Origin of the sequence: Sphingomonas sp. (assembly GCF_048595155.1) — a bacterium.
Lineage (GTDB): Bacteria > Pseudomonadota > Alphaproteobacteria > Sphingomonadales > Sphingomonadaceae > Sphingomonas_I.
Map to the genome: position 1 here is coordinate 1 of NZ_JBMDXN010000058.1, position 101,487 is coordinate 101,487.

Below are 101,487 nucleotides of genomic sequence, written 5' to 3' on the forward strand. Positions count from 1 at the left end.
GGATTGAGAATATCGGGTCGCATGGCTAGATGCGTCCAGCCTTAGCCCCCGTTCCCGGCGCCGCAAAGCGGCCGCCGGCGCATCCCCGTTGGAGCATCATGGACCGCGAGATCCGCCTCAAGCGCCTGCGCTTCCGCGCCTGGCACCGCGGCACCAAGGAAGCCGATCTGATGGTCGGCGGCTTCTTCGACACGTGCGCCGACACCTGGTCGGACGACGACATCGCCTGGTTCGAGGCGCTGATGAATGAGGAAGATGTCGACATCATGGGTTGGGCGATCGGCACGATCCCCGTTCCAGCCCGCTGGCAGGGTCCGATGATGGAGCGCATGTGCCGGCTCGACTATATCCCGATTGAGAAGTAAGTGACTGATATTCAACGGATCCTCAAAGCCGGCGAAGCGCTGACTCTGGCCGGCGCACCGGCCGGCTTCCTGCCGTGGATGATGGCCGATCTCGCGCGCGCCGCCAAAGGACGCGCCGTCTTCATCGCACCCGACGAGGCTGCGATGCGCGCGATGGCCGACAATGCGCGCTATTTCGCGCCCGAGCTCGACGTCGTGATCTTCCCCGCCTGGGATTGCCTGCCCTACGATCGCGCCTCGCCCTCGCTGCGCGTCACGTCTGAACGGCTCGCCGGCTTGCACGCACTCCAGCGCAAGACGGATAAGCCGCAATTGTTCGTCACCACCGCGAACGCCGTGACCCAGCGCACGCTCACCCCGTTCCGCCTGCGGCAATTGTCCGCGACCCTGGCGCCGGGTGAGCGGATCGATCGCGACGCGCTCGCCGAACTGCTCCAGGCCAATGGCTATCAGCGCACCGATACGGTGCACGAGGCAGGCGAATATGCCGTGCGCGGTGGGCTGGTCGATCTGTTTCCTGCCGGCGAAGCCTATGCGCTGCGGCTCGATTTTTTCGGCGACGAGATCGAAACCGTTCGCCAATTCTCCGCCGAGGATCAGCGCACGACCGCCTCCGTCGATGGCTTTACCTTGCTGCCCGCGTCGGAAGCCCTGCTCGATCCGGACGGGATCAAGCGGTTCCGTTCGCGCTATCGTGAGAAGTTCGGCGCCACCGCGACCGGGGATCCGCTCTACCAGGCCTTGTCGGAGGGCCGCCGCCTCGCCGGTATGGAACATTGGCTCCCGCTGATCGAGGAGCGGCTGTCCACTCTGTTCGACCATCTTTCCCCCGACGATCTGATCGTACGCGACAGCGGTGCCGACGGCGCCGCCGAAGCGCGGTTCGAGGCGATTACCGACTATTACGACAACCGGGTGCGCGCCCGCGCCAGCGATCCCGGCAGTTACCGCCCGCTCGAGCCCGAGACGCTGTACCTGAAGCAGGAGGAATGGGCCGAAGCGATCGCCGATCGCCCGATCCATCTGACCACCCCGTTCCACGAGCCCGACAGCGCCCGCGTCATCGATTTCGGCGTCGATGGCCCCCGCGACTTCACGCCCGAGCGGACGCAGAACGCCAACGTCTATGAGGCGGTGGTTGGCCACATCCACGATCTCGCCAAGTCCAGGCGCAAGATCGTGCTGGCAAGCTATTCCGTCGGTGCGCGCGAGCGGCTGAAGGGATTGCTCAACGAGCATGGGCTCGACGGCGCTATGCTGGCCGACGATTGGCAGGATGCGCTCGGCACCGCCTTCCGGCCCGGCACCACCGCGCTCACGGTCCTGCCGCTCGATCATGGCTTCACCACCCCGCAGGTGGCGCTCCTGACCGAGCAGGATATGCTGGGCGACCGGCTCATCCGCCGCGCCAAGCGCCGCAAGTCGGCGGACGCCTTCCTGGCGGAATTGGCGACGCTCTCGCCGGGCGATCTGGTCGTCCACGCCGATCACGGCATCGGCCGCTATGACGGCCTCACCCAGATCCCGGTCAGCAAGGTCCCGCACGATTGCGTCGCCTTGTCCTATTCCGGCGGCGACAAGCTCTACGTCCCCGTCGAGAATCTGGAAGTCCTGAGCCGCTACGGCAGCGAAGAGGGCGCCAGCCTCGACAAGCTTGGCGGCGTCGCCTGGCAGACGCGCAAGGCGCGGATGAAGGAGCGGATTCGCGAAATCGCTGGCGAGCTGATCGCTACCGCCGCCCAGCGTGCGCTGCGCGCCGCCGATCGGGCCGAGGCAGATTCCGCCTACAGCGCCTTTGTCGATCGCTTCCCCTATGAGGAAACCGAGGATCAGGATCGCGCGATCGACGATGCGCTGAACGATCTTTCCGCAGGCAAGCCGATGGACCGGCTGATCGTCGGCGATGTCGGCTTCGGCAAGACGGAGGTGGCGCTGCGGGCCGCCTTCGTGGCCGCCATGGCGGGCATGCAGGTCGCGGTGGTTGGGCCCACCACCCTGCTGGCGCGCCAGCATTATACCAACTTCGTCGAGCGCAGGCGCGGCTTCCCGATCGAGGTTGGCCGGTTATCCAGGCTGGTTCCTGCCGCCGAAGCCAAACGAACCAGGGAGGGTCTGGCCGAAGGCAAGATCGATATCGTGATCGGCACCCATGCGGTGCTGGCCAAGGGCGTCGACTTCAAGCATCTCGGCCTCGTCATCGTCGATGAGGAACAGCGGTTCGGCGTCACCCACAAGGAACGGCTCAAGTCGATGAAGTCGGACGTGCACGTCCTGACCCTCACTGCCACGCCGATCCCACGGACCTTGCAAATGGCCATGTCCGGCCTGCGCGAGCTGTCGGTGCTGCAGACGCCGCCGGTTGATCGCCTCGCGGTGCGCACCTATGTCGCGCCCTGGGATCCGGTCGTCCTGCGCGAGGCGCTGCTGCGCGAACATTATCGCGGCGGACGCAGCTTCTTCGTCGCCCCGCGGATCAAGGACCTGCCCGACATCGAGGAATTCCTGCGCAAGGAAGTGCCGGAAGTCCGCTACGTCGTCGCCCATGGCCAGATGGCCGCGACCCAGGTCGAAGAGCGGATGAGCGATTTCTATGACGGCAAATTCGACGTGCTCGTCTCCACGACGATCGTCGAGAGCGGCCTCGACATCCCGAGCGCAAATACGTTGATCGTCCATCGCGCCGATCGCTTCGGCCTGGCCCAGCTCTATCAGCTGCGCGGGCGCGTCGGCCGCGGCAAGACGCGGGCCTATGCCTATCTCACCACCCCGCCCAATCGTCAGATTACGGAGACAGCCGAGAAGCGGCTGCACATCCTGCAGAATCTGGACTCGCTGGGCGCCGGTTTCCAGCTCGCCAGCCACGACCTGGACATTCGCGGGGCGGGCAATCTGCTCGGCGATGAGCAATCGGGCCACATCAAGGAAGTCGGCTTCGAACTCTATCAGTCGATGCTGGAAGACGCGATCCTGGAGGCCAAGGCTGGCGGGATGACGCAGGCGACCCGCAGCCACGAATTCTCGCCTCAGATCAGCGTCGATGCGCCGATCATGATCCCGGAAACCTACGTTCCCGATCTGGATCTGCGCATGGGCTTGTATCGCCGCATGAACGAGATCGAGGACAAGCAGGGCATCGAAGCCTTTGCCGCCGAGATGATCGACCGCTTCGGTCCGCTGCCGGAGGCGACCGCAAACCTGCTGTCCATCCTGGAAACCAAGCTGAACGCCAAGCGTGCCTGCGTCGCCAAGCTCGACGTGGGCGCCAAGGGGGCGTTGGTCACCTTCTTCCAGGATCAGTTTCCGGATCTGCCCGGGCTGCTCGGCTACGTCGAACGGCTCAAGGGCACGGCGAAACTGCGGCCCGACAACAAGCTGGTCATCACCCGCAACTGGCCCGACGCGGCGGCGCAGCTGCACGGCGCGCTGCAACTTTCCAAGGGGTTGGCCAAAATTTTGGCATAAGGCGTTACCCGCCGGTCTGCAGGGAGCGTCAGCTTGATGATCAAAACGATAATGGTCGCCACGCGCGATCGCGCACGGCTCGCCGAGATCGTCAGCATCGCGGCACGCTATGGCTTGGACGTCCTCCTCGCCCGCCTCGGCCTGAATGCAGAGCCGATGGCGGATGCGGGCGAGGAGCCGCGCGATCTGCCCCGGCGCACGCGTGAGGCGATCGAGGCGCTGGGCCCGACCTACGTCAAGCTGGGCCAGATCCTGGCGACGCGCCGCGATCTGCTGCCGGAACCCTGGATCGCCGAATTCGAAGCGCTGCAAAGCAAGGCCGCCACGCTCCCCTTCGAGGATCTGCGCGCGCAGGTCGAGGCCGCTTTGGGCGAGCCGCCCGAGACCGCCTTCGCCCGGTTCGATCCCACGCCGCTCGCCGCTGCCTCGATCGCGCAGGTTCACCGCGCCACGACCCACCACGGGCAGGAGATCGTGCTCAAGGTGCGCCGCCCGGGCATAAGGCCGCAGATGGAAGCGGATCTCCGCCTGATCCGCCACCTCGCCGGCATGATCGAGACCGGCAGCCGCGAAGCGCGCCGCTACCAGCCGCAGGCCTTGGTCCACCAGCTCGCGCAGGAGCTGATCGACGAGCTCGATTTCGCCAATGAGGGCCGCAATGCCGATCGCCTGCGCGCCGATCTCGCGCATGACGAACGCGTCGTCGTCCCGCAGATCCACTGGCAGTGGACGTCCGAAACGCTGCTCGCGATGGACTATATCGCAGGCGTGCCGCCGCGCAGTGCCGACGCCTTGCGCAGCGCAGGCCTGGATCCCAGCGCCATTGCCGATCTCGGTGCCGATCTCGTTCTCGACATGGTGCTGATCAACGGCCGCTTTCATGGCGATCCGCATCCCGGCAATCTGCTCTGCCTGCCGGACAATCGGCTGGCGCTGATCGATTTGGGTCTGATCGGCCACGTCAGCCCGCGCCGCCAGCAGGAATTTCTCCGGTTCGTCCTCTCACTCAACGGCGGCGATCCCGCTGCCTTGGCGGAGGTTCTGGCCGTCTGGAACCAGAATGACGGTGTATCGCACGACCGCATCGTCCTTGTCGCCGAGCGGCTGACGGCGCGGCATGGCGGCGGCAGGCTCATCCTCGGCGCACTGACGGCCGATATGTTTCCCCTGATTCGCGAAGAGCAATTGGTCCTGCCGCCGGATCTGGTGCTCATCTTCAAGGCGATGATTACCATGGATGGCGTGCTGAGCGGCATCGAGCCTGATTTCGACCTGTCGACCGCGCTGGAGCGCGCCCGCACGAAATTGCTCACTTCGCGTCTATCCGCCGCGAAGACGTCGGAACGGGCCCAGGCGATGCTGATGGAAATCGCCCGCCTGTATGACGATGCGCCCCGCCTTCTGCGCGCCCTCGTCCGCCGGCTTGAGGAGGAGCGGCCGGTGGCTGCCCCGACCGGTTCCGCGCCCGAGATCCTCGCCGCCGCCAAATGGCTGGCCGGCGGCATCCTGCTCGCTGCGATCCTGATCGCGGCCGCGCTCTTCGCGACCCGCCCGCTATGACGCGCGGCGTGCGCTAGGGGAGGAATTGGGGTGCGCCTGCCTCGGGCCCTGCGGAGATTGCGCCAAGCAATCGCAGCCGCGCAGATCCGCCTTATCGAGGCGCGGGGCAAGAAGGCGGCACGCCCGGACGTCGTCTTCCTGGGGGATTCGATCACCGAATTCTGGCTGGAAGCGGATCCGTGGATGTTCTGGCCGCGACGCCGCAATCTTGGCGTGTCGGGCTCCACCACCGCCGACATGCTGATTCGCTTCGAGCGCGACGTCGTCCCGCTTCAGCCGAAGATCCTGCATGTCATGGGGGGCACCAATGATCTCTGGTATGGCGCGCCCGGGCCCGAAGCGTCAGATTCGATCGCCAATCTCGTGCGGATCGCCGAACGAAGCAAGCAATTGGGCATCAGCCTCATCCTGGCGGCACCGCCGCCCATCTCCGCCACCGCGGAATCGCTGTTTGCCTCGCCCCACCTCTATCCGGTCCTGGTGGAGGCGCTGCAGCGTTACGGCGCGGCGCACGATCTCGTCTATGTCGACTATGGCGACTCGCTACGCGACGAACATGGTGGCCTGCGTCCGCGCTACACGACGGATGGTGTGCACCTCACGCGCGCGGGCTATCACGCGATGCGACAGCAGACGAAGCAGGCGTTACGCCAACTCGGTGCCTAGCCCAGGCGGGCGAGCAGGATGTTGGATCAGCTTTGCTTCGGCGTACGGGGCCGCATCACCAGATAAAGCAGGCAGCTTCCCACCAGAACGCCCGCGAGCGCGCCGATCTCGTTCCAGTCGGCCAGCGCGACCATGATCGCCATGCACAGCATGCCGAAGCCCGCGATCACGGGGATGCCGGGCAGTGACAGCGGTTTGCCCAGTGTCGCGATGCCGCGCGACCGCAAGATCACGGCGGAGGCGCAGGCCAGGAAATAGAGCGGCGCGATCGCCAGCGTCGACAGGATCGCCAGCTGCTCGAACGTGCCCGTCAGCGCCAGGGCCACGGCGAACAGGAAATGCACCAGGATTGCCCAATGCGGCGTCCGCCAGCGCGGATGCACTTTCCCCAGCGCGGCCGGCAGCAAGCCGTCGCGCGCGAACGCGAACAACACTCGCGGCGCGCCCAGAAAGTCGCTGCCGAGCCAGATCACCATCGAAAAGCAGGCGCCGGCCAGCAGCGGCGCACGCAGACGCGGATCGATCGTGCCCAGCGCATCGGCAAGCGGCGCCGCCGAATGCATCAGCCCCGCCCCGAACAGGGTGGCCGCGATCAGCTGGATGGCGACATAGAGCAGCCCGATCAGCCCCATGGCCAGGATCAGCGCGCGCGGCACGGTGCGCGCCGGATCGCGCACTTCGCCCGATGCCGCCAGTGGCGTTTCCATGCCGGTCAGCGCGAACATGGCCAGGATGACGGCATGCCCGAAATTGGCGTTGGGAATGTGCGTGATCGGCGCCTCCGCGCGGTGGCCCATCGCCAGAGCGATGCCGCCCACGACCAGGAACAGGATCAGCGGCAGCACCTTGATCATCGTCGCCCAGCCGAGCACCTTGGCCGCGAGATCGACACCGACGATGTTGATGCCTGCCATGATCGCCAACAGGCCGACGATCAGGATTTCCCGTACGACCGGCTGCACGAGGAAGGGGAATGCCGCACCGGCCATGTCCGTCGCTGCGACAGCGATGCCGCCTGCCGCCAATACGGCGGACAGCCACAACAAGACGCCCGCAACGAAACCGAGCATCTTTCCGAACGCCGCTTCGACATAGCCATAGGGGCCGCCGCTGGTGGAGATACGGCTACCCGCCTCCGAAAAGCACAGCACGACCGCGCCCATGGCGATCAGGCAGGCGATATAAGCGTAAGGCGCCGTCGTTCCCGCCGAGGACGCCATTTTAGCCGGCAGCGTATAAATTCCGGCGCCGACCACTTCGTTGGTGATCGCCGCGGCAAAGGCGAACACGCCCATCGCCCGTACCAGGCCATGATCGCGACCCTGTTGCTCAACAGCCAGTTCCGGCGTGGTCGCCATACGCACATCCCCTTTACCTACGGAAGCTTGCCCGACAGATAAGGAAGCCGCAACAAGCCTTTATCTCTCCGCCGGCCATGCTGAACTTGTTTCACCCGCCACCCGGCCCAGACGCGGATCTCCAATTCGCCGTCGGCCGAGGAAGGTTTGGTGCGGCGCAAACGGCCAGGCCCCACGCGACCATAGCCGAGCCGTCCACCGTTCATCTTATACTCCGACCTCAATTCGTTCTATATTTGTTCTTGCAATAACCGCCATATTCCAAGATGAGACGGGTAGGGAGAAAGACGATGGGGCTGAGAATTTCTTGGGTTGCCGTTCAAGGTGTCACAGCGGAGCAGGCGCTGGAAGCGCTTGATATGCACGTCACTGGGACCGTCACATACGAAGATATAGACTGGCGCGACAATTTCGCGCTCGGCTCCCTCCCGAATGGCTGGTTGCTGGCTTTGAGCGGCGACAGCGCTGATGCTTTCGAGGGAAGGTTGGAGCCGCTCACCAAGCTTGGCCGAGCTGTGGGCGGCGAAATGTCTGAAACGGTCATGCGTTCGGAAGCCCGCGGTTACGATCAGGGCACCGAGGTCTGGAGCGTCACGCATGATCCCGAGGAGGAAGAAAGCCTCTACGCGCTGGAAATTACGGGCAGTCCGCCGCCGGAACTCGACGCGATCGTCCACGCTTTGCGCGCCGAACAGGATGCCCAAGGCGGCGAAGATGCCGCTGTCGATCTCATGTTCGGCATTCCCGGACGGCTCTCCGCCGCCCTCTGCGGCTATATGCCGGACGAGAATGAGCTCGACGACATCGATGTCTCGGAACTGCGTCCGAACCGAGGGGCTAAACCGGCGGCGGGCCAAGCGAAGGCCGGCTTCTTCGCCCGGCTTTTCGGCCGCACCTAGAGTTTCGATCGGGAGGTGGGCAATGAACTACGCCGAGGTCAATCTTGTGCTTGCATGGGTGGCGGTGCAGGGCCTCCAGCCGGATCAGGCGCTTGCCGCTCTGGAGATGGAATATTCGGAAGACGCGGACGTCCGCGACGTCGCTGATTGGCCGAACTTCTCGGAACGCGCCGACTTTCGCGAGAGGGTGTTCGTCGGCCTTCTGCCGGGTGACTGGCTTTTGCTGTTCGGGGATATCGACGAGGATGAAAAGGAATGCTTGGCTGCGCTTGCCAAGTTCGGCCCGACTTTCCTCGGCCAGCAGTTCAGTACGGGCTGCTTTTCTGAAGCGCGTTGGTATGCGGACGGTCAGCAAGCTTGGCGTTTGGATTACGATTCCGAGTGCCGGTCGCCATACGATCGGTTGAAGATAGACGGGCAACTTCCCGACAATCTCGTCCAGATTGTTGGCCAGGCCTATACCGCCGCCGCGCAGGGCATCGTACCAAAACTCAGTCTCGATATCGTATGGGAAGTGCCGGGTAAATTATCGAAGGCAGTGTGCGGTTTCGACCCACAGGAAGGACCTCCGGACGGATTCCGTTGGTCCATGGTCCAGCCCATCGGCGGTGTGCCAGCGCCAGAGCCCGAACAGCGTGGATGGCTATCGCGATTGTTCGGGCGGCGGTGAGAAGCCGCAGCCCGTCCCATGCTGGACGCGTTTCAGCGTCCATCCCCTCACGGGCTGTCGCCCGGCGGGTCATGAATGGACTGCCGGCGGAGCGGTAAAGAAGGAATAAGGGGCGGCGCTGCCGCCCCTTAGATCAAAGCTGCCCGTGGCAATGCTTGTATTTGCGGCCCGATCCGCACGGGCAAGGCGCGTTGCGGCTGACCCGGTTTTCCCATTCCTCCGGGTTGCCCAGCGCCGGCATGTCGGGCTGCGCCATCTGCATCGGCGGCAGGCGGGTGGTCACGAGGCCGAGCGACGCGGCGTCACGATCGTACGTGTCGTCATTGCCCGTCAGCGGATCGATATGCGTCGTCACGAAATCGGGCATCGCGAAATCGGGCATCGGCGGCAATTCCGGCGGTGCGAAGTTGAAGCGGATGTTCGAAAGGGTGCGCGTCACGTCCTCGCGAATTGCGGACAGCATGCGTTCGAACAGCGCGAACGCTTCGGTCTTATACTCGTTGATCGGCGTCTTCTGGGCGTAGGCGCGCAGGTGGATCACCTGCCGCAGCGCGTCGAGCGTCGACAGATGCTCCTTCCAGTGATGATCCAGCTGCTGCAGCAGCACGCTCTTCTCGATATTGGCCCAGCTTTCCTTGCCGACCTCTTCGACCCGCTCGGCCAGCTGCGCCTCGGCCGCCTCGCCGATCCGCTCTGCCAGCATTTCCGGCTCGACCATCTCTTCCTTGAGCCATTCGTCGATCGGCGGCGTGATGCCGAAGATATCGGCCGTCGCTTCCTTCAGACCTTCGATATTCCACTGCTCGGGATAGGAGCCCGGCGGGCAGGCATCGGCGACGATCGCGTTGACCGTTTCGGCGCGCATGTCGCTCACGACATCGTCGACCGCTTCGGCATCCATGATGTCGGCGCGCTGCTCGTACACGACCTTGCGCTGGTCGTTCATCACGTCATCATATTCGACGACCTGCTTGCGGATATCGTAATTGCGCGCCTCGACCTTGCGCTGCGCGGTTTCGATCGCCTTGCTGATCCAGGGGCTGACGATCGCCTCGCCATCCTCCAGATTCTTGTTCATCATCTTGGCGAACATCGTCTGCGGGCCGAAGATGCGCAGTAGATCGTCATCCAGGCTCAGGTAGAAGCGGCTCAGGCCAGGATCGCCCTGACGTCCGGCGCGGCCACGCAGCTGATTGTCGATGCGGCGGCTTTCATGCCGTTCCGTGCCAAGCACGAACAGGCCGCCTGCCGCCAGCACGGCTTCCTTCTCGGCTGCGATTTCCGCCGCGATCGTGGAAGCTGTGCGCTCATAGTCGGGCGTGCCGACTTCCAGATCCGGATGTTCTTCCAGCATCCGCATTTCCAGATTGCCGCCCAGCTGGATGTCGGTGCCGCGGCCCGCCATGTTGGTCGCGATCGTGACCGCGCCCCTCCGCCCGGCCTGGGCAACGATGAACGCTTCCTGCTCGTGGTAGCGCGCGTTCAGCACATTATGCTTCACGCCTTCCTTCTGCAGGAATTCGGACAGCATTTCCGACTTTTCGATCGAGACGGTACCGACCAGCACCGGCTGGCCGGTCTCCGCCTTTTCGCGGATCGCCTGCGTGATGGCGGCGAACTTGTCGCCGATATTCTTGTAGAATTCGTCGTCGTCATCCTTGCGCCGCACCGGCACGTTGGTCGGGATCGACACGACGTTCATCTTGTAGATCTGGTAGAATTCCTGCGCCTCGGTCGCAGCCGTGCCGGTCATGCCCGACAGCTTGGGGTACATGCGGAAATAATTCTGGAAGGTGATCGAGGCGAGCGTCTGGTTCTCGGGCTCGATATTGACGCCTTCCTTCGCTTCCACCGCCTGATGCAGGCCGTCAGACCAGCGCCGGCCGTCCATCATGCGGCCGGTGAATTCGTCGATGATGACGACCTTGCCGTCCTTCACGATATAATCGATGTCCCGCTTGAACGCGACATTGGCCTTGAGCGCCTGGTTGAGGTGGTGAACCACCTGGGTGTTTTCGAAATCGTAGAGATTGTCGCCCTGAAGCAGGCCGGCTGCCTCCAGCGCGCGCTCGATCGCCTCGGTCCCCTCTTCGGTCAGGATGACCGAACGGGCCTTCTCGTCATATTCATAATGCGACGGATCGATCTGCTTCACGATCGCGTCGACCGACTTGTACAGTTCCGATTTGTCCTCGGTCGGGCCGGAGATGATCAGCGGCGTCCGCGCTTCGTCGATCAGCACCGAATCGACTTCGTCGACGACGGCATGCGCGAAGGGCCGCTGCACCATCTGGCTGCGCTCATATTTCATATTGTCGCGCAGATAATCGAAGCCGAACTCGTTGTTCGTGCCGTAGGTGATATCGGCCGCATAAGCGTCGCGGCGTTCCTCATCGCCGATATTCGGCACGATCACGCCAACGGTCAGGCCGAGGAAGCGGTAGACCTGACCCATCCATTCGGAGTCGCGCCGGGCAAGATAGTCGTTGACCGTAACGACATGCACGCCCTTGCCGGGCAGAGCGTTCAGATAGACGGCCAGCGTCGCCACCAGCGTCTTGCCTTCGCCCGTGCGCATCTCGGCAATCTCGCCGCGATGGAGCACGATGCCGCCGATCATCTGCACGTCATAGTGGCGCTGGCCCAACACCCGCCGGGCCGCCTCGCGCACGGTCGCGAACGCCTCGGGCAGGAGATTGTCGAGCTTCTCGCCGTCCGCCAGCATGGCGCGGAACTTGGCCGTCTGGCCCGACAATTCCTCGTCGGTCATCGCCTGGAGCGCAGGTTCGAACCCCGCAATCTTGGTGATGATCGGCCTCATCGACTTGACGTAACGGTCGTTGGACGAGCCGAAGATGGCCTTGGCAATGCCGGCAAACATGCTGATTTTCCTTATCGTGGAACGCTGCCGCCACTCAGGGCCCGGCGCGATAGACTAACAATGAAACGAAGATCCGGATGCCCCGGATCACCCGCGCGAATGCTTATTCGCGACGGCGCTCGCCGAACGAATCGGGGGAAGAGGCGGTCGCCAAAGGACCAGGCGCCCGCCATGTCCGCGGCGCCAGCAGCGCCACGGGACTGGCCTGCGGCAGCGGACGCTGCGCGCGCGCGGCCGCACCCGGCTGCGCCTGGGTCGCACTTGCGCTCGCCACCACCGGCTGCGCGGACGCAGCCGTGCCTGTCATCGCGCCGGTCAGGGCGGTCAGAAAAGCGGACAGGAGGAGCAGCAAACGCATGATATTCGCCATGTAGGTGAAGCCCCCTGCCACGTCCATCCTGCCGGTTCGTCTTTCGTCACCGTGGCGGAGACAGGAATACACTTCCGGGATTTCCGCTGCTACGCGGCCACATCATGGCCGATCCCACCTCCCCCCTCGCCCGCCCCTTCCCTGCCATGCCCGCGATCGCCGGCGTCCGCCTTGCGGTCACCCGCGCGGGGTACAAGAATTGGGAGCGTGCCGACCTGACCTATGCCGCGCTGGATGTCGGCACCACCGTCGCCGGCGTCACCACACGCAGCAAATGCCCCTCGCCGGAAGTCGAATGGTGCCGCGCCGCGCTCACGCTCGGCCGCGCCCGCGCGCTGGTCGTCAATGCCGGCAACAGCAATGCCTTCACCGGCAATCGCGGGCGGGCCGCGGTGGAGGCGATCGCCGCGCGGGTGGCGGGCCATGTTGGCTGCCAGCCTTCGGACGTCTTCGTCGCCTCGACCGGGGTCATCGGCGTACCTCTGCCGATCGACAAGGCGGAAGCCGGGATCGACGCCGTGATCCAGGCGCCCGAGGCCGATTGGCGCGCCGCCGCCGACACGATCGGCACGACCGACACGTTCGCGAAGGGGGCCAGCACCACCGCGATCGTCGACGGGCGGACAGTGACGTTGGTCGGCATCATCAAGGGATCGGGCATGATCGCGCCGGATATGGCGACGATGCTCGGCTTCATCTTCACCGATGCCGCGGTCGAGGCGCCCTTCCTGCAGACGATGCTGAGCGCCGCCAATACGCCCACTTTCTCCTGCATCACCGTCGACAGCGACACCTCGACATCCGACACCGTGCTCGCCTTCGCTACCGGCAAGGCGGGCAATGCCCCGCTTGCCTCCTTCGACGATGCCGGTGCGGATGCCTTCCAGGCGGCGCTGACCGATCTGTGCCGCCAGCTCGCCCATCTGGTCGTGCGCGACGGCGAAGGCGCATCCAAGTTCATCCAGGTTGCCGTCGAAGGCGCGGACAGCGATGCCTCCGCCCATCGGGTCGCGCTCTCCATCGCCAACTCCCCGCTGGTGAAAACCGCGATTGCGGGGGAGGATGCCAATTGGGGCCGCGTCGTCATGGCCGTTGGCAAGGCGGGCGAGCCGGCGGAGCGCGACAAGCTCTCGATCCGGTTCGGCAGCATTCAGGTCGCCCGCAACGGGCTGGCCGTCGAAGGCTATGACGAGGCGCCGGTCGGCGCGCACCTGAAAGGCCAGGAGATCGAGATCGGCGTCGATCTCGGCCTCGGCGACGGCCGCGCCATCGTGTGGACCTGCGATCTCACCCACGGCTACATCTCGATCAACGCGGATTACCGGAGCTGATGCCCTGGTCGGTCGAGCTCCAGGAATTGCGCGATCGACTTGTCGTACGCTTGATCGATCGCTGCCGTGAAGAAGCTGGTCGCGCGCGCAAAATTACCGGCGAGACCGATGCCTGCCGAGACCTCGGCATTTGCGAGGAGGATCTCGACGATGTTCAGATCGATGCCGCTGCCAGCGTCGGCCTGCGGCTGCCCTTCCGCGGCGAACCGCTGATCGTCCCTTGGCACGGTCCAGGCCCAAATTGCTCGCTGGAGCACCTCGCCGCATGGATTGCGGTCAATGGTCGTCCGCTCACCGACACGGAGACGTGGTGATGGATCAGGATTGGACCGGCGGCTGTGCCTGCGGTGCGGTACGATACCGCCTCGCCTCCACGCCTTATGACGCGGGCTGGTGCCATTGCCGGACGTGCCAGCTGAATTCGGGCAGCCCGGCCATGGCCTTTGCCACCGTGCCGGCCGGCGATTTCCAGTTCACGCAAGGCGAGGATCTGGTGGGCCAGTTCAACTCCAGCAACTTTGGCCATCGTCTGTTCTGTACGCGCTGCGGCACGCCATTCCTGATGCAGGTCGATCATCAACCCGAAACCGTCGATTTCAGCATAGCCACACTGGATGCACCGGATCGGGTCGTGCCCGCATTCCACATCTTTTACGCGACCCGCATCGCCTGGGCGCAGGCAGGCGACGATCTTCCGCGGCATGACCGCTTCCGCCGCGATACGCGCGGCCTTTCCGCAGACGAGACATCATGATCCAGCTCGACGCCGCCGTACAGACGCTGATCCGCGACGTTGCCCAGCGCATCGTCATGCCGCGCTTTCGCATGCTCGACGTCGGGGAGATTGAGGAGAAGGCGCCGGACGAGCTGGTCACGATCGCCGACAAGGAAAGCGAACTGGCGCTGATCGAAGGACTGACCCGGCTCCTGCCCGATTCCCGCGTGATCGGCGAAGAAGGCGTTTCGGCAGATCCGTCCCTGCTCGACGGGATTGGCCAGGGTGTCGCCTGGATCGTCGATCCGATCGACGGCACCGCCAATTTCGCCGCCGGCGAAACCCCATTTGGCATCATGGTCGCGCTCGCGGCCGACGGCGTCGGTGAAGCGGCTTGGCTCTATGATCCGGTACTCGATCGCATGTGCAGCGCTGCTCGCGGCAAGGGGGCTTTCATCAACGGCGAGCGCGTAACCGCCCGTACCAGTGGCGAGGCCCTTCCTGTCGCAGGCCTCTCGACCCGCTACCTCCCGCCGGACATGCGCGAAGACATCGAACGGCGCGCGGAGGGCAAGATGCGCTGCGTCGGCATTCCGCGTTGTGCCGCCGAACAATATCCGCGCGTCGTGCTCGGGACCAACGACCTTGCCCTTTTCTGGCGCACCCATGTCTGGGATCACGCACCGGGCGCGCTGATCCTGACTGAAGCCGGCGGCAAGATCGCGCGGTTCGACGGCACGCCCTACGACATCACGCAAACCGGCAAGGGCATGCTGGCGGCTGCCACGCCGCAGATGTGGGACGAGGCTGCCGCGATCCTGCTTCGCTGAACCTGACGTTCTTCCGCCGGACGGCTTAGACTGGCAGCCGTGCGCCGCGTTGCGGCCGTCAGGACACGCTAAGGTCGCTGCCCCGCTCGATGCGATCCAATATCGTCTCGACATCCCCTGCCGCGGCGATACGCCCCTGCTCGAGCAGGATCACACGGTGCGCCATCTGGCGAACCAGATCCATATCGTGCGCGATGAACAGATAGGCGATGTCGAGGTCCTTCTGCAGGCGCAGCAGCAACGCGACGATCTCCGCGCGCGTGGCGGGATCCAGCGCGCTCAGGGCTTCGTCGAGCACGATCAGATCGGGTTTGAGGATCAACGCGCGCGCGATCGCGATACGCTGGCGCTGTCCGCCGGAAAAAGCCTGGGGTCGCCGTCCGGCGGCATCCGCCGGTAGCCCGACCTGCGCCAGCGCTTCGTACACCCGCGCATCACGCTCCGCTCCGTCGAGTCCGTCATGCAGATATAGCGGCTCGGCGACGATCCGCCCGACCGTCTGGCGCGGATCGAAGCTCGCGGCAGGATCTTGAAACACGGCCTGCACGCGACGGCGCATCGCGCGCGCCTCACGGCCTTGCATTGCCTGCCAATCCTTGCCGTCGAGCGTGACGGCGCCGCTGTCGGGCCGGTCGAGTCCCAGCGCCAATCGGGCCAGCGTCGACTTGCCTGAGCCGGATGGCCCCACCACCGCCAGCGTCTCACCACGTCCCAGCGTGAGGGAGACGTCCTGCAGCGCCGCCACCGCACCCTTTCGTCCCCGATAGGTGCGCGCCACGCCATCGAAACGGAGGATCGGGGCACCCGCAGCGCTCGCGACGCGCACCGGCTGGCTGCCCGGCTCCGGCGGCCCGCTGTCGACCACCCGCCCTTTATCGAGGGTGACGATGCGATCGGCCACCGTGGCGGCCAACCGCATGTCATGGGTCACGATGAGCAGCCCCATCGACCCGTCGCGAACCAGATCGGACAGCAGGCTGGTGATCGCGGCACGCGCGGCCGGATCCAGCGAGGCGGTCGGTTCGTCCGCCAGCAAGATGGCGGGCTTGGCCGCGATCGCCATCGCGATTGCCGCCCGCTGACGCTGCCCGCCCGACAGCGTGTGCGGATAGCGCGTAGGGGCAAGATCGAGCCCCACCCGATCCAGCAGCCGCGCCACCTCCCGCGCGATCGCCTTGCGCGAGAGACCGGAATGCTGCTCCAGCACCTCGTCAATCTGTTGACCGATCGTCAGCGCCGGATTGAGCGCGGTGGCCGGTTCCTGGAAGACGATGCCGATGCGGCCTCCGCGCAAAACGCGCAACGCGGCTTCGTCCATCTTCCGCAGATCACGGCCTTCCACCCGCACCACGCCTTGCTCGATCGCCTGGGGCGGCAGCAGGTCCATTGCTGCCGCCGCGAGCGTCGATTTGCCAGACCCGGAAGGGCCGACCAGCGCCACGATCTCGCCCGCCCCCACGCTCAGCGAGACATCGTCCAGCGCGACCACATCCCCATAGCGGACCGACAGATGCTGAATGTCGAGCGCGCTCACAGCCCCGTCTCCGGCGCCAGCCAGTCGCGCAGCGCCTCGCCCGTCAGGTTGATCGCGCTGATCGTCACGATGATGGCCAGCCCCGGCAGCAACGCCAATCGCGGCGCGACCGCGATCAGCGTCTGCGCGTCCGCCACCATCCGCCCCCAGCTTGCCACCGGCGGCTGCGCGCCGAGCCCCAGGAAGGACAAAGCCGCCTCCGCGAGCACGCCGAGCGACATTTGCAGCGTCGCCTGCACGATCAGCGGCCCGGCAATGTTCGGCAGGATATGCTCGATCGAGATCCGCAGCGGCCCCTTGCCCGCGAGCCGGGCGGCAAGGATGAAGTCTCGCGTCCACATCCCCCGCGCCGCCGCGCGGGTAACGCGAGCAAAAACGGGAATGTTGATCAGACCGATCGCGAACGCCGCATGGCTGGCGCCGGGGCCCCACACGGCCAATACCACCATCGCCAGCACCAGCGTGGGGAAGGCGAACAAAATGTCCGATGCGCGTGCGACCAGCTCGTCGATCCAGCCCGGCCGTGCCGCCGCCAGCAGGCCGAGCGGTACGCCGCCGGCAAGCCCGACCACGAGCGCGAGGAGCGCCACGCCCAGCGCCGGACGCGCGCCTACCATCAGCAGCGAGAGCATATCGCGGCCCAGTTGGTCGGTTCCCAACGGATGGGCGGGCGAACCGGACTGCAGCTTGTGCGACACGTCGATCGCGGCGATGTCCCACGGCACCCACAGCAAAGACAGCAGCGCCGCCGCGGCGATCAGCGCCAGCAGGATCGGGCCCAGGACGACGGCACAGCGCCTTCCGCTCATGCCTTTTCCCTCAGACGCGGGTCCAGCAGCGCCTGTGCCGCATCGGTCAGGAAGCTGGCGATGACCGTCGCCGCGACGAGCAGCATGGCGACCGCCTGCACCACGATCAGGTCGCGTGCGGTGATCGCCTGAACGATCAGGCGTCCGAGCCCGGGCAGGTAAAAGACATTCTCGACGATGACGCTGCCGCCGAGCAGGAACGGGAATTGCAGTCCGATGATCGCCAGGATCGGGCCGGCGGCATTCGGGGCGATATGGCGCCGCAGGATCAGACCGCGGCCGAGGCCCTTGGCGCGGGCCGTGCGGACATAATCGCGTCCCAGCTCGGCCACCAGCGCCGCGCGGGCAACACGCGCGATCAGCGCCGCCTGCGGTATCGCCAGCGCCAATGTCGGCAGGATCAGGGCTGCCAGGGCCGGACCCAGGCCTGCTTGCCAACCGGGGAAGCCGCTCGCCTGCACCCAGCGCAGACGCACGGTGAACATCAGCAACAGGATCATAGCCAGCCAGAAACTGGGAACGGCGACGCCGATGCGCGTCGCGAGACCGATCGTCCGGTCCACCCATCCGCCGGGCCGGAGCGCGGCGGCGAATGCAGCCAGGAGGCCCAGCATCACCGACACGAGCATCGCGAGGCATGCCAATGGGAGCGACACCGCGATGCGCGCCCACAGCAGCCCTGCAACCGGAACGCGATAGGCATAGGATGTGCCGAAATCCCCTCGCACCATCCCGCCGATCCAGCTGAAATAACGACCAATCGCTGGTCCGCTCAGGCCCAGTTCCTCGCGCAGCGCCGCAACCGATTGGGGGCTCGCTTCCATCCCCATCATGAATTGCGCGGGGTCGCCGGTGACGAGCTGCAGCAGCACGAATATGACGATGCTGGCCCCGGCCAGCGTCAGCAGCAACATGCCCAGCCGCCGCGCCGTCCACCCGGCACCCCCAATCCGTGCCAACAGGATCAGACCGGCGACGGCGACCAGCCCCAGCAGCGGCATCCACCAGCCCCGACTCTGGCTCTCGCGGCTGTCCGGGCCATTGTCCCCGGCGAAACGCACGGTCGAGAAGTCGATGGCCTGCAACGGCGCATTGACCCAGAGCTGGGTCAGGCGGCTGTCGGCCACCGACAGGTGCGGAAACTGGAACAGGAAGGCGTTGACCGCGTCCTCCGCGATGCGGCGCTGAATAGCGCCGAGCAAAGCGTGGCGGCGCGCGGGATCGGCGGTCGCCTTCAGCTGCGCCAGCAAGGCCGCGACCGCATCGCTCCGATAGCCGAAATAATAATCTTTCCGCCCGTAAATCGCATAATCGCCGGGCTCGACATGGTTGATGACGGTCATGTCGTAATCGTGACGGCCGAACACCTCATCCAGCCATTGCGGCCATTCCACCGGCACGATCACCGCCTTGATGCCGACCGTGGCCAGCTGTGCCGCCACGATCTCACCGCTCCGGCGGGCATAAGCGGGCGGCGGCAGCTTGAGCGTAAGCGTCAGCCCTTGCGGATATCCTGCCTGCGCCAGCAGGGCGCGCGCACGCGCGGCATCATGCGGATAGAGGCCCGTCAGATCGACATAATCGGGATTTTGCGGGGGGAAATGGCTGCCGATGGGCTGGCCATAACCATACATTGCGCCGTCGATTATGGCCCTGCGATCGATGGCGTAGGCGATCGCACGGCGTACGCGCACGTCCCGCAAGGGCCCTTTGGCGTTGTTGAGCGCGACGATAACCTCGCCTTCGCTCGGCGCGGTCGTGACGCGCAGCGTCGGATCCGCCCGTAATTGCGCGATGTTTTCGGGCGCCGGATAGTCCGGAAACAGGTCGACCGCATGCGTTTTGACCGCGGCATAAGCCGCGGCGGGATCGCTGATGAAGCGATATTCGATGCGCCGCAGCGCAGGCTTCGGCCGCCAATAGCCGTCGTTTCGCACCAGCGTGAGCCGATCGCCACGTGCCCAGTTGCCATACCGGAATGGGCCGGTCCCGATCGGATCGGTCGCCAGTCGGGCGGCCGATCCCGGCGCGACCATCACGCAATCGCCCCACGCCAGCAATATGGGCAGTGCGGCATCGGGTGCGTTCAGGCGGATTCGGACCGTCAGCGGGTCGAGAATGTCCACGCCCGCAATCTCCGCCAAGGCTTGCGCCTGCGCGTTAGTGGAGCCGGGTGCGATCGCGCGCATCAGACTGAATTTGACGATCCGCGCATCGAACGGCGTTCCGTCGGAGAAGCGGACATTGGGGCGCAGATGGAAGACGTAGCTGCGCGCATCGGGCGCCATCGTCCAGCTGGTCGCGAGCACCGGCACGGCGGCGCCGGTCGCGTCCAGCGTCGTCAGCCCTTCGAAGATGGTGCGGTAGGTGACCTCGTCGATCGCGGCGGCCGCGCCCGAAGTAGGGTCGAGCGTCGGCGGCTCCAGCTGCAGCGCGACGACGATCCGGTCGCGCGCCGACGCCGGCGTGGCGAACGCCAGCGCGAGCGCCAGGCTGGTGACAAGCAAACGCAGCAGTGTCTTGGCGACCGTCATTCAACCGCTGCGATCATTGGAACCCGTTCGTATCGAATAGGCTTCGAGCGTAGCCGAGAAGCTGTACCGAGACATCCCCTCCCTCGATACGCGCTCTCGACAAGCTCGATCGCTACTCGGGACGAACGGACGGCAGACGACAATATCCTGACTTTTCAGAAACTGTACCGACCTCGAACGCCAATGCTCCGCGGCCGGCCCGGCGCCGCGATGTCGATCCCACCCAGGAAGAAATTGCGGGTGAGGTCGTAATGCTGGTTGAACAGGTTCCGCGCATACATGCCGACGCTCCACGGGCCGGACGACAGCGTCAGCGTCGCGTTCACCAGCCAATAATCGTGCACCCGGAAGTTCGGCCCCAGCAACACCGGCGCCAGCGTGTCGCGATAGGCATAATCGGCCTGCGCAGTCAGCGCATAGCCGCCGAGCGGCAGGCGATAGCTCGCCGCGCCGGTATAGCTCCAATGCGGGAAGCCCTGGTCCTGGCCGCGCCGGCTGACCGTCACTGCCTGCCCGGCGGCGGTGCTGGCGGCGATGTCGAGATCGTTGAAACGATCGAACTTGCCCTTGCGCCACGTCAGCCCCTGGGTGATCTCCAGCCCGGCAACCGGGGCCCAGGTGAGCTCCGCCTCGACACCGTAAATGTGCGATTTGGGCGCGTTCACGATTTTGCCGACCGCGCCATAGATCGGGCTGTAAATGGCCGACTGCACCTGCTGGCGGCGATAATCATAATAAAAGGCCGCTCCGTTCAGCCGCAGCGTGCGTCCGGCCAGTTCGTTCTTGGTGCCCACCTCATAGGCGTAGAGGATTTCCGGCTTGAACGGCGCCAGCTGATCGGTGGTCAGCGTATTATACGCGGTGAAGCCGCCCGATTTCACGCCGCGGCTGGCGCTGGCATAGACAAGGCTGGCGTCGCTCACATGATAATTGGCGGCGACCTTGCCGGTGAGCTGGGTGTAACGCAGGTCCGAGGAACCGGCCGGAACGCCGATCCCGACCAACGGTGTGGTGGTCGTGTCGAAATCGCGCAATCGCCGCACCTCCCGCTCCAGCCGCAGCCCGCCGGTCAGCGTCAGTTTCGAGGTCAGATCAACATCAAGCTGGCCGAAACCCGCAATCGTATGGGCCTGCTGCCGATAGGATGTCCGCGCCACGAAGCCGAGTGACTGGACGAAATCGCTGTCGAACTGGTCGCGCAACTGTTCGTTGGAATAATAGCCGCCGACGATCCAGCGCACGGGTCCGGGACCTGTCGATGCAACACGGACTTCCTGCGAATAGACGTTCGCGCGGCTGCCGAAATAGGTCCCGGCATAGGCCAGATCGGACGCGTCCCAATCATTATATTCGCGCCGGCGGAAATGTTCATAGGCGCTGACGCTGGTGAGCTTGGCGCTACCCAGATCGATCGACAACGTCGCATGGCCGCCGATCGTCTCATTATCGCGGAACGGCTTGGTATCGGCCGCGAAGCCATGAAGGGCGGCAAACTGGTCCGACGCACCCCATCCGGTCGCGCGATGATTGCTATCGGCCGGAATGACGCGGCTCGGTGCAGCGCTGCCATAGGGAGAGACCAGCGGATCGAACAGGCGCAGCCCCGTCGCCTCCGACGTGTCGCCGCCATAATGGCCTTCCACCAGCAGATCGACGCCGCCGCCCGTATAGGCGATCTGCCCGCGCGCACCCCAGCGATCCGCATCGCCCAGGCTGCGACCGGTCAGCCGATCATGCTGGAAGCCCCCGCCCTGCTCGGTTGCACCCGCAATCCGGACGCTCAGCCCCTCGCCGATCGGGCCGGAAATATGCCCTTCGGCGCGGAACAGATCGAAACTGCCATAATCCGCGTCGAGGCCCACCGAGAGCGTGCTGGTCGGCCGTGCCGTCAGGAAGTTGATGGCGCCGCCGGTGCTATTGCGACCGTACAGGGTTCCCTGTGGACCGCGCAGCACCTCGACCCGGTCAAGATCGAACAACAGGCCCTGCGTCTGGATCGGGAAGGACTTCGCGACTTCGTCGACATAGATGCCAACCGGCGACGCATTGTTGGAGGCATAATCGTCGAACCCGACGCCGCGCAGCCGGAATTGCGGCTGGCCGCCACCAAAGGCCGGCACGGCTTCCAGACCCGGCGTCTGATATTGCAGCTGATTGACGTTGGTGACGCCGCGGGTCACCAGATCGGTCCCATTCAGCACCGACAGCGCGACGCCCACTTGCTGCGCCTGCTCAGGCCGCCGTTGCGCGGTAACGACCACCTCCGGCAGACCGTCTCCATCCACCTCCGCCAAGGCAGAGGAAGGCAGGGTCGCAACGACGATGACGGCAAGGGCGCAGCGGGACGAAGCGGAAGCAAAGCGGGAGATATTTCGCATTTGCGGAAAAATGAAGCATAAACTCACGAGTGACAAGGCGATATTTCGCAATTTGCAAAATATCTCATCCGTCTGTTGCGTATTTGCGCATGGGGTGGAAGAGGGGTCGGGTGGCGAAGAACAATCCCAAGCGGGCGATCGATCGCGGCGCTCCAGCATCCGTCGTCGCGGCTAAATTTGGCGGCCTGTCCCGCTTTTCCGCGGCGATCGGCAAGCCGCCTTCTACAGTGCATCGCTGGCTGGTGCGCGGCCATATCGATGGCGCGTACCATCCGGAGATCATCTCGGCGGCGCAGGTGCCCGGCAATCTGGTCGATGGCGCGCGGCTGGTACCGCTCGATTTCGTCGACACCCGCATCCGCGACGATCGCGCCATGCTGGCGGCGGACGCGGCCACCGGCCCGCGACGTCACATAGCCGATAGCTTGCCGGCCAGCGAAGCCAGCCACACCCACTTCACCCGCGCCGACTGGGCGCGCTTGCGCTCGGCTACGCCCCTGACGCTGGACGAAGCCGATCTGGTGCGCCTGCGCGGTACCAACGATCCGATCTCGCTGGACGAGGTGCAGGACGTCTATCTGCCGCTGACGCGCCTGATCAATCTGCACGTCAATGCGGCACACGGCCTGTCCCGCGTGACCGACGATTTTCTGGGCCGCCCGGCGGCACGGCGGCCTTACGTCGTCGCGATCGCCGGATCTGTGGCGGTCGGCAAGAGTACCAGCGCCCGCCTGTTGCGCGCTTTGCTGTCGCGCTGGCCGGATCATCCGCGCGTCGATCTGGTCACGACCGATGGGTTTCTCTTCCCCAACAACGTGCTGGCCGCGCGCGGGCTGATGGAGCGCAAGGGCTTTCCCGAAAGCTATGATGTGCGCCGCATGATCCAGTTCCTGGCGGATATCCGGCTGACCGGGCGCGGCACCGCGCCGCAATATTCGCACCACGTCTATGACGTACGGCCGGACGTGCAGGTCGTCGAACATCCCGATATCCTGATCTTCGAAGGATTGAACGTCCTGCAGATCGGGATCGGGTCGGACGTCACCCGCGCGCCGTTCACCGCGTCGGATTTCTTCGATCTTTCCATCTATATCGACGCCGCGCCCGGCGACATTTCGCGCTGGTTCGAGGAACGGTTCATGCTGTTGCGCGCGACCGCCTTCCAGGATCCCACCGCCTTCTTCCACAAGCTCGCCATCCTGCCCGAGGAGGAGGCGCGCGCGATCGCCCGGCGGATCTGGCGCGACGTCAACGAACTCAATCTGGTCGAGAATATCCTCCCCAGCCGCCAGCGCGCCGACGTCATCGTGCGCAAGGATGCGGATCATCGCATCGACAATCTCTGGCTCCGGAAGCTGTAGGGCCGCCGGGCGGACCACCAGCCGGATCGAAGGCATCGCTTAACCGACTTTAACGCGACATATCAGCGTCTCTGGCGGACGTGTTGGCGCACTATCGGAGCGCCATGCCATGATCCTGACCGAACAAGACCGACGATCCTTTCTGCTTCGATCGCTGGCCTTGGCGGGGTCCGCGTTGCTCGCTGGCCATGCGGCATCGATCGTTCCTGCGTCGCGGCGGCTGTTCCGCAGCGGCAGACTTGCCCGCAATCCCGTCGCCGCAACGTTCGAAGCTTTTCACCCCCGCGCGCCCCTGCCCACCACACCCCTCTGGACGCCTGCGGGGCCGCGGCGCTTTTCCGACCTGAAGAACAAGGTCACCCTGGTATCGCTGTGGGCCGAATTCTGCGTACCGTGCCTGCAGGAAGCGCATGATCTTGGGGAGCTGCGGCGGCGGCATATCCGCCAGGGGTTCGATGTCCTTGCAGTGAACCTGGACGATGCGCAAAACCCGGCACGCGCACGCCGGCGCCTGGACCAGGTCGATGCCGCGACCTTGCCCTGCTGGGTCGAGCAGGGCGGCGGCACGATCGGGCCGCTCCTCGCGACGCCCCATGGCGGACATGGCTTCACCTTGCCGTGCAATCTTCTCATGAATGCGCGTGGACAGATCGTGGGACGCGCCTTCGGAACGCACCTGATCAAGGACGATCCGGTTCCGACAGGCGCGCAAGGCGGCGCTGCCGGAGGGGCGCCGGGCAAAGCCGATGCCACATGGTGGTCGACGCCCGCCGCCGACGAATTTGCTGCGCTGCTCGCCAAGAGCGCGCTGGACCAACTATAATCTGTGCCGGGCGGGTCGCCGCGGTGCGGCCGCGGCCGGCGCAAGCGGGAGCAGTGCCTTGTGGGAGAGGCGCTCGGCGAGCCTAACGATTTCCCGATGCCGCTGCTATGAGCCGCATCGATGCCGCAGGATGCTTCCCCCGCAAATCGTGAGCGCCGGGCCGAGATCGGGCGTCAGCGGCGGGTGCGGACGCGCGCGCGGATCATCGCGGCAGCGTTCGAACTGCTGGGCGAGGAAGCGGGCCTTTATGCGCGGGTCGAGGAGGTCGCGGCGCGCGCCGGCATTACCCGGGCAACATTCTACGATCATTTCACCGGCATGGCCGAACTGCGCGAGGCGCTGACGTACGAACTGACCCATGTCTTTATGATCGCCGTATCGGAGGCAGCGGCTACACTCGACGATCCGCGGGAGCGCGCGTCGGCCGCAACCCGTCTGTACCTGGAACGCGTGCAGCGCGACCGGCATTGGGCCTGGTCGATGGTCAATCTCAGCGCAAGCGGATTCATCTTCGGAGCCGAGACCTTCCACCAGGCACAGACCACGATCCAGGAAGGCATCGCGGCCAGGCTGCTGACGATTCCGGAGGCACGGTTGGGCCGGGACCTGTGGATGGGCGCCTGCTTCGCGGCGATGGTGTCGATGCTGCGCGAGGAGGCCGCCGCCGACTACCCGCGCAATGTCGCCTGCCGGATGCTCATGGCCCTGGGCGTGAGCAGTGCAGACGCGGAAGAAATCTCGAACAGGCCCCTGCCCGCGATGCCCGGTTCCACGGCGTCGTCAGCCAAACTTGACAATCTGTCCGATTAAAGCGCATCTCCGAAATCATACATTTTGTAAGATTCGGGAACGACCGGCCAGAAGCGTCGAGCGCTTTGTGGCAAAGGAGACGGACAATGGCGTGGCCGGGCAAGTGCGGAGGCGTGACTTCATCCCATGCGCCCCGTTCCGACATGGATCTCTACGGCGACGCGGCGCTGATCGACCCCTACCCGCATTATCGGGCGCTGCGCGACCTGGGCAGCGCGGTCTATCTGGAGCGGATCGATGCCTGGTTCATCGGTCGCTTCACCGATGTCCGCGCCGGGCTGGGCGATTGGCGCACCTTCTCCTCCGCCCAGGGGATCGGCCTCAATCCGACGATCAACGCCGCCTGGCGGGAAGCGCTGATCTGTCAGGATCCCCCAATCCACACCGAGCGGCGCAAGGTGATGGCCCCGGCACTCGGCGCGTCTGCGCTCAAGCCGCTGGAGGCGACGATCGGCGCGCGTGCTGATGCATTGGCGGCCCGGATTGCGGAGATGGGCTGCTTCGACGGCGTTGCCGATTTCGCGCATGATCTGCCGATCAACCTGGTCATGGATCTGATCGGATGGCCGGACGATGTGCGGCCGGGCCTGCTCGCCATTGCCGACGGCGCCTGGAATGCCGCCGGGCCGATGAACGCGCGCACCGAACAAGGGCTCGCGACGCTGGCGGCGATGATGGCGCTGATCGCCGATATCTATGACGCCAATCGCGTGACGCCTGGCGGTTTCGCCAGCCAGCTGATCGAGGCGGCTCATGCGGGCGTGATCAACCGCGAAACGGCGATCGGGATGCTCGCGGGCTACATCGTGGCGGCGTTCGAAACCACGATCGCGGCGATGGCGTCCGGGCTGGCGCTGTTCGCGGCCAACCCGGCCGAGTGGGGCAAATTTCGCAACGATCCCGCTTTGGCGGTTCATGCCGCCAACGAAATCGTGCGCATCGATCCCCCGCTCCAGCTGTTCGCGCGCGTGGCGACGGCGGACGCGACGTTGTCGGACGGCACCGTCGTACCCGCCTCCGCCCGCGTGATCCTGTCCTACGCCAGCGCCAACCGCGACGAGCGGGCGTTCGCCGCGCCCGATGCATTCCGCATCGACCGGCGCGAGCGGCTGCAACTCGGCTTCGGCCATGGCCCCCACGGCTGCCTTGGCCAGGCGCTCGCGCGGATGGAGCTGGTGGCGGTCTTCACGGCACTGGCGCGCCGCGTCCGCCGACTGGAATTGAACGGCACCCCACAGCGCATCGTCAACAACGTCACCTTAGGCTTTGCGCATCTCCCCATGCGGGCGATCGCGGCTTAGCGACAACGCAATCGCGCCTCCGCCGGGGCGACAATGGATCGGCCCCGCGGGGCCTTAGTCGACGAACAGCAAGGCGGGGGTTTCGACCAGTTTCTTGACCGCCTGCACGAAGCTGGCGGCGTCATGGCCATCGACGACGCGATGGTCGCACGAGATCGACATGTTCATCATCTTGGCGATGACGATCTGCCCGTCGCGCACGATCGGCCGTTCGACCACCTTGTTGGGGCAGAGGATCGCGACTTCGGGACGGTTGATCACCGGCGTCGCGGCGATACCGCCGAGCGGGCCGAGCGAGCTCAGGGTGAGCGTCGAGCCGGACAGTTCCTCGCTCTTCGCCTTGCCGGTGCGGGCAGCCTCGGCCAGCCGTTTCACCTCGCCCGCGAGCTGCCAGATGTTCTTGCCTTGCGCATCGTGGATCACGGGCACCATCAGGCCCGCATCGGTCTGCGCGGCGATGCCGAGATGGACCGCGCCCGAACGCGTGATCACATTCGCCTCGTCGTCGTAGCGCGCGTTGATCATCGGGAAGCCCGGCAACGCCTTGCAGATGGCGAGGATCAGGAAGGGCAGGATCGTCAGCCGATCCTTGCTGCCGCGCGTGTCGTTGAGGTCCGCCCGCAACGCCTCCAATTTCGAGACGTCATATTCCTCGACATAGGTGAAATGGGGAATGGCGCGCTTCGACGCCGCCATATTCTCCGCGATGCGACGGCGCAGGCCGACGACCTTGACCTGCTCGTCGGCGCGGGCGGCGCCGGCGGAGCGATAGCCCTGATTGTAGGTGAGGAAGGCGTCGAGATCGGAATGGCGGACGCGATCGCCTTCGGCCTTCACCTGGGCGAGGTCGATGCCGAGGTTCTTGGCACGGTCGCGGACGGCGGGCGAGGCGAGGACGCGCTTCTCCCTCCCCCCCTGGGGGGGAGGGCCGGGGTGGGGGTGACTCGGCGGCGAGGCTTCGGGCTCTTTTCGAGCCTCGCGCCCCCTCTCCCAACCCTCTCCCACAAGGGGAGAGGGCTTTTCTGTCTCAGCGATCGGCACCGGATCGGGCTTCACCACCTGCGCCGCCTCGTTGGGCGCGACTTCGACCACCGGCTCCTCGGCCGCAGCCTCGCCCTCGGTTTCGAAGACAGCCAGCACCGAACCGATCGCGATCTGGTCGCCGACCTCGCCCGCAACCTCGACGATCGTGCCCGCGACCGGCGCGGTCATCTCGACCGTCGCCTTGTCGGTCATCATGTCGCACAAAGGCGCATCTTCCTCGACAACGTCGCCAATCTTGACGTGCCAGGCGACGATCTCCGCCTCGGCGATGCCTTCGCCAATGTCCGGCAGCTTGAATGAATAGCGCGCCATCAGGCCTCCAACACCTTCTCGAGTGCACGGGTGAGCCGCACCGGCCCAGGAAAATAGGCCCATTCCAGGCTGTGCGGATAAGGCGTGTCCCACCCGGTCACGCGTTCGATCGGGGCTTCCAGCGCATAGAAACAGCGCTCCTGGATGAGCGCCGCAAGCTCCGCACCGAAGCCGCTGGTCTTAGTCGCCTCATGCACGACGACCACGCGGCCGGTCTTGCGGACCGACGCCTCGATCGTCTCGATATCCAGCGGCAGCAAAGTGCGCAGGTCGATGATCTCGGCATCCACGCCCATCTCCGCAACCACGCCGACCGCGACATGCACCATCGTGCCGTAGCAGAGGATCGTCACCGCCTCACCTTCGCGCACCACCGCGGCCTTGCCGAGCGGGATGCGGTAATAATCCTCGGGCACCGCGCTTGACGGATGCTTGGCCCAGGGGGTCACCGGACGATCATAATGGCCGTCGAACGGACCGTTATAGATGCGCTTGGGCTCGAAGAAGATGACCGGGTCGTTATCCTCGATCGCGGCGATCAGAAGGCCCTTGGCGTCATAGGGGTTGGACGGGATCACCGTCTTCAGCCCGGCGACGTGGGTGAACATCGCCTCGGGCGACTGGCTGTGCGTCTGCCCGCCGAAAATGCCGCCGCCGAAGGGCGAACGCACCGTCATCGGCGCTGTATATTCGCCGGCCGACCGATAGCGCAGCCGCGCCGCCTCCGACACCAGCTGATCGAGCGCGGGGTAGATATAATCGGCGAACTGGATCTCGGGCACCGGGCGCAAGCCATAGGTGCACATGCCGACCGCGACGCCGATGATGCCGAGCTCGGTGATCGGCGTGTCGAACACGCGGGTCTTGCCGTACTTGGCCTGGAGATGCTCGGTCGCCTTGAACACGCCGCCGAAGAAGCCGACATCCTCCCCCATCACGACGATGTCGGGATCGCGCCCCATCATCACGTCCAGCGCGCTGTTGATCGCCTGGATCATGTTCATGGGCTTGGTGGCGAGTGCGGCGTCCGTCATGCTCCATCCCCGTTCGCGTCGAGCGAAGTCGAGACGCACCTTCGAGCGAAGTCGAGAAGCCTCGGCTGCAGCCTATGGCTGCAGTTTATCCTGAGCAACGCCGCAGGTGGCGTCGAAGGGCGCGGGGCGCAGGCAAGGAAAACGCTCATATCCCCGCCTTCTTGCGTTCGTCGATCATCTGCTGGCTCTGTTCCTTCAGATGCCACGGCATCTCTTCGAACACATCCTCGAACATGGTCGTGAAGGGATGCTGGAGCAGGCCGTCGGCGAGGATCCCCTGCGCCTCCGCCTCGCGCTGGGCGGCGCGCACTTCCTCGGCGACTTCCTTGTCCATCGCCGCGTGGCGTTCCTCGTCCCACGCGCCGATCGCGATCAGATGCTGCTTGAGCCGCGCGATCGGATCACCGAGCGGCCATTTCGCATTCTCTTCGGCCGAGCGATATTTGGTCGGATCGTCGGAGGTCGAATGGCCCTCGGCGCGGTAGGTGAAGAATTCGATCAAAGTCGGGCCGGCATTGGATCGCGCGCGTTCGGCCGCCCATTCGGTCGCGGCATAGACGGCGAGCGCGTCATTGCCGTCGACGCGCAGGCCGGCAATGCCATAGCCGATCGCGCGCGCGGCGAAGGTCGTGTTCTCGGCGCCGGCAAAGCCTGAGAAGGAACTGATCGCCCACTGATTGTTGATCACGTTCAGGATCACCGGCGCACGATAGACGCTGGCGAAGGTGCAGGCGGAGTGGAAGTCGCCTTCCGCGGTCGACCCCTCGCCGCACCAGGCGGCGGCGATGCGGGTGTCGCCCTTGGCCGCGCTCGCCATCGCGAAGCCGACCGCCTGCGGATATTGGGTAGCGAGATTGCCCGAGATCGAGAAGAAGCTGGCGTCCTTGACCGAATACATGATCGGCATCTGCCGGCCCTTCAGCCGGTCGGAGCGGTTGGAATAGACCTGGCACATCATGTCGACCAGGCTCCACCCGCGCGCGATCAGCAGGCCCTGCTGGCGGTAGGACGGGAAGCACATATCGTCGCGATCGAGCGCATAGGCCGCCGCGATCGAGGTCGCCTCCTCGCCCGTACACTTCATGTAGAAGCTGGTCTTGCCCTGGCGCTGGGCGCGATAGAGGCGGTCGTCATAAGCGCGGGTCAGCGCCATGTGGCGCAGCATCGCGATCAGCCGTTCCGGCGCCAGGCGCGGGTCCCACGGGCCGACCGCAGCCCCTTCGTCATCCAGGACGCGCACCAGACCGTAAGCGTGATCACGCATGGCATCCGGCGCGGCATCGATGGGCGGTCGGCCGACCGCACCGGCCTGGCCGCGATCGAAATCCGCATAATCGACAGCGTCGCCCGGACGGAATTTCGGCTCCGGCACGTGCAGCGCGAGTGGCGGCAGGTTGCGGCGAGCGCCTTCGGCCATGTCGTTCATCCTCTTCGGGCACTCTACGATGCGCGTGCCACGCTGGTAACCGGCTTATAATTTTGTTGCAACATCACGCAACATTGTTCGTCGATTGCGGGGCTCCTACCGCCGCGCCTTTGGCGGCCGGCAAGGGCCTTCGATGGCGATCTGCTGTGGGGTCCGCGGCAAGGTCGCCAGCGTGAGCGACCCCTTGTTCCCAACGTCGAGCATGGTGAAGGCCCGGTCGGCCGCGGCTGCGAATTCGGTGGCCGTGATCACGCGATCGATGTCGGCATCCGCCGCAGCCACCGGTTCGGGGATGTTCAACCAGGCGTAGCGCCCCGCCCCCATCGCGCCGCCATAATCGGCCGACCGGCCGACCGCGTCGCTTTGATGTCCTTTGCGTCGTTCCTCGTAGAAGCCGTCCGGCCGGGCGGAGAAGAGCGACGTCTCGGGCGCGATCACGCTTTCATAATGCCCCACTTCGTCGGGCGTCAGGCGCCCGTCCTTATTGCTGTCGAGCTGCTGAAAGAAGCGCATCGCATCCTTGACCAGCTCGTCCCGGCTGAGCGCGCCATCCTTGTTGGTATCGGCCTGGGCAAACCATTGCGCCGATGGGTAGGGCTGGCCCGCCGCCGCGCGAAAGGGCTCGCCCATCGGCGACAGGAAGATCGGAGCGGTTCCGGGCGGCGCACAGAGCGGCGCGTTGCGCGGCGGCTTGGGCGCGGCGGCCGCCATACTGCCGGCGAGGAGCAACGCCAGCGTCACGGCGACGGACCTGGCCAGGATCAGCGGACGCGCTCCAGCGAGAAAATGCCCTTGGGACCACCGGACGGCGACGCGGCGGGCGTCCCATAGGCGATACGCCCGGCCCGCTGGTGCAGATCGATACCCGCCAGGATGAGGTCGCGCGCGCGCGCCGGCAGGGCACCGAAGGCGGCAAGGTCGCTCTGCGGTGCGTCGGACAGCGGGCGAATGGCGGGTTCCTCCTGGCGCGGCGCCGATGCCGCCGATCGTGGCGCGGCCCAAGCCAAGACCTGCATCAGCCGCGTGCCGGCCTTCAGCGCCTCCCCCGCCAACAACAGCCGCGCGCGGGCGGGCAGATCCCGTCGTTCGGAGGTGCCGTCCCCGGCGAAATAGGCATCGCTTTGCGCCGCCAGCGCGAGCGCCTCCCGGTGCAGCCCCGCCATGACGCGTTCAGACAAAGGAAGGACGGAAACCGACGCCATGATCAACCTCTCCGCTGCCCCATGCCACAGCTCTCGCACGGCGCCAAAGGGCAAAGAAGTTGATGCGGGCGGGCGCGCGAATGCTTGAACGATCAAGCGCCTTTCCTATCTCTCTTTCAGCCTTCGTCGCCGTCTGGGGCGGAGGCAGACGGTCCGGCGGGATCCGCGGACCGCATCATGTTCGATCGCTTTGAAAGGATTGATAATCATGCGTAGTTTTGATTTTGCCCCCCTCCTCCGCTCCTCGATCGGTTTCGAGAATTTGAACCGCCTGGTCGATTTCGCCACGCGCGGCGAAGCAGAGGCCTATCCGCCTTACAATATCGAGAAGGTCGGCGAAGACGCCTATCGCATCTCGATGGCGACGGCCGGCTTCACCCGTGACGAACTGGAAATCACCGCGCAGGACAATGTCCTGATCGTGACCGGGCGCGCCAATGAAGGCGGCGAGGGCGAGACGCGCGAATTCCTGCACCGCGGCATCGCCAAGCGTGCATTCGAGCGTCGTTTCCAGCTTGCCGACACCATCCGGGTGACCGGTGCAGGCTATAATGACGGCCTGCTCGACATCCAGCTGGTCCGCGAAGTGCCGGAGCATAAGAAGCCCCGGAACATCCAGATCGACAGCAGCGCTCCGCAGCAGACGATCGACGCGGTCAACGATCGCCAGGCGGCCTAAGCCTCCGGCCTGGTGTGGCCCTGCGCGCCCCGTCCGGTGTGGGCGGCGCGGGCCTTACAGAACCCCCTCCCGCGACCCTGGCGGGAGGGGGTTTTTCTTCGCGCGGGCGCCAGCCGCCACCACCGGCGACCGGATGAAGCCAGGTTGAAACTGATCGCGACTGCTGCCACGCTTTCCCCAAAAGGGAGGCAGCCATGGACAGGGTGAGACGGTTCGGGTGGATCTATTGCATCGGTTTCATGCTGGTGGTCGCCATCGGCTACGTGCCGCAGTTCCACGACGCGCAGGGCAATCTGTTCGGGCTGTTCAACCTCGACCTGTACGATGATAGCCTGCATTTCTTTTCCGGCGTCTGGGCCGGCGTCGCGGCCTTTCTGTCTTATGGGGCGAGCCGCCTCTACTTCCGCCTGTTCGGCCCGCTTTATTTCGCCGACGGCGTCATGGGCCTGTTCCTGGGCAGCGGATATCTCGACGGCGGGATCTTCCTGTACGGGCCGATCAAGGAATCGCTCTACGCGCACGTCTTCGCCAACCTGCCCCATCTCGTGATCGGCGGCCTGGCGATCTGGGTCGGCTATCGCCTCGCCAAGTTGCCCGGTGCGCCCACCGCGTCCGCCGCCGCGTGAAGCGGCGCTGGCGCATCCTGGCGGCGGTCGGCGGGCTTGTTGCCGCCGTCGTGCTGGTGCCGATCGGCTATATCGAGGGAGGATGCCGCCCTGCCGGCGATGCGGCCCTGGCGCCCTACACCCCTCTCCTGCCCGCGGCCGAGCGCCGCCCGGCGGTGCAATCCTATCTCACCTATCCCGAATGGCACATCGTCTACGAGGCGGAGGCTTTTGCCCGCCATCTGACCGCGGGCAAACCGCCCAGCAGCTTCGCGTACGGATCGCAGATTGGCGGCTTCTGGACGAGCTATTGCGCGGTCAACCGGCTGACCGGCAACCGGCCCGGCGCGGGCGCGGCGAAGGTCACCATCTACACGATCGGCATCAGCTACACGGTCGAGCTGGCGGTAAAGGCTGCCTATGAGCGCACGATCGGCCGCCTCTTCGAATGGGGGAGCGGCTGGACCAGCGCCGACGATCGATATGCCGCGCGCGTCCAGGCCGACTATGGCCGCTTCCTGCACGAGACGCCCTGGTATCGCTTTCCCTTCGGCCGGGCGCTGGCGGGCGAATGGCGCACGACCGAACCCGAACTCCACGCCCGCCATTGGGAGCGGCGGCTGGCGCTGTCCGGCGAATATGGCGTGAAGGCGGTCTATGCCGGCCTGATCGACAGGGCGACGGGGGCGACCGTCGGCCGCGACGAGCGGACCTTGCGCATGGTCGTGCAGGCGACGCCACAGGCGGTGCGCGCGATCGACCCGCGGCTCGTGCCCGTCCGGACGCTGCCGGGCGGACGGACGGTGGTGGAGGCGCCGCGCTATCAGCAGTTCAACGATCTGCTGACCAAGCTGGCCGCGACCGATATCCCGATCGTCGAAATTGCCGGCAATGATGAGATCTTCACGACCCTGCTTCTGCCGGAGACCAGCAAGCCCGCCGGGCAGGTGATCTTCACGCTGCCGATCGACCGGCCGGGCTGGCGGCGCTTCGGCGTCGCGACGAAGGTGCCGCACACCGTGGACCTGCTGCGGCAGACGCGCGCGGCCGGCGGCACTGTCGAGCATGTCTACGATTATTAAGCGCGCCGCGCGCGCGGTGGCGCTGGTCGCTCTGGTCCTGGGCGGCTGGACCGCGATCATGATCGCGCTGCCGTTCGTCGGGCCGGCCGGGCGCAACGTGGCGGTGGTCGGGAATAGCGCGCGCGCGATCGACGCGATCCGCGCAGCCGGCGGCGAGATCGTGGGATTACGGCAAGGCGCGACGCTGGCTCGCTCCACCCGCCCGGGCTTCGTGCGCGCCCTTTATGCGGCGGGGGCGCCGTTGGTGATCGAGGGCCGCGTGGCCGAAGGCTGTTTCGCGAAGAAGGGCGCATAGGCCGCGTACCAGCTGTTGCTGAACAAGCCGTCCGGATCCCATTGCCGCTTGGCGGCGAAGAAGCCGCCGATTTCGGGATAGGACCGCGCCAATTGCTCCGGCGTATAATGGAGCTGATAGGGCAGGAAGAAGCGGCCGTGATGGGCCAGCGTCAGATCGATCAGGGCGCGCGTGAGGCGGCGCATCTTGTCATTGCCGGCCGGCGTCGTCGGCTGGTTGAGGTAGAGCACGACCGAGAAAGCGGGCGCGGGCGCATAGCTCAGCGCATTATCCTCGGCGCCGACCGCGCGGATCGATGCATTGACCAGGTTCGCATCCTGATCCTGGAATATCCGCCGCATGCCGTCGATAAAGGGCACGATCTGCCCACGCGGCACGAAATATTCGTGCAGGATGTCCGTCTCCTGCGGGAGATTGTTGAACAGATAGGCGACGGAATCGTGCATCGGATCGTTGCGCGCGACCAGGCACGCCTCGCCGGAGCCCTGCGCGGTCTGGCGCGTCACGGTGCAGCTTTCGAAGCGATGCTCGAGATGCTTTTCGCTCCACCATTTCCAGCTTTTGAACAGATCGTTCTTCTTGGCGAGATTGACCGTCAGCCGCCGCAGCTTGGTCGAGCCCACCTCGCCCAGCGGCGCGCGCGCCAGCCCCTGATCCTCCGGCAGTTTGCGATATTCGTAGACCAAGGCTTCGCGCAGCAGGCTGCCCGGTGCGGTCGAGAGATGGACATAGGACAGGCCGACGCTGGGATCGGCGGCGATGCGCTGGAAGGTCGCCGGGAATTGGCGATAGTCGATCAGCGCGCGTTCGGAGCGATAGACATCGTTCGGCACCACATCCAGCGTCGCCGACAGGATCACCCCGAACAGGCCGTAGCCGCCGACGACATGCCGAAACAGATCGGCATTTTCCGTGCGCGACGCGGTGACGATCCGCCCGTCGGCCAGCATCAGGCGCAGGCTGCGGATCGAGCCCAAGACGGCGCCCGCCTGATGGTCCATGCCGTGCGCGTTGACCGAGATCGATCCGCCGACCGAAAAGATGTCGGTCGACTGCATCGCCTTCACCGCGAAATGCGGCTGGATGGCGAGCTGGATCGCATGCCAGGTCGCGCCGGCGCCGACGGTCACCGTGCGCGCCGCACGGTCGAGCCGGATAGTGTTCATGCCGCGCATGTCCAGCACCACGCCGCCGTGGCGGAAGGCCTGTCCGCCCATCGAATGTTTAACGCCTGCCGCCGATATCGTCAGCGTGTGCGCGCGGGCATAAGCGAGCGCGGTGGCGATATCGGCCTCGGTGCGGGGACGCACCACGCCCGCGATGCTGGTGCGACTGAGGCAGCTCGCATCGTTGATGGTGCCGCCGCGTTGCGACCAGGCCGGCTCCGCAACCTGCGCCGGCCGCGGCTGCTCGCCGGGAAGCGCGGGCAGGATGTCGGCACAATCCTTGGGCCCATGCGGATCCGCGATCAGGGGCAAAGTGTAGACCGTCGTCGCCCCCGCCAGCAGCGCGATCGCGGAGACCCCGATCAGCCAACGCCTGCCCCGTCGCGTCATGCTCCGCCCCTTCCCCAGTCCAGCCATCGTGGTAGGATCGTTAGCAGATCGTGGGCAGGATGCGACCGTCGCGGGCTCGACCCTCGAACACAGCTCTTATTGCCATGTCTGATAGCGTGTTTTCGGACAGCGAAGCGTCTTGACCGCAATTGCCGATCGCGCGACGCCCGTCGCGATGCGCGACCAATCCTTCTCGTCCTCCAGGCCATTCGGTGAGCGCATCGATCCGCCTGCCGCGCCCCCGTCCGTCCTCACCCACACGCAGGTCGCGCAGGGCGCGCGGATATGATTATCCTTCGGAGCCTCGCCTGGCTTGCAAACACGGCCTTCACCATCATTCTGGTAATCCGCACGCACCGATCCTCGATATCCTCAAGGCTGAAGTGGAGCGGCCTTGCCCTGGCGGCCGCGCCCGCCATCGTGGTGATCGTGACGCTTCTGCTTGCGGCCCTTCACGTGCAGCCGCCACCCGGCTTCGGCACAATCATGTTCCAGCTCTTGTTCACCGTCACCGTCATGGCGATGGTGAACCTCGTCACTGCGATTTTTGCTGCCATGGTAGAGGCGCAGATCGCCTTTCACGAGAAGTACAACGCCGCCAATCTCTATCGCTTCCCCGTCAGTTTCCTGATCGCACGCCCGGAACAGCTCAAATGGTTCGTTACCTTGGTGTTCTGTGGCGGGTCCGGGCTGATGCTGTACGGCATATGGTTCGACACGCACATCTAGGCGATCCTTGAAAAAGCGTTACCCGGCGGATCCCCTAGAAAGAGACACTGCCCCTATTCCCGCGCTTGTAAGCCCTGAATAGGCCTGTCTTCGAACGGACAAGACGCCTGATCGAGGCGGCAGCTTTACATCAGCAATGACGATCCACCCCCCTGCCCCTGCGGCGCGAGGCTGTGGGGCCACCTCGGAATATAGGGCAGCTCCATGCCCGCCATGGATGCGCTCTTCACATATAGGGCCACCACATGAAGGCCACGGCCCCGATAGCGCCTAGAAGAGTGATTGCGGTCATGATCAGCACCAGGGCGGCAGTCATTCGCTTCGTGGAACGTGCATCGCTGGCCTGGGCAAGAAAATAGGCCTCGAGGACTGCCACGGGGATGAGATAGGCGCCGAATTGAAGGACGATGTCCGCGGGTCCCGACAGGCTGTCGTTCATGCCGATCCCGCCGCCCGTGATCAGAACCCAAGCCATCAGGCCGACGCGCAGGAACCACACGCCGTTCACGACCATGAAGGCGCGGATGGCCCATTGGCGATGGGCGAGGAAATCGCGCCTCAGGGCCGCACGCCAAGCCACGGCGACAAAAGCGAGGATCAGCAGCCCGTCGATCGACACGGCAAGAGCGGAGATGAGCGAGAGATAGGTTTTGCGAACCCAGGTGAGCCACAGCCCGCTCAACGCCATCACGATCGCCACCACGAAGAACGTGCGGCCGACCCAGCGGTGCAGGGCTGGCGCGCGTTTGCGGATTGGTGGAACCAGCTGCAGCAAGCCGCCGGCGGTCACGAAGGTCGCCAGCAAGACGTGCACGGCAAACATGGCATTGCCGGCCCCGTCGCCCGCGACATACCCCTTGATCAACGGTTTCTCGTTCCAGGCGAGGAGATTGCCCGTCAGCGTCTTTCGCCCATAATGGGCAACGATCATCCAGACGAAGGCGGCTTGTCCGGCCGTCGCGACCGTGAACCAGGCGGTCGCGGACCGTCGCAGCAGCGTCCTTCCCGTTGAGCGGCCTCTTTGCCGATGGCGATCGGCCGGTGTCATTGCGTCCATTCCATGTCCCGCTGCTGTGAAAACGGGAATGCCGTGCCGGGCCGCATGCAGAGGGTCTCGCCGATTTGGAAATCGGCCATGTTTTTGGGTAGGAAGTGGCGCGATGCGCGGAACACACCACCTCACCTTGCCGGCCCTAGCGCCGCGGCCGAGCGACGTGCAGCTCTACGGGATCCTGTTCGCCGGTGCCGTCATGGCTTTTTGTCTGGGCAAGGTCCTGGGCGACGGCTTCGGGGCACCCTCGACAATTCTCGCTACGCTGGGCGACGCGACGTGCGGCTGGTCGTGGCTTCTGGTGCGCGCCTTGTTTCGCAGACCCGATCTGCGCCGGGAGATAGGGCCGCTGGCGCTGGTCATTACGATGGTCGCGATCGGTGCCGTCGTGCGTCTCGGCGGCGCAAACCTCTCTCCGCTGTTGCGGCTGGCTGACAATGCCGAGGGCCTGGTTAGCTCTGCGCTCCTCCTGCTGGCGACGATCGAGCCGCTGAAGGGCATCCGCGCCGCACTGCCGGTTTCGGAGAAGCGTTTTCGGATCGGCTTCGCCGTCAGCTACGCAACCATTCTCACGATCGCGGTGCTGATGATCGATGGCGCGCCGACAGACAGCGCCGCCGCGCATTTCAGCGGCGTCATCAAGGGAGCCTGTGCACTGGCGGCGCTTGCCGGAATGGGGTTCGCGATCTGGTATCGCAGCGGCAATCCGGTGCCGGAAGCGCGGCGGCCGAGGCAAGCCACTGCGGCTGGCAGCGATCACGCCCTCGGCCAACGTATTCTCGCGAGGATGCGGGCCGATTATGTTCGGCCGGAGCTGAGGGTGACCGATTTGGCCCGCGGCGTAGGGGAAGCGGATTACAAGGTGACTCAATGCATCACCGGCATTCTCGGCTTTCGCAATTTCAATCATATGGCCAATCATTTTCGGATTGCCGAGGCAAGGGTCAGGCTGGCCGACCCTCGCTGGGATCACCTGCCAATCCTGACGATCGCACTCGATTGCGGCTTCGGCTCGATCGGGCCCTTCAACCGCGCCTTCAAGACGGAAACCGGGGCGACCCCCATGCAGTTCAGGAAGACCCGATCGGCGTCTCCCGCGACCCTTCGAGACACCATGTCCTGACGTTTCCCGCCGCACCTCGGTCCGCGGCAGCGTTCAGGCTTCCCGGGATGTGGAGGGCCGCATCGCGGCGCCAGCTTTGTACCATTAACGATGCGCAAGATCGTGGATGGCGTTTCTCAATATATCGTTTATTCTGGATATATGGAAAACGAGTCCGCTATCCTCGCTCTTGGCGCCTTGGCGCAAGCAACACGCCTCGACGTGTTTCGCTTGCTGGTACGTCATGAACCCGGTGGCATGGCGGCGGGGGAAATCGCACGCCGACTGGACGTGCCGCAGAACACCATGTCGGCGCACCTGGGCATTCTCGCGCGCGCCGGCCTGGTTCGTTCCGAACGGCGCAGCCGGTCGATCGTCTACCGTGCCGATCTGGACGGCCTGCGCGCCCTGATGCTGTTCCTTGTCAAGGATTGCTGTGCGGGCAACGCGGAGCTTTGCGCTCCGTTGGTCGCCGAACTCGCCCCCTGCTGCTGAAAGGACGCGTCGTGGCCATCGACATCGTCATCTATCACAATCCCGATTGCGGAACGTCGCGTAACGCGCTCGCAATGATCCGCAACGCCGGCATTGAACCGCACGTTGTCGAATATCTGAAGACACCGCCTGCGCGCGCGATGCTGGTTGCGCTGATCGAGCGTGCCGGGATCACCGCGCGCGATCTGCTGCGCGAGAAGGGCACGCCCCATGCGGAGCTTGGGCTGGGCGATCCTTCCCTATCCGACGAAGCGCTGGTGGATGCGATGATGGCGCATCCGATCCTCATCAACCGCCCGCTGGTCGTCTCCCCGTTTGGGGTGAAGCTGTGTCGCCCCTCGGAAGCGGTGCTCGATCTGCTGCCGGTCGGGCAACGCGGCGCCTTTACCAAGGAGGATGGCGAGCGGGTGGTGGATGCGTCCGGCAAGCGGATAGGCTGACGCCGTGCCGACGACCTCTCCCTCCCTTGACGCCGCGCCTGCGCATCCGGGCCTCGGCACGTTCGAGCGTTATCTGACTTTATGGGTGGCGCTCTGCATCGGGGCCGGTATCGGCCTTGGGCAATGGTTGCCTGGCGCCTTCGCCTCGATCGCGGCAGCTGAAGTCGCGCGCGTCAACCTGATCATCGCCGGGCTGATCTGGCTGATGATCATCCCCATGCTGCTCAAGATCGATTTTGGCGCGCTCGGCTCGGTTCGCCAGCACTGGAGGGGCGTCGCCGTCACGTTGTTCATCAACTGGGCGGTGAAACCCTTTTCCATGGCGGCGCTGGGATCGTTTTTCATCGGCTGGCTGTTCGCGCCGCTTCTCCCGGTCGGAGAGGGGCCATCCTACGTCGCCGGCCTGATCCTGCTCGCCGCCGCGCCCTGCACGGCCATGGTGTTCGTCTGGTCTAACCTCTGCGAAGGCGAGCCGACCTATACGCTGTCGCAAGTCGCGTTGAACGACGTGATCATGCTGTTTCTGTTCGCGCCGCTGGTTGGGCTGCTGCTCGGCGTCGCCTCGGTTACGGTGCCATGGGCCACGCTGCTGCTCTCGGTCCTGCTCTACATCGTCGCGCCCGTGATCGCCGCGCAACTCGTCCGCCGGGCCACCCTGGCCAGCGGCGGGCAGGCCGCACTCGAGCGGCTGCTCGCGCGGCTCGGCCCGCTGTCGCTCGTGGCCCTGCTGGCGACACTCGTTTTGCTGTTCGGCTTTCAGGGCGATGCGATTGTTGCGCAACCGCTGGTGATCGCGCTCTTGGCCGTGCCGATCCTCATCCAGGTCTATTTGAACGCCGGACTTGCCTACTGGCTGTCTCGCAGGTTCGGCGTGGCCTGGTGTGTGGCGGCACCTGCGGCACTGATCGGCGCGTCGAATTTCTTCGAACTGGCGGTAGCCGCCGCCATCTCTCTGTTCGGGCTCAAGTCAGGTGCCGCGCTGGCAACCATCGTGGGCGTGCTGGTGGAAGTGCCGGTGATGCTATCCGTCGTCTCGATCGTGAAGAGCTCGCGGGGTTGGTATGAGCGGGGCGCGCGCGCATGACGGGGCTGGCCCTTACACGCCTCAATGCCGGCAGGCTCGCCCCTTCAGATCAGATCCTGCGACCACGCATAGCCCGATATGCATCTCAACAGGCGCGGGCCGATCTAAGTCTGGTATAGGAGGCGCGCGCCACCATCGAGAGAAGCAACTGCCTCGCATAACTTGCAGCCGAGGACACGCTGCCGCTCAACGCGGCGTCCAGATCCAGCCGGCGATACGCCATCCCTGCGGCGAATGGTTCAGGGTAGCGGTCACCACGCCACGGGCGACCTCGCTATGCCCGTTCTGCGTCGTGGTCCAGTCGGCCGGCAGCGCGATATAAGCGTGCGCGGCATTTGTCTCGACGCTCAGTGGCGCCCCCAATCGCAAGGCAGTCTGCGCCCCCGCGATGGCCGAGGGCTGGCTGGCCGCGTAGGCCGCCTGCCACTGCTCGATCGCGGCCCTGCCTTGAAACAAATAGGGCGGCGTGTTGTCGACGATGGTTAGGCTCGGCTCGAACAACGCCGCCGGCGGTTGCACGCCCTTATTCCATGCATCGGCGACCGCCTGCATCACCGCGACGACCCACGCTTTATCCTGATCTGGCGCCGCCTGCGCCGACATGCCTGGCAAGGCGATCAGCACCATAAGCCCGAGGACGTCCCCGTTCGCATTCACCTGGAGCTCCGACTTCGTACGACCGCATTGGCAGGAACGGCATCGGTAAAAAGGCAAGACTTCCGGTGCAAGACGAAGGCCGCGGACTTGATAACCGCTGCAATCAGGCAGGCATCGTCCTCAAGACGTAGTCCGCTGCGCACCCTGGACGAACGGGGATTTTGACCGGGCCTTCAAGACAGAGACCGGGGCGCGCCCCATGCAGTTCAGGAAGGCCAAATAGGCGTCTCCCGCGACCCTTCGAGACACCATGTCCTGCCGCTTCCCGACGGCACGCCGGTTCGCGGTAGCGTCCAGGCTTACTAAGATTTTGGAGGGACGCATCGCGGCGCCGTCTACCCCGCCGTCCGGCCAACGCGCGACCGCTCACGACCGGAACCGCATTCCACCCTGTCCGGCGGCAAGGGTCGGACACTGCACATTGTGCCTCACCTGATGGAGGGGCGCCTGAAGGCGTGGCCCTGCCGCCCAAGCGACGGAGATTGCCCCCATCGAGACATGCCTGCCATATTCTGGCCTCTACCTCGATGGCTGAACTGGCGAGCAGCCAGAGGTGGAGGAGACCCACCAACATCGCGTTTTGTCAGAACGGCTGTAACCACACAGGATCGCCATGCGAATGCGATGACGCAGGTGGGTCACGTTGGTGCCCGGTCTTCGGCTTGGCGGAACGTCTGGCCCGCCCGCTTCAGACTGATCACAGCCGTAACCCTATCGTGATGGTGCCGCCGCCCCGGCTTGCCTAGCACTGCCGCACCGACCGAACACCCGATGCGGGTAGCAGAAGGACATTTCGTGAGCCGCGCCAATACCGACCAGCCAGGCCGATCGCATCTGCTCCCCACCCGCTACATCGTATTTCTGGTCGTCGCCGCGGCCGCTCCCCTCGCCTCGATGATCGGCAACCTGCCGATCGCAATCGCACGCGGCAATGGCGCCGGCGTCCCGGTCTCGTTCCTGATCGCAGGAAGCATCCTGATAGCCTTCACCACGGGTTATGCCTTCATCGGGCGCAGGGTGGTGAGCACCGGCGCCTTCTACACCTATGTTGCCGAAGGGTTGGGAAAGCCGTTGGGTGTGGGCACCGCCTATTGCGCGGTCCTCGCTTATGGCGCGTTCACGTTCGGGCTCGCGGCGGCCTGCGGCTATTTCGACGAACAGGTATCGCTCGCGGTGGGCGCAAGAGTGGACTGGACCATCTGCGCGGCGGTCTCGGTGCTCATTGCCGGCCTGTTGAATCATCGCTCGATGGAGGCCTCGTCCAAGCTGCTCGCCGTCATCATCGTCGTCGAAACGGCCGTGCTGCTCGTCTTCGACATAACCGTGATCGCCACGAAGGGCTGGGCTGCATTCCCGTTGTCCTCCTTCGGGCGCGATTCCTGGCTGGCGCCAGGCGTCGGCGTCTCGCTCATGACGGCCTTCACCTGCTTCGTCGGCTTCGAATCCGGCGCTTTGTATACGAAGGAAGCGGCCGATCCGGTGCGCAGCATACCGCTCGCCAGCTACATCTCGGTGATCCTGATCGGATCCTTCTACCTCATCACCGCCTGGATCACGATCGGCGCGCTTGGCGCCCCGACGGCCAAGGCGCAGGCGGTCGCGCACGGCGGCACGCTGATGCTGGACCTGATCAAGCAATATGATGGGGAGATCGCTTCCGACGCCGCCGGCGTGCTGCTGTGCACCTCGATGCTGGCGACCTACATCGCGATCCACGCTGCCGCGTCCCGCTACGTATTCGCACTCGCGCGCGAGGGACTGCTGCCGCGGCCGCTTGCCCGGTTCGACGAGGCGCGCAATGTTCCCGTCGCTGCGACCGTCTGCATCTCCGCCGCGACCGTGCTCTGCCTCGCCACGGTCGCGTCGGCCCGTACGGATCCTTACGCCGCGATCATTCCGGTTCTGATCGGGATGGGGACGCTCGGCATCATTGCGCTTCAGGCGCTCGCGGCCGTCGCCATCCTGGTCTATGCTTTCCGGCGACGGCAGGAGGCGGGACCGGTCGTGTTGCTCGCGACAATCGTCGCCGCCATCGGCCTCGCGCTGGCGCTCGCGACTGTCTGCTCCAACTTCACCCTTCTCTCGACCGTCGATACGCCCTTTGTGGCGTGGCTGCCGGCCCTCTACCTGGTCACGCTCGCCGCCGGGCTCCTCTTCAGCCTGTGGCTTCGTCGGGCCCGTCCGCAGAAGTTCGCGAAGCTGGCGCTGGTCGAGCACCGAGCGCCGCATCAGCTGCCCTGACGAGGCCATCGGCCTCCTAACATCAGTCCAGCAACGATCGCCGAGGAACCGTTCAGCCTCGATCGAGCGCGGAGACAGCGCGCAATATTGACAATCGTACGTATAGAGCGTACGTCCGAGCCATATGCCGTTGCCGTTCAGCAGCGGCGTGACGGCTGTTTCTCATATTTGGCGACGTCCGCAGATCGAAGCCTCGCCAACCCGGCTCTAGACACGAGCGGGACGCGCGATGCTCGCACCGGCCCACTGCAATTGGCCGCCGGCCAGGCGCTGCCGAACCTCGTGAATCATCAAGTTCGTTTCTGGTGTTTTTCTGTTTTCACCCTGCGAAGAAGTACGCAGATACGCCCTGAATCAGCCTGCGGCCTGCCCCCCGCGTCCTTCCGCCAGACGGCGCGGGAGGACCTCGGCCCCTCTGGCCTCCTCAGAACTTGAACTTGGCCGACACACCGATGATGCGCGGATCGTTGATCATGCCGGTCAGGTTGTTGAAGTCGATCGCGCTGACGGCGCGGATCTGGTTGAGGATATTGCGGGCGTACACCGCCAGTTCCAGCCCGTTGTGCATCTGGTAACCGATCTTCAGGCCACCCTCCAGCAACGCGCGTCCGCGGAATTCCTTGGCGGTGTACAGGAAGTAATTGATCTTGCTGCGATAGGCCCAGTCGGTGAAGGCGAAGATCTCGTCGCCATTGCCGAGCGGGATGCTGTAGCGCGCGGTCGCATTGGCCACGTAACGCGGCGCCTGCGGCAGATCATTGCCGTTGATGATCGCCAGACCCGCCGCATTCAGCGGATCGGTCACCGTGCAGCCGCCGCCGCAGGCGCCGACCGCGATATTGGGGTCGCGGATCTCGGTGAAATTCCAGCTTCCGCCCACGGTCAGCGCCAGTTGTTGGACCGGCCGCACCTCTAGCGTGGATTCGATGCCGTAGCCGATCGCATGGTCCGCATTCAGCAGCCGGGCCGAATTGCTTGCCCCGCCCACCGCGGTCAGCTGCAGGTCCTTGGTGCGATACCAATATGCGTCGAGATCGAAGTGCACCGAGCGGTCGGCCGTCACCAGCTTGATGCCGCCCTCGCCGGAAAAGGTCGTCTGCTTCTTGGCGACGGAAGGCTGGCTGAAGAAGGTCACGCGATCCTGGATGGCCGGGCCGAGATAGCCGGTCGCCGCACGCGCATAGAGATTGACCTGATCGCTGATCGCATAGGTCGCGCTGGCATCCCAGGACACATTATTGCCCTTGGCGCGATTGGTGAGCGGCAGCGCCACCGCCACCGATTGGCTTGCCACCGTCTCCGCCGCGTAGGCCGGATTGAGCGCGATCGCGTCGCGCTTCTTGTCGTGCGAATAGCGCGCGCCACCGCGCAGCGTCAGCGTGTCGGTCAGCTTATAGTCGAACGATGCGAACAGCCCCAGCGTCTGGTTGGTGTCATCGTGCAGGATGAAGCCGTTGATCTGGCCGTTGTCATAGAAATATTCGCTATAGTCGAGCTTCTGGTGGAAATAATAAGCCCCCGCCTGAAGACGCAGGCCATTCATATCCTCGGTCGCGAACCGGACTTCCTGGCTGAATTCGCGCGGCTTGGTGACGCCGCCGGTATTGGACGGGAAGGCGCCGACATTGATCTGGCCGAGCGTGCAACCGGGAATGAAGGCGTAACAGCTGCCGCCATCGACGTCGCCGGTGCTCTCCACCTTGGCACGTTCGTAGGCAGTGACCGAATAGAGCGTGCCCACGCCGTCGAAATGATAATCGAGATGAAGGTTGGTGCCCCATTGCGTGAGCGACTGGCTGGTCAGCCCGTCGAGCGAGACATGATCCTTGTCGAACTCGGGCACGAAATGGTTGCTGCCCTTTTCGAAGATGCCGGCGCGGAAGACGCGCGGTGTCCCGTCGAGGTCGCGGCCGTGGACGTTGAGCAGCGCGTTGAAGTCGCCTGACGCATAACCCAGCTGCAAACGCCCGGCGAGATCGCGATAGCCTTCGAGCTTGTGGTCGGCGAAACCGCTGGTGGCGTCGTTGGTGACCCAATTGTCGCGGCGCTGGAGCAGGCCCGACGCGCGGAAGCTGAAGCCGCCGCCCAGGGGCCCGCCGACCGCGGCCTCGGCATTGACGGTGTTGTACGTACCATATTCGGCCTGGGCATAGCCGCCGAAGGTGCTGCTCGGCTTGGCGCTGTTGAGCTTGACCACGCCGGCCGGCGTGTTGCGCCCGAACAGGGTTCCTTGCGGCCCGCGCAGCACTTCGACGCTGGCGAGATCGAATACGGGGAAGGATTTGAGCATCGGGTTTTCGAGCGCGACATCGTCATAGACGACCGATACGGGCTGCGCGGCGTTCGGATCGAAATCGGTATTGCCCAGACCGCGAATATAAAAGCGGGGAAAGGTGCGGCCGAACGAGCTTTCGATCTGCAGGCTGGGCGTCCGCGCCGACAGGAAACGAATGTCGAGGCCGCTGCTGTTGAGCGTATTCAGCGTGTCGCCGCTGAGCGTGGTCACCGCGACCGGCACATCCTTGGCATTTTCCGAGCGCCGGGTCGCCGTGACGATGATCTCGCCTCCATCGACAGGCGCCGACGCTTCAGGCTCAGCTGCCGCCATCGCCGGGCATGTCACCAGCAATCCGGCCAGCGCGGCACCGCAGCTGAGCATGCGGCGTGCATGGGCATTGCGAAGCGATACAGTCATGGCGCACGATCCCCCCAAAGAGCCTCGCATCCACTCCACGCATCTTCTTGCGGCGTGCCGCCGAGACGCTGCCGATCAGCTCGCAACTTTCCCGATATTTGCCAAGCTGGGCCGAGCGATCCCGGCCCCCAATCCGTGGCTTCGCTTAGCCTCTGTCACTTTTCGGCAACATTCCGTCGCCGCGCGGGACCGTTCTTTACGCGATGATGTCCGGGATCAGCTGATCCTCAAGCGTGGCGATCTCGTCCTTCAGCTTGAGCTTGCGCTTCTTCAGCCGTGCCACCTGCAGCTGATCGCCCGCAGGCGCCAGCAGGATCGCCTCGTCGAGGGTACGATGCTCCTCACGCAACACGCCGATCAGCCGGATGATTTCCGTTTCGTCCATCATTCACCCATCCTGCGACGGCGCCCCCGTTAAGCGTTCGGGGCCGCAGGCTCAAGGCCCCGGCGAAATGGTTCAATTTTGCGGGCGATGGTGCAAATCGGCGGGAGACAGAGGCCGCGATGCATGTTCTATTCGCAGGTCCGACCAGTGAAGAAGGAGCGAGTCGACTATGACGAATTCCCACTCTGCCACATTGATGGCGAAGCATGCGCGGCTGGATGCCCAGATCCAGAGTGAGTCGCATCGCGCGGCGCCTGATACGATGTTGGTCGCGATGCTGAAAAAGCAAAAGCTGAAAATCAAGGAAGCGCTCGCCAAACTCGGTTGAGCGCGCGCCTGTTGCGCAAAAACAACCCCGGCTGCCCGGACGCAGCCGGGGCGACTGGCCAGCCGCAGGCCTAGTTCTTCAGCTTCCAGCCGCTGCGGATCAACGAATAGCAGAGCGTGCCGAGCGCCACATTCACGAGCAGCAACACGATCGCACCAGTCAGGATGTTGCTGTCGCTGGTGCCAAGGAAGCCGTAGCGGAAGCCGGAAATCACATAGAAGAACGGGTTGATATGGCTGAAGGCGCGGAAGGCGCCATGCAGCCCGTCGATCGAATAAAAGGTGCCGGACAGCAGCGACAGCGGCTGGATCACGAAGTTCGTCACGGTCGCGTTATGGTCGAACTTCTCCGCCCAGACCGACGTCATGACGCCGAGGAACGACAACATGCCCGCGCCCATCAGCCCGAAATACAGGGCGGCCCAAGGCACGCGCGGCAGGATGTGGCCGGGCCAGATATTCACCAGCACCAGCAGGGCGATCATGATCAGCACCGCACGGGTCATCGCCGCCGCCACGAGCGCCGACAAGAGCTCGCCGGAGGACAAGGGCGGCATCAGATAATCGACGATCGTCCCCTGCATCTTGCCGACGAGCAGCGAGAAGCTGGAATTGGCGAAGGCATTCTGCATCATCGCCATCGCAATCAGGCCCGGTGCCGCAAAGGTCGCGAAGGGCACGCCCATCACCTGCTTGCCGTCATGCCCGAAGGCGACCGAGAACACGATCAGCAGCAGGAGCGCGGAAAAGGCCGGCCCCCAGATGGTTTGCAGTTGCACCTTGAAGAAACGGCGCACCTCCTTGATATAGAGGGCGCGCAGTCCTGCCCAGTTGATCATCGGGATCACCGGTTCGCCGGGGGCGGGACGTTTAGTTTCGATCGAGGTGTCGTTCACCAGCGTCCGGTAGCCACCGGGTGCCGACGCGGCAAGCCTCGAAGCTATGGGAAGCAGTTGAAAAATGTCGTGGACCGACGAGCGGATCGAGCAGCTGCGGCAGATGTGGCAGTCCGGAAATACCGCCAGCCAGATCGCCGAAATCCTGGGCGGCGTCAGCCGTAATGCCGTCATCGGCAAGGCCCACCGGCTGGGCCTGCAATCGCGCCCGTCGCCGGTAAAGGCCGCGAGCGAGCCCGAGCCTGCGGCGCCGGTGGCGAAAGCCGCGCCGACCCCGGCCGCCCCCCCTGCCCCCGCCGCGCCATCGGCGCCGTCGGCGCCGGCCTTCACGCCCGAACCCGTGGTGGAACAGGCCGCACCGCCGGAACCCAAGCCGATCTCCGTGATGCCGCTCGAGCCCCGGCCGGATACGCCGATCGTGCGTTCGATCGGCCCCGGCGGCTTCCAGCGCCAGAATCCGCACGAGCAGCAGTCGCCGATCCCGCCCGCACCGCCGCGCCGCCTGGTCCCGGCCAAGCCCTCCGCGGAGATGGCGGACAAGACCAGTCTGCTGGATCTGAACGATCGTATCTGCAAGTGGCCGCTCGGCCACCCGGGCGAGCCGGATTTCCACTTCTGCGGCAACCCGGTGAACCCGGGCTTCCCCTATTGCCTGTCGCACTGCTCGGTCGCCTATCAGGCGCAGTTGCCGCGCCGCGACCGCCGTCCGCCGCCGCCGCTGCCCTATGGCGGCCCGCGCGTCCGCTAAGATCGGTAGCCGTCCTGAGGGCTTCAGGGCGGCTAACCCCGAACTATCTGCGACCGAAGGCCGCTCCAGTCATGGGGCGGCCTACAATCCGAACGGCTTGAACAGACATTGTCCGCAATAGAGGAACATGGGCTCCTCATCACTGAAGAACAGCTTGCCGACCGTATATTGATCGATCTGGAATTTGACCTGCTTGCCGTCCGAGAAGGTGACGCGCCCTCTCACCTGACAGGGGGATTCCGGAAGCGTGTAATGAACGGACCCGCGATCGGTTAGCCAGGCGCGCTGGAAGTATCGGCGGACCTGCCGCCCGTTCAGGACGAAAGTATCGCAGGCCACCGGCGGATTAGTCTCCTTCCACGCTTCAATCCCGTTCTGCTCCACGACAATATTGGTGATGCGCGGGAGCTGCAGCGGGCAGACGGTGGGCCCTTCGTCGGGCAGTTGGACGCAACGATCCACAGGCGTCACCGCCGCCAAGGCCGCCAGAAACAGCATCGTGCCTGCTCCTCCAAAACTTGGTAAGATTTGCGTCCCGCCCGCAAAGATACGGTCGGTGCTCCCTATCCGTTCCAATCCCGCATAAACTAGCAAGTGCAGATTAGCATCGACGCGACGCTGAACAATGCTGATGAGGGCCTGGGATCATTAGCCGTCGCAAGGCGTTCGGTGGCGATGAAAATAGTGCGCGATGCGCTTCTCGCTTTGGTGTTGCTGGCCATTCCAGCCGCCGCCGGCGCAACTACAGACGATCTTCGCTCCGTCGCCGGAATGCAGAGCCACAATAGCGCGCTGCTCGTGTTTGCGCCTTCGCTGTCGGATCCCCGGCTTATCCGGCAACACGCAATCTTCGCGCAGCTTGCGGTGCAGGCCGCGCGCCACGACCTTTTGTTCGTCCAGATCGATCCCACCCGCGTCATCGGGTCCCACGACACGTCCCGCGCCTTGCACCGCCGCTTCCAGGTGCCACCGGATACGTTTCGCGTGATCCTGATCAACAAGAACGGGAAGATGGTGGCATCGGCCGTCGCTCCGGTCGCCGGCAGCGCCATCATCCGTAGGCTCGACGCCCCAAACTGAGGGTGCTGCACTCTCGGCTGCGAAGCGGATAGCTGACAGGCGGGCTGAGAAGCTCTAGGGTCGGTGCACTTATGGCCGATGACCTCTTCGCTTCCACCGGACAATCCGCCTCGCAAAATTACGATGCCTCCGCGATCGAGGTGCTAGAGGGTCTCGAACCCGTCCGCCGCCGCCCCGGCATGTATATCGGCGGCGTCGATGAGCGGGCGCTCCATCACCTTGCCGCCGAGGTGCTGGACAATGCGATGGACGAGGCGGTGGCGGGCCACGCGACGCGGATCGATGTCACGCTCGCACCGGGCAACCGCCTGACCATCACCGACAACGGCCGCGGCATGCCGGTCGACGAACATCCCAAATATCCGGGCAAGTCGGCGCTCGAAGTCATCCTGACGATGCTCCATTCGGGCGGCAAGTTCAGCGACAAGGCCTATTCGACATCGGGCGGTCTGCATGGCGTCGGCATCTCCGTGGTCAACGCACTATCGACCGACACGGTGATCGAGGTGGCCCGCGATCGCACCCTGTACCGGCAGACGTTCGCGCGCGGCCTGCCGACCTCCAAGCTGGAGACGATCGGGGCCGCGCCCAACCGCCGCGGCACCAGCGTCTCGTTCACGCCCGATCCGGAGATTTTCGGAGAGGGCATGCGGTTCAAACCGACACGCCTGTACCGACTGGCCCGCTCCAAGGCCTATCTCTATGCCGGCGTTGAAATACGCTGGCGCTGCGATGCAGAGCTGATCGGCGACGACACGCCGCCGGAGGCGAGCTTCCAGTTTCCGGGCGGCCTTGCCGATCATCTGCGCGAGCAGTTGGGAAGCCGCGAATGCGCCACCGCGGAGCCGTTTATCGGCCGGCAGGATTTCCCCAACGGTCAAGGCTCGGTCGAATGGGCGGTGGCATGGCCAATCTATTCGGAAGGCTCCTATTCCTATTATTGCAACACCATCCCGACGCCGGATGGTGGCACGCATGAGCAAGGCCTGCGGGCGGCGCTGATCAAGGGGTTGCGCGGTTTTGCCGAACTCGTCGGCAATAAGAAGGCCAAGGACCTGGCGCCAGAGGACGTCGTTACGGACGTCGAGCTGATGCTGTCCGTTTTCATCCGCGACCCGCAATTCCAGTCGCAGACCAAGGATCGGTTGACCTCACCGGAAGCGGCGAAGCTGGTCGAGAACGCCGTGCGCGACCATCTCGATCACTTCCTTTCGGACAATATGGAGCGCGGCCGAGCGCTGCTGGGCTTTTGCCTCGATCGCATGGACGAACGGCTCAAGCGGCGGGCCGAGCGCGACGTCAAGCGCAAGACCGCGACCTCCGCTCGCAAATTACGCCTGCCGGGCAAGCTGACGGATTGCGCCAATGACGAGCCCGAAGGGACCGAATTGTTCATCGTCGAAGGCGACAGCGCCGGCGGTTCGGCGAAGCAGGCGCGCGATCGCAAGACCCAGGCGATCCTGCCGATCCGCGGCAAGATCCTGAACGTTGCCAGCGCAACCGCCGACAAGATCCGCGCCAATCAGGAAATTGCCGATCTGACCCTCGCGCTCGGCTGCGGCGTACGGGACAAATGCGATCCCGCCGCGTTGCGCTACGAGCGGATCGTCATCATGACGGATGCAGACGTCGACGGCGCCCATATCGCCACCCTGCTGATGACCTTCTTCTTCCAAGAGATGGGACCGATCGTGCGCGACGGCCGCGTCTTCCTGGCGCAGCCGCCGCTCTTCCGCCTGACCGCCGGCGGCAAGAGCCTCTACGCGATGGACGAGGCAGAGCGTGCGGCCATCGAGGCCAAGGAGTTCAAGGGCAAGAAGGTCGAAGTATCGCGCTTCAAAGGATTGGGCGAAATGAACCCCCAGCAACTGCGCGAAACGACCATGGACAAGAAAACACGCACGCTGATCCGGATCACCCTGCCCCAGGAATATGAGGAACGGGCCGGCACGCGCGACCTGGTCGATCGGCTGATGGGGAAGAATCCGGAACATCGTTTCGCCTTCATCCAGGCCAATGCCGCCGCGATCGAAGAAGACGCCATCGACGCGTAAATAGATCGTTAGAAGGTCGACGCCGGGCTGGAACCTCACCTATCTGCTTGTAACCGCTCATCGAAACACGTTAGCAAAGGTGCAAGCAGCGGGGGCGCTGCAGACGCAGCGGCCTTGGGGGCATCATGACAACATTCGACGTGCATCTTTATGCACTGGTCTGGAATGAACGGCCGTTATTGCCTTTCTTCCTCGACCATTACCGCCCGTTCGTAACGAAATTCTTCCTATATGATGACGGCTCCGATGACGGATCCTTCGAATATCTTTCAGATCAGCCGGATGTCGAATTGCATCGCTTCGACAGCACGGGCGACTCCTTCGTCGAGCAGGCGCGCATTTTCTACTGCCATCGGTGGAAGGCATCGCGAAGCGCAGCCGCCTATGTGATCGTCGTCAATATCGACGAGCTGGTCTATCACCCTCAGCCCCTGGCTGCGCTCCAGAAGGCAAAACGAGACGGCCTGACCATCTTGCCGACGCGCGGTTGGGAGATGATCGGGGAAGGGCTGCCTGAGGCGGCGCCGATCGTGAAAAGCATAGGGTGCGGCGTGCCAAGCCGCGCCGAAAGCAAGATCGCCATCTTCGATCCCGATGCGGTGACGGAGATCAATTACGGCCCCGGGCGGCACCGCGCCCAGCCGCTCGGACGGATCGTCAGACCGGCCCGGCCTTTGTTCGATCTCCTGCACTACAAATATCTCAGCGCCGACTATGTCGTTCGACGCTACCGAGAGCTCGGCGCGCGCATGCGCAAAGGCGATATCCAGGCGCAATTGGGTGTCCAATATCGCAAGGGCGAAGCGGACCTGCGCGCCGAGCACCAAAGATTGCTAGCGGCGGCCGCGCCAGTCTTGCGGGCGGATATGATAGCGTCGGGACTGCTACACGAGCCACGTCCCGGGGTGAGTGTCGCGCAGCTGCGACAGGTGGCGAACGATAAGGGCAGCTTGCGCGAGGTCTGGCGCGATGACAACCCCTTCGGTGTCGCTGCAGCACAGGCCTATATCACGACCACGCCGCCGCAAGTGATCAAGGCCTGGTATAAGCATAGACGGCAGACGGACCAGATCACCGCCGTTAGCGGCAACGGACGGTTGGTGGTGTGGGATGTTCGTTCCCCGCAGCCCGACACGCCGGTAGAGATCCTGCTCGAGAGCGAACGCCCGACACTCATCACCATCCCGCCAGGCTGCTGGCATGGCTTCCAGGCAATAGGCGAGGCGCCGCTGACATTGCTGCACCTCAACGATGCCGCGTTCGATCACGTCCGAACGGATGAGGTCCGCCTGCCCGCCGATGATCCATCCATCCCGTTCCGCTGGGATATTCCTGGATGACGGCGCCCTCGCTGTTGCTGTGGCTCATTTCAGGTGATGCGCCACTAGCACGGATGGCGCCGGCGGCGGGAATCGACCGCATCCTGGTGGATCTGGAGCGGTTGGGAAAGGCGGACCGGCAACGTGGCCGACACTTGTTCCTTTCGGAGCAGAAATGGAGCGACGTAGCCGCCTTACGGAAGACGGCTCCTGCAGGAACCCTGTTCGTACGGCTGGATCCACTGCATGCTGGAAGCCGGGATCAGATAGAACAGGCGCTCGCGCTGGGCGCGGACGGGTTGATGCTGCCCTATTTTCACGATGCCACGACAGCGCTCCGCTTTGCCGACCTCATCGCCGGGCGTGCCATATTCACGCCGCTGGTAGAAACCTGGGGGGCGGTGCAGACGCTGCCGGAACTGCTGGCACAGGGCGTTGTTGCCGAGTTCCACGTCGGCCTGAACGACCTGGCTTTGGATATGCAGCTAAGCTCGCTGCAGCAACTGTGGGGCCACCCGGTTCTGGACAGGATAGCACAGATGGCCGCCGCGCACGGAACATCCTTCGGGGTGGGTGGCGTAACCGATCCGCGGATGCGCGGCCTTCCCATTGATCCGGTTTTCGTGATTGACGAGCATCGGCGATTGGGATCGACCCGGGCGTTGCTGGGCCGCAGCTTCAAAAGCGAATTTGGCGAGGATCCGGATCCGGCCGATGTCCGCGCAACGGCGGATGCCATCAGAGACGCATATCATTGCGCCGCGCTGACGAAATCTCCGGATGATGCGGAGCGAGAGCTCAGGCGGGTTCGGTTAGCGCCGCAACCAGCGCCTTAACCTTCTTCTGGCGCCACTGCGGGACCGGTGCGATCAGCCAATAGGCTTTCGTTCCGTCCTTCTGCGCCAGCGCCTGAACGCGCCCCGCGGCGATATCCGCTTCTGCGAGCAGCGCCGGGACAATTGCCCGGCCAAGGCCCGCCGCGGCGGCGTCGATCGCCAGGCCGGCATCGGCAACGGTGATCACAGGCTCGCCGTCTTGCTGCGGACAGCCGGGCCAACCGATCGCCCGATCCGGGGCATTACTCACGCCGACCGTCACGTAGTTCTTGCCGCCCAAGGCCACGCCTTCATGTTCGCCTTTATCCTCGGCAAAGCAGACGGCGAGATCGAGGTTGGCCTGGGTGAAATCCAGATTATCCTCGGCGGCGACCATCGCAAAGCCGAGTTCCGCATCGGTGCGGCCATAGTCGGCAAGGCGCGCTGCCAGCCATTTCGCGGTGAAGTCGCGCGGCGCGGCGATCGTCAGCGACTTGGACGACTGGCCCGCCTGCATCGCACGCACCGCTTCCTCGAACTCGAGGAAGCCGGCGCGCAGCGGCTCCAGCCCCGCCTCGCCCTCGGGCGTCAGCTCCAGGCCCTTCGCGGCCCGGCGGAAGAGGACGACACCCAGCACATCCTCCAGCGTACGGATCTGCTGGCCCACTGCGGCTGGCGTGACGGCCAGTTCATCGGCGGCCCGGGTGAAGGAGAGATAGCGCGCGGCCGCATCCAGCACGCGCAGGCCATTCAACGGAAGATGCGTGCGCTTCATTCCGTCACCTCCGGTCCGACCAGCGAGAAGCGGGGGATGGCGACGTCGAACAGGGCACCATCCGCGTCGACCATCTGATAGCTGCCCTCCATCGACCCGGTCGGCGTGTCGAGCGGGCAGCCGGAGACATAATCATAGGATTGGCCGGGCGCGATGATCGGCTGTTCGCCGACCACGCCTTCCCCTTCGACGAGATGGCGCGTGCCGCGCCCATCGATGATCACCCAGCGGCGGGTGAGCAATTGCACATCATGCTGCCCGCCATTTTCGAGGCGGATATGATAAGCCCAGAACCAGTTCCGGCTGGCGGGATCCGACTGTTCGGGCAGGAAGCTGACCGACACGCGCACCGTTACGTCGCGCGTTTGCGCGCTATAGGGAAACAGTATGGCCAGCGTCGAAGCGGTCATAGTCCCACCGCCGTCAGCGCACGATCCAGATCGTCGATCACGTCCCGTGGGTCTTCCAGCCCGACGTTCAGCCGCAACATGCCTTCGGTTACGCCCATAGCGCTGCGCACCTCTTCGCTGAGCCCCGAATGGGTGGTCGAGGACGGATGGGTCATAAGCGAGCGCGAATCACCGATGTTGTTGGAGATGTCGATGAGCTCCAGCGCATCCAGCAAGCCATGCGCCTGGGCACGACCGCCATCGACATTCAGGGCGATGATGGTGCCGGCCGCCTCCATCTGTCGCATCGCCAGCTTATGCTGGGGGTGGCTTGGAAGGCCAGGATAAAGGGTCGCCACGCGCTGATCGAGGAAGGTCGCAACCTTCAGCGCATTTTCGCTTTGGCGGCGGATGCGCAGATCCAGCGTCTCCAGCCCCTTGAGCACGACCCAAGCATTGAATGGCGACAATGTCGGCCCGGTGTTGCGGGTGAAGCCCAGCAAGGTCTTTTCAATGAAATCCTCGCGCCCGCAGACCGCACCGGCGAGCACCCGCCCCTGCCCGTCCATCATCTTCGTGGCCGAATAGGCCACCACGTCCGCGCCATAGTCCAAGGGGCGCTGCAGCATAGGCGTGGCAAAAGCATTATCGACGATGGATAGGATGCCCGCCTTGCGGGCGATGCCGCACACCGCTTCCAGATCGACGATATCCAGCGTCGGATTTGCCGGCGTTTCGAAGAAGAACAATTTGGTGTTTGGCCGGATCGCATCCTGCCACGCATCGGTGTCGCGTCCATCGATGATGGTGGAGGCGATCCCGAATTTCGGCAGCAACGTGTCGGTCAGCCAGCGACAAGACCCGAAGGCGGCGCGGCCGGCGACAATATGATCGCCCTGTTCCAGCTGGCACAGCAAGGCTGCCGTCATCGCTGCCATCCCGCTCGCCATCGCCCGGCAGGCTTCCGCGCCCTCCATCAGGGCGATGCGGCTTTCCAGCATCTCCACCGTCGGGTTCTGCAGCCGCGAATAGGTCATGCCCTGCTGCTCGCCGGCGAACCGGGCGGCGGCATCGGCGGCCTTGTCGTAGCTATAGCCGGACGTGAGGAACAAGGCCTCGCTCGTCTCGCCATATTCGGATCGCGCGGTGCCGCCCCGCACCGCCTGGGTGGCAGGGCGCCAATTGTTCGTGATGGAACGATCCTGGCCGGTCTTGCGCTTCATGGCGCATGCCTTTGCCCGCCGCTTGACGGCCGCGCAAGGTGGGCCGAAACCGCGCACCCCTTCGGAGACCAGCCATGACCGATATTCGCGACATTCCGCTCGAGACGATCAAGGGTGAGCAGAGCAGCCTTGCCGATTATGCGGGACAGGTTCTGCTGGTGGTGAACGTCGCGTCGAAATGCGGACTGACGCCGCAATATGAGGGGCTGGAGCGGCTTTATGAAAAATATAAGGAGGACGGCTTTGTGGTCCTCGGCTTCCCGGCCAATGATTTTGCTGGCCAGGAGCCGGGCAGCAACGAAGAGATAGCGAGCTTCTGCACGACCAATTTCGGCGTCGCCTTCCCGATGTTCTCCAAGATCACGGTCACCGGGCCGGAAAAGCATCCGCTCTATCGCGAACTGACCACCGCCATTCCGTCGGCGCCCGGCGCGGAAGGGATGCGGAGCCGCCTTCAGGATCATGGCATGACGCCGAATCCCGAGCCGGAAATCCTGTGGAAGTTCGAGAAATTCCTGATCGGCCGCGACGGCACCATCGTCGCCCGCTTCGCGCCGGACACGTTGCCGGAGAGCGATGCGATCGTGACGGCGGTCGAGCGCGAGTTGTTCGCGAGCGAGTAGGGAAGTGCATCCCCTCCCCGATATTTCTCGGGGAGGGGGACCACCGGCGAAGCCGGTGGTGGAGGGGTAAGCCAGCGCTTCAGGAAATCCCCTCCACCGTTCTGCGAGCGGTCCCCCTTCCCCGTTCCGGGGAGGAGAGAAGGCGTTACCCGGCGGCGGTTTACAGGGCGGCGAGGACTGCTTCGCCCATGTCGCGGGTGCTGGTGGTGCCGCCGAGATCAGCGGTGCGGGCGCCGCTGGCGAGGGCCTTGGCAACCGCTGCCTCGATTTTCGCGGCTTCGTCGTCCAGGTCCAGCGAATGCCGCAGCATCATCGCGCCGGATAGAATGGTTCCCAGCGGGTTTGCCTTGCCCTGCCCGGCAATATCGGGCGCGGAGCCATGGATCGGTTCGTACAGCCCCAGTGCTCCACGCCAGTCGCGCAGCGACGCCGACGGCAGCAATCCGATCGAACCGACGCACATGCTCGCCTGGTCGGACAGGATATCCCCGAAGAGATTGCCGGTGATGATCACATCGAAATGAGCGGGCGCCCGCACAAGCTGCATCGCGGCATTGTCGACATACATATGTTCCAGCTGGACGTCGGGATAATCGGCCGAAACCTCGATCACGACATCGCGCCACAATTGCGAGGTTTCGAGCACATTGGCCTTGTCGACCGAGCAAAGCCGCTTGCGACGCCGCTTGGCCATTTCAAATCCGGTGATCGCGATGCGGCGGACTTCATCCTCGTCGTAGCGCATCGTGTCGAACCCTTCGCGGCGACCCGTCTCAGTCGTGCGGCGGCCGCGCGGTGTGCCGAAATAGACGTCACCCGTCAGTTCGCGCACGATCACCAGATCGATGCCCTTGGCAACTTCCGGCCGCAGCGTCGATGCATCGGCCAGTTCGGGGAACATCGTCGCCGGGCGCAGATTGGCCCAAAGGCCAAGCTCTTTACGTAGTCCCAGAATGGCCTGTTCGGGGCGCAAACGGCGCTCCAGCCCGTCACAGGCCGGATCGCCGACCGCGCCGAACAGCACGGCGCGCGCGCGCTTGGCGAGATCCAGCGTTTCCTGCGGCAACGGATGGCCTGCGGCCTTGTAGCCGGCGCCGCCGACCGGCGCCTCCTCGAAACTGATCTTGTTACCGCATACGGCCGTCAGCACGCGGCGGGCTTCGGCGATGACCTCGGGACCGATACCGTCTCCGGGCAACAGCGCGATCAGCATGTTCGATTGTCCCTCGCTTGAATTCGAGGCGCTCTTAGCGGCGGCTTTCGACCGCGGCTAGGCGGACTGCCGGCATTCCTCGGCTCGAAAAACCTGCCTATCGCAAGCGCCACCAGCGCCGCGCGGCGAGAGCCAGCCCGCCGATCGTGCCGATCCCGAGCAGCCCCGCCCCGACCATCGCGCCCCCGACCCACAACGCCGATACGGCCAGCATGAGCATGAAGTCGCTGATCGCCAGGACGCCGCCGACCATCGTCAGTCCGGCCGGACGAATTCGGAGACGATCTTGGCACCGTCCTCCAGGAGCGTCCCGCCGGCATGATCGCGGCAGGCTTCTTCCGCCTCCTCCGCGGTCGGGCAGATCTTGATCGTGCGCCAACCGATCCAGCGGCTGGCCTGCGCGACATACCAATCGCGATAGCCCCGGCCAGACACGATCGCTTCCAGCATATTCTTGCGCTGATGGATCACACGATATCTCTTGGCCATCTCTACTCCGCCGCCAGCAACGTCTCCGCCCCGCCCAGATCGACCGAGACGAGGCGGCTGACGCCGCGTTCGATCATCGTCACGCCGAAAAGACGGTGCATGCGGCTCATCGTCACCGCATTATGCGTGACGACAAGATAGCGCGTTTCGGTCTCGCGTGTCATCTCCACCAGAAGATCGCAGAAGCGCTCGATATTGGCATCGTCCAGCGGCGCATCGACTTCGTCGAGCACGCAGATCGGCGCCGGGTTGGTCAAGAACAGGCCGAAGATGAGCGCGACCGCGGTCAATGCCTGTTCGCCGCCGGACAACAAGGTCAGGCTGCCCAGTTTCTTGCCGGGGGGCTGCGCCATGATTTCCAGGCCCGCCTCCAGCGGATCGTCACTGTCGATCAGCGCCAGATGGGCTTCGCCGCCGACGAACAGGGTCCCAAACAGGCGGCGGAAATGCATGTCGACCGCCTCGAATGCGGCGAGCAGGCGTTGGCGCCCCTCACGATTGAGGCTGCCGATCGAGCCGCGTAGACGGTTGACCGCCTGATAGAGCTCGTCCCGTTCGGCGACATTGGTTTCGCGGGCCCCTTCAATCTCCGCCAGCTCGCTTTCGGCGACGAGATTGACTGGGCCCAGCCGCTCGCGATCCGCCACGAGGCGGTCGTGGCGGGCGCTTTCGTCGGCGGCGGGGGCAAGACCGGCGCTGTCGAAGCCGATCCGCTCGGCAAGCGTTGCCGCGGGACAGGAGAAGCGCTCGCCGGAGAGTTTGGATAGTTCGGCGCGGCGGCCTTCCTGATGTTCGGCGCGTGCCTGGGCGCCGGCGCGCGTTTCGCGAGCCGCGGCAAGGGTTTCGCCGACAGCCGCAACGACCTGTTCGATGCGGCGCAGTTCCGCTTCGCCTTCGCTCTCGGCCGCACGGGCTGCTCGTGCCTGCGCATCGGCCGTCTCAGCTTCCTGCACGAGGGCGGCCAGCGCTAAGTCAAGCTCACCCGGCCGGTCGGACAGGCTGGCCCGTTCGTGCGCAACCGCCTCTTCGCGCTTGGCCATTTCGGCGATCCGGCGCGCGGCATCGCCGGCCCGCGATTTCCAGCCCTTGGCTTCGGCCCGCGCGGCTTGAAGCCGTCGGCTGTCATGTTCGATCGACTGCGCGAGCGCGAGCGCTTTGCCGCGCGCTTCCGCCAGCCGGGCGCGGGCGGCGTCGGCGACTGCGGCCAGCTGCTCCACCTCGCGTCGGGTCTCGCTGCCATCCGGCAAGGCCGCGCGCGTCGCGGCCGCGCTTTGCTCCGCGGCCAGCGCCTCCTGCTGTTCCTGATCCGCACTGCCCCGCCGCTGCTCCAGCGCGGCTGCTGCCGCATTCCGCCGCTCGATCGCCGACTGGGCAGCATCCTCGGCGCGGCGCGCATTGCGCACGGCATGCTCGGCCGCGGCGATCGCAGCGCGTGTCGTGTCGATCGCGGCGCGCGCCTCCTGCTGGGCACGGCCGGCCTCATCCAGCGCGACCTTGGCGGCATCGACCGCCAATCGCGCCGCGGGCAGCTGCGCGACCAGTTCGGCATGGCGGTTGGCGCGGATCAGCCGTTCGGCTGCGGCCGCACCGACATCACGCGCATAATAACCGTCCCAACGCCGCATCTGACCATCGCGCGTGACGAGCCGCTGGCCAACGGCAAGTGCCTGCCCATCATCCTGATCGACCACGCCGATCTGTGCGAGGCGGCGCGCGAGTTCCTCCCCGCCAGAAACATGTGGAGCGAGCGGGGTCAGTCCGGCCGCAAGCGGCGGATCGCTCACCGATGGGGCGGCACCGGCCCAACCGCGCGCACCGGCGCTACCGAGCGGCGCATCGAGATCCTCCCCGAGCGCGGCTGCCAGCGCGCGTTCGTAGCCGGGTGCAACGCGAACTTTGGTAAGGGCGCGATCGCCCTTTACCTGGGCAAGCGCGGTCGCGAGCGCGCGCTCCTCGCTTTCCAGGCCAGCCAGCCGCGCGCGCGCGGCGGCGCTTTCGCTTTCGGCAACATCGCGTGCTGCGGCGGCCTTATCGCGTTTGGCCTCCGCGGCCGACAAATCCTCGCTCAGGCCCGTCAGGCGGCCCTCGGCCTCGGCGGAGGCAGCGCGCGCGGCATCCAGCGCCTGCGCAAGCGGTGCCGCTTGCCCCAGGGCAGCCAATTCCCGATCCAGCCGGGCGACCTCGCCATCGGCACGCGCACGACGCTGACGCGCGGCGGCGAGCGCCGTGTCAGCGATGCGGACATCGGCCTGCTCAGCCGCGGCGCGTGCCATCGCCTGGGCGGACGCGACATCCGCATCGCGCGCGGCGCGCTCCGCCTCCACCACACCGGTGTCGAGCGTGGTGCGCTGCGCCTCGCCGGCGGCCAGCGATCGGCTGAGCCCCTGCTCTTCCGCGTTCAAACGCTCCAGCGCAGCCGCAGCATCGATTGCAAGCGTATCCTCGCGCGCGCGGTCCTGAACCAAGGTATCCGCTTGCCGCTGCAGTTCGAGCAGGCGGCGTTCAATCGCGATCTTCTCCGCACGTACGCCCTCCAGCCGGTGGCGCACGGCCGCCGCAGCTTCGCGCGCAGCCTCGGCGGCGCTGCGCGCTTCCCCAAGCATGACCGTCGCCTTGGTCGCATGCGCTGCAGCGGCGCGTTGCGCCTCGGCCGCAGCCGTCACCGCCTTCTCCGCAGCGACCGCTTCCGCCTGGGCCGCCTCTGCAGCGGTGGCCGCTTCGCGCCAGCGGGCGAACAGCGTCCGCGCTTCGGCGACACGAATGTCTGCCGACAAGGTCCGGTAGCGCTCCGCCGCCTTGGCCTGGCGCCGCAGCGCGCCCATGCGCGTCTCCATCTCGCCGAGCACCTCGTCGAGCCGCTGCAGATTGGCTTCGGTTGCGCGCAGCTTCAGTTCGGCTTCACGGCGGCGGACGTGCAATCCGGAGATGCCGGCGGCCTCTTCCAGCATCTGGCGCCGCTCGACCGGCTTGGCCGCAATCACTGCGGCGATGCGGCCCTGGCTGACGAGTGCGGGTGAATGCGCGCCGGTGGCGGCATCGGCGAAGAGAAGGGCGACGTCGCGTTGGCGGACGTCCCGGCCGTTGATGCGATAGGCCGAACCGGCGCCTCGCTCGATCCGGCGCACGACCTCATGTTCTTCGCCATTCACATCTGTGAGCAGCGAGACTTCGGCAAAATCGCGCGAGGCGCGGCTGGCGGTGCCGGCGAAGATCACATCTTCCATGCCGCCGCCGCGCAGGGATTTGGCGCTGCCTTCGCCCATCACCCAGCGAATGGCTTCCAGCAGGTTCGACTTGCCGCAGCCATTCGGGCCGACGACCCCCGTCAGCCCCGGCTCTATCAGCAGTTCGGCCGGCTCGACGAAGCTTTTGAAGCCCGTCAGCCGAAGTTTCCTGATCCGCATCGCCCCCCGGCTTTCCGGACCCTCAGCCGATCAGCCGACGGCCTGGGCCAGCAGCGGCTCCAGCTGCTCCCATTCCGCAGCGGTCTGCTGTTCGCCGTTGATGAAGAATGTCGGCGTGCTGCTGACGCCATCTTCCTGATATTTGGTTTGCCAGGCGGTGAGCTGATCGACCGCCTTCTGATTGGCAAGGCAGGCCTCCGCCTGGGCGCGCGGCAGGCCGCGCGCGCCGAAGAAGCTGTACAAGCCGCCAAGCTCCGCCTGGGCCTTGAAATTGTCGACCGGCGGCAGCGATGCGATCCGTTCCAATTCGGCCTTTGGTGCGTCGATGAACTTCTGCACGATCGCTTCCTGATTGGCATAAAGCTGCTCGGTGAGCGTGAAGAAGGGTGCGGCGCCGCGGCAGTTCATCAGCAGGGTGATCGGCGCATCCTGGCCGTGGATCATGACCGAGCGGAATTCCCAGCTGACCTTCCCGGTGCTGATATATTTCTTCTTGAGCGGATCGATGCCGGTCTTAGCGAACAGCTGGCAATGCGGGCAGGTGAAGGAGGCATATTCGATCAGCTTCACCGGCGCGTTGGGATTACCCATGCGATAGCCGCCTTCCGGCGTCTGCGCGACCACGTCGGTCCACTGCTTGCCAGCCGGCGGCGGCACCGCAGCGATCGGCGTAGCCGGTGCCGTCACGCCACCGGCGCCATCGCCTGCCTTCTTGGAACAGCCGGCGAGGGTGAGCGCGATCAGTGCGGCGAGAGCAACCGAATGTTTCATCAGCTTTTGGTCTTTCGTGCAGTGGGTGTCTTGAGAGCGGCGGCCAGCGCACCGTCCAGGCCGGCCCAGTCATGAACGGTGGGCAGGAACCGGCCGTTAATCTGAAAGGCCGGCGTGCCAGGGAAGCCGGCGGAGTTCCAGGCGGCATCCGCCATCGCTGTCACGACCTGCTGTTCGGCCTTGTTGCCGAGGCAGGCATTCATGCGGGCGGCGGGAATGCCGAACACGCGATCGAAGCCGGCACCAGCGGCGCTTTTCTGGATCACCTGATCGGGCGACAAACCACCCGCCTGTTCGACCTGCGACCAGGCTTGAGCGCGGGCGAACCAGCTATCCTGCTGCGCGAAGACCTTGGGCAGCGTGGTGAAAAAGGTTTGGGGGCCGTCGCAGCGCGCCAAGATCGATCCGGCCAGATCGAACGAATCCCGCACGGCGTGCCGAACCTCGTAGCTGACGAGCCCGGTACGGATATATTTAGCGGTAAGCGGCTTGATCGCCTCCGCTTCGAAGCGCGCACAATGTGGGCAGGTGAGCGACAGGAATTCCACCAGCTTCACACGCGCGGCCGGGTTGCCCTGGACGAAGGCGCCGGACGCCAGGCGTGTCGTGACGGTCGACCAATCTCGCACCGGCGCTGCCGCCAGCTGCACCGGCACCAGCGCCATGGCCAATGCGATCATCGCCGGACGAACCATCAATCATTGCTTCCTTTGACAAGGCGCACACCGACTGTCGGCGGCCCGTTGGAGGCCGCCACCGCCCCGGCGAGCGCAGACAGGCAGGCGTGCAGTTCCGGATCGGTAATGTTGCGCAGCGAGTCGCCCAGCTCCGCCGGAACCGGCCGCAACGAAGGCGGCGGTACGCGTTTCTTGGGCATCGCCATCGTGCCCTGGCGAATAACGATGCGCGCCACGGCGACATAGCCGAAGAACAGGTTGACCCGCTCCATAATTGCCGGCGCGATATGCTGCATCATCGGCGCATGAGCGCTGGATACGGTGAGCGTCAGCGTGCCATCCGATTTCTTGCCCGCCGGAAAGCGGATCGACTCGGGGGCGGAGACTTCCGCATAACGGGTGCCCACGATCTCGGCCCAGCGGCTGACGACCGAGGATTGCACGAAGCCGAACCGCTTGAAGGCCGCTGCGCCGACGTCCGGCAGCAGATCGGCCACCGCACGCTGGCCACGCCGCCGCGGCTCCTCGGGCGGCTTGCCCCCTCGACTCTTCCGTTCCGTCATCCGATTGCCCATGCCATAGCGTCGCCATGCTCGTCGATAGCGGTTCGGACACGGCCGCGGCCCTCCTCACCTGGTATGATCGTCACGCGCGCCGTTTGCCTTGGCGCGCGGAAGGCGGTGCAGCACCCGATCCCTATCGCGTGTGGCTGTCGGAGGTGATGCTGCAGCAGACTACCGTCGCTGCCGTGAAGAGCTATTTCGAAAAGTTCACGCGATTATGGCCGACGGTCGACGCCTTGGCCGCGGCGGACGATGCCGACGTGATGAGCGCCTGGGCGGGGCTCGGCTATTATGCCCGGGCGCGCAACCTCATTGCGTGCGCACGCGCCGTATCCGCATCGGGCGGGCGATTTCCGGACACGGAGGCGGAATTGCTGGCGCTTCCCGGCATTGGCGGCTATACCGCCGCTGCGGTCGCCGCGATCGCTTTTGGCCGGCGCGCGGTCGTGGTCGACGCCAATGTCGAACGCGTGGTGACGCGCCTGTTCGCGGTGGACCAGCCCCTGCCCGCAGCCCGCCCAGCGATCGCGCAGCTGACCGACCAGATCACGCCCACCGCGCGCGCCGGCGATTTCGCGCAGGCGATGATGGACCTTGGCGCAACCATTTGCACGCCGCGCAGCCCAACCTGTGCGCTCTGCCCGCTCATGCAGGGCTGCGCCGCGCGTATGGCAGGCACGCAGGAGAGCTATCCGCGCAAAGTGCCGAAGCGCGCCAAACCGCTGCGCAAGGCAACCCTGTTCTGGGTCGAATGTGAGGGCGCGGTGCTGCTCGTGCGCCGACCCGCATCGGGACTGTTGGGCGGCATGCGCGCCTTGCCCACCGGCCCGTGGACGGAAGAGGATCCGGGCGAAGCCGGCGCACCCGCCGCGCTGTCCTGGCGTAAGGTCGGCCAAGGCCGTCACGTTTTCACGCATTTCGCGCTGGACTATCGCGTGCTGGCTGCCGAGGTTCCGTCGCGCCTGAACGGCGGCGAATGGTGGCCGCGGGCCACGCTCGACGAAGCCGGATTGCCAACCCTGTTCGCGCGTGCCGCGCAGATTGCCATGGTGGAGCCTCTATGAGCCTATATGTCGGCTTTACCGGATCACGGCTTGATCGGATCGAGCCGGCAAGGCAGGATCCGAATGCCTTGGCCGCGCTCGTCGCGGATCCCCGCGCGCTGCTGCTCGACATGCCGGATTATGTGCCGGAGGTGGCTGATTGCGCGCTTGCCTGGCGCCCGCTGACGCCCTTGCCCGCGCACGAACTGCTGTTGCTCGGAATGATCGACGGCATCCCCCGCTTCGCCCAGATCGATCCGAACGCGGTGGCGGCGCGGCGCACACCCGAGCTGATGCAGCTGCTCGATGGGCTCTCGGCGGGGGAAGCAGGCACCTACGCCGCCGCCCGATCGGTGCTCGACTGGCATGCGCGACATCGCTTTTGCGCCAATTGCGGCGCCATGAGCAGACCGCATCATGCCGGCTGGGCGCGCCACTGCGAGCAATGCGGCACCGAACATTATCCCCGCACCGATCCGGTTGCGATCATGCTGGCAGAATATGACGACGGGGTGGAGAAGCGCGTATTGATCGGCCGCCAGGCCACCTTTCCGGAGGGGCGCTATTCGGCGCTTGCCGGGTTTATCGAGGTGGGCGAATCGATCGAGGAAGCGGTCGCCCGTGAGCTGCACGAAGAGGCAGGCGTGGTGGCAACCACCGTTCGCTATATCGCCAGCCAACCCTGGCCGTTTCCGTCCCAGCTGATGGTGGCCTGTATCGCCACCGTCGCCGACGACGTCATCACGCTCGATATGGCGGAACTGGAAGACGCGCGCTGGGCAACCCGGGCAGATGTAGCCGCCGCCCTAGCGGAGGCACCGGATGCGCCCTTCCGCGCTCCCCCTCGCTATGCGATCGCCAATACGCTGTTCCAGGCGTGGCTCGCCGAGCAGTCGCCCGGCTGACGCCATCCCCGATCGATCATCCGACGAAGGCGCGCTCAATCACATAGTCGCCGGGATGCGCGTTGGAACCCTCGGTAAAGCCCAGGCTTTCCAGCAATTCGGCGGTTTCCTTGATCATCGCCATGCTGCCGCACAGCATCACCCGATCATGTTCGGGATCGAAGCGGGGCGGATTGGCGGCACCATCCTTGAACAGTCGCCCGTCCTTGATCAGCACGTCGATACGATCGCGGGTGTGGAAATCCTCCCGCGTGACGGTTGGAACATAAGACAATTGGTTGGCGGCGGCTTCATCCACCAGCGGATCCTCGGCCAGCTTGCTTTCCAGTACGTCGCGATAGGCAAGATCGCTCAGGCGCCGCACGGAGTGCACCACCACAATCTGGTTGAACAGATCATAGACGTCGGGATCGCGGATGATGGACATCCACGGCGCCAGGCCGGTACCGGTGCCGAGCAGGAACAACCTGCGGCCCGGTTTCAGCGCGTCGGTCACCAACGTCCCCGTAGGCTTGCGCCCCAGGTAGATGTCGTCTCCCACCTGGATTTGCTGCAGCTTGGACGTCAGCGGCCCATCCGCCACCTTGATCGACAAAAACTCCAGTTCCTCCGCATAAGCCGGGGACGCGACCGAATAAGCGCGCAGCAGCGGCTTGCCATTGTCGCCCTGCAGCCCGATCATCACGAACTCGCCCGAACGGAAGCGGAAGCTCGCCGGGCGCGTGATCGTGAAGCTGAACAGATGCTCGTTCCAATGCTTTACGCTCAGCACCTTCTCGACCGACAGGCTGGCCGAAGGCTCAAGCGGGGCAGAAACGGCAACGGTCACTAGGGCAGCCTCATCTCAGGAAGGGAATAGGCGCGACTTAGGCAGCGCCCGGTGCCTGTGCAACCTTGGCCTCGCACTTGCCAGCTAGAATAGCTTGCCGTGGCCAAAGCCATGGCGTCGGCGAGGCGTGGCCACGACCAACGACGACCGCCAGGCAAGTCTCGTCCGCCGCCCTCCCGCTGAAGAACGGTTCCCAGTCGACATGATGATGCGCTCTCCGCAACCAACTTCGAGCCAGGCCCTGTCGCGGAACGGGGCGACGCGTGTTAAATGGGGGGCTAACAAGTCGGTCCGCTGTTCACTTGGATGGGTAGCGTCTTCTATAATCCATCCCAAGCCTTCGAGCTCAACCTTGTCAGTGGTTTTCTTATCTTCGCTTCCATCACCCGCACCTGCAGCGAATTACCAGGACAAGCCGTCGGTGACGCGGCCTGCTGTTCGTGGTGACTCGGACGTTGGCGGCCCCTTCCTCTCGGCGGGCGTCTAGAGGATCCGTGGAAATCCCCGCGCGCAAAATCGGTTGGCCGCTGGCCATTCTGACGCTTGTCTACGTTCTCAACTTTGTTGACCGCCAGCTGATCGCGATCCTTGGCCAGCCCATGAAGCTGGAGCTCGGCCTTTCGGACAAGTCGCTTGGTCTTTTGAGCGGCGTGGCGTTCGCCTTGTTCTACACCACGATGGGGCTGCCGGTTGCGCGCATTGCCGAACGCCGCAGTCGCGTCGGCGTGATCGCCGTCTCGCTGGGCGTGTGGTCGGCCATGACCGCGCTGTGCGGCGTCGCCCGCACCGTGCCGCAACTTGTGTTGGCCCGGATCGGCGTCGGCTTGGGCGAGGCAGGCTATGCCCCGACCGCGCAGTCGCTGATCGCCGACCTTGTACCGGCCGATCGCCGGGCCACCGCCATGTCGCTATTCTCGCTGGGAATACCGGCCGGCATGTTGATCGGCGCGATTGCCGGGGGGTGGCTTGCCCAATCGCTCGGCTGGCGCATGGCCTTCATCCTGCTCGGATTACCGGGCATCCTGCTCGCCATTGTCATCGCCCTCGTGCTGCAGGAGCCACGGACCGGTGCCGTCCCAAAGACGCACCCTTCGCTGCGCGAGGTCGCGGGAGAGCTTTGGGCCGCGCCCGGCTTTGCCCATATGGCCATCGGCGCATCGCTCTGTTCCTTCGCCGGCTATGGCGTGACGAGCTTCGCGGTGCCGCTGCTGCAGCGCGCTTATGGCCTGCCGTTGCGCGACGCTGCGACGGGGTTCGGGATCGTGGCGGGCATCGCGATCGGCATCGGCATCGGCAGCGGCGGATGGCTGGCGGATGGTCAGAAGCGCGACGGTGGTGCCGGGCGTGTCGCCGCGTCGGGCGCGTTGATCGCGGGCCTGCTCTTTCCGGTTGCGCTCAGCGCCGATAATCCGCATCTGCTGGCACTGACCGCGACAGCCCCGCTCGCTGGAGCGCATCTCTATTTCGGCCCGACATATGGACTGACCGTCAACAGCGTGTCGCCAACCGCCCGGGCGACCGCAATCGCCTTGCTGCTGATGCTGGTGAATGCCGTGGGACTCGGCCTTGGGCCGCTCGTGGTCGGCGCTATGAGCGACCACTTCGCCGCCGTCGCCCTACCGGGCTATTCGGCAGCCTGCCATAGCGCGGCGTGCCAAGCTGCGTCTGCGACCGGCCTGGTAAAGGCGCTGCGGCTGGACGTGCTGTTATATCTATGGGCCGCCGTGCATTTTCTGCTGGCGGGTCGATCGGTGCACCAGGCGAGATTGCGCGCTGCGCTCGCCTGATCAGGCAGGCTGGACCGAAACCGACTGCTCATTCATCTGCGCGATGCCATAGGCTGTCAGGAAAGCGACATCGGCGGCGTCGCGCCCTACTCCGATCTTGGCCATACCGCCCTCGGTCGCCATCCCGGTCGCATCGATCAAATGCCATGCACCGCCCAGGAAGACTTCCGCAACCGCGTGAAAATCCTGCGGTTCGACCCCCAAGGCGTAGACGCTGGCGACACGGGCAGGGATGCCGGAAGCGCGGACCAGCGTCACCATCACATGCGCGTAATCCCGGCAGACACCCTGCCGCTTGACGAACGTGTCGAGCGCGGTCGTATCGGACAGGCTCGAGCCGGGCACGTAGCAAAAGCGTTCCTCCACCCAGTCACGCATCGCCGCGACCCGCTCGCCACCCCGCAGCGTGCCGAATTCCGCATCCACGAAATTCTGGAACTGATCGGATGGGCAGTAACGCGACGGCAGCAGATATTGTACCGTCTCGCCCGGAAGCTGATGCGGCGGGACGACGGGGAGCTGCCGAACATCCGCCAGCACGCGATCGATCGAAACCGTCGCCCGGTAGTCGACCACGAGTTGACCATCGACGCGCAACCAGATCCGGTCGCCGATCCCGTCATGACCGGCGACACGGGCGAAATGTTCACAAGGGGTGAGCGCGATGTGCGCGTTGACATATTGTTCGGGGATGATCGCTGCTTCCAGCTGCAGCAGCACGTCTGTCGGATGGAAGAAGCTATAGTCCAGCCGGCAATGGATTTGGATCTTCACGGCAGGCTCCTCCGATCGGCGCGCTAACCAGCAGGTCAACCGAAACGAGCGCCAACGCGGCCTTTGCAGAACCGCCATGGCGCTCGATCGGGCAGCCCGGACGAGAGCAGCCAAGGGGCATCGCGCTGCGCCGGCAGTTCGCCGGCACGTCGATCCCCTAAAGGCGAGATGTTACCACAGAATGGCGCGATAGCGCTCGAAGCAGGCGAGGCCGCAGCGCAGACGCATCAGCGCGCCTTCTGCGATCGCCACCGCGCGGGCTGGATCCTCGCTGACCAGAGGGATCAGCGCCTCGCGGTTCCAATCTTCGCTATGCTTCACATCCAATACGGCATGCAGATCGAAATAGCGGCGTTCGCGGTTCGACAAGCCGATCCGCTTGAGGCCCTGTGCAACCATGGCCGAGCGCCCGGGAGCGGTCAGTTCGATCACACCGAGCGCGCCGACCGAGTGCCAGGCATAGCGCCGGCTGGTCGCCATCGCGGTCATTGCGTTGGCAAGCGCCAGGCTTTCCCAGACCGTATTCTCGATCACCGGATTCACGTCCAGCGTCTCGACCAGACCATCGAGCATCGGGCCGTGCATGCCGGCGGCCTGACCGCGGCCCATTTCGTCCCAGTAATTTCGCGCCAGCTCAAGCTTGGCCTGGACGGGCAGCTTGACCTGGGTCAGTGCCACCAGATCGTCGAACCCAGCCTCGCCCGCGGCTTCCTGCTCGAAGAACCAGCGCAACTGGTCCCGCGTGGCGTGCTCGGCCAGCCACGGGAAAAGCGGATCGCCCTGCCCTGGGCCGACCTCCTTAAGATTTTCGAACCAGGCGACGAAGCCGGCGGCGTCGGTCGGCACCGCGGCCGCTTCATCCGCGACCTCCGCGCGCAATTCCTCGATGAAGCCGCCTTCCAGCCGCGTCATGCGCAGATCACGCTCCAAGGTCTTCTGCCAGTCGGCTTCAGGAAAGCCCGGCTTCATCCTCTCACGATTCCAGTGGGCCAGCCCGCGCTGAAAGCTGTCGGTAAAAAATTGCGACGCGCGCTTGTAATCTAGATTAGGCTGCGAAGCCATAATGTTCCGCCATTCCAATGATATCCGGCAAGGGTAACGCGGCCTGACGGCGGGATGTTCCAATAGTAGCTGAACCCGAAATGAAGGAACTTGCGCCAATCTGTACCGTTCATGTTGGGGCTGTTTCATTTTACGGAAGGACATCGCAATGAAGCGTTTAACTCTCATCGCCGGTGCGGTCGCCCTGTCGGTCGGCCTCACCTCCCCGGTTGCTGCGCAGAGCGCAGGGCAGATGCTGAAGGGCACGGCCATCGGCGCCGGCGGCGGCGCACTGGCTGGCGCGATCCTGCCGGGCGTTTCGACCGGCAACGGCGCCCTGATCGGCGCAGCGGGCGGCGCGGCCTACACCGCGCTCAAGAAGAACCGCCATTATTATCGCGATAGCCGCGGTCGTAAGTACTACATCGATAAGCGCGGCTACCGCCACTACAAGTAAGCGCCTGGCGCTTGCGAAGCGGGCCTCGGGAGCGATCCCGGGGCCTTTTTCGTGTCAGTCGTAAACGTCCGGAAGCTGGGCCAGCCACTCGGCCAGCATCAGGCGCCCCGCCTGCACCGCAGCGGGCCCGAGCCGATCATGGTCGGCGCGCAGCGTTGCCGGATCCGTTCCCGCTGCCGCGATATAGGGTTCGTCATTCAGCCATTCGGCGAACCGCGGATCCTCCCCCATTTCGGGGTGGAATTGCAGCGCGAGCAGCGCATCGCCGATGCGATAGGCCTGATCGAATGCGTGGGTCGTAGCGAGCAGTTCCGCCCCCCGCGGCAATTCGAATGTATCTCCATGCCAGTGGAGCACCGGCACACCGGCAAGATGACGCAAGGGCGACCGCACGCCTGCATCCGACAGCGCGATCGTCGCGAAGCCGACTTCCTTGATCGGGCCAGGATAGACGCGGCTTCCGAGCGCCGCTGCGATCAATTGGCTGCCAAGGCAGACGCCCAGCGTCGGCCGGCCAGCCGCGATGCGCAGGGCGAGCCCCGTGATTTCGCCATCGATCCAGGGATATAGATCGCGTTCATAGACGCCCATCGGGCCGCCCATCACCACAACCAGATCCGGGCCGAGCCAATCGAGCGTCGCGAATTGCGGATCGCTGACGTTGATGCGGGCGAAATGATAGCCGGCCTGCTCGATCGGCAACCGGAAGCCGGCAGCTCCCTCGAACGGCGTGTGACGGACGATCAGCGCTTCTTTCATGCGGCATTTCTAGCGCGACGCCGTGGCGACGCGCCGCAGAAATCCTTGCCGCCTCCAAAGGACCGCCCCAGCCGGACTCCCGCCTAGAAGACGGCGCTCAGTCCCCGGTCAGGATGCGATCGACCAGCTGCTTCACGGTCGGCACAAAGCCGTTCGAGTAGAAGGGATCCTTCTTGAACTGATAGGCCGAATGTCCGGCGAACATCAGGTTCTGATCGACGTCACCGCCATGCGCGATGTCCTGCAACGTCTTCTGAATGCAGAAGCTGCGCGGATCTGCCAGACGTCCGGTCGAATTGCCCTCCGTATCTGCCCAGGAAGAGAAGGCGCACTGGCTGAGACAGCCCATGCAATCGGCCTGATCCTTGCGGATGACCTTCATCTCCTCCGGCGTGACGAAGACCAGCGTATTGTCGGGTGTCTTGAGGGCGACCGTAAAGCCAAGGCCGTCCCATTCCCGCGCACGGTGCAGGTCGCCAAGCGTGACCCAGAAACTCTTGCCCTTTACGCCAACGTCCAGCTTGAACTGGTGATCGCCTGCCGCTTCCAAGCTGAAGGCGATCTGGCGTTCGGAGCGCTGCTCCAGATTGCGCAGGAAGGGATTGCGGACCGCGCTGGAGTAAAAGCCGGTCGGCGAGAAGCGGTGCAACAGCACATCGCCCTCATCCAGCGTCGGCAGCCGGGCCTTCCACTGTTCAGAGATGGGACTTTCCTGCGTTAGCAGCGGGCGCGTGCCGAATTGAAACGCGATCGCGCCCAGCTCCGGATTATCGATCCAGTTTTCCCAATCGCGCAGATACCAGACGCCACCCGCCATGATGATCGGCACGCTTTCGGAAACGCCGCCCGCGCGCATCGTTTCGCGCAGCGCCTTCACGCGCGGATAGGGATCCTGTGGGACTTTGGGGTCCTCCGCATTGGACAGGCCGTTATGGCCCCCGGCGAGCCAGGGATCTTCGTAGACGACGCCGGCGAGCCATTCGGCGGCCTTGGAATAAGCGCGCTTCCACAAAGCGTTGAACGCGCGGCCCGAGCTGACGATCGGCAGGTAATTCACGCCATAGGAGGCTGCGATCTCGCTGAGCTTGTATGGCATACCCGCGCCGCACGTGACGCCGGCCACCAGGCCCTTGGTCCGTTCCAGCACGCCGTGGAGGACGCGCTGAGCGCCGCCCATTTCCCACAGCACGTTGATGTTGATCGCACCCTTGCCACCGGCGATGTCAAACGCACGCTTTACCTGCTCGACCGCGCCATCGATCGCATATTGAACCAGTTCCTCATGCCGTTCGCGGCGCGTGAGCGCGCGATAGACTTGCGGGATTATCCGGCCCTGGGGATCATAGCTGTCGGCATTTACGGCCGAGATCGTGCCGATGCCGCCGGCGGCCGCCCAGGCGCCCGTGCTGGCATGGTTCGAAACCGCGACGCCCTTGCCGCCCTCGATCAGCGGCCAGACCTCACGGCCTCCGTACATAATCGGGCGCAATCCCTTGAACAAACCAACCTCCAAACAACGTGCGGCCATATAGGCCTACCTGATCCGTAATGCGCGATTATTCGTGATCGACCGCGGCCAGCAGCAGATCAATCGCGTGCATTGCCTCCGGTTCCTCCAGCGTTGGCGTGTGCCCTATAGCTGGCACGGTGACAAAATCCATATTGGGGATATGCCGCACCATTTCGATTGCCGTCTCCTCCTCCAATATATCCGATAGCGCGCCGCGCACGAGCAGAAGCGGCAAGCCGCGCAAGGATTCGAATGCGGGCCACAGATCGAACGGCGGCTCCGGCGGCGGCAGATTGAACGGGGCGGCCAGCGCCATATCATAGTCGAACCGGATCGTGCCGTCCGGCTCCTGGCGGCAGACGCGGTGCGCCCACCGTTGCCAATCCTCGCTCCCGTAGCTCGGGAAGCTTCCTGTATGTGCCTGGGCGAGCGTGGCTGCAGCCTCGTCCCATCCGGCGAAACGCACGTCACGCCCGACATAGGTTCTGATGCGGGAAAGGCCCTGCACGCCCAGCACCGGCCCGATATCGTTGAGCAGAACGCCGGCGAGCAGCGGGCGGGCGGCCAGGCCGATGAGCATCGCCAGCAATCCGCCCAGCGACGTGCCGAAAAGGACGACATGGTGCAAATCCTGCTCGTCGATCAGTGCCAATAGATCCTGGACGTAGACGGGCGGCACATAGGTCATCGGATCGTCCGAATAGTCGCTGTCGCCGCGGCCGCGCAGATCCACCGCGATCACCCGGCGGCTGCCAGCCAGGTGGGACGCAACGCCTTCGAAATCGCGCGCATTGCGGGTCAGCCCCGGAATGCAGAGGACCGGCGCCTTGGTCGGATCGCCCGCATAGTCGCGATAATGCAAACGCAATCCGTCGGCCGAATACCAGATGCGGTCTTGATAGAGTGGCTGTGCCATGCGCTTGCGTCTCCGGCCTGTACCACCCCATATCGGGGTGATGACATCCTCCCCGCAACCGCCGATCCGCACCATTGCCGATTTCCTTGCCGATCCGGTTGCCGCGGCCGACTTTCCCGAAACGAAGCTGCGCTTCCGCAACGATCGCGCGGCGGCCTCCGTCGGCCTGGATCATCTATCCGACGCAGAATGGGTGACAGCGTTCGGGCGCTTCCAGCCGCTTGCGGACAATCTGCCGCAGCCGCTGGCGCTACGCTATCACGGCCATCAATTCCGCAGCTACAATCCCGATCTGGGCGACGGGCGCGGTTTTACCTTCGCCCAGCTGCGCGACGGGCACGGACGCTGGCTGGATCTGGGCACAAAGGGATCGGGTCAGACGCCCTATAGCCGCTTCGGCGACGGCCGGCTGACGCTGAAAGGCGGCATGCGGGAGATCCTGGCCACGGAGATGCTGGAAGCCTTGGGCGTCAACACGTCGAAGAGCTTTTCGCTGATCGAGACGGGCGAGGCCCTGCAGCGCGGGGACGAGCCATCCCCCACCCGTTCTTCCGTGCTGGTGCGGCTGAGCCACGGCCATATCCGCATCGGCAGCTTTCAGCGGTTGAGCGCGCTTAACCTGACCGAGGAGATGGCGCGGCTGACGCACTATGTCGTCGAACATTTATACGGCGAGCCAGCAGATGACGAACCCGCGCTGCAATTATTGGAGCAGGTGGTTCGTCGCACCGCCCGGCTGGCGGCATCGTATATGGCGGCCGGCTTCGTCCACGGCGTACTCAACAGCGACAATATCAATATTACCGGGGAAAGCTTCGATTACGGCCCATGGCGCTTCACGCCTTTCTGGGACCCGGAGTTCACCGCGGCCTATTTCGACCATCAGGGTCTCTACGCCTTTGGGCGGCAGGCGCAGGCGATCCATTGGGATGTCGTGCAGCTGGCGATCGCGCTCACCAAGCTGGCCTCGATCGAGGCGCTGGCGCCGATCCTCGATGCCTTCCCGCAAATCTATGAGGAAGCGTATAGTCGCGCCATGATGGCCCGGCTCGGCGTCCACCCGCTTGGCGAGGCCGAGGATCTCGCGCTGGTCCAGGCGATCGAGCGGGGCCTCGGCACCCGCACCGTCGGCATCGACCGCTTCTTCTTCGACTGGTCCAGTGGCAGGCGTCGTCCTAGTCCCTACGACGCGACCTATGCCGAGCATTTTGGGGAGGTTGAAATGAGGCTGGCGCGCTATCAGCCGGCGCGCACGACCGACCACCCTTACTGGTCCGACGCGGAACCCTGCTCGATGCATATCGAGGAGGTCGAGGCGATCTGGTCGGCGATCGATACGAGCGATGATTGGTCGCTCCTGCACAACAAGGTCGCGGCGATCCGCCGCATGGGTGAGGCGCATCAATGGCCGAATTGATCAGTTACGAACCTGCCACCGGGGCTGAGCTGTGGCGCGGTGCCACCGGCGATGTGGATGCCGAAGTGGCCGCCGCACGCGCGGGCTGGGCGGAGTGGGCGCGGCGTCCGTTCGAGGCGCGTGCCGAGATCCTGCGTCGCTTTACCGAGGTGGTGCGCGAGCGCGCCGACGCCTTCGCCGACATCATCGCCCGCGAGACCGGCAAGCCCCTGTGGGAAGCGAAGGGCGAGGTGGATGCGGTCATCGGCAAGGTCGCCATCTCGATCGCCGCTTATGGTGAGCGGACGCCCGCGCGGAGCATGGAGGGCGCGTTGGGCGCGCGAAACCATGTGCGCCACAAGCCGCACGGCGTACTCGCGGTACTTGGACCGTATAATTTCCCGGCGCATCTGCCGAACGGCCACATCGTCCCCGCCCTGCTCGCGGGCAATGCGATCGTGTTCAAGCCGTCTGAAAAAACCCCTGCCAGCGGCGCCTTGCTGGTTACTCTGTTCCGCGAAGCCGGCGTTCCGGACAGCGTGATCCGGGTGGTCCAGGGCGGGCGCGACGAGGGCAAGGCGCTCGCCGCCCACGCGGATATCGACGGGCTGCTCTTCACCGGGTCGGCAGGCGCGGGCGCCGCGCTGGGCCGCCAGTTCGCCGACACGCCGCAGCGCATCCTCGCGCTCGAACTGGGCGGCAACAACCCGCTGGTGGTGTGGGATACGCCCGACATCGCCGCCGCCGCGACCATCGTCGTCCAATCCGGCTATCTTTCGGCAGGGCAGCGCTGCACCTGCGGCCGGCGCCTGATCGTGCGGGACGGGGCGGAAGGACCGCTGCTCACGGAAGTCGGCAAGATCCTCGACCGCGTCATCATCGGCAGTCCGCACGACGAGCCTGCGCCCTTCATGGGCCCAGTCATCGACAATGACGCCGCGACGCAGGTGCTTGCCGCTTATGATCGGCTCGTTGCCAAGGGCGCGATTGTGCTGCGCGCCATGACCCGCCCCGACCCCGATCGGCCCTTCCTCACGCCGGGCCTGATCGATGTGACCGCGGTGGAGGAGCTACCCGACGAGGAGATTTTCGGGCCACTCGTCCAGCTGATCCGTGTGCCCGATTTCGGCGCCGCGATAGCAGCCGCCAATGCTACCCGCTATGGCCTCGCCGCGAGCGTGGTGACGGACGATGCCGCGCTTTACGACCGTTTCTGGGCGGGCGTGCGCGCGGGTGTGATCAACTGGAACCGGCCAACCAACGGAGCGCCCTCCAACGCACCGTTCGGAGGCGTCGGCATCTCCGGCAATCACCGTCCCAGCGCTTTCTACGCTGCCGATTACTGCGCCTATCCGGTGACATCCGTCGAAGCAGCGGAGGCGCGCGCCACGATCGGCCAGGGGCTGCTGCAAAGCTAGATCACGCGCCGTCGGGCTCGTTCAGCTCCGGTCACCGCGCAGGGTTAGCACCTCGACGCCATCGCGGGTCACCGCGACGGTATGCTCGAACTGCGCCGATAGCCGTCGATCCTTCGTCACGACGGTCCATCCGTCCGCCTCGGTGGCGACCATGCGACTGCCCTGATTAAGCATGGGTTCGATCGTGAAGGTCATGCCCTCGCGCAGCTTCAGCCCAGTGCCAGGCCGGCCGAAGTTCAGGATCGCCGGTTCCTCGTGCATCTCGCGGCCGATGCCGTGCCCGCCATATTCGCGCACGACGGAATAACCATTCTGCTTGGCGTGTCGTTCGATCGCGTAGCCGATATCGCCCAGATACGCGCCGGGACGGACCTGCTTGATGCCCTTCCACATCGCCTCCTGTGCCACCCGCACCAGCCGCTTGGCCGCAGGCTGCACCGCGCCGACCATATAGGTCTTGCTGGAATCGGCGATGAAGCCGTTCTTCTCCAGCGTGATGTCCAGATTGATGATGTCACCGTCACGGATGATCTCGTTCGGATCGGGCACGCCGTGGCAGACGACATGGTTGATCGAGCAGTTCAGCACATATTGGAAGCCATATTGGCCCTTGCTGGCAGGTCGTGCGGCAAGATCCATGGTGATATAGCGTTCCACCAAGTCATTGACCGCCATCGTCGACATGCCCGCCAGATCCTGGCCGTCCAGCATCTCGAACACGGACGCCAGCAGCTTGCCGGAGATGCGCATGAGCGCCAGTTCGTCGGGCGTTTTGACCATCAGGCAGCCACCGCCGCGACGATGCCGACGTCGGTGCTGTTGAGCTGATCTTTGACGATGTCGTTGAAGGACATGGTCGGGTTGGCCTCCGCCAGCATCCCGATCTTCATCCAGAACTCTGCCTGTGCGTTGATTGACCGGCACATGACCGTGCTCGCGCGCCGCGCTTCTTCGTGCAGCAGATCATCAATCTTGACCAAACCCATGATGCGCTCCCGTTCCGGAGATATGCATCATATATGGTTCATATATCGCCGTCGAGCAGTTACGCCAGCGGTGCGCTCCCCATTCCCATTCGGCCCAGCTCGCGCCGCCGATCGATCAGCTGATGCTTCATCGCACCAGCCAGGTGCAGCAGCAGCAGACCGATGAAGATCCAGCCGATTGTTTCATGCCGCGCCTCGAACAGCTCGTGGGCCTCCTTCAACTTGGCAGCGCCATCCGGCTGATCGGCGATACGCGTGATCGGCGACAGGCGCGGTAGCGGAATGACGCCCCAGACCATGATCGGCCGCGGCTTGGGCGCCGCTACCCGCGCAGCGGCCCCGGCCGCTGCTTCCGGCTGGGGAACATAGGCAGATACCATTGCCCAGCCGGTCAACGGTGCCGCCAGCATCGCCAGATAGAGGCAGAAATGGACGCCATGAGCCAATCCGCGCTCCCATACCGCGATCGGCAGAAATGGAGGCGGCTTGTGGGTCAATCGCCAGACGATGCGGATCACCGTCAGCGCAAGGATCGTAATGCCGGACGAGATGTGAAAGGCGAACACCGCGCGCGGTACGGACTCGCCGAAAAAGCCTGTGAACAGGTTGAACAGGATCAGGATCGCGATCGCCCAATGGAGGAAAATAGCGACATTGCTGTAGCGCATCCGGCTTGCCGCATCATTTGCCACGTCCTGCCACTCCATCGTTTCGACGCGGAGTCTGAGCGCGCCGGCGTGCGCCGTCAACGTGGCGATGCGACGAAAGTATCTCTAGCCCAAGCCCAAGGATCACTCGATTGCGCCGCCTGCCGCCAAGCCCCATTTGCAAGTCCATCATGGCGAGCCTTCTCGATCCTCACGCGCGCGGCAAGGTCATCCTGGTCGGCGCCGGCCCCGGCGACCCCGGCCTGTTGACCTTGCGCGCCGTCGAAGCGCTGCAGACGGCCGACGTCGTCGTTCATGACGGCCTGATCGACATGCGCGTGCTGGATCATGCGCCCGATCATGCGCAGCGCATTTCCGTCGCGAAGCAGCGCAGCCGCCACACCCTGCCGCAGGAAGCGATCAACGCCTTGATTGTTGCCCATGTGAAGGCGGGCTCGATCGTCGTGCGCCTGAAGGGCGGCGATCCGTTCGTATTCGGCCGCGGCGGGGAAGAGGTCGAGGCGGTTCGTGCCGCGGGGCTTCCGGTCGAGGTTGTACCGGGTGTGTCCGCCGCTTTGGGCTGTGCGGCGGAAGCCATGCTGCCTCTCACCCATCGCGATTGGTCGAGCGCGGTCAGTTTTGTCGCCGGGCAGTGCAAGGGCCTGAGCGAACAGGATTGGTCGGGGCTGGCCGGCGTTGGGCGGACACTGGTGATCTATATGGGCGTCGCTTCGGGCAACTGCATTGCCGACAAGTTGATGAAAGATGGTCTCGCGCCCGATCTTCCGGTCGCCGTGCTGGAGCGGGGCACCCTGCCCGGCTCGCGCGCGCTGCGGACGGTTCTCGCCGATCTGGGCGGGCTGATCGAGCGTGAGAAAGTCGTCAGCCCGGCTATTATCGTCGTGGGAGAGGTCGTGCTGCTATCCGATGCGGAGAACCGCTTTGCGGCCTTCGCGGCGCAGGCGGAGGCATTGGCGTGAAGCTACTCACGGGAAACGATCTCGTCACGGGTGACGTGATCTGGTGGGCCGGCAATGGCTGGTCGCGGCTGGTGACGGACGCGGTGGATGTCACCGCCGGCGCCGATGCGATCGCCAAGCGCGAGGAAGCCGCACGCCGCGTCAACGGCCCCTATGTCGTCGATGCGGAAGCCGGTGTCAGCGGCCCGGTGCCGCGCCACATCAAGGAACGTATCCGTGCCGCGGGACCGACCGTGCGGCCCGATCTCGGCATCCAGGCGGCCGAAACCGCGTCCGAAAGCTGGGTGATCTGAATGTACCGCTATGACGATTATGACCAGGCGATCGTGGACGCTCGCGTCGCGGAATTTCGTGACCAGGTGAAGCGCCGCCTGTCGGGCGAATTGTCGGAGGATCAGTTCAAGCCGCTGCGGCTGATGAACGGGCTCTACCTGCAGCTCCACGCCTACATGCTGCGCGTCGCCGTTCCCTATGGAACGCTCAACAGCCGCCAGATGCGGATGCTGGCGCACATCGCGCGCAAATATGACCGCGATTACGGCCACTTCACCACGCGTCAGAACCTCCAATATAATTGGATCAAGCTGGAAGACGCGCCCGACATCGTCGCCGAGCTGGCGACGGTCGAAATGCACGCCATCCAGACCAGCGGCAATTGCATCCGCAATATCTCGTCGGATCAATATGCCGGCGCGGCTGCGGACGAGGTGGCGGACCCCCGCCCCTATGCCGAGCTGCTGCGCCAGTGGAGCACCTTCCATCCGGAATTCACCTACCTGCCCCGCAAGTTCAAGATCGCGGTGATCGCGGCGGACGAGGATCGCGCGGCGATGCGGCTGCACGATATCGGACTGCAGCTGAAGCGCGACGACGCCGGCGAACTGGGCTTCGCGGTCTATGTCGGCGGTGGCCAGGGCCGGACGCCGATGGTCGCGCCGTTGATCCGCGACTTCGTCTCCGCGCGCGAGTTCGTGAGCTATCTGGAAGCGTGCCTGCGCGTCTACAATCGCTACGGCCGGCGCGACAATATCTACAAGGCGCGGATCAAGATCCTGGTCCACGAACTCGGTGCCGACGAATATCGTCGCCAGGTCGAGGAAGAGTATCTGCATGTGAAGACGCTCGCGGTCGATCCGCCGTTGGCCGAGCTGGAGCGGATTGCGGCGATGTTCGCCCCGCCTGCCTTCACCGATGGACCGACCGAGATCGATCGCAGCGATCCCGATTTCGCACTGTGGCTCGACCAGCAGACCGCCGCGCACAAACGTCCAGACCATGCAATCGTCACGATCAGCCTGAAGCCGATCGGCGGCATTCCCGGCGACGCCTCGTCCGCGCAGATGGATGTGATCGCCGATCTGGCCGACCGCTACAGCCATGACGAGCTGCGCGTCAGCCATGCGCAGAACATCGTCCTGCCGCACGTGCGCAAGGCCGATCTTTATGCGGTATGGCAGGCGCTCGACGAGGCGGGCCTCGCCACGCCGAACCTCGACCTGATCAGCGACATCATCGCCTGCCCCGGCCTCGATTATTGCAGCCTTGCCAATGCGCGCTCGATCCCGCTCGCGCAGAAATTGTCGGAGCGGTTCAGCCTCGTCAGCCAGCGCGACCTGGGCGAGGTGAAGCTCAAGATCTCCGGCTGCATCAACGCGTGCGGCCACCATCATGCCGGCCATATCGGTATCCTCGGCGTCGATCGGCACGGAACGGAGAATTACCAGCTTTCGTTCGGCGGATCGGGCGCGGAAGATGCGAGCCTGGCCAAGATCGTCGGCCCCGGCTTTTCCGAAGACGGAGTCGTCGATGCGGTGGAAAAGGCGCTCGAAACCTACCGCGGTCTGCGCATCGAGGGGGAACGCTTCCTCGACACCTACCGCCGCGTCGGTCTCGAACCCTTCAAGGCCGCGATCTATGCGTAGGCTCAAGCAACCCTTCGTGTCGAGCGAAGTCGAGACACATGTTCGAGCGCAGTCGAGCAGCCTCGGCTCCGCTCGGCCAAGCCCCTCGACTTCACTCGGGGCGAACGGAGTGCGGCGATGACCCTGATCCGCTTCCGCACCGACGAGGTTCATGAGGAGCCCGCCGGCACGCTCGACGATTTCCTCGGCCAGTCCAACGCCACCGCGGTCCGTCTGGAGGCGGGCGAGGACGCGCGCGCGCTCATCCCCTATCTCGACCGTCTGGCACTGATCGAAATCGCCTTCCCGACCTTCCGCGATGGGCGGGGCTATTCTGCCGCGCGCATCCTGCGCGAAGCGGGCTATGGTGGCGAGCTACGCGCACAAGGCGATATCCTGCTGGATCAGGTGATAGACTATCGCCGCTGCGGCTTCGATGCACTGGCGAGTGAATCGCCGCTCGATCCGGCGGCGGTGGAAGAAGCGCTCGCGCGGTTCCCGCATGTCTATCAGAAGGCCGCTGACGATCGCGCGCCGGTATGGAAATTGCGTCATGGGTGAGGCGGCCCGCAAGATCGACTCGATCGACGTTCGTCCTGCCTTCACCCAGGCGGATGTCGATGCGCTCAACGCGCGGTACACCGGTGTTCCTACCGCGGAGATGCTGCGCGAATTGCTGACGGGCGATCTGTTTGGCCGCACCGCGCTCGTCTCCTCGTTCGGCACCGAATCCGCGGTGCTGCTCCACCTGGTCAGTCAGATCGATCGGGATGTCCCGCTAATCTTCACCAACACGCAGAAGATGTTTGGCGAGACGCTGGCTTATCGCGATGAACTATCCGAGCGGCTGGGCTTCACCGATCTGCGCGTCTACCGCCCCGATCCGCGCCTGCTCGCCCAGAAGGATGAGACCGGCCTACGCTGGTCCTACGACCCCGACGGCTGCTGTGCGATCCGCAAGGTTGAGCCGTTGCAGCGGGCGCTCAAGGGCTTCGACGCCTGGATTTCGGGCCGCAAGGGCTTCCAGGCGGGCACGCGCACGGCTTTGCCCTTGTTCGAACTTGATACCGAACATGCCGATGGGCCGAAGTTGAAGCTGAACCCGCTTGCCGGCTGGTCGAAAGATCAGCTCAACGCCTATTTCGACGCGCATAAGCTGCCGCGCCATCCCCTGGAGGCGCAAGGCTATCTGTCGATCGGCTGTTCCCCCTGCACCAGCCGGGTCATGCCGGGCGAAGACCCGCGCGCCGGCCGCTGGCGCGGCTGGGACAAGGTCGAGTGCGGCATCCACACCCCCATCCCCGGTCCCAGCGCAGACGATCCGATCTTCTGACAGCCCATGCTGCAGCTTCTTTAGAAGATCAGCTTGCGCACCGTGATCGACACTGTGCGGCCTAGCGGGTCGAGGAAAGCAGGCTGATAGTTGAGCGGCGTATCTCCATTGGCATCGCGTACCCGTTGCCGGCTGTTGAAGATATTGGTCACGCCGAAACTGACCCGCAGCCCACGCGCCCACGGTTTGGTGATGAACCTGGGCATCGCCCCCATGTCCGCGAACATTCGCAGGTTCAGCGTCGCCAGACCCGAAAAGTGCAGATCGCCGGTTCCCAGCCCATCGCCGTTGACAGAGGTAGCGGTCTTGTAATTACCCTCCAGCCGCGCGCCGATACCGTTGTTGGAATAGCCGAGCTGCAGTTGCACCTGATGCTTCGACTGCCCGCCGCCGGCGCCGACCGAGTCGCCGTTCAGCAGGTCGAGCAGCGGCACGCCCTGGCGGATCAGCACATCGTCGCGGAACGTCCAGGTATCGTAAAGTGCAACCTGCAAACGGCCACCTGCCTGCCCCATGCGACCGCCACGGCCACCGCCGCGGCCGCCACCAAAGCCGCCAAAGCCCCCGCCGGGCCCACCAAAGCCTCCTCCGGGAGGTGGTCCACCAGGTGGTGGACCGCCGGCATCGCCTGGCGGCGGGGGCGGAGGCGGCGCGGCACCATCGGGCGGGGGTGGCGGTGGGGCCGCTCCATCCGACGGAGGTGGGGGTGGCGGAGCGTCAGCCGGGCGCGGCGGAGGAACTGCGTCCGCAGCCGACGCCTGCTGCTGCCCTTCCCGGCGCTGCCGGAATTCGGCCTGGCGCGCGGCCAGATCCGCCTTGTTACCCGCCAGTGTCGGCTGGAAGCTGTTGCGCGGGATGGGCGGCGGCAGATCCTGCCCGGCCCTGCGCGCGGCCAGCCATGCCTCAAACTTCTTCTGCATGATCGACTTCAAGTTGATCGAGAAGTTCAGGCCGTAGCGCAGCTCGTCCGTCCGCTCGCGAGCGAAGTTGACCGAGCGCGTGTCGATCTGGATCAGGTTGCCATCGGCATCGCGCAGGAATCGATCGGGAAAGGCATTCTCCAGATCGATCGTCGGCGCGGGAAGCGAGGCGATCGCATTGCTAGTGCGCGTGCGGACATAATTGGCGACCAGCGTCAGGTCGTTCTTGTCGCCGAACGGCTTCGCCGTCAGCCCGAGTTTCCAGACATGGCGATTGTCCGCGCGCAGGTTCGGATTGCCGCCACTTACCTGCGTGACGTCGACAGTCTGGCCGCGCGTATAATCGAACACGCGCACCTGCGGCGTTACGACGATCGGGTCGCCAAGCTGATTGACCGTCGGCGCCCCTTCATCCTTGGTGAAGGAGCCGATCAGGCTGATCGGTACGATCGGGCTCCACACGAAGCCCCCGCCCAGCGTACTCAGCGTCCCGAAATCGGACAGCTGGCGCACCGCCAAATTGGCATTGAGCGAGAAATTGCCGAACCAGGGCAACACGCCGGTGCGCCGGCTGGTGATCGGCAGATCGAGGTTGACCTGTCCATTGACGTTGCGCCGGCTGAGATCATTCTCTTGCTCAACCGACCCGCGCGTCGAGCTGCTGTCGAACCCGATATACTCAGCGCCGACCTTGATGTTGGTCGTCACGTCCCCTGCCGGGAGCCTGAACAGAGGGCCACCGACCACGGCCTGGACATTGCCCGTGTCGGTGACCGACCGCGCACGGTTGGTGGCAAGGCCGCCAAGATCGCCGGGCGCGAACGGCGCAAACGGATTTGCGGTCGGATCGAGCGTCGTCAGTCGCGCCTGGAAGGCGGAGGTGTCGATCCCGGTCTGGGTGCGTGTCCGGCTATCGGTATGATCGTAATTGCCGGTCACCGACCAACGCCAACGCCCCTTGTCGCCGTTGACCGTGACCCCGCCATGGCCGGTCAGGGTGCTGGTACGCTGATGCAGCGGATCGTCGCCGACATAGCGATAGACGGCGACCGGATCGGAGAATGGCGAGAATGGATTGTCGACCGGTAGCGTGAACGCCGCGCCTGGCAGCCCCCGGAGGCTGTCGCCCGTGCTGTACGAAAGGCTGCCGTTCAGGGTAGCGGTCGAACGTCCGAAGATGGGCCGCGCATAAACGGCATTGCCGCTCCACTGCTGCGACGAGGCGCGCAGCGTGCGATCGTGCGTGATGTCGGTGGTATTCGGGGTATTCGCGCCAGGCACAAAGGCGGACAATGTCGGCGCGCCGTTCGCGGCGGACGCCGGCACGCCCGCGATCGTCACCGTCTGTCCGGCCAGCGCGCTCAAGGCCGGATCTATTTCGTCGGTCGCCGACCCGAAAGGTGCGGCAACGTTTCCAATGCGGTCGAACGGGCGGTTCGCGCCCAGATCGGTCACGTCGCGCTGGCTCTCGCGCAGTTTCGCGCTGTCCTGGTAGCGCAGGTTCAGCGTCACGCGACTGTCGCCACGGATACGGACATAATTGGCTTCGGGATTGGTGCTGGCGCCGCCTCCTTCGGTGGATGTGCTGCCGCCCCCCTGCCCGACCAGCGCCAGAAAGCGTTGCCGCAGGACGATGTTCACGACCTTCTGATCGGCCGAATAGCCATATTTCAGGCTCACCTCTTCGGGCAGGATCTCCACGCGGGAGATTGCTTCGGTCGGCAGATCGCGAATTTCTCCGAATCCGGAGATGCGGCGGCCGTTGAGCAGCACGACCGGCGCATCGCCACCGCGCCCCCGCCCGCTCGTGGTCTGCGGCGAAAGTTCATCGAGCAGGTCGGAAATATTGTTGACGCCATAAGCACGCACGTCTGCCTGGCTCAGCGTCTGATCGGGCGGGATGTCCCCCTCAACCGAGCCGCGCGGCCGCTGGCCCTGAACCACCACCTCCTCCTCATCATCGGCCGCGCTTTGCGCCGCGGCGGGATGGGTCGTGGCAGGCCGGGCCGGCGCGGTGGTCGCCGCCTGCGCCAGCGCCACTTCCGGCACAATCAGTAGAGGAAGTCCGATCAGGAACGAGAAAGGGCGCACAGGGCCTCCATGAGAATCCGCTGTTGAACGCAGCCCTGTTTCAAAACCGTCGTCGCAATCGCCCATTCGCTGCTTCCGGCGCCCGGCTGTTGCGCGGGGGCATCAGTCGGGCTGGGCCAGCGAACGCGACTAGTCCGATCCGGCCGCAAGAATCGGACCACGCGTATCGAATGACAGCCTTGCTCGGCAGGCGTCAGGCGGCCGCGCATCCTTCCCGCCAATCGGTCGCGACCACGGGCGTGGACGACGCTCAGACTGGACTAGATCAACCCGGCGAGCGGGCTCGAGGGATCGGCATAGCGCCGCTTCCCCATCCGGCCGGCGCGATAGGCCAGTCGGCCGCTTTCGACCGCAGCTTTCATCGCCGCCGCCATCATCACCGGATCCTTGGCCTCCGCGATCGCGGTGTTCATCAGAACGCCGGCCGACCCGAGCTCCATCGCCAGCGCCGCATCGGATGCTGTGCCCACGCCGGCATCGACGATCACCGGCACCTTTGCGCCTTCCACGATCAAGCGAATCGTGACCTGATTCTGGATGCCCAGGCCCGATCCGATCGGCGCGCCGAGCGGCATGATCGCCACCGCGCCGACATCTTCCAGACGCTTGGCGGCGATCGGATCGTCCACGCAATAGACCATCGGGAGAAAGCCCTCCTTGGCCAGTACCTCGGTCGCGCGGAGCGTTTCAACCATGTCCGGATAGAGGGTCCGCGCCTCCCCCAGTACCTCCAGCTTCACCAGATCCCAGCCACCCGCTTCCCGCGCCAGGCGCAAGGTGCGGATCGCCTCCTCGGCATTGAAGCAACCGGCGGTGTTCGGAAGATAGGTCACCTTCTTCGGATCGATATAATCCGTCAGCATCGGCGCGTTCGGGTCAGATACGTTGACCCGCCGCACCGCCACCGTCACGATTTCGGCGCCGGAGGCCTCAAGCGCGGCGGCGTTCTGCGCGAAATCCTTATACTTGCCCGTACCGACGATCAGACGGGACCGGAAGCTGCGCCCCGCCACCGTCCAGCGATCCTCATCGATCGAACCCGCATGATCGCCGCCGCCGACAAAGTGCACGATCTCCAATTCGTCGCCATCCTCCAGGCACACCTGCGCGAGCGTCGAGCGCGGCACCACTTCCAGATTGCGTTCCACCGCGACCTTTTCCGGCACCAGACCCAGCTGACTCGCGAGGTCGGCGATGCTCAGGCCCGCCACGACGCGCTTATGCTCGCCGTTAACCGTGATAGAAATGGTACCATCGCTGTGAATTGGAGTCGCCATGCCCTTCGCTCTAAGGGGATGCGGCCGAAGATGAAACCCGCAGAGCGCTTCATGCGCTGGACGTGCGGCAAAAGCTCTGTAATGAGCGCGCCTTCACTTTTCAGGGGCATCGTTTGATGACCGAAACTAACAATGTGTCGATGCAGGTCGATGCCGGGCTGGTCCGCCAGCTCGCCGAATTGCTCGACGATACCCGCCTCACCGAGATTGAGGTACAAGATGGCGACCGGCGCATTCGCGTCGTGCGCAACATTGCGGTTCCCGCTCCGGCGGCACCGGTGGCGGTTGCGGCCGCGCCGCCTGTACCCGTAGCGGCGCCTGCCGCGCCGGCTGCAAGCCCGGCCTCATTGGCACTCGCATCGCCAGGCGATCATCCCGGGACGATCAAGTCGCCGATGGTGGGAACCGTCTACATGTCCGGCGCGCCCGGGGCGAAACCGTTCGTGGCGGTCGGCGACAAGGTTGCCGCCGGCGACACGCTGTTGATCGTCGAGGCGATGAAGGAGATGAACCCGATCATCTCACCGCGCGCCGGCACGGTGACCTCGATCCTGGTGGACAATAACCAGCCGGTCGAGTTCGACCAGCCGCTCGTCATCGTCGAGTAAGCCACCTTGGCGAAGATCGAAAAAGTCCTCATCGCCAATCGCGGCGAGATCGCGCTGCGCATCCATCGCGCCTGCCATGAAATGGGCATCCGCACGGTCGCTGCGCATTCCACCGCCGATGCGGACGCGATGCATGTACGCCTCGCCGACGAGGCGATCTGCATCGGCCCCCCGTCGGCGACCGAGAGTTATCTCAACATCCCCAACATCATTTCCGCGGCGGAGATTTCCGGCGCGGATGCGATTCATCCGGGCTACGGCTTTCTCAGCGAGAATGCGCGCTTTGCCGAGATCGTCGAGACGCATGACATCATCTGGATCGGGCCGAAGCCCGAACATATCCGGACCATGGGCGACAAGATCGAAGCCAAGCTGACGGCCGCGAAACTGGGCCTGCCACTGGTGCCGGGTTCCGACGGGCCGATCAAGGATGCGGCGGAGGCCAGGGCGATCGCGCGCGAGATCGGCTATCCCGTGCTGATCAAGGCGGCATCGGGCGGCGGTGGCCGCGGCATGAAGGTCGTACCATCGGAAGACCAGCTCGAAGCGTTGATGGAGCAGGCGGGCAGCGAGGCAGCAGCCGCGTTCGGCGATGCCACCGTCTATATGGAGAAGTATCTCGGCGATCCTCGACACATCGACTACCAGGTATTCGGTGACGGCAACGGGAACGCAATACATCTCGGCGAGAGCGACTGCTCGCTCCAGCGGCGTCATCAAAAGGTGCTGGAAGAGGCGCCATCGCCGGTCATCTCCGCCGAACAGCGCGCGGAAATGGGCGGCATCGTCGCGAAAGCAATGGCCGACATGGGCTATCGCGGTGCGGGCACGATCGAGTTCCTGTACGAGGACGGGAAATTCTACTTCATCGAGATGAACACCCGCCTGCAGGTGGAGCATCCGGTGACGGAGGCGATCACCGGTCTCGATCTGGTCCGCGAGCAGATCCGCATCGCCGAAGGTCACCCGCTGACGTTGCGTCAGGAAGACGTCGTGTTCCGTGGGCACGCGATCGAGTGCCGCATCAACGCGGAGGATGCGCGCACCTTCGCGCCCTCGCCGGGTCTGGTTACCCAATATCACGCGCCTGGCGGCATGAACGTACGCGTCGATAGCGGCCTTTATGCCGGCTACCGCATTCCGCCTTATTACGATTCCATGATCGCCAAGCTCATCGTCTACGGCACCACCCGCAACGGCGCCCTGCGCCGCCTGCGTCGCGCGCTGGAGGAGTTCGTAATCGATGGCGTGAAGACCACGATCCCCCTTCATCGTGCGCTTTTGGACGAGCCTGATTTTCAGACCGGCAATTATACGATCAAGTGGCTGGAAAAGTGGCTGGCCGAGCAGGACCAAGCGGACCACGGGTGAGCGGCGTGAAGGCGACGATCTGGCACAATCCGCGCTGCTCCAAGTCGCGCGAAGCGCTGGCTTTGCTGCGCGATGCCGGTGCCGACGTCACGATCGTGGAATATCTTAAAAGCCCGCCTACGCGAGCGGCGCTGGCCGAACTCTACGCCCGAGCTGGGCTGCGCCCTCGCGATGGACTACGTTTGGCGGAAGCAGCGGCAAAGCCGCTCAAAGATGCGTCGGACGAGGCGATCCTGGACGCAATGGCAGCCGATCCGATCCTGATTGAACGGCCGCTGGTCGAAACGGAAAAGGGCGTCCGCCTGGGACGCCCTCCGGAAAAGATCCGCGAGATCCTGTAGTGGGCGGCGGTTACTCCGCCGCCCGTTCCACATCAGAAGTGGAAGATCACACCCGCCATCGGACGGATGCTGTCGAAGTCATAGGTCTCGATCGACAGACGCAGGCGCGGGCCGGCGCTGCTGGTGATGCCACCCAGACCGATGTCCTTCGGGCCCACTTCGACGCCACCGCCCCACATCCAGTCGGAGTGGTCGTTGAAGCCGCGCTTGCCCTTGGCATTGACCCACTGATAGCCACCCGACAGATAGATCAGACCGCTGTCACCAGCGCGGAAACCCGCGCGGCCACGAACGCCATATTCCCAATCGATATCGTTGAAGCCCTTCGCGGCGTTACCTTCAACGCCGACGAAGACGGGGCCCAGCGGCACGTTGGCGCCGGCGACGCCCTCGATCAGCGCGCCGGTCGGCTTGCCGTACCGGGGTACCGTGCCGAATTCGCTGCGGCGGTCGAAGCTGTGATAACCACCCATGATACCAACATAGGGCTCAATACCGAAGGGGCGGCTGCCGTCCGGCGCCGTATCCTGCGCAGACGCGGAACAGGCGATGCCGGCCGCGAGCGCGGCGGCAAGGGCGGTCTTGATCATATTCTTGAACTCCTACGAGACATGTACCTAAGCGGCAGGAACCGCTCGGGGGGTAGAACCAGTCGTATCCCCTGTTGTTTCGCCGCTGCGGTAGAACAAAAACACCGTCACAAATTCGCAACACTCTAGATTAGGGGCCGCCGTGGCCGACGGATATTATAGCGGGGGGTCCCCCGTGGTGCAGATCATTGCCAATCCGGATGCAGGCTCGTCCTCGCAGCGTCGCCTGCGTGCCTTGCAGCGCGCCTTCACGTCGGCCGGGGCACGCACGATCCTTTCGGAAAGCCACTCCGGCGAAGTCCGGATCGATCCCGACGCACAGCATGTCTGCGTCGTCGGCGGCGATGGCACGCTGCGGCACGTGGCCGCGGCCGTGTATCGCAGCGGTCTGCCGGTAACGCTCAGCCTCTATCCGATGGGCACGGTGAATCTGATCGCGCGGGAGCGCGGCTATTCGCGTGACCCGGCAACCTTCGTCGCACGGATTCTAGGCGGCACCCACCGACGCGATCATTATGTCGCCATGATCGGGGACATCATCCTGTCGGGCGTCGCCAGCGTGGGCCCGGACAGTTATGCCGTCGCCAACCTGTCCCTGCCCCTCAAGCGGCTGTTCGGCCGGGCCGCCTATGTCCTGGCCTTCTTCACCGTCCTTGCCCATTGGCGACGCCCTGGCCTGGAGGTGACGACTGCCGAGGGCGTGATCGCATGCGAGGCGATCTACATCGCAAAAGGGCGCTATTTCGCGGGGCCGTGGAGCTTCGCACCGCGCGCCTCGGTCGAACACCGCCTGCTGCATGGGGTTGCGCTCCGTCACGCGCGCAGGATCGATTTTGCGCGGTTTGTGTGGCGCTTGTGGCGTGGCCGCGATCTCGGCCGCGATCCCAATCTTGTGCTCTTTTCGTGCGATCGGCTCAGCATCGCCGGCAATGCCTCCCCGCTTCAGGCCGACGGCGATATTGTTGCAAACACGCCACTTACCATCGCCGTGCGAGCGGAACCATTCTCCTTCGCCTGACCGCCAGCCTCCTCCAGATCATTAGAAGACGGGCTTGGCCTCCGCCGTTGGCAAGGCCGCACCCAATATCCGGGCAACCGATGGCGCGATCGAGCGCATGTCGACCTGCCCGAGCCGGCCCCTCCGCTTCAGCCCCGGCCCTTCGACGAACAGGCTCGATCGCATCGCCGGATCGGACGGCAGATAGCCGTGCATGCCCTTGTAGCTGCTCGGCGTCTGCTTGTCCGCGCGCGGATCATGACCCGCTTCGAAGCCGGGCTTGAACGCGATCAGGAAGCTGGACTTGGCGCCCCCGCCCATCGTCGCGATCGCCCTTGCATCGAGGATCTCGGCAATCCCCATGTCGGGATCGGCTTTAAGCTGCGCCAGCAGACCGGCCACCTTACTGACGAGCGCCGGGTCCTGCGGCCGTGCCAGTACGACGCCTGCCGATCCGCCCATGAACCAGGGCTCGGCGTCCCACCCCGTGACCTTCCCGGTGGCGTCGAACGTGATCAGCCCGGCGGCGACGAAGGGCGCGAGCAGGTTCACGTCGGTACGGACTGGCGCAAAACCATGATCCGACACCACCACCACCGTGACGTCGGGCTCCGCCGCACGGGCCGCGGCGACCAACGTGCCGATCATCGCGTCATTGCGTGCGATGGTGGCCATCGCTTCACGGCTGCCGGGGCCAAAGGCGTGTTCGTTATGGTCGACGCTGGCCAGATAGACGGTCGTCAGCGCCGGTTTGTGCCGCGCAATCAGGGCCGTTGCGAAGCGGACGCGGTTTTCATCTGCCTCCGCGCTCTCATCGATTCCCTGAGCATATGGGCCGAGCTGCTGCTCGAGTTGCTGAAGAAGACCGGGTGTGGCCAGCGCCCGCATCAATTTGCGGTCATCCTCATGGCCCGTCCGCCAGATTTGCGGCAGATTATAGTCGATCGGTGCGCCGACGCTCACCGGCCAATGCACGTTGACCGTTGTCAGGCCCTTCGCCCGCGCCGCGCTCCATAAGGTCGGAACGTGAATGTCTTCCGAATACCAATCCCAGCCGATCTGATTGATATCGGTCGGATCGAACGTCAGGTTGTTGGCAACGTCATGCCGGCCCGGAGCCGCCCCCGTGATCAGCGTGACATGGCTGGGATAGGTCAAGGTAGGCAGCACGCCGACAACGCCGTCGGCATAAGCGCCTTGCGCCATCATCCGCTTCAGGTTCGGCACCTTCAGCCCGTGCGCGTCGGCTTCGATGATGTCGGCGGGCCGCAGGCCGTCGACGGAGATCATCAGAACCGGCGACGCAACGGTCGGGGCAGCCGAAAGCAGCGCGGCTGCCGCTAGCCCCAGCAGGCGCTTCATCAGAAGCCCTTCTTGAGCGTTACGAACCATTGGCGCGGCGCACCGACCATGAAGTTCGGATTGTCGAAGTCGCTGCCGCTGACCATCACATTGTTGGTGTTGACGGTCGAGATGTAGCGCTTGTTGGTGAGGTTGGTGACGCTGCCCTCGATCGAAATATTCTTGAGCCAGCCGGATCCAGCGAACCGGTAGCCGATGCTGGCATCGGCAACGAGCCGGCCGGCCGCGACCTGATCGTTCTCGTAGGAGAAGAAGCGCTTGGACATATAGTCGCCGCCGACACGGCCGAAAATCGTGCCGTCATCATATACGATCTCGCCCTTCAGCATCGATTTGGGCGCATCGACCACGGTCTTTCCCTTGGTCCGCGCGAAAATCGTCCCGTCGCTCCGGAAGACGTCGTCCTGATATTCCGAATGATTGTAGGAATAATTGGCGAATAGCGAGAGTGCGCGCGTCAGCTTGTAATTGACGGCGATCTCCGCACCATAGGCATGGACGCTGCCGACATTGTTCAAGATGGCCGGATTGCCGGCGATGCCCGATCCGTTGGCGAAGGAGGCCAGGCGGTTGGTGAAATCGATGAAATAGCCGACCGCGGAAGCCTGGAACGGACCGTCATGATAGCGAACACCGCCTTCATAGGTCTTCGACTTTTCCGGCTTCAGCGTGCCCTTGATCGCATTGAAGCCGGCTTGCGTGGTGGAGAATGGACCGCTGGTCAGCGCCGAGACGAAGGCCCGCATATTCTCGGTATAGTCAGCGAACACCTCGGTGTTCGGGGTCACGTGATAGACCACGCTCACCTGCGGCTGGAACCAGTCCTTTGCACCGATCCGCCCGCTGGCGAGCGGCCCGGTTTCAACATCCGCCTTGTTGGTGACGTGAACGCCCTTCCAGCCGCCGGTCAGCACCAGCGCATCGTCGAGCAGCTTCAGTGTGTCTTCGACATGATATTGGAAGGTATCGGTGTGGAAATCGCCTTCATATTGGGTTGCGAACGGGTTTTTCTGGAAGCCGAGCGTGTCGCGATTGTAAGCCGCGTTCGCGAGCCCGTAATAGCGCCGCGCCTGATGGAAGTGGTTGCGTTCGTACCAGGCACCGATCGTGATGCTGTTGATGCCGCTTTCATAGCTCAGCGCCCCGAGCCCGCCCTCGCGATGGATGGCATATTCGGTGGTGCGGTAGGATAAAGGCGCCGGCGCGGTGATGGCATTGCCCGCCTGATCCGGCGCGCCGAGCGGCGTCGCCACATAGGGCGTCACCCAGGAGCCCTGCCCCTTATTCTCATGATAATAGCCGGTGCCCTTGAAGGTCAGCCCCGGCGCCAGCTTCAGGTCGAGCGTCGCACCGCCCAGATAGTCGTTCCGCACGCCACCGGCGTCGAAATAGACGTCGTCGGCGTTTTGATAGGGAGCGGGAAACGCCGTGCCATTCTGCAGCGCCAGCGCGATCGCCTTGGCGGTCGTATAATCCGGCCGGATATTGTCGACGCGAAAGGCCGCGCGCCTGCCCAGCCGGTTGATAAGGTCCAGCGTGAGATCCTGATAATCGGTCTCGCGCCGCGCCGAATAGTTGAAGAAGCCGCTCAATGTCCCGGCGCTGCCTAGGTCGCCGACCAGCTTGGCATTCACCTGGTTCTGATATTGCGGGCCGTCGCCGCGCCACTTATCGGTATGAAGATATGCGTAGCTGAGCGAACCGCGCACCGCGCCGACATCGCCGGAATCGACACGAATATAGCCGCGGTACGTGTCATCGGAGCCCGCCGTGCCGGATACGGCGACGCCGAATTGATGATTGGGATCGTCACTATAGAATTGGATCGTACCGCCAAGATTGCTGGTCGACGCGGTGCCGAGTGCGCCCGCGCCCTGCGCCACGACGGTACGGCCGACATTTTCGGAAATAATCGCGCGGCTGACATGCAAGCCGTTGACGTTGCCATAGCTCATGTCGCCTAGCGGTACGTCGTCGAGCGTGAAGCCCAGCTGGTTCTGGTTGAAGCCGCGCAGGCTGATGCGCACCGCCCACTCATAAGCGCCGAACGGATCGGCCGCCTGGAATTGGACGCCTGGCAACTTTTCGATTGCCTTGAACGGCGTGGAGCCTGGGGTAAGACGACCAATATCGGCAGCCGTGACTTCCTGCTCCTGACGGCCGCGTCCAAATCCTAGCACGACCACCTCGCCGCTGTCGGCTGGAGCATCGGTCGCGGGGGCGGGATCTGCTGCAGGCGCTGCGGCTGCGGCGGGCGCTAGGCCATCGGCACCATAACTCGCGCTGGAAAAAGCAGCGAGCCCGATGCCCGTCGCCAGGGACGCTAAAGTCAGCTTCATCAGTGATTCCCCTTCGCGGCGATATGTCGCCTTGTCGAATGGCCCTGATACTGCTGCATTGCAGCATGATGAAGCTAAAGTTATGAATTTATGACGGTTATGCGAGCCGTGTCATGTCAGAGCCGGAACGAAGCTTTGCGGCTGTCCCCCGCGGTCCTGTTTGGGTCGATTTTTTCCGACGCAGCTGCATCGTTCAACGCGCGCGCCGTTCCGCCCGCGCTGCCTTAGCCTTGCCATAACGCGTCTGCCGCGTGCCCGGCTTGCCGAGCGTGGAATTGCCGCGCACCGGTGCCTTATGCTCCGATGGCGGCAGGCCCAGTTCGTCCGCCTCCAGCTTGCGGATTTCGTCGCGCAGCCGCCCAGCTGTTTCGAACTCCAGATCGGCGGCGGCCGCCCGCATCTGTTTCTCCAGATCCTCGATATAGGCGCGCAGGTTGTGGCCAACCATGTGCGGCCGATCCTCGATGCCCGTATCGACCGTAACCTGGTCGCGCGACGACAGATGCGCGACGATGTCGCTGATGTTGCGCTTCACGCTTTCGGGCGTGATGCCATGCTCCCGATTATAGGCTTCCTGCTTCTCGCGCCGGCGCTGCGTTTCCGCCATCGCCCGCTCCATCGATCCGGTGATCGTGTCGGCGTAGAGAATGACCTTGCCGTCGGCGTTGCGCGCGGCGCGCCCGATCGTCTGGATCAGCGAGGTTTCCGATCGCAGAAAGCCTTCCTTGTCCGCATCCAGGATCGCCACCAGCCCGCATTCGGGGATGTCGAGGCCCTCGCGGAGCAGGTTGATGCCGACCAGCACGTCATAGACGCCGAGCCGCAGGTCGCGGATCAGCTCGATCCGCTCCAAAGTCTCCACGTCCGAATGCATGTAACGCACCTTCATGCCGGCTTCGTGCAGATATTCGGTCAGGTCCTCGGCCATGCGCTTGGTCAGAGTCGTGACCAGGCTGCGATATCCCTTCTGCGCGGTCAGCTTGGCTTCGTGCACCAGATCGTCGACCTGGCTCTCGATCGGCCGCACCTCGACCGGCGGATCGATCAGCCCCGTCGGGCGGATCACCTGTTCGGAAAAGACGCCGCCGGTCCGCTCCATCTCCCACGATCCCGGCGTCGCCGAGACGTAGATGGATTGCGGGCGCATCGCGTCCCATTCGTTGAAACGAAGCGGCCGGTTGTCGATGCAGGACGGCAGGCGGAAACCATATTCCGCGAGCGTGATCTTGCGGCGATGGTCGCCGCGCGCCATGCCCCCGACCTGCGGCACCGTCTGGTGGCTTTCGTCGACGAACAGCAAGGCGTTTTCCGGCAGATACTCGAACAAGGTCGGCGGCGGCTCGCCCGGCAAACGGCCGGTGAGGAAGCGGCTGTAATTCTCGATCCCGGCGCAGCTGCCGGTGGCAGCGATCATCTCCAGGTCGAAATGGGTGCGCTGCTCCAGCCGTTGCGCCTCGAGCAGTTTGCCTTCGATCTGCAATTCCTTGAGCCGCTCGGCCAGCTCGAACTTGATCGCCTCGGTCGCCTGCTTCAGCGTCGGCCCCGGCGTCACATAGTGACTATTGGCATAGACCCGGACTTCCTTGAGCGCCGCCGAGGTCTTGCCGGTGAGCGGATCGAATTCGACGATCTGCTCGATCTCGTCGCCGAAGAACGACACGCGCCACGCGCTGTCCTCATAATGCGACGGGAAGATTTCCAGATTGTCGCCGCGCACGCGAAAGGCGCCGCGCTGGAAGGCGGCGTCGTTGCGCTTGTACTGCAGCGCCACCAACTTTCGGATGATCTCACGCTGGTCGACGGTCTGCCCGACCTTCAGATCGAAGATCATCGCCGAATAGGTTTCGACCGAGCCGATACCGTACAGGCACGACACCGACGCCACGATCAGCACGTCATCGCGTTCCAGCAAAGACCGGGTCGCCGAATGGCGCATCCGGTCGATCGCCTCGTTCACCGAGCTTTCCTTCTCGATATACGTGTCCGACCGCGGAACGTAGGCTTCCGGCTGATAATAATCGTAATAGCTGACGAAGAACTCGACGGCATTGTCGGGGAAGAAGCTCTTGAACTCGCCATAGAGCTGGGCCGCGAGGATCTTGTTGGGCGCGAGCACCAGCGCGGGGCGCTGCAGCTTCTCGACCACCTTCGCCATGGTGAAGGTCTTGCCCGATCCGGTCACCCCCAGCAGCACCTGGTCGCGCTCGCCGGCCTGCGCCTGCTCGACCAGTTCGGCGATCGCGGTCGGCTGGTCCCCCGCCGGCTCGTAATCCGACACCAGCCGGAAGGGTTTGCCGCCCTGGCTCTTCTCCGGCCGCTCGGGCCGGTGCGGCACGAAGCTTTGTCCCGTCTCGGGTTCGTCGAGGCTGGTGCGGATCTGGATTGCCATAGATCGTCTATATGGGAGCTGGACGCGCTTTGTTCCAGCGCTACAAGGCGACCCCGTGTCCTTCGATCTCGACCTCTATCTCGCCCGCATCGGCCTGGCCGCTGCCCCGCCCGCCACGGCAGAGGGGCTGATCGCGCTCCAACGCGCGCATCGCCTCGCCATTCCGTTCGAGAATTTCGACGTCATCCTGGGGCGCGGCATCGCGATCGATAGCGATGCCGTCTTCGCGAAGCTCGTGACCGCCAAGCGTGGCGGCTATTGTTTCGAGCAGAACCGCCTGTTCGAGGATGCGCTGATCGCGCTCGGCTTCAGCGTGCGTCCGCTGCTGGCGCGCGTGTGGCTCGGCATTCAGGGCGCGCCACCGCCCAAGACGCACACGCTCAGCCTCGTCACGATCGACGGGCAGGACTGGATCGCCGATGCGGGCTTCGGCGGCTCCTACGCGCCGCCCATGCCGCTCGCCGATGGCGAGACCGCCGACGCGCCCGACGGCGCGCGCTTCCGCCTGATGCGTGATCCGCTGCATGGATGGATGCTGGAACGCGACGGCCACGCCGCCAGCACCGACGGTCGCGGCGGTGGCGAGGGTTGGCAGCCGCAATTCAGCTTCACGCTCGATCCGGTCTTCACCAGCGACCTCCTCCTGTCCAACTTCTGGACCTCGACCGCCCCGGAAAGCCGCTTCCGCCAGCTGCGTATCGCCAGCATCGTCCTGCCCCAGGGCTTCGCGAGCCTGACGGACAAGAGCTATCGCCGCCGCAACGGCGACAAGGAGGCATCGGGCGAGATCGAAGATCCGCGCGTCTATCGCATGCGGCTGAGCCTGCTCTTCGGATTGGACCTGACGGCGGAGGACGTGGCGGCTTTGGGCTTGTTCGAGGAGCGATGACGCGCCTTCCCCACCGTTCGTTCCGAGCGAAGTCGAGGAACATTGCCGAGCGCAGCCGAGGCATTCTCGCTCCGCTCGAAAATGCGTCTCGACTTCGCTCAGAACGAACGGTGATCTGAGCAATGCCGCTCCGCTCCCTCCTCGGCGGCGCGGCCGGCAACCTCGTCGAATGGTTCGATTGGTACGTCTATTCCGCTTTCTCGATCTATTTTGCCGACGCCTTCTTTCCCGACCAGGATCAGACCGCTCAATTTCTCGCCACAAGCGGGATATTCTGGGTTGGCTTCCTGATGCGCCCGATCGGCGGCTGGCTGCTCGGCCGGATCGGCGATCGTCATGGCCGGCGCACCGCGCTTGCGTGGAGCGTCGGCCTGATGGGCGGCGGCGCGCTCCTGCTCGCCGCCATTCCGGGCTACGGCACGATCGGCATAGGTGCGCCGATCCTGTTGATGTGCGCCCGCATCATCCAGGGCCTGAGCCTGGGCGGCGAATATGGTGCGGCGGCGACCTACCTCAGCGAGATCGCGCCTGAGGGTCGCCGTGGTCTGTGGTCGAGCTTCCAATATGTGACCCTCTATGGCGGGCAGTTGCTCGCGCTTGCGTTTCTGCTGGGCCTTCAGGCGAGCGGCGTCAGCGACGCGGCCCTGTCTAACTGGGGCTGGCGACTGGCCTTCGTTGTTGGTGCGACGCTTGCGCTCGCCGTCTATCTGCTCCGCCGCGGCATCGCCGAAACTCCCGATTTCGCCCAGGAACGCGCCCCGCAACGGCGCGCGGGCGGCATTGCCGAATTGTGGCTCCATCATCGCCGCTCGGTACTGATCGCGTTCGGGCTGGCGGTCGGCAGCAACGTCGCTTTCTATACTTACACAACCTACATGCAGAAATATCTCGTGGGCAGTTCGGGCTTCTCCAAGCCGCTTGCCAGCCAGATCTGCGCCCTTGCCACAATTGTCGCGATCCTGCTCCAGCCAGCGCTGGGTGCCTTGTCGGATCGGATCGGCCGCAAGCCCCTGCTTTACTGGTTCGCGATCGGCGGCATTGTCGGCACCGTGCCGATCATGACCGCGATCGGCCGCACGCACGATCCACTCGCAGCCTTCGCGCTCGTCCTGCTGGCGCTCACCATCCTCTCCGGCGCTACCGCCACCAATGCGATCGTCAAGGCCGAACTCTTTCCGCCGCACGTCCGCGTGCTCGGCGTTGGTCTGCCTTATGCCATCAGCCAATCCGTCTTCGGCGGCTCGGCCGAGACGGTAGCGCTCGGCCTCAAGCGCGCGGGGCATGAACATTATTACTTCTGGTATGTCACCGTCATGATCGGCATCGCTTTGGTGGCAACCATGGCGATGCGGACCGAGAAGGACCGAAAACGGTGACACCAAACGCTACTCGCCGTTCCCGTCGGGGGCCGGCCGGTGGTGTTCGGCTTGGAAGATGGTGATGATTCATGCCCCATCCTGAGCGGCGAGCCGCCGGCGAATTGCTCCCGGGCAGGGAGTTCCTACAGCTCATCCGAGTTGATCAGCCCGATCTCGCGGTAATCTCGCCGAAGCTCGCAACATATGATCGGCCGATGAGTGGCTCGCTCTTGCTCCAGGTGTTCCGCATTCGCGGATCGCTTGCACCCGCCACACGCTTGGGCTGGATCGGCCGTCTTCGCGGCGAGACAGCAAGCTATCTGCACACGATGCGCAAGGTACTGCGGCGGCCGATCGCCAGCTCGCACCTAAAGGCGGCGCAAATCCTCAACAATGACTGGGTGGATATCTTTCTCCCCCGCGGAGCCGTAGATGCAGGCGATCACCTGGCGCTTCGGATTACCGCCGCCGACGTTACGTGGCATCAAGCAGGAACAGTGTGGACATCCAGCATCGCAGATCGCGTACCGGGACATGTTGCCTCCTATTTCGATGGATATGATCTGGGGGACTTCGGCGTCTCCGCTAAGCTGCACTTCGCGCCGACCGTACCGGCACAGGCTCTCCCGCACATGCTACTCTATAGCCCGGTCACACAGTGCAATCTTAACTGCATCCACTGTATATCGCGGGATACTCGCAAATCGGTCAACCGTCTCTCGCCCGCGATAAAGGGCGACATTCAGGGCTGGGCGAGGGATGGTCGGCTTTTGTCGATGAACAGCGATTATTCCGGCGATCTGCTATGGGCGGATCACCGTTTCGGCGGCGAACTCGACTTCGTCATTGGCCTCGGAATCCCGTTCCAGATCGACACGAACGGCGCCTATCTGACGCAATATGCAGCCGAGCGGCTTTGCCGATCGCGCGTTACGCATGTGAATATCTCTTTGGATGCGGCGACTGATGAAACCTTCCGGCATGTTCGGATTGGGGCGCCGCCACTTGATCAGGTGCTCGCCAACGTGCGTGAATTGCTCAACCTCCGCGCTACCAGCGGTGCTCAGTTCCGCGTGATGTTGGGCATCACCTTGATGGCCAGCAATATCGACGAATGGCTGGATTTCATTCGGATGACGGCCGCCATCGGTGCCGACGGCATCAATGCCGCGCATCTGCACGCATACACGGCCGAAATGGAGCCGCAATCGCTGTGGCATCAGCCAGAATTGTTCAATCGCCTACGTACCGAAGCGATTAATCTTGCCGCCTTCCTTGGATTGATGATGGGTGTGCCGCCCCCCTTCCATGGCGTCGCTGAGCGCGGGCATCGCCATTGCGCTGCGCCATGGCAGTCAGCTGTCATCCTTGGCAACGGCGATGTCGCAGCCTGCTGCGTGCCTGGTACGGTGATGGGCAACTTGTATGAGCAAAGCATGGAAGAGATCTGGCGCGGCCCCCACTATCGCCGGCTGCGGGAGACGATCAACAGCGACGCCCCGCCCAGCCCGTGCTCGATCTGCCCGATGTTCCGTCGGCCGGGTAACAAAGGCAGCTACCTGCAATACAGCGCAAGGGTTGCCGCGGACGAGCCGGAGGTGAGCCAATGGCACTGACCCTCTACGCCCATCCCTTCTCCTCGTATTGCCAGAAGGTGCTCACGGCCCTGTGGGAGAAGGATCTGCCGTTCGTCTATCGCCATCTGGAAGACGAGGGCGCTGCGGCCGAGCGGGTAACATTGTGGCCGTTAGGTCGCTTTCCCGTGCTGGTGGACGATGGCCGCACCATTGTCGAATCCAGCATCATCATCGAATATGTCGACCTGCAGCATCCGGGCCCATCCCGGCTTCTGCCGGAAGATCCCGCAGCGGCACTCGACGTGCGCTTCTTGGACCGCTTTTTCGATCATTACGTCATGACTCCGATGCAGAAGCCGGTGCTGGAGGCGCTGCGTGCGGAGAGCAGCCGCAGCCAAGAAACGATGGCGGACGCGCGAAAAGCGCTCGACACCGCCTACGCCTGGCTTGAGGACCGCCTGAGCGGCCAAAGTTGGGCGGTGGGCGATAGTTTCACCATGGCGGATTGCGCGGCGGCACCGTCGCTCTTTTACGCCGATTGGGTTCATCCAATCGGCGA

General features: G+C 64.8%; 95 protein-coding genes. 50 read left to right on the forward strand and 45 right to left on the reverse strand.

Translation table 11 applies throughout. The annotated features are described in order from the left end of the window. Nucleotides 1-98: 98 nt before the first annotated feature. From ACOJSI_RS09425 to ACOJSI_RS09440, 4 genes are read left to right on the forward strand one after another with little or no spacing between them, the layout of a single operon-like run. A complete protein-coding gene (locus ACOJSI_RS09425) occupies nt 99-365 on the forward strand; it encodes a succinate dehydrogenase assembly factor 2 (RefSeq protein ID WP_420138021.1) in 267 nt (88 codons plus the stop codon). Then, nucleotides 366-3,827, forward strand: coding sequence for a transcription-repair coupling factor (gene mfd, locus ACOJSI_RS09430; RefSeq protein ID WP_420138022.1), 3,462 nt, complete (start codon nt 366-368; stop codon nt 3,825-3,827). A 36-nt stretch (nt 3,828-3,863) separates the two neighbouring features. Beyond that, on the forward strand, nt 3,864-5,387 hold the full coding sequence (locus tag ACOJSI_RS09435; RefSeq protein ID WP_420138023.1) for an ABC1 kinase family protein: 1,524 nt from the start codon (nt 3,864-3,866) through the stop codon (nt 5,385-5,387). Between the two features lie 57 nt (nt 5,388-5,444). Continuing rightward, nucleotides 5,445-6,053, forward strand: coding sequence for a GDSL-type esterase/lipase family protein (locus ACOJSI_RS09440; RefSeq protein ID WP_420138024.1), 609 nt, complete (start codon nt 5,445-5,447; stop codon nt 6,051-6,053). A 26-nt stretch (nt 6,054-6,079) separates the two neighbouring features. On the opposite strand, the gene ACOJSI_RS09445 is transcribed toward ACOJSI_RS09440, so the two are convergent. Continuing rightward, on the reverse strand, nt 6,080-7,411 hold the full coding sequence (locus ACOJSI_RS09445) for an APC family permease (protein WP_420138025.1): 1,332 nt from the start codon (nt 7,409-7,411) through the stop codon (nt 6,080-6,082). 290 nt (nt 7,412-7,701) lie between these two features. Here ACOJSI_RS09445 and ACOJSI_RS09450 point away from each other — a divergent pair, with 290 nt between their 5' ends. After that, nucleotides 7,702-8,310 (forward strand): hypothetical protein, encoded by a 609-nt coding sequence (locus ACOJSI_RS09450; RefSeq protein WP_420138026.1) that lies wholly within the window; start codon nt 7,702-7,704, stop codon nt 8,308-8,310. Between the two features lie 22 nt (nt 8,311-8,332). After that, on the forward strand, nt 8,333-8,980 hold the full coding sequence (locus tag ACOJSI_RS09455) for a hypothetical protein (RefSeq protein WP_420138027.1): 648 nt from the start codon (nt 8,333-8,335) through the stop codon (nt 8,978-8,980). Nucleotides 8,981-9,113: 133 nt separating this feature from the next. On the opposite strand, the gene secA is transcribed toward ACOJSI_RS09455, so the two are convergent. Together secA and ACOJSI_RS09465 are read right to left on the reverse strand one after the other, a co-directional pair. Beyond that, on the reverse strand, nt 9,114-11,861 hold the full coding sequence (gene secA / locus ACOJSI_RS09460) for a preprotein translocase subunit SecA (RefSeq protein WP_420138028.1): 2,748 nt from the start codon (nt 11,859-11,861) through the stop codon (nt 9,114-9,116). Nucleotides 11,862-11,964: 103 nt separating this feature from the next. Further along, nucleotides 11,965-12,219: a hypothetical protein gene (locus ACOJSI_RS09465; protein ID WP_420138029.1), complete on the reverse strand. Its 255-nt coding sequence runs from the start codon at nt 12,217-12,219 to the stop codon at nt 11,965-11,967. A gap of 116 nt (nt 12,220-12,335) precedes the next feature. On the opposite strand from ACOJSI_RS09465, the gene argJ reads away from it, so the two are divergent. Then, nucleotides 12,336-13,562, forward strand: coding sequence for a bifunctional glutamate N-acetyltransferase/amino-acid acetyltransferase ArgJ (argJ, locus tag ACOJSI_RS09470; RefSeq protein ID WP_420138030.1), 1,227 nt, complete (start codon nt 12,336-12,338; stop codon nt 13,560-13,562). Here the strand turns inward: argJ and ACOJSI_RS09475 are convergent. After that, the gene (locus tag ACOJSI_RS09475; protein ID WP_420138031.1) at nt 13,550-13,789 is read right to left on the reverse strand and encodes a hypothetical protein; all 240 of its coding nucleotides are present in this window, start codon (nt 13,787-13,789) and stop codon (nt 13,550-13,552) included. The two genes, argJ and ACOJSI_RS09475, sit on opposite strands and share 13 nt — an antisense overlap. Before the next feature lie 86 nt (nt 13,790-13,875). Between ACOJSI_RS09475 and ACOJSI_RS09480 the strand changes: the two genes are divergently transcribed. Further along, the gene (locus ACOJSI_RS09480; protein ID WP_420138111.1) at nt 13,876-14,316 is read left to right on the forward strand and encodes a GFA family protein; all 441 of its coding nucleotides are present in this window, start codon (nt 13,876-13,878) and stop codon (nt 14,314-14,316) included. Continuing rightward, nucleotides 14,313-15,107: an inositol monophosphatase family protein gene (locus ACOJSI_RS09485; protein WP_420138032.1), complete on the forward strand. Its 795-nt coding sequence runs from the start codon at nt 14,313-14,315 to the stop codon at nt 15,105-15,107. Before ACOJSI_RS09480 ends, ACOJSI_RS09485 begins: the two co-directional genes overlap by 4 nt. Nucleotides 15,108-15,165: 58 nt before the next feature. On the opposite strand, the gene ACOJSI_RS09490 is transcribed toward ACOJSI_RS09485, so the two are convergent. From ACOJSI_RS09490 to ACOJSI_RS09505, 4 genes are all read right to left on the reverse strand, one after another. Then, entirely contained in the window at nt 15,166-16,641 is a 1,476-nt protein-coding gene (locus ACOJSI_RS09490) for an ABC transporter ATP-binding protein (protein ID WP_420138033.1), read from the reverse strand. Further along, the gene (locus ACOJSI_RS09495) at nt 16,638-17,450 is read right to left on the reverse strand and encodes an ABC transporter permease (protein ID WP_420138034.1); all 813 of its coding nucleotides are present in this window, start codon (nt 17,448-17,450) and stop codon (nt 16,638-16,640) included. The genes ACOJSI_RS09490 and ACOJSI_RS09495 overlap by 4 nt, the downstream gene beginning before the upstream one ends. Next, nucleotides 17,447-19,984, reverse strand: a complete 2,538-nt coding sequence (locus tag ACOJSI_RS09500) for an ABC transporter substrate-binding protein (RefSeq protein WP_420138035.1) — start codon at nt 19,982-19,984, stop codon at nt 17,447-17,449. The genes ACOJSI_RS09495 and ACOJSI_RS09500 overlap by 4 nt, the downstream gene beginning before the upstream one ends. A 155-nt stretch (nt 19,985-20,139) precedes the next feature. Continuing rightward, nucleotides 20,140-22,362, reverse strand: a complete 2,223-nt coding sequence (locus tag ACOJSI_RS09505) for a TonB-dependent receptor (protein ID WP_420138036.1) — start codon at nt 22,360-22,362, stop codon at nt 20,140-20,142. Between the two features lie 110 nt (nt 22,363-22,472). Between ACOJSI_RS09505 and coaA the strand changes: the two genes are divergently transcribed. From coaA to ACOJSI_RS09525, 4 genes are all read left to right on the forward strand, one after another. Next, nucleotides 22,473-23,723 carry a type I pantothenate kinase gene (coaA, locus tag ACOJSI_RS09510; RefSeq protein WP_420138037.1) on the forward strand — a complete coding sequence of 417 codons (1,251 nt, stop codon included), beginning with the start codon at nt 22,473-22,475 and terminating at the stop codon, nt 23,721-23,723. A gap of 109 nt (nt 23,724-23,832) precedes the next feature. Further along, entirely contained in the window at nt 23,833-24,546 is a 714-nt protein-coding gene (locus ACOJSI_RS09515; protein WP_420138038.1) for a TlpA family protein disulfide reductase, read from the forward strand. 183 nt (nt 24,547-24,729) lie between these two features. Then, nucleotides 24,730-25,356, forward strand: a complete 627-nt coding sequence (locus tag ACOJSI_RS09520) for a TetR/AcrR family transcriptional regulator (protein WP_420138039.1) — start codon at nt 24,730-24,732, stop codon at nt 25,354-25,356. Between the two features lie 86 nt (nt 25,357-25,442). Then, nucleotides 25,443-26,657, forward strand: coding sequence for a cytochrome P450 (locus ACOJSI_RS09525; RefSeq protein WP_420138040.1), 1,215 nt, complete (start codon nt 25,443-25,445; stop codon nt 26,655-26,657). 54 nt (nt 26,658-26,711) lie between these two features. On the opposite strand, the gene ACOJSI_RS09530 is transcribed toward ACOJSI_RS09525, so the two are convergent. From ACOJSI_RS09530 to ACOJSI_RS09550, 5 genes are all read right to left on the reverse strand, one after another. After that, nucleotides 26,712-28,013, reverse strand: coding sequence for a dihydrolipoamide acetyltransferase family protein (locus ACOJSI_RS09530; protein WP_420138041.1), 1,302 nt, complete (start codon nt 28,011-28,013; stop codon nt 26,712-26,714). Next, complete coding sequence (locus ACOJSI_RS09535) at nt 28,013-29,017, reverse strand: alpha-ketoacid dehydrogenase subunit beta (RefSeq protein ID WP_420138112.1); 1,005 nt, start codon at nt 29,015-29,017, stop codon at nt 28,013-28,015. Before ACOJSI_RS09535 ends, ACOJSI_RS09530 begins: the two co-directional genes overlap by 1 nt. A gap of 175 nt (nt 29,018-29,192) precedes the next feature. Beyond that, nucleotides 29,193-30,464, reverse strand: coding sequence for a 3-methyl-2-oxobutanoate dehydrogenase (2-methylpropanoyl-transferring) subunit alpha (locus ACOJSI_RS09540; protein WP_420138042.1), 1,272 nt, complete (start codon nt 30,462-30,464; stop codon nt 29,193-29,195). A gap of 105 nt (nt 30,465-30,569) precedes the next feature. Beyond that, nucleotides 30,570-31,214 (reverse strand): EF-hand domain-containing protein, encoded by a 645-nt coding sequence (locus ACOJSI_RS09545; RefSeq protein WP_420138043.1) that lies wholly within the window; start codon nt 31,212-31,214, stop codon nt 30,570-30,572. A gap of 20 nt (nt 31,215-31,234) precedes the next feature. Next, nucleotides 31,235-31,675, reverse strand: coding sequence for a DUF1465 family protein (locus ACOJSI_RS09550; protein ID WP_420138044.1), 441 nt, complete (start codon nt 31,673-31,675; stop codon nt 31,235-31,237). Nucleotides 31,676-31,883: 208 nt separating this feature from the next. On the opposite strand from ACOJSI_RS09550, the gene ACOJSI_RS09555 reads away from it, so the two are divergent. The 4 genes from ACOJSI_RS09555 (at nt 31,884) to ACOJSI_RS09570 (ending at nt 34,336) form a co-directional block, all read left to right on the forward strand. Then, nucleotides 31,884-32,354 carry an Hsp20 family protein gene (locus ACOJSI_RS09555; RefSeq protein WP_420138045.1) on the forward strand — a complete coding sequence of 157 codons (471 nt, stop codon included), beginning with the start codon at nt 31,884-31,886 and terminating at the stop codon, nt 32,352-32,354. Between the two features lie 194 nt (nt 32,355-32,548). Further along, entirely contained in the window at nt 32,549-32,980 is a 432-nt protein-coding gene (locus ACOJSI_RS09560) for a DUF4383 domain-containing protein (protein ID WP_420138046.1), read from the forward strand. Further along, nucleotides 32,977-34,041, forward strand: a complete 1,065-nt coding sequence (locus ACOJSI_RS09565; RefSeq protein WP_420138047.1) for a hypothetical protein — start codon at nt 32,977-32,979, stop codon at nt 34,039-34,041. Before ACOJSI_RS09560 ends, ACOJSI_RS09565 begins: the two co-directional genes overlap by 4 nt. Further along, nucleotides 34,025-34,336, forward strand: a complete 312-nt coding sequence (locus ACOJSI_RS09570; protein WP_420138048.1) for a hypothetical protein — start codon at nt 34,025-34,027, stop codon at nt 34,334-34,336. The genes ACOJSI_RS09565 and ACOJSI_RS09570 overlap by 17 nt, the downstream gene beginning before the upstream one ends. Here ACOJSI_RS09570 and ACOJSI_RS09575 read toward each other — a convergent pair. Beyond that, nucleotides 34,264-35,892 carry an FAD-binding oxidoreductase gene (locus ACOJSI_RS09575; RefSeq protein WP_420138049.1) on the reverse strand — a complete coding sequence of 543 codons (1,629 nt, stop codon included), beginning with the start codon at nt 35,890-35,892 and terminating at the stop codon, nt 34,264-34,266. The two genes, ACOJSI_RS09570 and ACOJSI_RS09575, sit on opposite strands and share 73 nt — an antisense overlap. Before the next feature lie 139 nt (nt 35,893-36,031). Between ACOJSI_RS09575 and ACOJSI_RS09580 the strand changes: the two genes are divergently transcribed. Together ACOJSI_RS09580 and ACOJSI_RS09585 are read left to right on the forward strand one after the other, a co-directional pair. Continuing rightward, nucleotides 36,032-36,181, forward strand: coding sequence for a hypothetical protein (locus ACOJSI_RS09580; protein WP_420138050.1), 150 nt, complete (start codon nt 36,032-36,034; stop codon nt 36,179-36,181). Then, a complete protein-coding gene (locus ACOJSI_RS09585; protein WP_420138051.1) occupies nt 36,178-36,621 on the forward strand; it encodes a hypothetical protein in 444 nt (147 codons plus the stop codon). The genes ACOJSI_RS09580 and ACOJSI_RS09585 overlap by 4 nt, the downstream gene beginning before the upstream one ends. 226 nt (nt 36,622-36,847) lie before the next feature. Here ACOJSI_RS09585 and ACOJSI_RS09590 read toward each other — a convergent pair whose 3' ends face one another. Next, entirely contained in the window at nt 36,848-37,669 is an 822-nt protein-coding gene (locus ACOJSI_RS09590) for a DUF2306 domain-containing protein (protein ID WP_420138052.1), read from the reverse strand. Nucleotides 37,670-37,781: 112 nt separating this feature from the next. On the opposite strand from ACOJSI_RS09590, the gene ACOJSI_RS09595 reads away from it, so the two are divergent. The 4 genes from ACOJSI_RS09595 to arsB all read left to right on the forward strand — a co-directional run bounded on the left by ACOJSI_RS09595 (nt 37,782) and on the right by arsB (nt 40,793). Then, nucleotides 37,782-38,795 (forward strand): helix-turn-helix domain-containing protein, encoded by a 1,014-nt coding sequence (locus ACOJSI_RS09595; protein ID WP_420138053.1) that lies wholly within the window; start codon nt 37,782-37,784, stop codon nt 38,793-38,795. Between the two features lie 141 nt (nt 38,796-38,936). Continuing rightward, on the forward strand, nt 38,937-39,269 hold the full coding sequence (locus ACOJSI_RS09600; RefSeq protein ID WP_420138054.1) for an ArsR/SmtB family transcription factor: 333 nt from the start codon (nt 38,937-38,939) through the stop codon (nt 39,267-39,269). Between the two features lie 11 nt (nt 39,270-39,280). Further along, nucleotides 39,281-39,709: an arsenate reductase (glutaredoxin) gene (gene arsC / locus ACOJSI_RS09605; RefSeq protein ID WP_420138055.1), complete on the forward strand. Its 429-nt coding sequence runs from the start codon at nt 39,281-39,283 to the stop codon at nt 39,707-39,709. A gap of 4 nt (nt 39,710-39,713) precedes the next feature. Next, complete coding sequence (gene arsB, locus ACOJSI_RS09610; protein ID WP_420138056.1) at nt 39,714-40,793, forward strand: ACR3 family arsenite efflux transporter; 1,080 nt, start codon at nt 39,714-39,716, stop codon at nt 40,791-40,793. Nucleotides 40,794-40,979: 186 nt separating this feature from the next. Here arsB and ACOJSI_RS09615 read toward each other — a convergent pair whose 3' ends face one another. Then, the gene (locus ACOJSI_RS09615) at nt 40,980-41,420 is read right to left on the reverse strand and encodes a hypothetical protein (RefSeq protein ID WP_420138057.1); all 441 of its coding nucleotides are present in this window, start codon (nt 41,418-41,420) and stop codon (nt 40,980-40,982) included. An 825-nt stretch (nt 41,421-42,245) separates the two neighbouring features. Between ACOJSI_RS09615 and ACOJSI_RS09620 the strand changes: the two genes are divergently transcribed. Next, nucleotides 42,246-43,691 (forward strand): APC family permease, encoded by a 1,446-nt coding sequence (locus ACOJSI_RS09620; protein ID WP_420138058.1) that lies wholly within the window; start codon nt 42,246-42,248, stop codon nt 43,689-43,691. A 424-nt stretch (nt 43,692-44,115) separates the two neighbouring features. On the opposite strand, the gene ACOJSI_RS09625 is transcribed toward ACOJSI_RS09620, so the two are convergent. Continuing rightward, nucleotides 44,116-46,386, reverse strand: a complete 2,271-nt coding sequence (locus tag ACOJSI_RS09625; protein WP_420138059.1) for a TonB-dependent receptor — start codon at nt 46,384-46,386, stop codon at nt 44,116-44,118. A gap of 196 nt (nt 46,387-46,582) precedes the next feature. Beyond that, nucleotides 46,583-46,771 carry a YdcH family protein gene (locus ACOJSI_RS09630; RefSeq protein ID WP_420138113.1) on the reverse strand — a complete coding sequence of 63 codons (189 nt, stop codon included), beginning with the start codon at nt 46,769-46,771 and terminating at the stop codon, nt 46,583-46,585. A 196-nt stretch (nt 46,772-46,967) separates the two neighbouring features. Here ACOJSI_RS09630 and ACOJSI_RS09635 point away from each other — a divergent pair, with 196 nt between their 5' ends. Then, nucleotides 46,968-47,099, forward strand: a complete 132-nt coding sequence (locus tag ACOJSI_RS09635) for a YdcH family protein (protein WP_420138060.1) — start codon at nt 46,968-46,970, stop codon at nt 47,097-47,099. Between the two features lie 70 nt (nt 47,100-47,169). Here the strand turns inward: ACOJSI_RS09635 and ACOJSI_RS09640 are convergent, their stop codons facing one another. After that, nucleotides 47,170-47,937 carry an ABC transporter permease gene (locus tag ACOJSI_RS09640; protein WP_420138114.1) on the reverse strand — a complete coding sequence of 256 codons (768 nt, stop codon included), beginning with the start codon at nt 47,935-47,937 and terminating at the stop codon, nt 47,170-47,172. Between the two features lie 121 nt (nt 47,938-48,058). Between ACOJSI_RS09640 and ACOJSI_RS09645 the strand changes: the two genes are divergently transcribed. Next, a complete protein-coding gene (locus ACOJSI_RS09645) occupies nt 48,059-48,742 on the forward strand; it encodes a GcrA family cell cycle regulator (RefSeq protein WP_420138061.1) in 684 nt (227 codons plus the stop codon). An 81-nt stretch (nt 48,743-48,823) separates the two neighbouring features. On the opposite strand, the gene ACOJSI_RS09650 is transcribed toward ACOJSI_RS09645, so the two are convergent. After that, a complete protein-coding gene (locus tag ACOJSI_RS09650; protein WP_420138062.1) occupies nt 48,824-49,240 on the reverse strand; it encodes a hypothetical protein in 417 nt (138 codons plus the stop codon). A 177-nt stretch (nt 49,241-49,417) separates the two neighbouring features. Here ACOJSI_RS09650 and ACOJSI_RS09655 point away from each other — a divergent pair, with 177 nt between their 5' ends. The 4 genes from ACOJSI_RS09655 (at nt 49,418) to ACOJSI_RS09670 (ending at nt 54,031) form a co-directional block, all read left to right on the forward strand. After that, entirely contained in the window at nt 49,418-49,822 is a 405-nt protein-coding gene (locus tag ACOJSI_RS09655; RefSeq protein ID WP_420138063.1) for a DUF4174 domain-containing protein, read from the forward strand. A gap of 71 nt (nt 49,823-49,893) precedes the next feature. Then, the gene (gene parE / locus ACOJSI_RS09660) at nt 49,894-51,876 is read left to right on the forward strand and encodes a DNA topoisomerase IV subunit B (protein WP_420138064.1); all 1,983 of its coding nucleotides are present in this window, start codon (nt 49,894-49,896) and stop codon (nt 51,874-51,876) included. A gap of 125 nt (nt 51,877-52,001) precedes the next feature. Beyond that, the gene (locus tag ACOJSI_RS09665) at nt 52,002-53,216 is read left to right on the forward strand and encodes a glycosyltransferase family 2 protein (protein WP_420138065.1); all 1,215 of its coding nucleotides are present in this window, start codon (nt 52,002-52,004) and stop codon (nt 53,214-53,216) included. Beyond that, nucleotides 53,213-54,031 (forward strand): aldolase/citrate lyase family protein, encoded by an 819-nt coding sequence (locus tag ACOJSI_RS09670; RefSeq protein WP_420138066.1) that lies wholly within the window; start codon nt 53,213-53,215, stop codon nt 54,029-54,031. Before ACOJSI_RS09665 ends, ACOJSI_RS09670 begins: the two co-directional genes overlap by 4 nt. Here ACOJSI_RS09670 and ACOJSI_RS09675 read toward each other — a convergent pair. From ACOJSI_RS09675 to metZ, 3 genes are read right to left on the reverse strand one after another with little or no spacing between them, the layout of a single operon-like run. Continuing rightward, complete coding sequence (locus ACOJSI_RS09675; protein WP_420138067.1) at nt 53,994-54,785, reverse strand: LysR family transcriptional regulator; 792 nt, start codon at nt 54,783-54,785, stop codon at nt 53,994-53,996. The genes ACOJSI_RS09670 and ACOJSI_RS09675 overlap by 38 nt on opposite strands. Then, complete coding sequence (apaG, locus tag ACOJSI_RS09680; RefSeq protein WP_420138068.1) at nt 54,782-55,195, reverse strand: Co2+/Mg2+ efflux protein ApaG; 414 nt, start codon at nt 55,193-55,195, stop codon at nt 54,782-54,784. The genes ACOJSI_RS09675 and apaG overlap by 4 nt, the downstream gene beginning before the upstream one ends. Then, on the reverse strand, nt 55,192-56,397 hold the full coding sequence (metZ, locus tag ACOJSI_RS09685) for an O-succinylhomoserine sulfhydrylase (protein ID WP_420138069.1): 1,206 nt from the start codon (nt 56,395-56,397) through the stop codon (nt 55,192-55,194). The genes apaG and metZ overlap by 4 nt, the downstream gene beginning before the upstream one ends. A gap of 74 nt (nt 56,398-56,471) precedes the next feature. On the opposite strand from metZ, the gene ACOJSI_RS09690 reads away from it, so the two are divergent. After that, the gene (locus ACOJSI_RS09690) at nt 56,472-57,020 is read left to right on the forward strand and encodes a glutathione peroxidase (protein WP_420138070.1); all 549 of its coding nucleotides are present in this window, start codon (nt 56,472-56,474) and stop codon (nt 57,018-57,020) included. 160 nt (nt 57,021-57,180) lie between these two features. Here the strand turns inward: ACOJSI_RS09690 and leuB are convergent, their stop codons facing one another. The 7 genes from leuB to ACOJSI_RS09725 all read right to left on the reverse strand — a co-directional run bounded on the left by leuB (nt 57,181) and on the right by ACOJSI_RS09725 (nt 64,137). Next, nucleotides 57,181-58,233: a 3-isopropylmalate dehydrogenase gene (gene leuB / locus ACOJSI_RS09695; RefSeq protein ID WP_420138071.1), complete on the reverse strand. Its 1,053-nt coding sequence runs from the start codon at nt 58,231-58,233 to the stop codon at nt 57,181-57,183. Between the two features lie 97 nt (nt 58,234-58,330). After that, nucleotides 58,331-58,486 (reverse strand): hypothetical protein, encoded by a 156-nt coding sequence (locus ACOJSI_RS09700; RefSeq protein ID WP_420138072.1) that lies wholly within the window; start codon nt 58,484-58,486, stop codon nt 58,331-58,333. Between the two features lie 2 nt (nt 58,487-58,488). After that, nucleotides 58,489-58,722, reverse strand: a complete 234-nt coding sequence (locus ACOJSI_RS09705; protein ID WP_420138073.1) for a hypothetical protein — start codon at nt 58,720-58,722, stop codon at nt 58,489-58,491. Nucleotides 58,723-58,724: 2 nt separating this feature from the next. After that, nucleotides 58,725-62,126 (reverse strand): chromosome segregation SMC family protein, encoded by a 3,402-nt coding sequence (locus tag ACOJSI_RS09710; protein WP_420138074.1) that lies wholly within the window; start codon nt 62,124-62,126, stop codon nt 58,725-58,727. Nucleotides 62,127-62,156: 30 nt separating this feature from the next. Beyond that, the gene (locus tag ACOJSI_RS09715; RefSeq protein ID WP_420138075.1) at nt 62,157-62,897 is read right to left on the reverse strand and encodes a thioredoxin domain-containing protein; all 741 of its coding nucleotides are present in this window, start codon (nt 62,895-62,897) and stop codon (nt 62,157-62,159) included. Beyond that, nucleotides 62,897-63,592, reverse strand: a complete 696-nt coding sequence (locus tag ACOJSI_RS09720; RefSeq protein ID WP_420138115.1) for a thioredoxin domain-containing protein — start codon at nt 63,590-63,592, stop codon at nt 62,897-62,899. The genes ACOJSI_RS09715 and ACOJSI_RS09720 overlap by 1 nt, the downstream gene beginning before the upstream one ends. Further along, on the reverse strand, nt 63,592-64,137 hold the full coding sequence (locus ACOJSI_RS09725; protein ID WP_420138076.1) for a DUF721 domain-containing protein: 546 nt from the start codon (nt 64,135-64,137) through the stop codon (nt 63,592-63,594). Before ACOJSI_RS09725 ends, ACOJSI_RS09720 begins: the two co-directional genes overlap by 1 nt. 26 nt (nt 64,138-64,163) lie before the next feature. Between ACOJSI_RS09725 and mutY the strand changes: the two genes are divergently transcribed. Both mutY and nudC read left to right on the forward strand, forming a co-directional pair. After that, on the forward strand, nt 64,164-65,201 hold the full coding sequence (gene mutY, locus ACOJSI_RS09730; RefSeq protein ID WP_420138077.1) for an A/G-specific adenine glycosylase: 1,038 nt from the start codon (nt 64,164-64,166) through the stop codon (nt 65,199-65,201). Continuing rightward, a complete protein-coding gene (gene nudC, locus ACOJSI_RS09735) occupies nt 65,198-66,085 on the forward strand; it encodes an NAD(+) diphosphatase (protein WP_420138078.1) in 888 nt (295 codons plus the stop codon). Before mutY ends, nudC begins: the two co-directional genes overlap by 4 nt. Before the next feature lie 16 nt (nt 66,086-66,101). Here the strand turns inward: nudC and ACOJSI_RS09740 are convergent, their stop codons facing one another. Further along, nucleotides 66,102-66,914, reverse strand: a complete 813-nt coding sequence (locus ACOJSI_RS09740) for a ferredoxin--NADP reductase (RefSeq protein WP_420138079.1) — start codon at nt 66,912-66,914, stop codon at nt 66,102-66,104. Between the two features lie 494 nt (nt 66,915-67,408). Between ACOJSI_RS09740 and ACOJSI_RS09745 the strand changes: the two genes are divergently transcribed. Further along, nucleotides 67,409-68,701 carry a spinster family MFS transporter gene (locus ACOJSI_RS09745; RefSeq protein ID WP_420138080.1) on the forward strand — a complete coding sequence of 431 codons (1,293 nt, stop codon included), beginning with the start codon at nt 67,409-67,411 and terminating at the stop codon, nt 68,699-68,701. Here the strand turns inward: ACOJSI_RS09745 and ACOJSI_RS09750 are convergent, their stop codons facing one another. Both ACOJSI_RS09750 and ACOJSI_RS09755 read right to left on the reverse strand, forming a co-directional pair. Then, complete coding sequence (locus tag ACOJSI_RS09750; RefSeq protein WP_420138081.1) at nt 68,702-69,475, reverse strand: transglutaminase-like domain-containing protein; 774 nt, start codon at nt 69,473-69,475, stop codon at nt 68,702-68,704. Between the two features lie 171 nt (nt 69,476-69,646). After that, a complete protein-coding gene (locus tag ACOJSI_RS09755) occupies nt 69,647-70,537 on the reverse strand; it encodes an iron-containing redox enzyme family protein (protein WP_420138082.1) in 891 nt (296 codons plus the stop codon). A gap of 148 nt (nt 70,538-70,685) precedes the next feature. Here ACOJSI_RS09755 and ACOJSI_RS09760 point away from each other — a divergent pair, with 148 nt between their 5' ends. After that, nucleotides 70,686-70,973, forward strand: a complete 288-nt coding sequence (locus ACOJSI_RS09760; protein ID WP_420138083.1) for a hypothetical protein — start codon at nt 70,686-70,688, stop codon at nt 70,971-70,973. A gap of 54 nt (nt 70,974-71,027) precedes the next feature. On the opposite strand, the gene ACOJSI_RS09765 is transcribed toward ACOJSI_RS09760, so the two are convergent. The 3 genes from ACOJSI_RS09765 to ACOJSI_RS09775 all read right to left on the reverse strand — a co-directional run bounded on the left by ACOJSI_RS09765 (nt 71,028) and on the right by ACOJSI_RS09775 (nt 74,158). After that, nucleotides 71,028-71,732 carry a glutamine amidotransferase gene (locus ACOJSI_RS09765; RefSeq protein ID WP_420138084.1) on the reverse strand — a complete coding sequence of 235 codons (705 nt, stop codon included), beginning with the start codon at nt 71,730-71,732 and terminating at the stop codon, nt 71,028-71,030. 97 nt (nt 71,733-71,829) lie between these two features. Further along, nucleotides 71,830-73,233, reverse strand: a complete 1,404-nt coding sequence (locus ACOJSI_RS09770) for an NAD(P)H-dependent flavin oxidoreductase (protein ID WP_420138085.1) — start codon at nt 73,231-73,233, stop codon at nt 71,830-71,832. Nucleotides 73,234-73,288: 55 nt separating this feature from the next. Then, nucleotides 73,289-74,158 (reverse strand): alpha/beta fold hydrolase, encoded by an 870-nt coding sequence (locus tag ACOJSI_RS09775; RefSeq protein ID WP_420138086.1) that lies wholly within the window; start codon nt 74,156-74,158, stop codon nt 73,289-73,291. 40 nt (nt 74,159-74,198) lie between these two features. Between ACOJSI_RS09775 and ACOJSI_RS09780 the strand changes: the two genes are divergently transcribed. Together ACOJSI_RS09780 and astD are read left to right on the forward strand one after the other, a co-directional pair. Then, the gene (locus ACOJSI_RS09780) at nt 74,199-75,575 is read left to right on the forward strand and encodes a protein adenylyltransferase SelO family protein (RefSeq protein ID WP_420138087.1); all 1,377 of its coding nucleotides are present in this window, start codon (nt 74,199-74,201) and stop codon (nt 75,573-75,575) included. Next, nucleotides 75,563-76,972 (forward strand): succinylglutamate-semialdehyde dehydrogenase, encoded by a 1,410-nt coding sequence (gene astD, locus ACOJSI_RS09785; protein WP_420138088.1) that lies wholly within the window; start codon nt 75,563-75,565, stop codon nt 76,970-76,972. The genes ACOJSI_RS09780 and astD overlap by 13 nt, the downstream gene beginning before the upstream one ends. A gap of 21 nt (nt 76,973-76,993) precedes the next feature. On the opposite strand, the gene map is transcribed toward astD, so the two are convergent. From map to ACOJSI_RS09800, 3 genes are read right to left on the reverse strand one after another with little or no spacing between them, the layout of a single operon-like run. Then, the gene (gene map, locus ACOJSI_RS09790) at nt 76,994-77,752 is read right to left on the reverse strand and encodes a type I methionyl aminopeptidase (RefSeq protein ID WP_420138089.1); all 759 of its coding nucleotides are present in this window, start codon (nt 77,750-77,752) and stop codon (nt 76,994-76,996) included. After that, complete coding sequence (locus tag ACOJSI_RS09795; RefSeq protein WP_420138090.1) at nt 77,752-77,958, reverse strand: ParD-like family protein; 207 nt, start codon at nt 77,956-77,958, stop codon at nt 77,752-77,754. Before ACOJSI_RS09795 ends, map begins: the two co-directional genes overlap by 1 nt. A 59-nt stretch (nt 77,959-78,017) precedes the next feature. Continuing rightward, nucleotides 78,018-78,707 carry a cytochrome b gene (locus ACOJSI_RS09800; protein ID WP_420138091.1) on the reverse strand — a complete coding sequence of 230 codons (690 nt, stop codon included), beginning with the start codon at nt 78,705-78,707 and terminating at the stop codon, nt 78,018-78,020. A gap of 89 nt (nt 78,708-78,796) precedes the next feature. Between ACOJSI_RS09800 and cobA the strand changes: the two genes are divergently transcribed. The 5 genes from cobA (at nt 78,797) to ACOJSI_RS09825 (ending at nt 82,819) form a co-directional block, all read left to right on the forward strand. Beyond that, on the forward strand, nt 78,797-79,585 hold the full coding sequence (cobA, locus tag ACOJSI_RS09805) for a uroporphyrinogen-III C-methyltransferase (RefSeq protein WP_420138092.1): 789 nt from the start codon (nt 78,797-78,799) through the stop codon (nt 79,583-79,585). Further along, nucleotides 79,582-79,878: a DUF2849 domain-containing protein gene (locus ACOJSI_RS09810; RefSeq protein ID WP_420138093.1), complete on the forward strand. Its 297-nt coding sequence runs from the start codon at nt 79,582-79,584 to the stop codon at nt 79,876-79,878. Before cobA ends, ACOJSI_RS09810 begins: the two co-directional genes overlap by 4 nt. Then, entirely contained in the window at nt 79,879-81,507 is a 1,629-nt protein-coding gene (locus ACOJSI_RS09815; RefSeq protein WP_420138094.1) for a nitrite/sulfite reductase, read from the forward strand. Nucleotides 81,508-81,624: 117 nt separating this feature from the next. Continuing rightward, the gene (locus tag ACOJSI_RS09820) at nt 81,625-82,047 is read left to right on the forward strand and encodes a DUF934 domain-containing protein (RefSeq protein ID WP_420138095.1); all 423 of its coding nucleotides are present in this window, start codon (nt 81,625-81,627) and stop codon (nt 82,045-82,047) included. Further along, nucleotides 82,040-82,819 (forward strand): phosphoadenylyl-sulfate reductase, encoded by a 780-nt coding sequence (locus tag ACOJSI_RS09825; RefSeq protein ID WP_420138096.1) that lies wholly within the window; start codon nt 82,040-82,042, stop codon nt 82,817-82,819. Before ACOJSI_RS09820 ends, ACOJSI_RS09825 begins: the two co-directional genes overlap by 8 nt. 20 nt (nt 82,820-82,839) lie before the next feature. On the opposite strand, the gene ACOJSI_RS09830 is transcribed toward ACOJSI_RS09825, so the two are convergent. Together ACOJSI_RS09830 and thiS are read right to left on the reverse strand one after the other, a co-directional pair. Continuing rightward, nucleotides 82,840-85,830 (reverse strand): TonB-dependent receptor, encoded by a 2,991-nt coding sequence (locus tag ACOJSI_RS09830; RefSeq protein ID WP_420138097.1) that lies wholly within the window; start codon nt 85,828-85,830, stop codon nt 82,840-82,842. Between the two features lie 260 nt (nt 85,831-86,090). Continuing rightward, nucleotides 86,091-87,107, reverse strand: coding sequence for a sulfur carrier protein ThiS (gene thiS, locus ACOJSI_RS09835; RefSeq protein ID WP_420138098.1), 1,017 nt, complete (start codon nt 87,105-87,107; stop codon nt 86,091-86,093). Between the two features lie 116 nt (nt 87,108-87,223). Between thiS and accB the strand changes: the two genes are divergently transcribed. The 3 genes from accB to arsC (ACOJSI_RS09850) are packed head-to-tail and all read left to right on the forward strand — an operon-like array spanning nt 87,224 to nt 89,427. After that, entirely contained in the window at nt 87,224-87,715 is a 492-nt protein-coding gene (accB, locus tag ACOJSI_RS09840) for an acetyl-CoA carboxylase biotin carboxyl carrier protein (RefSeq protein WP_420138099.1), read from the forward strand. Between the two features lie 6 nt (nt 87,716-87,721). Further along, on the forward strand, nt 87,722-89,086 hold the full coding sequence (gene accC, locus ACOJSI_RS09845) for an acetyl-CoA carboxylase biotin carboxylase subunit (RefSeq protein ID WP_420138100.1): 1,365 nt from the start codon (nt 87,722-87,724) through the stop codon (nt 89,084-89,086). 5 nt (nt 89,087-89,091) lie between these two features. Next, nucleotides 89,092-89,427: an arsenate reductase (glutaredoxin) gene (arsC, locus tag ACOJSI_RS09850; RefSeq protein ID WP_420138101.1), complete on the forward strand. Its 336-nt coding sequence runs from the start codon at nt 89,092-89,094 to the stop codon at nt 89,425-89,427. 32 nt (nt 89,428-89,459) lie between these two features. Here the strand turns inward: arsC (ACOJSI_RS09850) and ACOJSI_RS09855 are convergent, their stop codons facing one another. Continuing rightward, nucleotides 89,460-90,017: an outer membrane protein gene (locus ACOJSI_RS09855; protein ID WP_420138102.1), complete on the reverse strand. Its 558-nt coding sequence runs from the start codon at nt 90,015-90,017 to the stop codon at nt 89,460-89,462. Nucleotides 90,018-90,159: 142 nt separating this feature from the next. Between ACOJSI_RS09855 and ACOJSI_RS09860 the strand changes: the two genes are divergently transcribed. Beyond that, nucleotides 90,160-91,035 (forward strand): diacylglycerol/lipid kinase family protein, encoded by an 876-nt coding sequence (locus ACOJSI_RS09860; protein ID WP_420138103.1) that lies wholly within the window; start codon nt 90,160-90,162, stop codon nt 91,033-91,035. A gap of 21 nt (nt 91,036-91,056) precedes the next feature. On the opposite strand, the gene ACOJSI_RS09865 is transcribed toward ACOJSI_RS09860, so the two are convergent. From ACOJSI_RS09865 to uvrB, 3 genes are all read right to left on the reverse strand, one after another. Then, nucleotides 91,057-92,376, reverse strand: a complete 1,320-nt coding sequence (locus ACOJSI_RS09865; RefSeq protein WP_420138104.1) for an alkaline phosphatase family protein — start codon at nt 92,374-92,376, stop codon at nt 91,057-91,059. Beyond that, nucleotides 92,376-94,715 (reverse strand): TonB-dependent receptor, encoded by a 2,340-nt coding sequence (locus tag ACOJSI_RS09870; RefSeq protein WP_420138105.1) that lies wholly within the window; start codon nt 94,713-94,715, stop codon nt 92,376-92,378. The genes ACOJSI_RS09865 and ACOJSI_RS09870 overlap by 1 nt, the downstream gene beginning before the upstream one ends. A 193-nt stretch (nt 94,716-94,908) precedes the next feature. Next, on the reverse strand, nt 94,909-97,104 hold the full coding sequence (gene uvrB, locus ACOJSI_RS09875; RefSeq protein ID WP_420138106.1) for an excinuclease ABC subunit UvrB: 2,196 nt from the start codon (nt 97,102-97,104) through the stop codon (nt 94,909-94,911). A 55-nt stretch (nt 97,105-97,159) separates the two neighbouring features. On the opposite strand from uvrB, the gene ACOJSI_RS09880 reads away from it, so the two are divergent. From ACOJSI_RS09880 to ACOJSI_RS09895, 4 genes are all read left to right on the forward strand, one after another. Then, nucleotides 97,160-97,993, forward strand: coding sequence for an arylamine N-acetyltransferase family protein (locus ACOJSI_RS09880; RefSeq protein WP_420138107.1), 834 nt, complete (start codon nt 97,160-97,162; stop codon nt 97,991-97,993). Between the two features lie 122 nt (nt 97,994-98,115). Next, on the forward strand, nt 98,116-99,369 hold the full coding sequence (locus tag ACOJSI_RS09885) for an MFS transporter (RefSeq protein WP_420138108.1): 1,254 nt from the start codon (nt 98,116-98,118) through the stop codon (nt 99,367-99,369). 197 nt (nt 99,370-99,566) lie between these two features. Then, entirely contained in the window at nt 99,567-100,967 is a 1,401-nt protein-coding gene (locus ACOJSI_RS09890) for a radical SAM/SPASM domain-containing protein (RefSeq protein ID WP_420138109.1), read from the forward strand. Then, on the forward strand, nt 100,958-101,487 hold a 530-nt coding region (locus ACOJSI_RS09895; protein ID WP_420138110.1), incomplete at its 3' end, for a glutathione S-transferase family protein. The genes ACOJSI_RS09890 and ACOJSI_RS09895, both read left to right, overlap by 10 nt.

What these genes read in the sequence shown, in the direction of transcription:
- secA (WP_420138028.1), bottom strand. Translation starts at nt 11,861, where the DNA reads ATGTTTGCCGGCATTGCCAAGGCCATCTTCGGCTCGTCCAACGACCGT.
- cobA (WP_420138092.1), top strand. Translation starts at nt 78,797, where the DNA reads ATGGCGAGCCTTCTCGATCCTCACGCGCGCGGCAAGGTCATCCTGGTC.
- ACOJSI_RS09455 (WP_420138027.1), top strand. Translation starts at nt 8,333, where the DNA reads ATGAACTACGCCGAGGTCAATCTTGTGCTTGCATGGGTGGCGGTGCAG.
- ACOJSI_RS09535 (WP_420138112.1), bottom strand. Translation starts at nt 29,017, where the DNA reads ATGAACATGATCCAGGCGATCAACAGCGCGCTGGACGTGATGATGGGG.
- ACOJSI_RS09775 (WP_420138086.1), bottom strand. Translation starts at nt 74,158, where the DNA reads ATGGCACAGCCACTCTATCAAGACCGCATCTGGTATTCGGCCGACGGA.
- ACOJSI_RS09705 (WP_420138073.1), bottom strand. Translation starts at nt 58,722, where the DNA reads ATGGCCAAGAGATATCGTGTGATCCATCAGCGCAAGAATATGCTGGAA.
- ACOJSI_RS09570 (WP_420138048.1), top strand. Translation starts at nt 34,025, where the DNA reads ATGTCTACGATTATTAAGCGCGCCGCGCGCGCGGTGGCGCTGGTCGCT.
- ACOJSI_RS09540 (WP_420138042.1), bottom strand. Translation starts at nt 30,464, where the DNA reads ATGGCCGAAGGCGCTCGCCGCAACCTGCCGCCACTCGCGCTGCACGTG.
- ACOJSI_RS09550 (WP_420138044.1), bottom strand. Translation starts at nt 31,675, where the DNA reads ATGGCGTCGGTTTCCGTCCTTCCTTTGTCTGAACGCGTCATGGCGGGG.
- ACOJSI_RS09885 (WP_420138108.1), top strand. Translation starts at nt 98,116, where the DNA reads ATGCCGCTCCGCTCCCTCCTCGGCGGCGCGGCCGGCAACCTCGTCGAA.
- ACOJSI_RS09615 (WP_420138057.1), bottom strand. Translation starts at nt 41,420, where the DNA reads ATGGTGCTGATCGCCTTGCCAGGCATGTCGGCGCAGGCGGCGCCAGAT.
- nudC (WP_420138078.1), top strand. Translation starts at nt 65,198, where the DNA reads ATGAGCCTATATGTCGGCTTTACCGGATCACGGCTTGATCGGATCGAG.
- ACOJSI_RS09755 (WP_420138082.1), bottom strand. Translation starts at nt 70,537, where the DNA reads ATGGCTTCGCAGCCTAATCTAGATTACAAGCGCGCGTCGCAATTTTTT.
- ACOJSI_RS09690 (WP_420138070.1), top strand. Translation starts at nt 56,472, where the DNA reads ATGACCGATATTCGCGACATTCCGCTCGAGACGATCAAGGGTGAGCAG.
- ACOJSI_RS09630 (WP_420138113.1), bottom strand. Translation starts at nt 46,771, where the DNA reads ATGGACGAAACGGAAATCATCCGGCTGATCGGCGTGTTGCGTGAGGAG.
- ACOJSI_RS09670 (WP_420138066.1), top strand. Translation starts at nt 53,213, where the DNA reads ATGACGGCGCCCTCGCTGTTGCTGTGGCTCATTTCAGGTGATGCGCCA.
- ACOJSI_RS09715 (WP_420138075.1), bottom strand. Translation starts at nt 62,897, where the DNA reads ATGAAACATTCGGTTGCTCTCGCCGCACTGATCGCGCTCACCCTCGCC.
- ACOJSI_RS09500 (WP_420138035.1), bottom strand. Translation starts at nt 19,984, where the DNA reads ATGACGGTCGCCAAGACACTGCTGCGTTTGCTTGTCACCAGCCTGGCG.
- ACOJSI_RS09530 (WP_420138041.1), bottom strand. Translation starts at nt 28,013, where the DNA reads ATGGCGCGCTATTCATTCAAGCTGCCGGACATTGGCGAAGGCATCGCC.
- ACOJSI_RS09760 (WP_420138083.1), top strand. Translation starts at nt 70,686, where the DNA reads ATGAAGCGTTTAACTCTCATCGCCGGTGCGGTCGCCCTGTCGGTCGGC.
- thiS (WP_420138098.1), bottom strand. Translation starts at nt 87,107, where the DNA reads ATGGCGACTCCAATTCACAGCGATGGTACCATTTCTATCACGGTTAAC.
- parE (WP_420138064.1), top strand. Translation starts at nt 49,894, where the DNA reads ATGGCCGATGACCTCTTCGCTTCCACCGGACAATCCGCCTCGCAAAAT.
- ACOJSI_RS09555 (WP_420138045.1), top strand. Translation starts at nt 31,884, where the DNA reads ATGCGTAGTTTTGATTTTGCCCCCCTCCTCCGCTCCTCGATCGGTTTC.
- ACOJSI_RS09640 (WP_420138114.1), bottom strand. Translation starts at nt 47,937, where the DNA reads ATGATCAACTGGGCAGGACTGCGCGCCCTCTATATCAAGGAGGTGCGC.
- ACOJSI_RS09795 (WP_420138090.1), bottom strand. Translation starts at nt 77,958, where the DNA reads ATGGGTTTGGTCAAGATTGATGATCTGCTGCACGAAGAAGCGCGGCGC.
- uvrB (WP_420138106.1), bottom strand. Translation starts at nt 97,104, where the DNA reads ATGGCAATCCAGATCCGCACCAGCCTCGACGAACCCGAGACGGGACAA.
- ACOJSI_RS09585 (WP_420138051.1), top strand. Translation starts at nt 36,178, where the DNA reads ATGATTATCCTTCGGAGCCTCGCCTGGCTTGCAAACACGGCCTTCACC.
- accB (WP_420138099.1), top strand. Translation starts at nt 87,224, where the DNA reads ATGACCGAAACTAACAATGTGTCGATGCAGGTCGATGCCGGGCTGGTC.
- ACOJSI_RS09625 (WP_420138059.1), bottom strand. Translation starts at nt 46,386, where the DNA reads ATGACTGTATCGCTTCGCAATGCCCATGCACGCCGCATGCTCAGCTGC.
- ACOJSI_RS09675 (WP_420138067.1), bottom strand. Translation starts at nt 54,785, where the DNA reads ATGAAGCGCACGCATCTTCCGTTGAATGGCCTGCGCGTGCTGGATGCG.
- ACOJSI_RS09480 (WP_420138111.1), top strand. Translation starts at nt 13,876, where the DNA reads ATGGATCAGGATTGGACCGGCGGCTGTGCCTGCGGTGCGGTACGATAC.
- ACOJSI_RS09590 (WP_420138052.1), bottom strand. Translation starts at nt 37,669, where the DNA reads ATGACACCGGCCGATCGCCATCGGCAAAGAGGCCGCTCAACGGGAAGG.
- ACOJSI_RS09815 (WP_420138094.1), top strand. Translation starts at nt 79,879, where the DNA reads ATGTACCGCTATGACGATTATGACCAGGCGATCGTGGACGCTCGCGTC.
- ACOJSI_RS09485 (WP_420138032.1), top strand. Translation starts at nt 14,313, where the DNA reads ATGATCCAGCTCGACGCCGCCGTACAGACGCTGATCCGCGACGTTGCC.
- ACOJSI_RS09450 (WP_420138026.1), top strand. Translation starts at nt 7,702, where the DNA reads ATGGGGCTGAGAATTTCTTGGGTTGCCGTTCAAGGTGTCACAGCGGAG.
- ACOJSI_RS09655 (WP_420138063.1), top strand. Translation starts at nt 49,418, where the DNA reads ATGAAAATAGTGCGCGATGCGCTTCTCGCTTTGGTGTTGCTGGCCATT.
- ACOJSI_RS09865 (WP_420138104.1), bottom strand. Translation starts at nt 92,376, where the DNA reads ATGAAGCGCCTGCTGGGGCTAGCGGCAGCCGCGCTGCTTTCGGCTGCC.
- argJ (WP_420138030.1), top strand. Translation starts at nt 12,336, where the DNA reads ATGGCCGATCCCACCTCCCCCCTCGCCCGCCCCTTCCCTGCCATGCCC.
- ACOJSI_RS09855 (WP_420138102.1), bottom strand. Translation starts at nt 90,017, where the DNA reads ATGATCAAGACCGCCCTTGCCGCCGCGCTCGCGGCCGGCATCGCCTGT.
- ACOJSI_RS09645 (WP_420138061.1), top strand. Translation starts at nt 48,059, where the DNA reads ATGTCGTGGACCGACGAGCGGATCGAGCAGCTGCGGCAGATGTGGCAG.
- ACOJSI_RS09525 (WP_420138040.1), top strand. Translation starts at nt 25,443, where the DNA reads ATGGCGTGGCCGGGCAAGTGCGGAGGCGTGACTTCATCCCATGCGCCC.
- ACOJSI_RS09425 (WP_420138021.1), top strand. Translation starts at nt 99, where the DNA reads ATGGACCGCGAGATCCGCCTCAAGCGCCTGCGCTTCCGCGCCTGGCAC.
- ACOJSI_RS09665 (WP_420138065.1), top strand. Translation starts at nt 52,002, where the DNA reads ATGACAACATTCGACGTGCATCTTTATGCACTGGTCTGGAATGAACGG.
- mutY (WP_420138077.1), top strand. Translation starts at nt 64,164, where the DNA reads ATGCTCGTCGATAGCGGTTCGGACACGGCCGCGGCCCTCCTCACCTGG.
- ACOJSI_RS09595 (WP_420138053.1), top strand. Translation starts at nt 37,782, where the DNA reads ATGCGCGGAACACACCACCTCACCTTGCCGGCCCTAGCGCCGCGGCCG.
- ACOJSI_RS09435 (WP_420138023.1), top strand. Translation starts at nt 3,864, where the DNA reads ATGATCAAAACGATAATGGTCGCCACGCGCGATCGCGCACGGCTCGCC.
- ACOJSI_RS09465 (WP_420138029.1), bottom strand. Translation starts at nt 12,219, where the DNA reads ATGCGTTTGCTGCTCCTCCTGTCCGCTTTTCTGACCGCCCTGACCGGC.
- ACOJSI_RS09710 (WP_420138074.1), bottom strand. Translation starts at nt 62,126, where the DNA reads ATGCGGATCAGGAAACTTCGGCTGACGGGCTTCAAAAGCTTCGTCGAG.
- ACOJSI_RS09600 (WP_420138054.1), top strand. Translation starts at nt 38,937, where the DNA reads ATGGAAAACGAGTCCGCTATCCTCGCTCTTGGCGCCTTGGCGCAAGCA.
- ACOJSI_RS09515 (WP_420138038.1), top strand. Translation starts at nt 23,833, where the DNA reads ATGATCCTGACCGAACAAGACCGACGATCCTTTCTGCTTCGATCGCTG.
- ACOJSI_RS09700 (WP_420138072.1), bottom strand. Translation starts at nt 58,486, where the DNA reads ATGGTCGGCGGCGTCCTGGCGATCAGCGACTTCATGCTCATGCTGGCC.
- ACOJSI_RS09820 (WP_420138095.1), top strand. Translation starts at nt 81,625, where the DNA reads ATGACCCTGATCCGCTTCCGCACCGACGAGGTTCATGAGGAGCCCGCC.
- ACOJSI_RS09575 (WP_420138049.1), bottom strand. Translation starts at nt 35,892, where the DNA reads ATGACGCGACGGGGCAGGCGTTGGCTGATCGGGGTCTCCGCGATCGCG.
- apaG (WP_420138068.1), bottom strand. Translation starts at nt 55,195, where the DNA reads ATGACCGCTTCGACGCTGGCCATACTGTTTCCCTATAGCGCGCAAACG.
- ACOJSI_RS09445 (WP_420138025.1), bottom strand. Translation starts at nt 7,411, where the DNA reads ATGGCGACCACGCCGGAACTGGCTGTTGAGCAACAGGGTCGCGATCAT.
- map (WP_420138089.1), bottom strand. Translation starts at nt 77,752, where the DNA reads ATGGTCAAAACGCCCGACGAACTGGCGCTCATGCGCATCTCCGGCAAG.
- ACOJSI_RS09780 (WP_420138087.1), top strand. Translation starts at nt 74,199, where the DNA reads ATGACATCCTCCCCGCAACCGCCGATCCGCACCATTGCCGATTTCCTT.
- ACOJSI_RS09870 (WP_420138105.1), bottom strand. Translation starts at nt 94,715, where the DNA reads ATGAAGCTGACTTTAGCGTCCCTGGCGACGGGCATCGGGCTCGCTGCT.
- astD (WP_420138088.1), top strand. Translation starts at nt 75,563, where the DNA reads ATGGCCGAATTGATCAGTTACGAACCTGCCACCGGGGCTGAGCTGTGG.
- ACOJSI_RS09495 (WP_420138034.1), bottom strand. Translation starts at nt 17,450, where the DNA reads ATGAGCGGAAGGCGCTGTGCCGTCGTCCTGGGCCCGATCCTGCTGGCG.
- metZ (WP_420138069.1), bottom strand. Translation starts at nt 56,397, where the DNA reads ATGAAGCGCAAGACCGGCCAGGATCGTTCCATCACGAACAATTGGCGC.
- ACOJSI_RS09825 (WP_420138096.1), top strand. Translation starts at nt 82,040, where the DNA reads ATGGGTGAGGCGGCCCGCAAGATCGACTCGATCGACGTTCGTCCTGCC.
- ACOJSI_RS09720 (WP_420138115.1), bottom strand. Translation starts at nt 63,592, where the DNA reads ATGGTTCGTCCGGCGATGATCGCATTGGCCATGGCGCTGGTGCCGGTG.
- ACOJSI_RS09890 (WP_420138109.1), top strand. Translation starts at nt 99,567, where the DNA reads ATGAGTGGCTCGCTCTTGCTCCAGGTGTTCCGCATTCGCGGATCGCTT.
- leuB (WP_420138071.1), bottom strand. Translation starts at nt 58,233, where the DNA reads ATGCTGATCGCGCTGTTGCCCGGAGACGGTATCGGTCCCGAGGTCATC.
- ACOJSI_RS09725 (WP_420138076.1), bottom strand. Translation starts at nt 64,137, where the DNA reads ATGACGGAACGGAAGAGTCGAGGGGGCAAGCCGCCCGAGGAGCCGCGG.
- ACOJSI_RS09560 (WP_420138046.1), top strand. Translation starts at nt 32,549, where the DNA reads ATGGACAGGGTGAGACGGTTCGGGTGGATCTATTGCATCGGTTTCATG.
- ACOJSI_RS09650 (WP_420138062.1), bottom strand. Translation starts at nt 49,240, where the DNA reads ATGCTGTTTCTGGCGGCCTTGGCGGCGGTGACGCCTGTGGATCGTTGC.
- ACOJSI_RS09765 (WP_420138084.1), bottom strand. Translation starts at nt 71,732, where the DNA reads ATGAAAGAAGCGCTGATCGTCCGTCACACGCCGTTCGAGGGAGCTGCC.
- ACOJSI_RS09505 (WP_420138036.1), bottom strand. Translation starts at nt 22,362, where the DNA reads ATGCGAAATATCTCCCGCTTTGCTTCCGCTTCGTCCCGCTGCGCCCTT.
- ACOJSI_RS09635 (WP_420138060.1), top strand. Translation starts at nt 46,968, where the DNA reads ATGGCGAAGCATGCGCGGCTGGATGCCCAGATCCAGAGTGAGTCGCAT.